Annotated in this window: 118 protein-coding genes and 1 tRNA gene (2 of these 119 only partly in view); 53 read left to right on the top strand and 66 right to left on the bottom strand. The window is 59.4% G+C overall.

The genetic code is table 11. The features are described 5' to 3' along the window. A protein-coding gene (locus AC0V6M_RS01125) for an O-antigen ligase family protein (protein ID WP_486137029.1) crosses the window boundary here: on the bottom strand, positions 1–98 show its 5' portion. Its footprint begins 1,192 nt before the window's first position; the window shows 98 of its 1,290 coding nt (coding positions 1–98); the start codon lies at positions 96–98; its stop codon lies beyond the left edge, outside the window. Between the two features lie 226 nt (positions 99–324). On the opposite strand from AC0V6M_RS01125, the gene AC0V6M_RS01120 reads away from it, so the two are divergent. The 4 genes from AC0V6M_RS01120 to AC0V6M_RS01105 all read left to right on the top strand — a co-directional run bounded on the left by AC0V6M_RS01120 (position 325) and on the right by AC0V6M_RS01105 (position 6,098). Then, complete coding sequence (locus tag AC0V6M_RS01120) at positions 325–1,233, top strand: DMT family transporter (RefSeq protein WP_486137028.1); 909 nt, start codon at positions 325–327, stop codon at positions 1,231–1,233. Between the two features lie 179 nt (positions 1,234–1,412). Further along, a complete protein-coding gene (gene glmS, locus AC0V6M_RS01115) occupies positions 1,413–3,236 on the top strand; it encodes a glutamine--fructose-6-phosphate transaminase (isomerizing) (protein ID WP_486137027.1) in 1,824 nt (607 codons plus the stop codon). Then, positions 3,236–3,628: a GFA family protein gene (locus tag AC0V6M_RS01110; RefSeq protein ID WP_486137026.1), complete on the top strand. Its 393-nt coding sequence runs from the start codon at positions 3,236–3,238 to the stop codon at positions 3,626–3,628. The genes glmS and AC0V6M_RS01110 overlap by 1 nt, the downstream gene beginning before the upstream one ends. Before the next feature lie 106 nt (positions 3,629–3,734). Beyond that, the gene (locus AC0V6M_RS01105) at positions 3,735–6,098 is read left to right on the top strand and encodes a putative bifunctional diguanylate cyclase/phosphodiesterase (protein ID WP_486137025.1); all 2,364 of its coding nucleotides are present in this window, start codon (positions 3,735–3,737) and stop codon (positions 6,096–6,098) included. Between the two features lie 5 nt (positions 6,099–6,103). Here AC0V6M_RS01105 and purQ read toward each other — a convergent pair whose 3' ends face one another. From purQ to infA, 9 genes are all read right to left on the bottom strand, one after another. Beyond that, a complete protein-coding gene (purQ, locus tag AC0V6M_RS01100; protein ID WP_486137024.1) occupies positions 6,104–6,775 on the bottom strand; it encodes a phosphoribosylformylglycinamidine synthase subunit PurQ in 672 nt (223 codons plus the stop codon). Then, positions 6,775–7,023, bottom strand: a complete 249-nt coding sequence (purS, locus tag AC0V6M_RS01095; RefSeq protein ID WP_486137023.1) for a phosphoribosylformylglycinamidine synthase subunit PurS — start codon at positions 7,021–7,023, stop codon at positions 6,775–6,777. The genes purQ and purS overlap by 1 nt, the downstream gene beginning before the upstream one ends. 134 nt (positions 7,024–7,157) lie before the next feature. After that, entirely contained in the window at positions 7,158–10,046 is a 2,889-nt protein-coding gene (locus AC0V6M_RS01090) for a M16 family metallopeptidase (protein ID WP_486137022.1), read from the bottom strand. A 182-nt stretch (positions 10,047–10,228) separates the two neighbouring features. Continuing rightward, positions 10,229–11,032 carry a phosphoribosylaminoimidazolesuccinocarboxamide synthase gene (gene purC / locus AC0V6M_RS01085; RefSeq protein WP_472644626.1) on the bottom strand — a complete coding sequence of 268 codons (804 nt, stop codon included), beginning with the start codon at positions 11,030–11,032 and terminating at the stop codon, positions 10,229–10,231. A 45-nt stretch (positions 11,033–11,077) separates the two neighbouring features. Beyond that, a tRNA-Phe gene (locus AC0V6M_RS01080) sits at positions 11,078–11,152 on the bottom strand. A gap of 126 nt (positions 11,153–11,278) precedes the next feature. Beyond that, positions 11,279–11,461, bottom strand: a complete 183-nt coding sequence (locus AC0V6M_RS01075; RefSeq protein ID WP_486137021.1) for a DNA gyrase inhibitor YacG — start codon at positions 11,459–11,461, stop codon at positions 11,279–11,281. Beyond that, positions 11,458–12,420 carry a ribonuclease E/G gene (locus AC0V6M_RS01070; RefSeq protein WP_486137020.1) on the bottom strand — a complete coding sequence of 321 codons (963 nt, stop codon included), beginning with the start codon at positions 12,418–12,420 and terminating at the stop codon, positions 11,458–11,460. Before AC0V6M_RS01070 ends, AC0V6M_RS01075 begins: the two co-directional genes overlap by 4 nt. Then, entirely contained in the window at positions 12,413–12,991 is a 579-nt protein-coding gene (locus tag AC0V6M_RS01065; RefSeq protein WP_486137019.1) for a Maf family protein, read from the bottom strand. The genes AC0V6M_RS01070 and AC0V6M_RS01065 overlap by 8 nt, the downstream gene beginning before the upstream one ends. A 16-nt stretch (positions 12,992–13,007) precedes the next feature. Further along, positions 13,008–13,268, bottom strand: coding sequence for a translation initiation factor IF-1 (gene infA, locus AC0V6M_RS01060; protein ID WP_472644631.1), 261 nt, complete (start codon positions 13,266–13,268; stop codon positions 13,008–13,010). A 206-nt stretch (positions 13,269–13,474) separates the two neighbouring features. On the opposite strand from infA, the gene AC0V6M_RS01055 reads away from it, so the two are divergent. Beyond that, complete coding sequence (locus AC0V6M_RS01055) at positions 13,475–16,333, top strand: TonB-dependent receptor domain-containing protein (protein WP_486137018.1); 2,859 nt, start codon at positions 13,475–13,477, stop codon at positions 16,331–16,333. Here the strand turns inward: AC0V6M_RS01055 and AC0V6M_RS01050 are convergent. The 3 genes from AC0V6M_RS01050 to AC0V6M_RS01040 form a co-directional block, all read right to left on the bottom strand. Further along, positions 16,330–17,142 carry an esterase/lipase family protein gene (locus AC0V6M_RS01050; RefSeq protein ID WP_486137017.1) on the bottom strand — a complete coding sequence of 271 codons (813 nt, stop codon included), beginning with the start codon at positions 17,140–17,142 and terminating at the stop codon, positions 16,330–16,332. The two genes, AC0V6M_RS01055 and AC0V6M_RS01050, sit on opposite strands and share 4 nt — an antisense overlap. Then, positions 17,142–18,653, bottom strand: a complete 1,512-nt coding sequence (locus AC0V6M_RS01045) for a WS/DGAT/MGAT family O-acyltransferase (protein WP_486137016.1) — start codon at positions 18,651–18,653, stop codon at positions 17,142–17,144. Before AC0V6M_RS01045 ends, AC0V6M_RS01050 begins: the two co-directional genes overlap by 1 nt. A gap of 194 nt (positions 18,654–18,847) precedes the next feature. Beyond that, the gene (locus tag AC0V6M_RS01040) at positions 18,848–20,068 is read right to left on the bottom strand and encodes a BaiN/RdsA family NAD(P)/FAD-dependent oxidoreductase (protein ID WP_486137015.1); all 1,221 of its coding nucleotides are present in this window, start codon (positions 20,066–20,068) and stop codon (positions 18,848–18,850) included. A gap of 79 nt (positions 20,069–20,147) precedes the next feature. Between AC0V6M_RS01040 and uvrC the strand changes: the two genes are divergently transcribed. Continuing rightward, positions 20,148–22,091 carry an excinuclease ABC subunit UvrC gene (gene uvrC, locus AC0V6M_RS01035; RefSeq protein WP_486139547.1) on the top strand — a complete coding sequence of 648 codons (1,944 nt, stop codon included), beginning with the start codon at positions 20,148–20,150 and terminating at the stop codon, positions 22,089–22,091. 167 nt (positions 22,092–22,258) lie between these two features. Beyond that, positions 22,259–23,857, top strand: coding sequence for an AbgT family transporter (locus AC0V6M_RS01030; protein ID WP_486137014.1), 1,599 nt, complete (start codon positions 22,259–22,261; stop codon positions 23,855–23,857). An 8-nt stretch (positions 23,858–23,865) separates the two neighbouring features. Here the strand turns inward: AC0V6M_RS01030 and AC0V6M_RS01025 are convergent, their stop codons facing one another. Beyond that, positions 23,866–24,741, bottom strand: a complete 876-nt coding sequence (locus AC0V6M_RS01025; RefSeq protein ID WP_486137013.1) for a LysR family transcriptional regulator — start codon at positions 24,739–24,741, stop codon at positions 23,866–23,868. Between the two features lie 178 nt (positions 24,742–24,919). Between AC0V6M_RS01025 and AC0V6M_RS01020 the strand changes: the two genes are divergently transcribed. Then, the gene (locus tag AC0V6M_RS01020; RefSeq protein ID WP_486137012.1) at positions 24,920–25,639 is read left to right on the top strand and encodes a hypothetical protein; all 720 of its coding nucleotides are present in this window, start codon (positions 24,920–24,922) and stop codon (positions 25,637–25,639) included. A gap of 78 nt (positions 25,640–25,717) precedes the next feature. Here AC0V6M_RS01020 and AC0V6M_RS01015 read toward each other — a convergent pair whose 3' ends face one another. From AC0V6M_RS01015 to AC0V6M_RS00995, 5 genes are all read right to left on the bottom strand, one after another. Continuing rightward, positions 25,718–26,629 (bottom strand): OmpA family protein, encoded by a 912-nt coding sequence (locus AC0V6M_RS01015; protein ID WP_486137011.1) that lies wholly within the window; start codon positions 26,627–26,629, stop codon positions 25,718–25,720. Between the two features lie 356 nt (positions 26,630–26,985). Continuing rightward, positions 26,986–27,447 (bottom strand): GtrA family protein, encoded by a 462-nt coding sequence (locus tag AC0V6M_RS01010; RefSeq protein ID WP_486137010.1) that lies wholly within the window; start codon positions 27,445–27,447, stop codon positions 26,986–26,988. 15 nt (positions 27,448–27,462) lie between these two features. Continuing rightward, positions 27,463–28,149, bottom strand: a complete 687-nt coding sequence (locus AC0V6M_RS01005; protein WP_486137009.1) for a ferritin-like domain-containing protein — start codon at positions 28,147–28,149, stop codon at positions 27,463–27,465. Positions 28,150–28,351: 202 nt separating this feature from the next. After that, complete coding sequence (locus AC0V6M_RS01000) at positions 28,352–29,875, bottom strand: spinster family MFS transporter (protein WP_486137008.1); 1,524 nt, start codon at positions 29,873–29,875, stop codon at positions 28,352–28,354. 246 nt (positions 29,876–30,121) lie between these two features. After that, the gene (locus tag AC0V6M_RS00995; RefSeq protein ID WP_486137007.1) at positions 30,122–31,525 is read right to left on the bottom strand and encodes an H-type lectin domain-containing protein; all 1,404 of its coding nucleotides are present in this window, start codon (positions 31,523–31,525) and stop codon (positions 30,122–30,124) included. A gap of 268 nt (positions 31,526–31,793) precedes the next feature. Between AC0V6M_RS00995 and AC0V6M_RS00990 the strand changes: the two genes are divergently transcribed. Then, the gene (locus AC0V6M_RS00990; protein ID WP_486137006.1) at positions 31,794–32,288 is read left to right on the top strand and encodes a hypothetical protein; all 495 of its coding nucleotides are present in this window, start codon (positions 31,794–31,796) and stop codon (positions 32,286–32,288) included. A 105-nt stretch (positions 32,289–32,393) separates the two neighbouring features. Here the strand turns inward: AC0V6M_RS00990 and AC0V6M_RS00985 are convergent, their stop codons facing one another. The 13 genes from AC0V6M_RS00985 to hisG form a co-directional block, all read right to left on the bottom strand. Next, complete coding sequence (locus tag AC0V6M_RS00985) at positions 32,394–33,008, bottom strand: superoxide dismutase (RefSeq protein WP_486137005.1); 615 nt, start codon at positions 33,006–33,008, stop codon at positions 32,394–32,396. 221 nt (positions 33,009–33,229) lie between these two features. Next, on the bottom strand, positions 33,230–33,892 hold the full coding sequence (locus AC0V6M_RS00980; RefSeq protein ID WP_486137004.1) for a hypothetical protein: 663 nt from the start codon (positions 33,890–33,892) through the stop codon (positions 33,230–33,232). 101 nt (positions 33,893–33,993) lie between these two features. Continuing rightward, complete coding sequence (locus AC0V6M_RS00975; RefSeq protein WP_486137003.1) at positions 33,994–35,520, bottom strand: carotenoid oxygenase family protein; 1,527 nt, start codon at positions 35,518–35,520, stop codon at positions 33,994–33,996. A 73-nt stretch (positions 35,521–35,593) separates the two neighbouring features. Continuing rightward, positions 35,594–36,529, bottom strand: coding sequence for an acyl-CoA thioesterase (locus AC0V6M_RS00970; RefSeq protein WP_486137002.1), 936 nt, complete (start codon positions 36,527–36,529; stop codon positions 35,594–35,596). A gap of 45 nt (positions 36,530–36,574) precedes the next feature. Beyond that, the gene (locus AC0V6M_RS00965; protein ID WP_486137001.1) at positions 36,575–37,606 is read right to left on the bottom strand and encodes a GNAT family N-acetyltransferase; all 1,032 of its coding nucleotides are present in this window, start codon (positions 37,604–37,606) and stop codon (positions 36,575–36,577) included. Beyond that, entirely contained in the window at positions 37,603–38,514 is a 912-nt protein-coding gene (locus tag AC0V6M_RS00960) for a cupin-like domain-containing protein (protein ID WP_486137000.1), read from the bottom strand. Before AC0V6M_RS00960 ends, AC0V6M_RS00965 begins: the two co-directional genes overlap by 4 nt. Next, positions 38,511–38,639, bottom strand: a complete 129-nt coding sequence (locus AC0V6M_RS00955) for a hypothetical protein (protein WP_486136999.1) — start codon at positions 38,637–38,639, stop codon at positions 38,511–38,513. The genes AC0V6M_RS00960 and AC0V6M_RS00955 overlap by 4 nt, the downstream gene beginning before the upstream one ends. Next, entirely contained in the window at positions 38,599–39,600 is a 1,002-nt protein-coding gene (locus AC0V6M_RS00950; protein WP_486136998.1) for a GNAT family N-acetyltransferase, read from the bottom strand. Before AC0V6M_RS00950 ends, AC0V6M_RS00955 begins: the two co-directional genes overlap by 41 nt. A 275-nt stretch (positions 39,601–39,875) precedes the next feature. Next, entirely contained in the window at positions 39,876–41,990 is a 2,115-nt protein-coding gene (locus tag AC0V6M_RS00945) for a sodium-translocating pyrophosphatase (RefSeq protein WP_486136997.1), read from the bottom strand. A 157-nt stretch (positions 41,991–42,147) separates the two neighbouring features. Next, positions 42,148–43,005, bottom strand: a complete 858-nt coding sequence (thiL, locus tag AC0V6M_RS00940) for a thiamine-phosphate kinase (RefSeq protein WP_486136996.1) — start codon at positions 43,003–43,005, stop codon at positions 42,148–42,150. A gap of 84 nt (positions 43,006–43,089) precedes the next feature. Then, positions 43,090–43,542 (bottom strand): transcription antitermination factor NusB, encoded by a 453-nt coding sequence (nusB, locus tag AC0V6M_RS00935; protein WP_486136995.1) that lies wholly within the window; start codon positions 43,540–43,542, stop codon positions 43,090–43,092. After that, positions 43,539–44,828, bottom strand: a complete 1,290-nt coding sequence (gene hisD, locus AC0V6M_RS00930) for a histidinol dehydrogenase (protein WP_486136994.1) — start codon at positions 44,826–44,828, stop codon at positions 43,539–43,541. The genes nusB and hisD overlap by 4 nt, the downstream gene beginning before the upstream one ends. Next, positions 44,828–45,508, bottom strand: coding sequence for an ATP phosphoribosyltransferase (hisG, locus tag AC0V6M_RS00925; protein WP_486136993.1), 681 nt, complete (start codon positions 45,506–45,508; stop codon positions 44,828–44,830). The genes hisD and hisG overlap by 1 nt, the downstream gene beginning before the upstream one ends. A 115-nt stretch (positions 45,509–45,623) precedes the next feature. Between hisG and AC0V6M_RS00920 the strand changes: the two genes are divergently transcribed. Continuing rightward, a complete protein-coding gene (locus tag AC0V6M_RS00920; protein ID WP_486136992.1) occupies positions 45,624–46,688 on the top strand; it encodes a DUF2332 domain-containing protein in 1,065 nt (354 codons plus the stop codon). Here AC0V6M_RS00920 and AC0V6M_RS00915 read toward each other — a convergent pair. Both AC0V6M_RS00915 and AC0V6M_RS00910 read right to left on the bottom strand, forming a co-directional pair. Further along, positions 46,685–47,572, bottom strand: coding sequence for an alpha/beta fold hydrolase (locus AC0V6M_RS00915; RefSeq protein ID WP_486136991.1), 888 nt, complete (start codon positions 47,570–47,572; stop codon positions 46,685–46,687). The two genes, AC0V6M_RS00920 and AC0V6M_RS00915, sit on opposite strands and share 4 nt — an antisense overlap. Positions 47,573–47,577: 5 nt before the next feature. Further along, positions 47,578–48,390, bottom strand: a complete 813-nt coding sequence (locus AC0V6M_RS00910) for an SDR family NAD(P)-dependent oxidoreductase (RefSeq protein WP_486136990.1) — start codon at positions 48,388–48,390, stop codon at positions 47,578–47,580. A 183-nt stretch (positions 48,391–48,573) separates the two neighbouring features. On the opposite strand from AC0V6M_RS00910, the gene AC0V6M_RS00905 reads away from it, so the two are divergent. After that, a complete protein-coding gene (locus tag AC0V6M_RS00905; RefSeq protein ID WP_486136989.1) occupies positions 48,574–49,176 on the top strand; it encodes a DUF6445 family protein in 603 nt (200 codons plus the stop codon). Between the two features lie 15 nt (positions 49,177–49,191). Here AC0V6M_RS00905 and AC0V6M_RS00900 read toward each other — a convergent pair whose 3' ends face one another. The 3 genes from AC0V6M_RS00900 to AC0V6M_RS00890 all read right to left on the bottom strand — a co-directional run bounded on the left by AC0V6M_RS00900 (position 49,192) and on the right by AC0V6M_RS00890 (position 50,835). Continuing rightward, positions 49,192–49,644: an NUDIX hydrolase gene (locus AC0V6M_RS00900; protein ID WP_486136988.1), complete on the bottom strand. Its 453-nt coding sequence runs from the start codon at positions 49,642–49,644 to the stop codon at positions 49,192–49,194. 4 nt (positions 49,645–49,648) lie between these two features. Further along, the gene (locus tag AC0V6M_RS00895; protein WP_486136987.1) at positions 49,649–50,488 is read right to left on the bottom strand and encodes a helix-turn-helix domain-containing protein; all 840 of its coding nucleotides are present in this window, start codon (positions 50,486–50,488) and stop codon (positions 49,649–49,651) included. Between the two features lie 74 nt (positions 50,489–50,562). After that, positions 50,563–50,835 (bottom strand): BolA family protein, encoded by a 273-nt coding sequence (locus AC0V6M_RS00890; RefSeq protein ID WP_486136986.1) that lies wholly within the window; start codon positions 50,833–50,835, stop codon positions 50,563–50,565. A 50-nt stretch (positions 50,836–50,885) separates the two neighbouring features. On the opposite strand from AC0V6M_RS00890, the gene AC0V6M_RS00885 reads away from it, so the two are divergent. Then, positions 50,886–51,491, top strand: coding sequence for a J domain-containing protein (locus tag AC0V6M_RS00885; protein ID WP_486136985.1), 606 nt, complete (start codon positions 50,886–50,888; stop codon positions 51,489–51,491). A gap of 61 nt (positions 51,492–51,552) precedes the next feature. Next, on the top strand, positions 51,553–52,146 hold the full coding sequence (locus AC0V6M_RS00880; RefSeq protein ID WP_486136984.1) for a DUF998 domain-containing protein: 594 nt from the start codon (positions 51,553–51,555) through the stop codon (positions 52,144–52,146). A gap of 15 nt (positions 52,147–52,161) precedes the next feature. On the opposite strand, the gene AC0V6M_RS00875 is transcribed toward AC0V6M_RS00880, so the two are convergent. Next, the gene (locus tag AC0V6M_RS00875; RefSeq protein WP_486136983.1) at positions 52,162–53,001 is read right to left on the bottom strand and encodes an oxygenase MpaB family protein; all 840 of its coding nucleotides are present in this window, start codon (positions 52,999–53,001) and stop codon (positions 52,162–52,164) included. A gap of 101 nt (positions 53,002–53,102) precedes the next feature. Between AC0V6M_RS00875 and AC0V6M_RS00870 the strand changes: the two genes are divergently transcribed. The 3 genes from AC0V6M_RS00870 to AC0V6M_RS00860 all read left to right on the top strand — a co-directional run bounded on the left by AC0V6M_RS00870 (position 53,103) and on the right by AC0V6M_RS00860 (position 56,974). Further along, complete coding sequence (locus AC0V6M_RS00870; protein WP_486136981.1) at positions 53,103–54,095, top strand: AAA family ATPase; 993 nt, start codon at positions 53,103–53,105, stop codon at positions 54,093–54,095. A 75-nt stretch (positions 54,096–54,170) separates the two neighbouring features. Next, complete coding sequence (locus AC0V6M_RS00865; protein WP_486136980.1) at positions 54,171–54,680, top strand: DUF3617 domain-containing protein; 510 nt, start codon at positions 54,171–54,173, stop codon at positions 54,678–54,680. Positions 54,681–54,766: 86 nt separating this feature from the next. Then, positions 54,767–56,974 carry a transglycosylase domain-containing protein gene (locus AC0V6M_RS00860; protein ID WP_486136979.1) on the top strand — a complete coding sequence of 736 codons (2,208 nt, stop codon included), beginning with the start codon at positions 54,767–54,769 and terminating at the stop codon, positions 56,972–56,974. Here AC0V6M_RS00860 and AC0V6M_RS00855 read toward each other — a convergent pair. Continuing rightward, a complete protein-coding gene (locus tag AC0V6M_RS00855) occupies positions 56,971–57,300 on the bottom strand; it encodes a PaaI family thioesterase (protein WP_486136978.1) in 330 nt (109 codons plus the stop codon). The two genes, AC0V6M_RS00860 and AC0V6M_RS00855, sit on opposite strands and share 4 nt — an antisense overlap. Positions 57,301–57,384: 84 nt before the next feature. Further along, complete coding sequence (locus tag AC0V6M_RS00850; RefSeq protein WP_486136977.1) at positions 57,385–57,885, bottom strand: PaaI family thioesterase; 501 nt, start codon at positions 57,883–57,885, stop codon at positions 57,385–57,387. Positions 57,886–58,011: 126 nt separating this feature from the next. On the opposite strand from AC0V6M_RS00850, the gene AC0V6M_RS00845 reads away from it, so the two are divergent. The 3 genes from AC0V6M_RS00845 to AC0V6M_RS00835 are packed head-to-tail and all read left to right on the top strand — an operon-like array spanning position 58,012 to position 60,066. After that, the gene (locus tag AC0V6M_RS00845) at positions 58,012–58,170 is read left to right on the top strand and encodes a hypothetical protein (protein ID WP_486136976.1); all 159 of its coding nucleotides are present in this window, start codon (positions 58,012–58,014) and stop codon (positions 58,168–58,170) included. A gap of 16 nt (positions 58,171–58,186) precedes the next feature. Next, on the top strand, positions 58,187–59,173 hold the full coding sequence (locus AC0V6M_RS00840) for a hypothetical protein (RefSeq protein ID WP_486136975.1): 987 nt from the start codon (positions 58,187–58,189) through the stop codon (positions 59,171–59,173). After that, complete coding sequence (locus tag AC0V6M_RS00835) at positions 59,158–60,066, top strand: transposase (RefSeq protein ID WP_486136974.1); 909 nt, start codon at positions 59,158–59,160, stop codon at positions 60,064–60,066. Before AC0V6M_RS00840 ends, AC0V6M_RS00835 begins: the two co-directional genes overlap by 16 nt. On the opposite strand, the gene ruvX is transcribed toward AC0V6M_RS00835, so the two are convergent. Genes ruvX through pyrE form a run of 8 tightly spaced genes read right to left on the bottom strand, consistent with a single transcriptional unit; the run spans position 60,063 to position 64,990 of the window. Then, positions 60,063–60,548 (bottom strand): Holliday junction resolvase RuvX, encoded by a 486-nt coding sequence (ruvX, locus tag AC0V6M_RS00830; protein WP_486136973.1) that lies wholly within the window; start codon positions 60,546–60,548, stop codon positions 60,063–60,065. The genes AC0V6M_RS00835 and ruvX overlap by 4 nt on opposite strands. Then, entirely contained in the window at positions 60,530–61,705 is a 1,176-nt protein-coding gene (locus tag AC0V6M_RS00825; RefSeq protein WP_486136972.1) for a DUF3089 domain-containing protein, read from the bottom strand. The genes ruvX and AC0V6M_RS00825 overlap by 19 nt, the downstream gene beginning before the upstream one ends. Positions 61,706–61,717: 12 nt before the next feature. After that, on the bottom strand, positions 61,718–62,617 hold the full coding sequence (gene lepB, locus AC0V6M_RS00820) for a signal peptidase I (protein ID WP_486136971.1): 900 nt from the start codon (positions 62,615–62,617) through the stop codon (positions 61,718–61,720). Positions 62,618–62,625: 8 nt separating this feature from the next. Continuing rightward, positions 62,626–63,036 (bottom strand): holo-ACP synthase, encoded by a 411-nt coding sequence (acpS, locus tag AC0V6M_RS00815; protein WP_486136970.1) that lies wholly within the window; start codon positions 63,034–63,036, stop codon positions 62,626–62,628. After that, positions 63,033–63,350: a hypothetical protein gene (locus AC0V6M_RS00810; protein WP_486136969.1), complete on the bottom strand. Its 318-nt coding sequence runs from the start codon at positions 63,348–63,350 to the stop codon at positions 63,033–63,035. Before AC0V6M_RS00810 ends, acpS begins: the two co-directional genes overlap by 4 nt. 9 nt (positions 63,351–63,359) lie before the next feature. Then, positions 63,360–63,656: a pyridoxal phosphate biosynthetic protein gene (locus AC0V6M_RS00805; RefSeq protein WP_486136968.1), complete on the bottom strand. Its 297-nt coding sequence runs from the start codon at positions 63,654–63,656 to the stop codon at positions 63,360–63,362. 1 nt (position 63,657) lies between these two features. Continuing rightward, on the bottom strand, positions 63,658–64,398 hold the full coding sequence (locus AC0V6M_RS00800) for a pyridoxine 5'-phosphate synthase (protein ID WP_486136967.1): 741 nt from the start codon (positions 64,396–64,398) through the stop codon (positions 63,658–63,660). A gap of 10 nt (positions 64,399–64,408) precedes the next feature. Beyond that, positions 64,409–64,990 (bottom strand): orotate phosphoribosyltransferase, encoded by a 582-nt coding sequence (pyrE, locus tag AC0V6M_RS00795; protein ID WP_486136966.1) that lies wholly within the window; start codon positions 64,988–64,990, stop codon positions 64,409–64,411. A 210-nt stretch (positions 64,991–65,200) separates the two neighbouring features. Between pyrE and coxB the strand changes: the two genes are divergently transcribed. The 17 genes from coxB to AC0V6M_RS00710 all read left to right on the top strand — a co-directional run bounded on the left by coxB (position 65,201) and on the right by AC0V6M_RS00710 (position 77,515). Continuing rightward, positions 65,201–66,184 (top strand): cytochrome c oxidase subunit II, encoded by a 984-nt coding sequence (gene coxB / locus AC0V6M_RS00790; RefSeq protein WP_486136964.1) that lies wholly within the window; start codon positions 65,201–65,203, stop codon positions 66,182–66,184. A 45-nt stretch (positions 66,185–66,229) separates the two neighbouring features. Beyond that, the gene (ctaD, locus tag AC0V6M_RS00785) at positions 66,230–67,948 is read left to right on the top strand and encodes a cytochrome c oxidase subunit I (protein ID WP_472644693.1); all 1,719 of its coding nucleotides are present in this window, start codon (positions 66,230–66,232) and stop codon (positions 67,946–67,948) included. Positions 67,949–68,134: 186 nt separating this feature from the next. Beyond that, positions 68,135–69,064, top strand: coding sequence for a heme o synthase (locus AC0V6M_RS00780; protein ID WP_486136962.1), 930 nt, complete (start codon positions 68,135–68,137; stop codon positions 69,062–69,064). Continuing rightward, a complete protein-coding gene (locus AC0V6M_RS00775) occupies positions 69,061–69,195 on the top strand; it encodes a hypothetical protein (RefSeq protein WP_472639265.1) in 135 nt (44 codons plus the stop codon). The genes AC0V6M_RS00780 and AC0V6M_RS00775 overlap by 4 nt, the downstream gene beginning before the upstream one ends. Beyond that, positions 69,192–69,806: a cytochrome c oxidase assembly protein gene (locus AC0V6M_RS00770; protein WP_486136961.1), complete on the top strand. Its 615-nt coding sequence runs from the start codon at positions 69,192–69,194 to the stop codon at positions 69,804–69,806. The genes AC0V6M_RS00775 and AC0V6M_RS00770 overlap by 4 nt, the downstream gene beginning before the upstream one ends. A 37-nt stretch (positions 69,807–69,843) precedes the next feature. Beyond that, positions 69,844–70,728, top strand: a complete 885-nt coding sequence (locus AC0V6M_RS00765; protein ID WP_486136960.1) for a cytochrome c oxidase subunit 3 — start codon at positions 69,844–69,846, stop codon at positions 70,726–70,728. Continuing rightward, on the top strand, positions 70,728–71,141 hold the full coding sequence (locus tag AC0V6M_RS00760) for a DUF983 domain-containing protein (RefSeq protein ID WP_486136959.1): 414 nt from the start codon (positions 70,728–70,730) through the stop codon (positions 71,139–71,141). The genes AC0V6M_RS00765 and AC0V6M_RS00760 overlap by 1 nt, the downstream gene beginning before the upstream one ends. Then, entirely contained in the window at positions 71,138–71,752 is a 615-nt protein-coding gene (locus tag AC0V6M_RS00755) for an SURF1 family protein (RefSeq protein ID WP_486136958.1), read from the top strand. Before AC0V6M_RS00760 ends, AC0V6M_RS00755 begins: the two co-directional genes overlap by 4 nt. Before the next feature lie 61 nt (positions 71,753–71,813). Next, positions 71,814–73,211, top strand: coding sequence for a threonine synthase (thrC, locus tag AC0V6M_RS00750; protein ID WP_486139546.1), 1,398 nt, complete (start codon positions 71,814–71,816; stop codon positions 73,209–73,211). After that, positions 73,211–74,098, top strand: coding sequence for an RsmD family RNA methyltransferase (locus AC0V6M_RS00745; protein ID WP_486136957.1), 888 nt, complete (start codon positions 73,211–73,213; stop codon positions 74,096–74,098). Before thrC ends, AC0V6M_RS00745 begins: the two co-directional genes overlap by 1 nt. Then, complete coding sequence (locus tag AC0V6M_RS00740; RefSeq protein ID WP_486136956.1) at positions 74,095–74,517, top strand: SecDF P1 head subdomain-containing protein; 423 nt, start codon at positions 74,095–74,097, stop codon at positions 74,515–74,517. Before AC0V6M_RS00745 ends, AC0V6M_RS00740 begins: the two co-directional genes overlap by 4 nt. Beyond that, complete coding sequence (locus tag AC0V6M_RS00735; protein WP_486136955.1) at positions 74,514–74,906, top strand: dihydroneopterin aldolase; 393 nt, start codon at positions 74,514–74,516, stop codon at positions 74,904–74,906. The genes AC0V6M_RS00740 and AC0V6M_RS00735 overlap by 4 nt, the downstream gene beginning before the upstream one ends. Then, the gene (locus AC0V6M_RS00730) at positions 74,903–75,235 is read left to right on the top strand and encodes a Rossmann fold domain-containing protein (RefSeq protein ID WP_486136954.1); all 333 of its coding nucleotides are present in this window, start codon (positions 74,903–74,905) and stop codon (positions 75,233–75,235) included. The genes AC0V6M_RS00735 and AC0V6M_RS00730 overlap by 4 nt, the downstream gene beginning before the upstream one ends. Further along, a complete protein-coding gene (gene moaA / locus AC0V6M_RS00725) occupies positions 75,228–76,283 on the top strand; it encodes a GTP 3',8-cyclase MoaA (RefSeq protein WP_486136953.1) in 1,056 nt (351 codons plus the stop codon). Before AC0V6M_RS00730 ends, moaA begins: the two co-directional genes overlap by 8 nt. A gap of 2 nt (positions 76,284–76,285) precedes the next feature. Continuing rightward, a complete protein-coding gene (locus AC0V6M_RS00720) occupies positions 76,286–76,528 on the top strand; it encodes a MoaD/ThiS family protein (RefSeq protein WP_486136952.1) in 243 nt (80 codons plus the stop codon). 6 nt (positions 76,529–76,534) lie between these two features. Then, a complete protein-coding gene (locus AC0V6M_RS00715; RefSeq protein WP_486136951.1) occupies positions 76,535–76,981 on the top strand; it encodes a molybdenum cofactor biosynthesis protein MoaE in 447 nt (148 codons plus the stop codon). A 90-nt stretch (positions 76,982–77,071) separates the two neighbouring features. Further along, positions 77,072–77,515, top strand: a complete 444-nt coding sequence (locus AC0V6M_RS00710; RefSeq protein WP_486136950.1) for a hypothetical protein — start codon at positions 77,072–77,074, stop codon at positions 77,513–77,515. Here the strand turns inward: AC0V6M_RS00710 and AC0V6M_RS00705 are convergent. Together AC0V6M_RS00705 and AC0V6M_RS00700 are read right to left on the bottom strand one after the other, a co-directional pair. Beyond that, a complete protein-coding gene (locus AC0V6M_RS00705; RefSeq protein WP_486136949.1) occupies positions 77,512–78,210 on the bottom strand; it encodes a Crp/Fnr family transcriptional regulator in 699 nt (232 codons plus the stop codon). The genes AC0V6M_RS00710 and AC0V6M_RS00705 overlap by 4 nt on opposite strands. After that, a complete protein-coding gene (locus AC0V6M_RS00700) occupies positions 78,207–78,821 on the bottom strand; it encodes a hypothetical protein (RefSeq protein WP_486136948.1) in 615 nt (204 codons plus the stop codon). Before AC0V6M_RS00700 ends, AC0V6M_RS00705 begins: the two co-directional genes overlap by 4 nt. A gap of 149 nt (positions 78,822–78,970) precedes the next feature. On the opposite strand from AC0V6M_RS00700, the gene rplU reads away from it, so the two are divergent. The 3 genes from rplU (at position 78,971) to AC0V6M_RS00685 (ending at position 80,552) form a co-directional block, all read left to right on the top strand. Then, positions 78,971–79,501, top strand: a complete 531-nt coding sequence (rplU, locus tag AC0V6M_RS00695; protein WP_486136947.1) for a 50S ribosomal protein L21 — start codon at positions 78,971–78,973, stop codon at positions 79,499–79,501. A gap of 12 nt (positions 79,502–79,513) precedes the next feature. Continuing rightward, positions 79,514–79,783: a 50S ribosomal protein L27 gene (rpmA, locus tag AC0V6M_RS00690; protein WP_472639251.1), complete on the top strand. Its 270-nt coding sequence runs from the start codon at positions 79,514–79,516 to the stop codon at positions 79,781–79,783. Positions 79,784–80,030: 247 nt separating this feature from the next. Then, a complete protein-coding gene (locus tag AC0V6M_RS00685; RefSeq protein WP_486136946.1) occupies positions 80,031–80,552 on the top strand; it encodes a GNAT family N-acetyltransferase in 522 nt (173 codons plus the stop codon). Between the two features lie 99 nt (positions 80,553–80,651). Here the strand turns inward: AC0V6M_RS00685 and AC0V6M_RS00680 are convergent, their stop codons facing one another. After that, a complete protein-coding gene (locus tag AC0V6M_RS00680; protein ID WP_486136945.1) occupies positions 80,652–81,572 on the bottom strand; it encodes a metal-dependent hydrolase in 921 nt (306 codons plus the stop codon). A gap of 30 nt (positions 81,573–81,602) precedes the next feature. Here AC0V6M_RS00680 and AC0V6M_RS00675 point away from each other — a divergent pair, with 30 nt between their 5' ends. Further along, positions 81,603–82,193, top strand: coding sequence for a TetR/AcrR family transcriptional regulator (locus AC0V6M_RS00675; RefSeq protein ID WP_486136944.1), 591 nt, complete (start codon positions 81,603–81,605; stop codon positions 82,191–82,193). A 1-nt stretch (position 82,194) separates the two neighbouring features. On the opposite strand, the gene ygfZ is transcribed toward AC0V6M_RS00675, so the two are convergent. Both ygfZ and AC0V6M_RS00665 read right to left on the bottom strand, forming a co-directional pair. Continuing rightward, positions 82,195–82,923: a CAF17-like 4Fe-4S cluster assembly/insertion protein YgfZ gene (gene ygfZ / locus AC0V6M_RS00670; protein WP_486136943.1), complete on the bottom strand. Its 729-nt coding sequence runs from the start codon at positions 82,921–82,923 to the stop codon at positions 82,195–82,197. Beyond that, positions 82,920–83,837 carry an ATP-grasp domain-containing protein gene (locus AC0V6M_RS00665; protein WP_486136942.1) on the bottom strand — a complete coding sequence of 306 codons (918 nt, stop codon included), beginning with the start codon at positions 83,835–83,837 and terminating at the stop codon, positions 82,920–82,922. The genes ygfZ and AC0V6M_RS00665 overlap by 4 nt, the downstream gene beginning before the upstream one ends. Before the next feature lie 69 nt (positions 83,838–83,906). On the opposite strand from AC0V6M_RS00665, the gene pyrC reads away from it, so the two are divergent. Beyond that, positions 83,907–84,947: a dihydroorotase gene (pyrC, locus tag AC0V6M_RS00660; protein ID WP_486136941.1), complete on the top strand. Its 1,041-nt coding sequence runs from the start codon at positions 83,907–83,909 to the stop codon at positions 84,945–84,947. A 6-nt stretch (positions 84,948–84,953) separates the two neighbouring features. Here the strand turns inward: pyrC and rarD are convergent, their stop codons facing one another. Continuing rightward, positions 84,954–85,865: an EamA family transporter RarD gene (rarD, locus tag AC0V6M_RS00655; protein ID WP_486136940.1), complete on the bottom strand. Its 912-nt coding sequence runs from the start codon at positions 85,863–85,865 to the stop codon at positions 84,954–84,956. Between the two features lie 444 nt (positions 85,866–86,309). Between rarD and AC0V6M_RS00650 the strand changes: the two genes are divergently transcribed. Continuing rightward, positions 86,310–87,008 carry a hypothetical protein gene (locus tag AC0V6M_RS00650; RefSeq protein ID WP_486136939.1) on the top strand — a complete coding sequence of 233 codons (699 nt, stop codon included), beginning with the start codon at positions 86,310–86,312 and terminating at the stop codon, positions 87,006–87,008. A gap of 25 nt (positions 87,009–87,033) precedes the next feature. Here the strand turns inward: AC0V6M_RS00650 and astD are convergent, their stop codons facing one another. Both astD and AC0V6M_RS00640 read right to left on the bottom strand, forming a co-directional pair. Then, positions 87,034–88,446: a succinylglutamate-semialdehyde dehydrogenase gene (astD, locus tag AC0V6M_RS00645; protein WP_486136938.1), complete on the bottom strand. Its 1,413-nt coding sequence runs from the start codon at positions 88,444–88,446 to the stop codon at positions 87,034–87,036. 279 nt (positions 88,447–88,725) lie between these two features. Then, on the bottom strand, positions 88,726–90,120 hold the full coding sequence (locus AC0V6M_RS00640) for a protein adenylyltransferase SelO family protein (protein WP_486139545.1): 1,395 nt from the start codon (positions 90,118–90,120) through the stop codon (positions 88,726–88,728). A gap of 83 nt (positions 90,121–90,203) precedes the next feature. On the opposite strand from AC0V6M_RS00640, the gene AC0V6M_RS00635 reads away from it, so the two are divergent. From AC0V6M_RS00635 to AC0V6M_RS00610, 6 genes are all read left to right on the top strand, one after another. Then, positions 90,204–91,082, top strand: coding sequence for an alpha/beta fold hydrolase (locus tag AC0V6M_RS00635; RefSeq protein WP_486136937.1), 879 nt, complete (start codon positions 90,204–90,206; stop codon positions 91,080–91,082). After that, entirely contained in the window at positions 91,079–92,230 is a 1,152-nt protein-coding gene (locus AC0V6M_RS00630; protein ID WP_486136936.1) for a glycosyltransferase family 4 protein, read from the top strand. The genes AC0V6M_RS00635 and AC0V6M_RS00630 overlap by 4 nt, the downstream gene beginning before the upstream one ends. Positions 92,231–92,378: 148 nt before the next feature. After that, positions 92,379–92,888 (top strand): tetratricopeptide repeat protein, encoded by a 510-nt coding sequence (locus AC0V6M_RS00625; RefSeq protein ID WP_486136935.1) that lies wholly within the window; start codon positions 92,379–92,381, stop codon positions 92,886–92,888. Next, positions 92,869–93,192: a hypothetical protein gene (locus tag AC0V6M_RS00620; RefSeq protein WP_486136934.1), complete on the top strand. Its 324-nt coding sequence runs from the start codon at positions 92,869–92,871 to the stop codon at positions 93,190–93,192. The genes AC0V6M_RS00625 and AC0V6M_RS00620 overlap by 20 nt, the downstream gene beginning before the upstream one ends. 92 nt (positions 93,193–93,284) lie before the next feature. Next, positions 93,285–94,604 carry an outer membrane protein assembly factor BamB family protein gene (locus AC0V6M_RS00615; protein WP_486136933.1) on the top strand — a complete coding sequence of 440 codons (1,320 nt, stop codon included), beginning with the start codon at positions 93,285–93,287 and terminating at the stop codon, positions 94,602–94,604. A gap of 120 nt (positions 94,605–94,724) precedes the next feature. Further along, positions 94,725–96,119: a methyltransferase family protein gene (locus AC0V6M_RS00610; protein WP_486136932.1), complete on the top strand. Its 1,395-nt coding sequence runs from the start codon at positions 94,725–94,727 to the stop codon at positions 96,117–96,119. 3 nt (positions 96,120–96,122) lie between these two features. On the opposite strand, the gene AC0V6M_RS00605 is transcribed toward AC0V6M_RS00610, so the two are convergent. The 3 genes from AC0V6M_RS00605 to AC0V6M_RS00595 all read right to left on the bottom strand — a co-directional run bounded on the left by AC0V6M_RS00605 (position 96,123) and on the right by AC0V6M_RS00595 (position 98,660). Next, entirely contained in the window at positions 96,123–96,425 is a 303-nt protein-coding gene (locus tag AC0V6M_RS00605) for a putative quinol monooxygenase (RefSeq protein ID WP_486136931.1), read from the bottom strand. Positions 96,426–96,452: 27 nt separating this feature from the next. Beyond that, complete coding sequence (locus AC0V6M_RS00600; protein ID WP_486136930.1) at positions 96,453–97,826, bottom strand: glutamate--cysteine ligase; 1,374 nt, start codon at positions 97,824–97,826, stop codon at positions 96,453–96,455. Between the two features lie 63 nt (positions 97,827–97,889). Then, entirely contained in the window at positions 97,890–98,660 is a 771-nt protein-coding gene (locus tag AC0V6M_RS00595; RefSeq protein WP_486136929.1) for a 16S rRNA (uracil(1498)-N(3))-methyltransferase, read from the bottom strand. Between the two features lie 38 nt (positions 98,661–98,698). Here AC0V6M_RS00595 and ubiA point away from each other — a divergent pair, with 38 nt between their 5' ends. Together ubiA and AC0V6M_RS00585 are read left to right on the top strand one after the other, a co-directional pair. Next, on the top strand, positions 98,699–99,601 hold the full coding sequence (ubiA, locus tag AC0V6M_RS00590; RefSeq protein ID WP_486136928.1) for a 4-hydroxybenzoate octaprenyltransferase: 903 nt from the start codon (positions 98,699–98,701) through the stop codon (positions 99,599–99,601). Positions 99,602–99,613: 12 nt separating this feature from the next. Then, positions 99,614–100,264 carry an SOS response-associated peptidase gene (locus AC0V6M_RS00585; protein ID WP_486136927.1) on the top strand — a complete coding sequence of 217 codons (651 nt, stop codon included), beginning with the start codon at positions 99,614–99,616 and terminating at the stop codon, positions 100,262–100,264. A gap of 46 nt (positions 100,265–100,310) precedes the next feature. On the opposite strand, the gene AC0V6M_RS00580 is transcribed toward AC0V6M_RS00585, so the two are convergent. Then, on the bottom strand, positions 100,311–100,706 hold the full coding sequence (locus tag AC0V6M_RS00580; protein ID WP_486136926.1) for a VOC family protein: 396 nt from the start codon (positions 100,704–100,706) through the stop codon (positions 100,311–100,313). 155 nt (positions 100,707–100,861) lie between these two features. Between AC0V6M_RS00580 and soxR the strand changes: the two genes are divergently transcribed. After that, positions 100,862–101,329, top strand: a complete 468-nt coding sequence (gene soxR, locus AC0V6M_RS00575; RefSeq protein WP_486136925.1) for a redox-sensitive transcriptional activator SoxR — start codon at positions 100,862–100,864, stop codon at positions 101,327–101,329. A 43-nt stretch (positions 101,330–101,372) separates the two neighbouring features. Here the strand turns inward: soxR and AC0V6M_RS00570 are convergent, their stop codons facing one another. The 3 genes from AC0V6M_RS00570 to AC0V6M_RS00560 all read right to left on the bottom strand — a co-directional run bounded on the left by AC0V6M_RS00570 (position 101,373) and on the right by AC0V6M_RS00560 (position 106,172). Beyond that, a complete protein-coding gene (locus AC0V6M_RS00570) occupies positions 101,373–102,656 on the bottom strand; it encodes a DUF6438 domain-containing protein (protein ID WP_486136924.1) in 1,284 nt (427 codons plus the stop codon). Positions 102,657–102,738: 82 nt separating this feature from the next. After that, a complete protein-coding gene (locus AC0V6M_RS00565) occupies positions 102,739–103,266 on the bottom strand; it encodes a SixA phosphatase family protein (protein ID WP_486136923.1) in 528 nt (175 codons plus the stop codon). Between the two features lie 113 nt (positions 103,267–103,379). Further along, positions 103,380–106,172: an ATP-dependent DNA helicase gene (locus AC0V6M_RS00560; protein ID WP_486136922.1), complete on the bottom strand. Its 2,793-nt coding sequence runs from the start codon at positions 106,170–106,172 to the stop codon at positions 103,380–103,382. Between the two features lie 84 nt (positions 106,173–106,256). On the opposite strand from AC0V6M_RS00560, the gene AC0V6M_RS00555 reads away from it, so the two are divergent. Next, the gene (locus tag AC0V6M_RS00555; protein WP_486136921.1) at positions 106,257–106,703 is read left to right on the top strand and encodes a nuclear transport factor 2 family protein; all 447 of its coding nucleotides are present in this window, start codon (positions 106,257–106,259) and stop codon (positions 106,701–106,703) included. A 116-nt stretch (positions 106,704–106,819) separates the two neighbouring features. Here AC0V6M_RS00555 and AC0V6M_RS00550 read toward each other — a convergent pair whose 3' ends face one another. The 3 genes from AC0V6M_RS00550 to AC0V6M_RS00540 all read right to left on the bottom strand — a co-directional run bounded on the left by AC0V6M_RS00550 (position 106,820) and on the right by AC0V6M_RS00540 (position 109,642). Continuing rightward, entirely contained in the window at positions 106,820–107,911 is a 1,092-nt protein-coding gene (locus AC0V6M_RS00550) for a transporter family protein (RefSeq protein ID WP_486136920.1), read from the bottom strand. A 32-nt stretch (positions 107,912–107,943) separates the two neighbouring features. Next, positions 107,944–108,363: a hypothetical protein gene (locus AC0V6M_RS00545; RefSeq protein WP_486136919.1), complete on the bottom strand. Its 420-nt coding sequence runs from the start codon at positions 108,361–108,363 to the stop codon at positions 107,944–107,946. 100 nt (positions 108,364–108,463) lie between these two features. Continuing rightward, positions 108,464–109,642, bottom strand: coding sequence for a GGDEF domain-containing protein (locus AC0V6M_RS00540; protein WP_486136918.1), 1,179 nt, complete (start codon positions 109,640–109,642; stop codon positions 108,464–108,466). A gap of 368 nt (positions 109,643–110,010) precedes the next feature. Between AC0V6M_RS00540 and AC0V6M_RS00535 the strand changes: the two genes are divergently transcribed. After that, on the top strand, positions 110,011–110,248 hold the 5' end (the start) of the coding sequence (locus tag AC0V6M_RS00535) for a lysine--tRNA ligase (RefSeq protein WP_486136917.1). It continues 1,370 nt past the right edge of the window; only the first 238 of its 1,608 coding nucleotides appear in the window; the start codon lies at positions 110,011–110,013; the stop codon falls past the right edge of the window.

Here is a 110,248-nt window from a genome sequence, read left to right as displayed (position 1 = left end):
AGCAGCAGCACAAGACAGGCGAGCTTAGCGGCCAAATGAGGCGACAATGCAAGCGCGGCGCCGCGCGGCTTTGACAGCGCAGCAGCGGGCGCGGTCACGCCGCTTTTTCCTCATTTAAACCCATTATCGGCCTTTCTTCGCGAAGCGCGTAGTTCATGGACAATAATGGTTAATGTTTGATCAAGGGCTTGGCTTTTCGCGCAGGGAATAGCGCCTTAGGCGCGGCTTCGGATCGCTGCCGATCACTAAATGACAATCGCCTTTCCATTCTCGCGATAAGCGCCTAGCGCGGCGACTTCGGTGAATGAGTGAGGCCCGCAGGCAATGCAGCACGACCAAAGAGCTGGACTGGCCTATGCGGCGGCGGGCTTTGTCATTTTGTCGATCGGCGATGCTGTGATCAAAAGCATGGCGGAAGAATGGCCTGCGGTTGCGGTTGCCGCTTTGCGCTTTTCCATCGGCGCGCTGGGCCTATCGGTGCTGCTATGGCGCAGTGAAGGGCGACGCGCATTTGTGCCGCAAAATCCCTGGCTTCAGTTGGTTCGCGGCGTGTGCCTTGCGGTGGCGAGCCTGTGCTTCTTCTCTGCCATTTATATTATGCCCTTGGCCGAGGCGATGGCGATTGGCTTTCTCGCGCCGGTACTGACGCAGGTGTTTGGCGGGCTGATCTTGGGCGAGAAGATCCGCCCTGCTGCATGGGCCGTGTCGGTGATTGCCTTAGCGGGGGTCATGATGATCTTGCGGCCTAATCTGGCGGAAATTGGGCTAGGGGCGTTGTTGCCGCTGGTATCGGCAACCTTCTTTGCGCTGATGATGGTCGCCAACCGCGCGAGCGCTGGGCAGGGCAGTGCCTTGTCGATGCAGGTGTTTATGGCGGGAGTGGCATCGCCTATCCTGATCCTGGCGGCGGTCGGGGCGAAATTTTCCGGCATTCCAGAACTCGATTTTGGCTGGCCAAGTTGGGATGTGGCTTTGCGCTGCGCCATCGTGGCGGTCACTGCCAGCGCAGCGCATTGGCTCGCCTATCTTGGCACATCCAAAGCGGGCGCGTCGCAAGTGGCGCCGGCGATCTATGTGCAAATGCTGGTCGCTATAGCGCTAGGGTGGTGGTGGTTTGGTGATGTGCCTGATCTCCTGACACTGGGCGGTGCCGGGATGATCATTGCGGCTGGATTGTTCCTGTGGTGGGACAGCCAAAGCTCGCCCAAGCAAAGCGCCAAACAGCCGAGCTAAGCAGACAGGCTCTTGAAGCTGAGCCATGAGCCGTTACAGGGGCGGGGCAAGCAGCAGATACCGCCGAACCGCATCAGCGATTTTGGCAACGCGATATTCATCCACTGCCGCCTAGTTGCTGCGCGAGGTACAGCGCGTGAGGTAGGCTAGGCGTGCCAGCAGGGGTTAGAGACAAGACTATGTGCGGAATCATCGGAATTGTTGGGAATGAGCCGGTCGCTGACCGCCTGGTCGATGGCCTCAAACGCATGGAATATCGCGGCTATGACAGCGCGGGTATTTGTGTCGTTGATGACGGTCAGCTGGTTCGCCGCCGAGCCAAGGGTAAGCTTTCTAACCTTCTGGGCGTTCTCGCCGAGGATCCCGTCGAAGGTACAATTGGCATCGCTCACACGCGCTGGGCCACACACGGTGCCCCGACCACGACAAACGCGCATCCGCATGCCACCAATGAACTCGCGCTCGTGCACAATGGCATCATTGAAAACTACAAAGAACTGCGCGCCGAACTGTCCGATGAAAATCGGACGTTTGAAAGCGAAACCGATAGTGAAGTTGTAGCTCACCTGATCTCTTCGCGGATTGAAAAGGGCATGTCGCCAGAGGATGCGGTGGCTGAGGTGTTGCCGAAATTGCGGGGTGCTTTCTCTCTGGCAATCACATTTCGCCAGCATCCTGATATGCTGATCGGTGCCCGCCTTGGTTCGCCGCTGGTCGTCGGCCATGGCGAAGATGAGATGTATCTCGGCTCAGACGCGCTTGCATTGGCGCCGCTTACACAGCGCATCTCCTATCTCGAAGAAGGCGATTGGGTCGTTATCAAGCGCGATAGCGCGCAGGTCTATAACGTAGAAAACAAGCCTGTAACCCGCGATATCCAAGCCTCTGGCGCGACAGCGGCGGCGGTTGAAAAGGGCAATTTCCACCACTTCATGCAGAAAGAGATTTTTGAGCAGCCAACCGTGGTTGCGCAAACGCTCAGCTCTTACTTGCGCCAGGCGGATAACACCGTTGCTCTGCCTCAACTTGATTTCGACATTTCGCAGATCAAGCGTCTGACCATCGTCGCCTGCGGCACCTCCTTTTACGCCGGAATGGTCGCGAAATATTGGTTTGAGCAATTCGCCCGCGTGCCGGTCGATATCGATGTGGCCAGCGAGTTCCGCTATCGTAATCCGGTGCTGGAGGAGGGCGGCCTGGCGCTGTTTATCTCCCAGAGTGGGGAGACCGCCGATACTCTCGCGGCGCTGCGCCATTGCAAGGCCGAGGGACAGACCATTGGCGTTGTCGTGAACGTACCGACCAGCTCCATGGCGCGCGAGGCGGACTTGCTGCTGCCGAGCCATGCCGGGCCGGAAATCGGTGTCGCCTCGACCAAAGCCTTCACCTGTCAGCTCGCGGTCCTGGCCGCGCTGGCTGCGCATATGGCGGTGAAGAAGGGCCTGATGAGCCGCGAGGAAGAGGCCGAGGTCGTGACGCATCTGCTGGAAGCTCCCGCTGCGCTCAATGAGGCGCTGGACCATGACCAAGACATTGCCAGCATGGCGCATCTGATCGCGCCGGCCCGCGATGTGCTCTATCTGGGCCGCGGACAGGATTACCCGCTTGCACTGGAAGGCGCGCTAAAACTCAAAGAAATCAGCTACATTCACGCCGAAGGTTACGCCTCGGGCGAGATGAAGCACGGCCCAATCGCGCTGATCGACAAAGACGTCCCAGTGGTGGTGATCGCCCCGTCCGGCCCGTTGTTTGAAAAGACCGTCTCGAACATGGAGGAAGTGCGCGCACGTGGCGGGCAAGTGGTGCTGATCTCTGATGCGGAAGGCCTGGCGCAAGCGGGCGAGGGCTGCATCGCGACGATCGAAATGCCGGTGGTTCACCCGCTGATCGCGCCGCTGGTTTATGCTATTCCCGTGCAATTGCTGGCCTATCACGTTGCCGTGGTGAAGGGGACTGACGTTGATCAGCCCCGCAACCTCGCCAAATCCGTGACGGTTGAGTGATGACAGCGGGCGGCGGTGATGGCCAAGAGCTCCTAAGTTTAGAGGGAGGCTGCCATTGCCGTGCCGTCCGCTTCCGAGTGCAGGCCGAGCGCGCGCCCAAAATGCTGCGCTGCAATTGCTCGATATGCGCGGTGTCCGGCTATCTCCACCTGTTTATCCCGCATGACAGGTTTACGCTGCTGTCGGGCGAGGAAGCGCTCACTTCATACCGCTTTGGTTCAGGCGAGGCGGAGCATTTGTTTTGCAAGATTTGCGGCACGAAAAGCTTCTACCAACCGCGCTCCCATCCCGAAGCGTGGAGCGTCCATCTCGCCTGTCTTGATGACAGCAGCGGTCTAACGCCGGAAATCCGCGATTTTGACGGCCGAAACTGGGACCGAAGCAAGCTGTAACAGGGGGCCGCAGCTCGTAGCGCAATCGGCTCGTCAGGCCGCAATTCCCCCTAAGCCGGCCTCGCAATTTACTTCATACTAACCTTTGCTGGATAGCCGCGGGGGTGTGATCGAAGATGATGTCCCCCCGCAGCCCGCCAATCGCCGGTTGTCTATGCTCGCTGTGCTGGGATTAACCGGGGCAGGGGATAATGATTGGGCGCGGCTGCGCGGCCTGCAATATTCAGGGCTCTCGGCGCTCACCTTCTTCAGAACCTACATTCATGCGATCATGGGCCTGTTCACGGTCCACATCTATTCCGGCAGTATCAGTCTGATCTGGCTGGCGTTTTGGTGGGTTTCCTTGGTGCTGCTCCAGATCCGCGGAGTGCGGTTTGACCGCACGTTGGCCGATGCCGAATATCGCAAGCTGTCGCGCCAGGAATTCTATGGGCAGGCGCTGACGCCGCTGCTCTCTGGGGTCCTGTGGGCGGTGCCAATCCTGGTATTCGCGCCTTACGGCTCGCTTCCAGACCTGATGACGCTGCTCGTTGTGGTGGCGACTTTGACGGCGGCATCGATTTATTTCTACGCTGCGGCCCCGCTCGGGATTTTCGTGTTTACCCTTACCGTTGGCGTGGCCGCGGTTTCGCATTTGGCGCTGCAAGGGCTCTGGACGGTCGCGGTCGCCGGGACGTTTTACGGTGTCGGCTGCCTGTTCGGTACGATCGAGGTGGCGCGCACCTATCTCACCGCGCGGATTGCAGAGAGCAGCGTTGCGGAAAAAGAGCAGGTCGTCTCGCTGTTGCTGCGCGAGTTTGAGGAGAATGAGGCCGATTGGCTGTGGGAAGTCGATACAGCGCGGCGTCTGCGCGGCGTTAGCCCGCGTTTCGCCTATGCGCTTGGCTGTCCTCAGGCGGAGGCGGAGCGCCGCCCACTGCTCGAACTGATCGCCGGCGACACTTGGGAAAGCGGCAAGTTTCCGACCAGCCTGCATGATCTGGCTGAGCGGCTGAAGCATTGCGAGAACTTCTCCAACCTGCTCGTCAATGTGACGATCCGCGGTGAGAAGCGGTGGTGGGAGCTGTCAGGCACACCAATGCGCGACGACCAGAACCGCTTTATTGGTTTTCGCGGGGTCGGCTCCGATGTGACAGAGGCGCGCGCTTCGTCTGAAAAGATCGCTTACCTCGCGCGCTATGACACGCTCACCTCACTGCCCAACCGTTTGCGGCTGACCGAGGCGCTGGGCGATGCGCTGGTATTTGCGGAGCAATGGCGCACGCGATGCGCTCTGCTGATGGTGGATCTCGACCGGTTTAAAGCGGTGAACGATTCGCTCGGCCATATGGTCGGCGACAAGCTGCTGGCTCAGGTGTCTGCGCGTCTTCAGGCCCTGATGGGGCAGGATCAGATGTGCGGCCGATTGGGCGGCGATGAATTTGCGATTGTGCTGCGCGATGTCAGCGACCGTGAGATCATTCGCACCACCGCCAACCGTGTCATTGAGGCTCTGACGGAGCCGTATCAGGTCGATCAGCACACACTTTACGTTGGCGCCAGCGTCGGCTCAGCGGTGGGCCCGCGCGATGGCAAATCGGTTGAAGAACTGATGCGCAACGCCGACCTTGCGCTCTACCGCGCCAAGGATGCGGGCGGCGGCGAGCACTTTGATTTTGAGCCTGTGCTCCATGCCTCTGCCGAAGAACGCCGCCAGCTTGAGGTGAGCCTGCGCAAGGCGCTCGACCGCGACGAGATGGTGCTGCACTATCAGCCTGTGGTTGACGCCAATAGCGAGAACATCGTCAGCTTTGAGGCCTTGGTCCGCTGGGACAGCGCCGATCACGGCTTCGTGAGCCCCGGTAAATTCATCCCGCTGGCCGAAGAAACGCGTCTGATCGTGCCGATTGGCAAATGGGTCCTGCGCGAGGCATGCCGCGAGGCCTGCAATTGGCCCAAGCACGTGCGGGTCAATGTCAACGTATCACCTGAGCAATTGCTCGAGCCGGATTTCTACGAGGATGTCGTCGCCGTTCTGGCAGAGACGGGGCTGTATGCAGATCGGCTTGAGGTTGAGGTGACTGAGAGCATCTTCCTGCGCGATGCCTCCATCGCTCGCAAAGCGCTGGAACAGATCATGGCGCTGGGTTGCAGCGTTGCGCTGGATGACTTTGGCACGGGCTATTCCTCGCTCGGCTACATCCGCAAGCTCAGCTTCTCGACCATCAAGGTCGACCGCACCTTTGTGCAAGGCGCGGCGCAGAACAGTTCAGAAAGTCTGGCGATCATCAATGCGGTGGTTGCGATGGCGAAGAGCCTCGACATGACCACGACGGCGGAAGGCGTGGAGACCATCGAAGAAGCCAAGCTCATACGCGAGATGGGCTGTGACAAGATCCAAGGGTTCTATTTTGGCCGTCCAATGCCAAAGAATGAAGCGCTACGGCTGTTCGATGCAAACGGCGGCGACGGCGAACGCCAAATCGCCTGAGCGGCTCAGACCAACGCTGCGATTGCGCTTTCAAACAGCATGCGGCCATCGGTGCCGCCTTGGGCGTCTTCAACCGCGCGCTCTGGGTGGGGCATCATGCCCAGCACATTGCCGCCCGCGCTCAGCACCCCGGCAATATCGCGGCGTGATCCATTGCAGGGTTCGGCATAGCGGAATGCGACCCGGCCATCGCCTTCGATCCGGTCGAGCGTCTCTTCGTCAGCAAAGTAATTGCCATCGTGGTGCGCCACGGGAATTTGGACGGTGTCTTTCCCGGCATAGGCACGGGTAAAGGCCGACTGGGTGTTCTCTGCGATCAGCGGTACGGTGCGGCAAATGAAGTTCTGGCTGGCGTTGCGCATTAAGGCGCCGGGCAACAGGCCGCTCTCGGTTAGCACCTGAAAGCCGTTGCACACGCCCAGTACGGGCACGCCGCGATCCGCCGCAGCAATCACGCTGCGCATGATCGGGCTGTTCGCGGCCATCGCGCCAGAGCGCAGGTAATCGCCATAGGAAAAACCGCCGGGCAGGGCGATAAAGTCAAGGTTGTCAGGCAGCTCTGCATCGCCGTGCCACACCCGGATCGGCGCGGTGCCCGATACGAGTTCCAAAGCGCAGGCCATATCCCGGTCGCAATTGGAACCGGGGAAAGTGATCACAGCGGCGCGGAAACCCATCAGGCCGCTCCCGCTGTTTCCAGCTTCTCAATCGTGAAATCTTCGATCACCATATTCGCGAGCAGTTTTTCGCACATCGAATTGAGCGCTTCGTCGCTTGTGCCATCGGCCACGTCCATTTCGATCATCCGGCCAATTCGCACGTCTTCGACGCCTTCAAAGCCCATGCCATCCAGTGAATGATGCACGGCGCGGCCCTGGGGGTCGAGCACTCCGGGTTTAAGGCGGACGAGAATACGGACTTTCATGGGCGGCTCACCTGATTACGCGCGTGGATGGGCGAATGATGCGCAGCGTATAGCGTAGCCCCGTGCTGGCGCAATCATTGCTGGGCAGCTTGCCCACTATCACGAGCGCTTATTCGCGCTTGCTGGGGCCGGCGCTAGGGCGCGATGCTGTCTGGCAGCTCAGCGTTCTCATGGATCACCAGCACTTCGACCGCTTCATCAGCCGTGAGATACTGCGCTGCGACAAACTGAATGTCTTTTGGAGTAATGCTCTTGAGTTCGCCAGGGGCATCGAGGAAACGCTGCAAGCGCTCAGATTGGCTTTGCGCGTTGTCCGCCAGACCCATCCAACCGCCGAGCGATTTTAGAGCATTGTCATAGCTTTCCAGCATCGGCTGGCGCGCCCGGTCAATCACATCACTTTCCAGCGGCGCTGCGGCGAGTTCGCTCAGCATCGCGCGGATCGCTGCGCGGGTTGGCTCCAGCTCTGCAAAATCGACTGACGCGGTCAAGCTGAACGTGCCGTAGCCTGCGTAAACGCGACTGGCGGAGCTGCCAGCGGACGGCGAATAGGCCTTGCCCAATTCCTCGCGCAGCCGCTCTTGCAATTGGATGCGCACGACGCGGCTGAGCAGCGAAAGGAGGAGCGCCTCGGATAGGTCGCTGTCATCGGTTGTCGGCCAGACCATACGGACCAGAGCTTGGTCGGTTTCGCCGGTGTGGGTCAGCGTTTGCAGTCCGCGCTTCGAGGTGAAGCTGCGCTTTCGAGCCTCGCTGCGCAGTTGGAATTCCGCCTCGCGGGTGGGCAGGGCGCCCAATGTGCTGGCCACCGCTGCGATGGCTGCGTCTGGATCAAAGTCGCCGACCAGCGCAATTTCAATCGCGCCGCTTTCCAGCCGGTCGCCAATGTCGGCCTTCAACTGTGCGAAACTGCGCGAGAGAAACGCCTCTTGTGGCTGCAGGCTGAAGCGCGGATCGCCATCGGACAGGATCCCGCCCAGCCGATTGCTAAGCGCACGTGACGGTGTCGCATCGAGATTGGCAAAGTAATTCTCGATATTCTTGGCATAGCGCTCCTCACCCTCGCGCCGGTAACCGGGATCGGTCAGCGCGGCGGCGAGCAATTGCATCTGCAATTGCAGATCGCGCGGCGTGGTGCTGCCCGACATGCGGAATGCGTCCGTGCCTGATCCGATGTTAAAACCAACGCTGCGCCCGGCGAGCACGCTTTGCAATTCGTCCTGGCTGTGCTCGCCAAGGCCGCCGGTGGCCAGCACGCTGACCATTGCGGTGCGCAGCGGATCGTCCGCTGTGTCGAGCAAGGTGCCGCCATCCAGGCTGAGGCGGTAGCTTACGCGGTCCTTGCGAATATCAGTGGTCTTGAGGTTCAGCCGCACGCCATTGGCAAAGCGGATCAGGCGGAAATCAAACCGATCATCGACCGTGTCGGAGACGATTTCGCCCGGCGTGCCGAAGTCGCTGTAGGCAAAGCTTTGCTCGCCGCTGTCTTGCGGCGCGGCGATCTCTGCCGCCATTCCCTCGGCAAGAGCCGCGCGCAGAGCTTCTTCGCCGCCCTCGGGCGCGCTGCGTCCTTGGAACCGGATCAGCGGATCGCCAGTGGCTGGCAGGTCCGCGATCAGCGCGGCAAACACGCGGCCCGGTGTGATGCTGGGGGCCAGCGCTTCAAACCGCTCCAGACGGTATTTGGGATCGGTGGGAATGCGTTCTGAAACGACCAGTCGCAGCGCCGCATTAGCGAAGGCACCATTGCTGCGCGTATCAGCCGATGCGACGCCATTTTCCAGCGCGGTGCGCAGGTTGGCGACTTGCTCGGTCACTTCCGCTTGAGTGAAGCCGAACTCCACGGCTTGACGCACTTCGCGTAAAGCGGCGACGAGCCCTTTGCGCCATTCGCCATCGGCGCTGCTAATGGATAGGCTGGTGGAGCGCGCGTCTTCGAACAAATCACTGCTGCTGAACCCAGCGCCGCGAAAGGGTGCATCCTCGCCGCGCGCCAGGCGGGACAATCGCCGGCCGATAATGCGGTAGCCAATGCTGCGCAGCAGCGCCTCATCGCGCGTTGCGACAGTGTCTGGCCTGTCCTTCCACTTAGAAAAACTGGTCAGACTGACGCTCTCTGACAGGGCAGGGTCGGTGTAGATATCGACCTCTGATTCGCGCTCAATCGGGATCGGGCCAGTAACCGGCTCAACCGGGGCCGGGCCGCCTCGCCAATCGGTGAAGACTTCGCGGATCTTGGCTTCCATCATGGCGGCGGGAAAATCGCCGACGATCACCATAACCGTGTTGGCAGGCACATAGGTGCGCTCGTAAAAGCCGCGCAGATCCTCGGCGCTGGCGTTCTCAAGCACATCAAGCGTTCCAATCGGCAGGCGGTCCACGAACCGCGCGCCGGGAGCAAAGAAGGCGAGCTGATCTTCGGTCGCCTTCTGCTGGAAACCGCGCCGGTCGCGTCGCTCCGCCAGAATAACGCCGCGCTCGCGGTCTACCGCATCTTGCGCAATGGTCAGCTCGCTCGCCGTCTCACGCATCAGCATCAATGCCGTGTCGAGCAGGTCTTCCTCGTTCTTCGGCAGATTGAGCATATAAGTGGTGGTCTCAAACCCGGTGGAGGCATTGGTGTCCGCGCCGAAGGCGAGGCCTTTGCGCTCCAACAGTTTGATCATCTCGCCTTCGGGAATATTGGTTGAGCCGTTGAAGGCCATGTGCTCGACGAAGTGCGCAAGGCCGCGCTCGCTATCGGTTTCATCAAGCGAGCCAGAGCCGATCTGCATCCGCACCAATGCGGTGCCTTCCGGCGTGGAGTTTTCACGGATGATATAGCGCATGCCATTGTCCAGCACGCCGAACACAAATCCGGGATCGACGGGCACGTCACTGCTCTCAAACGCCCACAGCGGCTCCTCTTCAGCCTGTGCGGTCTCAGTGGCGGTCTGCCCTTGCGCCGCGAGAGACTGAACGAGAACGAGGTTGGGAAGCGCAAGCAGCGCCCCTGCGATGAGCGCGCGTGAGGTAAAATTCATATGCTGAAATTGTGCCCTATGATCATATAACGATGGCTTCTTAGCGCATTGAAACTGAACGTGGCATTTTAATCGGCGCCGCAGGCGCCGCAAGGGCCCCGTGCCCGCCCGCAGCGCTGCGGGCTAGCCCGTAAAGCGCGAGGACATCGCATGCCCGGATGGGCGTGCGGAAAACCAAACGCTTACTTTTTCGGCGGGGTTTTGCCGCGCATCCGATTCCGATGGGTCGACAGGTCCAGCACTTCGCCAGGGCCATTGTCTTCGTCCTGCAGCAGGCCGAGACGCCGCGCGACTTCGCGGTACGCCGCCTCTTCACCGCCCAAATCGCGGCGGAAGCGGTCTTTATCCAGCTTCTCGCCAGTCTTCATATCCCACAGGCGGCAGCCATCCGGGCTGACTTCATCGGCCAGAATGACGCGGCTGAAGTCGCCATCGAACAGGCGGCCAAATTCCAGTTTGAAATCGACCAGGCGAATATCGATCCCGGCGAACATGCCGCAAAGGAAATCATTCACCCGGATCGCCATGGAAGACATGTCGTGCATTTCTTCGACGCTGGCCCAATTGAAGCACGCAATGTGCTCCTCTGAGATCAGTGGATCGCCCAGCGCATCGTCCTTGTAATAATACTCAATCAAGGTGTGCGGCAGCGGCTCACCTTCTTCCAGGCCTAGCCGCTTGCAAATCGAGCCGGCGGCGACATTGCGCACCACGACTTCGATCGGGATGATCTCAACCTGACGCACCAATTGCTCGCGCATGTTCAGGCGGCGGATGAAATGCGTCGGGATGCCGATATGAGCAAGGCGGGTGAACACATGCTCGCTAATGCGATTGTTGATCACGCCTTTGCCGTTGATGGTGCCCTTTTTCTCCGCATTGAATGCGGTCGCATCATCTTTGAAATATTGGATAATCGTGCCCGGTTCTGGACCCTCATAAAGGATCTTGGCCTTGCCTTCATAGATTTGGCGGCGACGGGTCATGCTGGGCCTCCTGGCTCGCGGGTGTAAAGCCGCTGCTGAAGCGAATGGTGCCCGGGGGCGGATTTGAACCACCGACACGCGGATTTTCAATCCGCTGCTCTACCCCTGAGCTACCCGGGCATTCGCTGCGGCGACGGGTTTGGCGTTTGGCACGCTTTGCCCGGCGAGCAAATGAGAGCGGGCCTATGGCGCGGGCGGCGATGTTTGGCAAGAGGGAAATAGCCTGAGGCACAGGTTCTTTTACGCTCAGCCTTGCTGTTCCCAATCTTCGCGCGCGATCTCTTCTGGGGATGCCGGGCGGCTGGGCAGGGCGTAGCCATCGCCAAACCACTTGGCGAGGTCGAGATCCTTGCAGCGTTGGGAGCAAAATGGGGTGAAGTCCTCAGCGCGGGCTTTCTTGCAGATCGGGCAGGTCTTAATCTTAGTCATAGGCTTACAATCTGCGCCTGAGAACCTTCCAACGCAAGGCTCGGGCTCGTCTCAATCCGCACTTCTTTGCCTGTGCGCCGTGCGAGTTCGACCAGCCATTCTTCCTTAAACTTCGACTTGAGGGCCGGGTGGACGGTAAGCAGCAATACAGCGCCCAGCCCCTCGGCAGTTTCCGCCCTTCGCAAGGCCTTCCGCGCGCATGCTCCGACCCGCGAGGTTGAGAATCGGTGGAGCAGCGATGGCCCTTCGAGCCGGGCGACGATTTGCACAAAGCCAAAGCCGTTCATTGCCGTGCGCTCATGCGGCCAGTCATCAAGCGCTTCTTCCAGGGCCGCATCCACGGCCTTGCGCCCGGCCTTGTCTTGAATGGTCGGAAAATCGATGCCGATATTCCCTGCCAGATCGAACCAGCGCAGTGCCTGAGCGATGGCGGGGACGGCTGCTAATGATAGCTCTAACGGGCTTCCTTCACCGTCAATGTCGATCAGGGTCATCGCAGGCGTGACACTGATGATTAGCGAGCCGCCGGCGAAGTCTATCTGTCCAGAACTTGCCGCCTCCCAGACCTCTTCCCACAGGCCTGACGGGAAACGGCGCACATGCTTGCCCGTCGCAAACACGGACGTTGGCGGGATGTGCGGGTTATCATCGGCGAAGTATCGCGCCTGTGCTCGCTTTAGGCGACCTCGTTCCGCCATCGCCTCGCGGATTATGATCAAGCGGACGTCGCTGCCTTCGCTGGCATCGCGCGGAAGGCCGTCTGCGTTGATCTCAACCCCGCGCGGGCTAACGCACAAAGCGCGCGATGATCCGGCTTTGCGAGAGACAATCTTGGCCATCAAAACCGTTCGCGCGCAGTCTTTGCTCAGCCAAAACAGCTTAGCCGCCAATATCTGATCGTTCTCGGTCAAGAGCGCGCGGGTCTCGCCGATCCCTTCTTCGACAAGCCACTCAGCCAATGGCAAATCCCGCCGATCTCAGCAGCGCGCGGGTCTCGTACAGCGGCAGGCCCATCACGCTGGAATGGCTGCCTTTGATCCATTGGATCAAGCCCTCGGCTGCGCCTTGGATTGCGTATCCGCCCGCTTTGCCGCGCCATTCGCCGCCCGCCAGGTAGCTGGCAATTTCCTCATCAGAGAGGACTTTGAAGCGCACGACATTCTCGCTCAGCCGCGTGCGGATACCGCCATCTGGCGCGCGCAGGGCAATCGCAGACAGCACGACATGCCGCCGCCCACCCATCAGTTTGAGGCATGAACGCGCTTCGTCTTCGGTCTCGGTCTTGGGCAGGATGCGGCGGCCAACGGCCACCACGGTGTCGCCAGCAAGAATGTGGGCGTCGCCGTTGGCGCTGACAGCCTGTACCTTTTCCAGAGCCATGCGCGCGGCGTAGTCGCGTGGAAGCTCGCCCTTATGCGGTGTCTCATCGATATCGGCCGGGGCCACATCATCGGGCGCCATGCCGAGCCGCGCGAGCAGATCGCGCCGGCGCGGGCTGGCCGAAGCTAAAATGAGTTTTGGGGCGCTCACTCAGCGCACCTCAAAATTATGGCGTTGGGCCAGGGCCTTGGCCAGGGCCGCCGCGTCCGGGCATGAAGCGATAGGTGATGCGGGCCTTGGTGAGGTCATACGGCGTCAGCTCGCACAGCACTTCGTCGCCCACCAGCACGCGGATACGGTTCTTGCGCATTTTGCCAGCGGTGTGGCCCAACACTTCGTGACCGTTTTCAAGCTCGACCCGGAACATCGCATTGGGAAGCAGTTCGACGACCTTCCCGCGCATTTCGAGGAGTTCTTCTTTGGCCATGTATATCCTTATGCAAACAGCTTTTCTGAGTAAAATCACTCATTCAGGCGCGCGCTTTAACCCCGCCGAGAACAAAATGGAAGTCTCGTGCGTTAGGGGCATCAAGCGGATGCGCTCTCGGTGCGTCTTTTACGCGACACTTTGTGATGCAATTCGATACAATTCAGGTGCTTGTCTGAGGGCACCCGATGTCTGAAGAGGACCAAATGAAATTCTCCCAATTCCTTTTGTCCGGGGCTAGCCTTGCCGGATTGGCCAGCTTGGCCGCCTCACCCGCATTGGCTCAGCAACAGCGCGATGTGCCTGAAAGCGAACAGTCCGATATCGAACTCGGCTCGGCCAGTGGCACGCCCTCTGGCGGCGAGATTGTTGTTCAGGGGCGGCGTTTGCGCGGTCAATTGGATGTGGAGCAGGCCCCACTATTGGAGCTGAATGAGGATGATATTGCTGGTGAGGGGGTAACTTCGATTGCCGATCTGGTGACACAGGTTACCAATCAGACTGGCTCTGCGCGCGGGCGCGGCGGAGGCGGACGTCCGGTGATTTTGGTCAATGGCATTCGTATCGGCAGCTTTCGCGAGCTGCGATCCTATCCGCCTGAAGCACTCGAAAAAGTCGAGGTGTTCCCAGAGGAGGTCGCGCAGCGATTTGGCTTTTCGCCTGATCGCCGAGTGGTGAACCTCATTCTGAAAGACAATTATTTCAGCCGCGAGATCGAGCTGGAATTTGAAGGGCCTTCAAGCGGCGGATATATCGCTCTGGAACAAGAGCTTGGTTTTCTGAAGATTGCCGATGGCGGGCGGTTTAACGCGAATTTTGAAGCGCGCGATTTGTCGCTGCTGACGGAAAGCGAGCGCGATCTGATCCAGACGCCGGGCTCCATCTCAGAACTGGCGAGTGATCCCGACCAAGCGGAGTTTCGCTCTTTAATCGCGGATAGCCTGCAATTGGAAGGCAGCGTGAGCTGGGCTAAGGCCTTGGTTGACAGCGGTACGTCGCTTAGCGCCAACCTCAATTACACTCGCAATCAAAGCCGCAGTCTGTCCGGCCTCAATATCGTCGAGCTGGAAGATGGCGCGGGCAATACGCTGCTGCGGACATTTGGTGAGGAGGACCCGCTGGAGCGGCGTGTGTCGATCGACACTTACGAAGCCTCCGGCTCCTTGACCCGCCCACTTGGCGCATTCCGCCTGACCGCGACTTTTGATGGCAGCCGGATTGATAGCGAAACTGAAATCGACCAGCGCTTTGATACGCAGGCGCTCCAGGACGCGGCCTTGGCGGGCACACTTGCGCTCGACGGAGCCCTTCCGACTTCGGCAGAGGCTGGATTTGAAACGGCGCGCTCGCGCAGTTGGACGGCAACTTCGAAAGTGACCGCGCGCGGTCCGCTGGCTGACTTGCCGGGCGGCGAATTGCTCGCGACCTTCGATGCCGGCTACAGTTGGGACCGCATTGAGAGCAGCGACACTCGTTCGTTTGTCGATGCCCGCCTGACGCGCGGCGATCTGGAGGGCGGGGTCAATCTGGTCATCCCGATCACCAGCACCCGTACCGGTTTCGCGGATGCAATCGGCAGTTTTACCCTCAACGCGCAATTTGGCGCTGATTACCTGTCAGATTTCGGAACCCTTACCGATTGGACCGCTGGGCTCGTTTGGGCTCCGACCGACAACCTCGACCTGACCGCCACCTACATTGAGCGCGAAGTCGCCCCGTCGCTAGGTAATCTCGGCAATCCAGAGATCATCACGCTCAACACGCCCGTGTTCGACTTTGTGAACGGCGAGACTGTGCTGGCGAGCGTGACCACGGGCGGCAATCCTAATTTGCTGGCTGAGACCCAGCGGGACTGGCGTTTTGCGGCCAATTGGTCGCTGCCATTTTTGCGCGGGTCCCGGTTGGGCGTGGAATACATCCGCAATCGCTCCGATGACGTGACCAGCGATTTTCCGGCGCTAACCGAAGAGATTGAGAACGCCTTTGCCGATCGTGTGGCGCGTGATGCGGGCGGCACCTTGGTGGCGCTGGATAGCCGCGCAGTGACCTTTGCAGAAACCCGCGCAGAGCGGCTGCAGTTCACATTTTCCACGCGCGGCAGCTTTGGCGGGTCAAGTGCTGCGGCTGGCGGTGGTGGCCGCGGCGGGCCTCCTGCTGCAGGCGGATCTCCAGCTGGCGGCAGGCCTGATGGAGCAGGTCGTAGAGGCGGCGGCGCAGGCGGCCCACCGACCGCTGAGCAACGCGAGCAATTCATGGCGTTCCGAACGCGTATCTGCGCCGATGATGGACTGGATGTGCTCACCCGTCTGGTCGCCGCGGTTGAAGCTGGCGAACACACTTCGGACATTCTGCCGAGCTTCGATCCAGAGCGTTTTGGCCGGATGCTATCACGCGCTCGCGATGAAAATGGCGAGATCACGCCAGAGCGGATTGCTGAGTTCCGCACGCGCTTTTGTAGCATGGACCCCGCGATGATGCGCGGAGGCGGCAGAGGCGGCGAACAAGCTGGCGCGGCGCAGGGCGGCAGACCGCAAGGTGCAGGCGGAGCGCCCCGCAATCCGCTGACCGGCGGCTTTGGCCGTGATGGACGCGGACGCTATTTCGTAAACCTCACGCACACGCTGGAGCTGGCGAATGAAATCCTGATCGCGCCGGGGCTGGAACCGCTCGATCTGCTGGATGGCGATGCCACCGGTTCCTTTGGTCAGGCGCGCAATGCGACCCGGCTGGAGGCGGGCATTTTCCGCAATGGAATGGGGATGCGCATTTCGGGCCGCTACACTGGCAGCGCCCGGATTGATGGCTCGGCCTTGCTTGGGTCGCCGGATCTGTTTTTCGATGATCTTGCGACCGTCGATCTGCGCGTGTTCGCGGACCTTGGCCGGATATTGGGCAAAGATCAGGGTTTCCTAAAAGGCTTCCGTATCGCTTTGCGCGCAGACAACATCTTTGACGCGCGCCGCAGGGTGACCGACAGCAATGGTGACACGCCAATCAACTTCCAGCCGCAATTGATCGACCCAACCGGCAGGTTCGTTGGCATCGACTTTAGAAAGGTGTTCTAAACGTCGAGTTTGGGAAACATCCAGCGGCGCATCGCGCTTGGTTTGAACGGCTTCCAAGTGCCCTCTTTTTGGGCCAGCCGGTCAGCCATGGCGATCATCACAGATGGGTTTACGCCCAGTCCAAGGTGGCTGGCGTAAACCTCGATGTTCTCGCTCGGGAACTCGCCCTTTTTCTGCACGGAGCCGCGCCAGTGGACCACGCCGTCGGTCTTGGTCAGGATTGACGTCGTCGGCACCGGCGGGGCGACATCCAGCCCCTGGAACTGTCCGCCGCGCAAATGCTCGGGCTCATCGCCGTTGAAGAACTTGAACAGGCGCGCCGCGCTGGTGTGATTGCGATCATCAGAGATCGGGCTGCCCAGGCTAATCACCAGGCGCACCTTTTCTGGATGCAGTTTCGCCAGCTCGCGCGCTAGCACACCGCCTAGGCTCCAGCCGATCAGGGAAACCTTGCGGCCCGTGTTCTCAAACAGCTCCTTCAGCTGCGCTTCGATCACTTGCAACAGCTCTTCATTGACGCGGACATTGCGGCCCGCATCCCAACCATGCGCATCATAGCCCAAATCCCTGAGCAGGCGGCGCATCGGCATGGTTGAGCTGTTGGTCGCCATGAAGCCGGGCAGGACCATGACAGCATGGCCATCACCCTTAGGCGGCTGCGACAACATCGGGCGCGAGGCGTAAAACGCGCCCAGCTCAAAGAAGGCGCGGCCTTCGGTCAGTGTCCAGAAGCGGTGCGGCGGCTTGGCTTTCGTTTCCTCAAGAAATCGATCTGCTTCCATGGCTGAATTTGGTGCGATGCTCGCCACTATGTGTTCTTCCCAACCCGTTTTTGTGGTGTTTTGCGTTTTGTTTTCGTTGCCGTTTTCTTGGCCGGCGCTCGTTTCGTCGCCTTCTTCTTTGGTGCCTGTTTGCTGACCGCAGATGCCGCCGCCAGCAGCTCGTCATAGCTGTCTTGCAGACACTGCGAGTAAAACTCTGGGTCCGGCATGATATCGCGGCACGCGGTGAAGCTGATATAGGCTTCATCGACATAGCTTTGCACGACATGGGCTAGGCCCAATCCATCGTTCAGGCAAATGAGAGACAGCGCCATGCTCTCCATCCGCGCGCCTGATGAGTAGATATGCACGGGCGGGCCAGGCACGTTGGTCACCACTGTGTTGAACGGCATGGCGAGCTTGTGCGCGATGCTGACCCGGCTGAACAATTGCGCGCCCAGCGCCATGTATAGCGCGGGATTGACCTTGCTCACCTCGGTCATGGTGCGCGCGCCCAGCGCGTTCGTCATGGCTTTGGAATTGCTGGTCTGGCCATAGACATATTCCAGCCGCTCTTTCGGATCGGCGATATGCGTGCCCAGCGGGGCGATCATGGCCGCGACCTGATTGCCCATATCGCCCTTCTCATCCTCTGAGCGGACGGAAATCGGCGCCATCGCCGTCATCGTCGATTTGGGGAGATCATCCTTGGATGTAAGATATTTGTGGAGCGCGCCGCCGATCACGGCAATCGCGACATCATTGACCTTCGCTTCAGGCACGAGCGTACGGATCGACTTGAATTTGTCGAGCGGGAAGGCGCGGCCTTCAATGACGCGGTGCGGCGATATGGAGCGGTTAAAGCGGGTGCGCGGGGGCACCATGTCGGTGCTGAGTTTGAAATCGCGGGCGATCAGGCCCTTGATCGCGCTGGCCACGCCAGGAAGGGATTGCGCCGCAACTTGCGCCTGTTTCAGCGGGTTGAGCAGCGCATTGATATAGGATTTGCCGAGCAATTGCGCTGGGCCCGGCACTTTTTCTGGCTTCCATGTATCGGCTTTTTTCAGCGGCTCGACATCGGGCGTAATCGTGTGGAGCGCCTCCACCAGATCGATCCCGCTCATCCCGTCAATCGCGGCATGATGGACCTTCGTAACGAAGGCAAAGCAGCCGGGCGGGTAGCTGCGAACATTGTCGAGCCCCTCGATCACGGTGAATTCCCACGGCGGGCGGTTAAGGTCCAGCGGGCGTGCATGGATGCGCGCGGCCTGAATGCACAGCTGGCGCCAATCGCCGGGCTTGGGCAAGGCGACGTGGCGCACGTGATATTCCAGATCGAAATCAGGGTCCTCAATCCAATACGGATAATCCAAGTCAAACGGCACACGCACGAGCCGCTGGCGCATGGTTTTGGAGAGCTGCATCCGGCCTTCGATGAAGCTGAGGATGTCTTTAAAGCGGACAAACCCGCCGGGCGCCGTCGCCGGATTGTAGATCAGCACGTTGCCGATATGCATCGGCGAATTCGGCGATTCCAGCGCTACGAACGATGAATCCATGCCTTGCAATTGGCGCAAGGTGTTCTCCCGCTTTTTTCTGTCCTGTCGCTTCACTGCTTGAGGACAACCAACCCAAGACCGGGCGGCTTCGACCTATTTTTAGGCTCTACGAATAAGCGCTATAGACATTTCCTGTGCGAGACAAGTTCACGCACGCGGTAGGTCTTGCCCTTAGGGAAGGTGTTTTTGTAATATTATGACTCGGCGATTGCTTCTGCGGCCGCTACGCCGCTGGCCCAGGCCCATTGGAAATTGTACCCGCCCAGCCAGCCGGTGACGTCCACAGCCTCGCCGATGAAATACAATCCGGGCACGTTTTTCGCCTCCAGCGTTTTGGAGGAAAGCTCGTTTGTCGCAACGCCGCCTATCGTCACCTCGGCCTTGGCGAAACCTTCGGTGCCGTTGGGGGCAAAGCGCCAATCGGCAAGGCGCAGTTCAGCTCGGTGCAAGGCCTTATCGGGATTTTCGCCCAGTATTCCCGATATGCCAGGATCGGTCCGCATCTGATCCGCTAGCGCCGCCGCTAGACGGTTAGGCAGGTCATCACCGATTACATCTTCAAGGGTTCTTCGTTGGTGTTGGCGTTTCTTCTCCACCAACCAGCCTGATGGACGGCCTGGGAAAAAGTCGATCCCAATTTCCTCGCCATGCTTCCAATAGGATGAGATTTGCAGGATCGCCGGGCCGGACAGGCCGCGGTGCGTGAACAGCGCGGCCTCTTCGAATTCGACCTTTGACTTCTTGACGCCAGTGCGCGCGGTCACCGGCGCAGACACACCGGACAGCTCGCGGAACAATACGTCCTCGCCGCCGAGTGTCAGCGGGACGAGGGCAGGGCGCGGCTCCACGACTTTTAGGCCAAATTGCCGCGCCAGATCATAAGCGTAATCCGTCGCGCCCATTTTCGGGATCGACGGCCCGCCGGTCGCCACCACCAGCGATTTTGCGCGCATCGCCTGACCGTTTGCTTTGACCGCAAATTCGCCGCCATCTTCCACCACATCGCTGACATGCGCGTCGCACAGCACATCAACTTGTCCGCCGTGCGCCGCCGCTTTGCCGCATTCATCGAGCAGCATTTCCACGATCTGCTTGGCCGAGCCATCGCAGAACAATTGCCCCAAAGTCTTCTCGTGCCAGGCAATGCCATAGCTGTTCACCAGATCAATGAAATCTTGCGGCGTGTACCGGCTGAGCGCTGATTTTGCGAAATGGGGATTGGCGGAGAGGTAGTTCGCCGCTGTCGTGCGCGAATTGGTGAAATTGCAGCGCCCGCCGCCCGAGATCAGGATCTTCTTGCCCGGCGCATTCGCCTTTTCCAGCACAGCCACACGTTTGCCGCGCTTGCCCGCCTCTGCCGCGCACATCAGCCCGGCGGCGCCCGCGCCCAGAACGATCACATCATATTCTTGCATGGCCGCACCGATAGGCGGGTGTGCACGCAATGCCAATCACGCATTGCCAACCCCGGCGCACGGTCCCTATCTGATGGGCATGGCCCGGACACCTGCTGGCACCTCTGACAACCCCCATGGGGCGGACCGCTTTAATGAAGAGCGGGCGGCCTATACCGTCGCGAGTGCACAGCCGAATCTGGAGGCTGGCGTTACCGCGATCAGGGAGACGGTGAAGACCCTGAAACCGATCCCCGGCGTGTACCGCATGCTCGATACGCGCGGCGATGTGCTGTATGTCGGCAAGGCGCGCAGCCTAAAGGCGCGGGTGGCGAACTACACTCAGGTCAATGGCCTATCGGGCCGGTTGCAGCGGATGGTCAGCCAATGCCGGGCGATGGAGATCATCACCACCAATTCCGAGGCTGAGGCGCTGCTGCTCGAAGCACAACTAATCAAGCGGTTTCGCCCGCCGTTCAACGTGCTGCTGCGCGATGACAAGAGCTTTCCTTTCATCCTACTGCGCAGCGATCATGAGTTTCCGCGCATTCACAAGCATCGCGGCGCGCGCAAGGCGAAGGGCAATTATTACGGGCCTTTCGCCAGCGCGGGCAGCGTGAACACCACGCTCAACGCGCTGCAAAAGTTGTTCCTGCTGCGATCCTGCACCGACAGCTTCTTCAAGAACCGCGACCGGCCATGCCTGCTGTATCAAATCAAGCGCTGCTCTGCGCCGTGCGTCGGCCGGATCAGCGAGCCGGATTATGACAAGCTCGTGGATCAGGCGAAGAACTTCCTAGCGGGCAAATCTGGGCAGGTTCAGCAAGACTTGGAAAAGCAGATGGCGAAGGCGGCGGAGGAGCTCGATTTTGAAACCGCCGCGATCTTGCGCGACCGATTGCGTGCGGCGACCTTCATTCAAGGCAGCCAAGCGATCAACGCCAGCGGCGTGGGCGATGCCGATGTCTTCGCGCTGCATGCGAAGGGCGGGCAGGTCGGCATCCAGGCCTTCTTCATTCGCGGTGGGCAGAATTGGGGGCACCGCGCGTTTTTCCCGACGCATACGAAGGGCGTGGAGGAGGATCAGATCCTCTCCAACGTCATCCTGCAATTCTATGAGGAAGTGCCGCCGCCGCCGATGATCCTGGTCGACCGGGAGCTGCCGGAAAGCGAGCTGATCGAAGCGGCGCTGTCCGAAGTGGCGGACAAGAAGGTCGCGCTTTCCGTCCCGCAACGCGGCGACCGGCGTAAGCTGATGGAGCAGGCGAGCCGCAACGCGGTGGAGGCGCTGGAGCGGCGGCTGGCCGAGACCGGCACGCGGGCCAAGACCAATCGCGAAATGGCAGAATTCCTGGAGCTGGATGCCCCGCCCAAGCGGGTGGAGATCTACGACAACAGCCATATTCAAGGCGCGAAGGCGGTCGGCGCAATGGTTGTCGCCGGGCCGGAAGGCTTTGAAAAGTCGCAATATCGCAAGTTCAACATCAAGTCCGCCCAGACCAATGATGACTACGCGATGATGCGCGAGGTGATGGAGCGCAGGTTCACCCGTGCGATGAAGGACGACCCGGACCGGGAGCGCGAAGGCGTGTGGCCCGACCTCGTCCTGCTCGATGGCGGCAAGGGGCAAATGTCGAGCGTGCAGGAAGTGCTGGGAGAGCTCGGCATTGAAGATCTGGCCGTGATCGCGATTGCCAAGGGTCCGCATCATGGCCGCGAAGGGCGCGAGGTGTTCCACTTCCCAGACGGGCGCGAGAAGATGCTGCCGACCAATTCGCCGGTGCTGTACCATTTGCAGAACCTACGCGACGAGGTTCACCGCTATGCCATTGGCGCGCACCGGGCGAAGCGGTCCAAAGCGATCACCGCCTCTCCGCTGGATGAAATCCCCGGGATCGGCCCTGCAAGAAAACGCGCGCTGCTGCTGCATTTCGGCACGGCCAGCAAAGTGCGTGCGGCATCGCTGCAAGACCTCCAACGCGCGCCCGGCGTCAGCGATGCAGTGGCGCAGACGATCTATGATTTCTACCACGCGGGTGGGTGAGCGTGCGGCGCTATTGGGTGGTCTATGGATTCCCACATTCTCCAAAACGACCAGCGGAGTTCTTTCGCCACGACATCCCCCCTTGCCATGCGGCTCCAAGCCCTTAACGATCTTGCGTTCATCTTTGCCTGATTATCACGGGTAACCCCAACTGACCGGAGCAATCAATGAGCGAGCTTCCCGCCACCACTGACGAGCACACCCAAGGCAAGCGCAACGCCTTCACCCGTTTTCTTGATGGGGTCGAATGGCTTGGCAATCTGCTGCCGCATCCGGTCACTTTGTTTGCGGTTCTGGCGCTTGGGATTGTGCTGCTCTCTGGCCTGCTTGGTTGGATGGGTGTCGCGGTGGAAGATCCGCGTCCGCTGGGCGCGAAGGGTGTGGCCGAGGATGGGATGATCCGCGCGGTCAGCCTGATGGACGGCGATGGGATCCGCCGCATCTTTACTGGCCTGGTCGACAATTTTACCGGCTTTGCTCCGCTGGGCGTGGTGCTGGTCGCGATGCTGGGCGTTGGCGTGGCGGAGAAATCCGGCCTGCTGTCCGCCGCTGTGCGCAGCATGGTGCTCAATGCCCCGCCAAAGCTCGTGACGGTCGCGATTGTGTTTGCGGGCATCGTCTCGAACACTGCCTCTGAGGTCGGTTATGTCGTCCTAATCCCGCTTGCCGGCGCGATTTTCTATGCGCTGGGGCGCCATCCGCTGGCCGGTATGGCCGCCGCCTTTGCCGGGGTGTCCGGCGGCTATAGCGCGAACTTGCTGATCGGCACGATTGACCCGCTGCTGGCGGGTATCACGCAAGAGGCCGCCCGCCTGATTGCCCCCGATTATACTGTGGTCGCCACCGCCAATTGGTATTTCATGATGGCCTCTACGGTCCTTATCACGCTGATCGGCTCGCTGGTCACGATCTACATCGTGGAGCCGAAGCTCGGCAAATATGATTCCTCGCTGGCTGATCCCACGATTTTGGATGACCGGATGATGGAACAAGTGAGCGCTGATGAGCGCAAGGGTCTGCGCTGGGCGGGCCTCGCGCTGCTGGGCGTGCTGGGGTTGATGGCGCTGACGCTGCTGCCGGAATGGGGCGTGCTGCGCAATCCCGATGATGGTGATCGGATCGACAGCCCCTTCTTCGATGGTTTCGTCGTTTGGATCCTGATCTTCTTCGTCGCGCTTGGTTATGCCTATGGCCGCGCGGTTGGGACGATGAAGACCGACCGCGATATCATCGACGCAATGGCCGCTGCGCTGTCCTCGCTCGGCCTGTACATCGTGCTGGTGTTCTTTGCCGCGCAGTTCGTTGCCTTCTTTGGCTGGACCAATCTGGGCGCGATCACCGCTGTGACGGGCGCGAATTTCCTGGTTGAGACCGGGATGACCGGGCCGGGCATCTTCTTCATGTTCATCATCCTGTGCGCACTGATCAACCTGTCGCTCGGCTCCGCCTCGGCGCAATGGGCCGTGACCGCGCCGATTTTCGTGCCGATGCTGATGCTGGTGGGATATTCGCCAGAAGTGATTCAGGCGGCGTATCGGATTGGCGACAGCACCACCAATATCATCACCCCGATGATGAGCTATTTCGGGCTGATCCTGGCGTGGGCAACGCGGTATAAGAGCGATCTGGGTGTGGGCACGATGATTGCGATGATGCTGCCTTATTCGATGTTCTTCATCGCGTTTTGGTCGGTGTTTTTCTACCTCTGGACCTTTGTGTTCGGCCTGCCAGTGGGGCCGGGCTCGCCCACGTTCTACACGCCGTAAACCAAGCGTCAGCCGTCGCGGGTCTGGCCGAGGATCAGGGCGCGCTTTGCGTTGATGGCATTGCTGATGAACTCCATCAGCGTGCGGATGCGCGGCGTCTGCCTGAGGTCGGGATGGGTCAGTACCCACAATTCCTGCTGCGGGACCGGCGGCTGAGCGCTGAGGCGGACCAGGTTCGGCTCTGGGTCGGCCATAAAGCAAGCTCCACGGCTTAGGCCTAGGCCGCTCACCAAGGCGCGGTGCCGGGCGGTGATATCGTCGATCATTAGCGCGATCGGCGCGTCGGGGTAGGGCGAGCCCGCCAGCCAGCCGGGATCGGTCGCCGCGGCAGAAGGCGCGATCCAGCGCAGCTTCTCCTCCGGCGTTCGGGCGAGATAACCGCGTTCCGCATAATAGGTCACGCAATTGGGGAACAGCCGCCGGCCAACCAGATGGTCTGGCGGCTTCTGCGCCCCCCGAACGACAACATCCGCCTCGCTGCGATCCAGATCGACAAAGCGGTAGCTGGTTTCAACTGTCAAACTAATCGTCGGATAGGTCTCAGTGAATTCGAGCAATTCTTCCAGCAGCAGAAACTGGGCGATAGCCTCTGGCAGGGACAGAGTGATGGGACCGGACAGATCCTCGCCATAGGCCTTTTGCTGGCGCGCGGCATCCAGGGTCAGCCGCTCCATCCGCTCCGCGACGCCGATCAGGGCCTCGCCAAGCTTCGTCGCGCGGTATCCGCCGGGCGCTTTGTCGAACAATTGTCCGCGCGCGTCCTGCAAGGTGGCGAGGCGGCGTGAGACGGTCGTGTGGGTAAGGCCGAGCGAGGCGGCTGCTGAGCGCAATGACCCACAGCGGGCCAGCGCGAGGATCAGGCGGTAATCGTCCCAGTCATTCATCGGTGAGCGTCCATAGTGGAACGCTTATGCACCAAAGGGTGCGAAAATCTAGCCGAGACTTACGAGAATGGACCATTATTGGTGCGTATTCTACCAATTTGGAGTTTCCCTTATGACTTTTCCGCGCCGGCCCGGCTGCGCATTCTCGCTCGTATGTGCGCTGACTTTAGGACTCAGCATGCCATCCGCCGCGCTCGCTGAAGATCACGCGAAGCCGCAGTCCGCTGCGCAGCCAGCCAAGGATGTCGTGATTGAGCTGAAGTCTGGTCAAGTGCTGCAGGTAATTGCCTCTGAGGTTCGGCCAGATGGCGGCGCAGCGCGGCGCACTTATGCGCAAGCCGCCTTTCCGATCGCTTCGTCATTCGGCTTTTCCCCGCATGGCACGCTGGCGGTGAAGCGAAAGGTCATAAGTGATTTTGAGCCAGAGGCGTTTTCGTTCTTCTCTTGGCCCGATGAACAGGCCGTGCAGCGCTTTGAAAATCACCCTGATTGGCCAGCTATTAAGGCGACCCGGCCCGACGCTTGGAATGAACTCAAGGTCTACAGCGACACACTGAAGGAAGACCTCTCTTTACGGTTCCGCGCGGACAAGCATTACACAGTCGTGGCCGCATGGTTTAATCCCGAGAACCCGAGCGATTATGACCGCTATTTCAGAGGGATCGAAGACCTGGTTGGGCGCGTGGGCGGGCGTTTCATATACAAAATGCGCGCGCCCGGTTTTGAAGCCCATGCGTCTTCGCCGGAGGCTCCGGGCCAAGTGACCTTTGTGGAATGGGAAACGCGTGAAGGGTTTGCCGAGCTGCAAAAGCTGGAAGAATACCGCGCCCAGCAAAAGTACCTCGTCAGCGGTGTTTCGCGGGTTGAGTTTTACTGGCTTGGCCTGCCGGACGCTTAGTTCACGCGCGGCACAAAAAAACGGGGCAGGCCGCAAAGCCTGCCCCGCATTTTTCAATCGGAGAGAGTGTGGCCTAGATTAAAGGCCTTCGACGCTCTTGCTGACCAAGACATTTACCGCAACGCGGCGGTTTTGCGCCTTACCCTGAGGGGTTGAGTTGTCGGCTGCCGGATCGGCTTCTGCCATGCCGGTGGGGGTCAGCATGCGATATGGCTTCCAACCGCACTGCTGCTGCAGATAGTTCACCACGCGGCTGGCGCGCTTTTCGCTCAGCTCTTGGTTGATCTCATAGCTGCCGGTTGAGTCGGTGTAGCCGACGACCAGAAGCAGTGCGTTGTCCATCGTGTTGGCCTGCTCAGCCGCGCTGCAGAGCTCGGCGCGCGCCTGGCTGGAAAGATTGTACCGGCCAGTGTCGAAATAGACATTGGTGGTGCCTCTGATGTTGTATTGATCGATGTCACCAAAGCGGCCGCGCAGCGCCTCCGTTGCGGCGGCGTTCTTCGAGATTGCCGCGCCTTGCTCGCCGAACTGTTGCTCGGTGCCGTTGCGGATCATCGAAGCGGTGCGCAGATCCTTGTTCTTCAGGTTAACGCGGGTGGCGACAAGACCGCCAGCCCATTCAACTGTTTTTACCGACACTGGCAGGCCATTGAGCAATTGCTCAGAACCCAGCTTGTCACGGTTGAGACCCAGGAACCCGCCCTTGGCGCGAATCTCGGTGCCATCGCTCAGACGGATCGCTGTGCGTGAACCATCAACCGTCGTGACTTGAAATTCACCATCGCGGCGAGCCGAGATAAAGCCATCAATTTCTGGTCCTTCTGGCATGCCCGACAGATCAGCAGGCGGTGAGCCAGTGACCGTGGTCAGCACTTCACCCTGTTGGGCAGGAACAGGCATAGGCTCTTGGCCGATTGCGCCGCTTGCCATGGGCAGGGCGATCACAGCCGACAGGAAAAGAGCGGTATGCTTCTTTGAAATGGCAGTCATTAAAGTACTCCTCAAAACTATCGCAGTCAGCCGTTCGTCGTCTCGGCATTTGCTAGACCGCCCCCTGTGATGGCGTGTCTGACTGCTAAAGCCCCCTCGAAAATTCCTGCACAACATGTGCGCTTGGATGCCGCTTTTTAGGCGACATGTGACGCCTGACTGTCACTCAAACCTTTCTCCCAGATGAACAGATTGGTCAGTTTCGTTAGTTGTACGGGTCGTTTGACCGCTTGCTGCGACGAACCGTTGCGATGAACCGTTGCGCGTTTGGCGATTGGATTGGCTTTGTCACAATTCGCCAAGCGGTATGCGTTGTAAGAGAGAATCGCTGTCAGACGGGCCTGAGCGAGCTGCCGCTAGACCCGGCGGAAGTTCCACACGGCGTTGAGCACGAACACCAAAAGCCCCGCGACAACAGACACCAATACGCGCGCGACCATATAGTCGATGGGGGTCAGCGCCAGCATAACCGCCATCAGCGCCATAGTCACGGCAAGGCCAATTGCACCGTTTATGAGGAACAGAGCATATCCGCTGGCCAGCGCGCGTTCGGTCCCGCGGAAAATCCAGCTCCTGCCCAGGAAATAGTGCAAGGTGTTAGCCACGGCGAAACCGATGCCAGAGGCGATGATCTTTCCCATCCCGGCGCGCTCGACCAGCAGCCACAGCACGCCAAGCCCGATCAGAAAGACCCCGGTGCTGACCACGGTGTTGCGCACCAGCATCCATCCGACCCGCACCTTTAGCAGGCGCGTGATCAGGCTGCCGCGCGGGCGGCCACCAGGCGTCTCTTTGATAGGCTTTGCCGCTGCGTTCACTCTGAGTGCGTTTCGTTAGGTCGCGGAGCGCAGCCGGTCGGAATAGCGATCCGGGTCTTGCTCGCCGTCATCCGCCCACACATCTTTGCGGGTAACAAACGGGTTGAGAAACAGGATCGGCAATTTCAGGAACAGCAGCTCTGAATGGATAAAGCCGTCAACCATGCGCTCCCACCATTTCGGCTCGCGTTTGGCATTGTCGCGCAGCCAGCCGTCATAGGGCGCCCAATGGCTGGGCTCGTCCCGCTCGATCACTTTAAAGATCTTCACCAGGGCTGGGTCAGATTTTACAAACGGGTTCTTCAGCAAAATCTCGATCTGTTTGTAGCCGCGCTTTTCCGTCAGCGAGATGACCCGGCACAATCGCTCAAACAGTTCATCGCGCTCGATCACGGCCTGCGTATCGAGCTTGTCGATCGGGGTGCCGAACATGATCTCGATAAAGCGGTCAATATGGCCAAAGGTGCGGTCGAGGTGGATTGGATGCTTGCCCTGCAGCTCAAACCAGCGCTTGAACATGACGTAATGCTTGCGCTCATCCGCGCGGTGTTTTTCGATCATAGTGATCAGCGGGTCGCCGGGTTCACAGCGCGCCCGCACAGCCTCCAGAACGCGGTCGAGCGCGGTGTATCCGCGATGTTCGTTGTAGATGTAGATTGACCCCAAAAGGTCCAGGTAGCGCCGGCGAAACCAATCGATCATGCCATTCTCCTATAGAGTTAGGGTACGGCAAAAGCGGTGACTGACAAAGCTATGGCGCTGATACCGTAGCGCCCTGATCAATCTGTGCACGAAAACTCAGGCGAAAGCTAGGGCTTCCGCTCCGCTCTATTGCCAGCGCACAGAGTGCTACCTGCCGGGCGGGCGAAAGCCTGACAAACCGCCTAGACCCAGCATTTGCCCCTCACTCTTGCGAATTGGCAACCATGTCGCGTTGAAGGGTCCGCCCCGCCAGCAGGTAGTGCAGGGCCGCCCAGCCATAAATGCAGCTGAAGATCACAATCGACCACTGCAGCCCGCGCGCTTCCGCACTGGAGCAGGCCTCCATCGCCTCTAGCTCTGTGCCGCCCAGCAGGGCCTTCGCATCAGCGCCGAGCGAGAGCAGCGGCTTGCACGTCTCCAGCGTCAGCCCGAGGGCTTGCCCGTCGAGGAACATAGTCTTCAGCACCGTCGAGAGCACGCCAATAACCGGCGGGCCAAGGCCGTAGCCGAGCAAATTGACCACAAATAAAGTGATCGCAACCGAGGTTGCGCGCATTCTGCTGTCGACCACCCCGCCTGAGACCGCATACATTGGTCCGAGATAGAAATAGTGGATCATCGCGGCCACCATCAGCGCCGGCACTGCCAGCCAGAGATTGGGCATTAAGAATCCAAATGCGTAGAGCGGCACGGATGCGCCCATACCGATCGCGGGCAGCCACGAGAGCGCATTGGGATATTTTTGGGACATCTTGTCTGCCAGCCAGCCAGAACTGAACACACCAATCGCTGCCATAATTCCCAAGACAACCCCGTAGAGCAAAGAGGCTTCTTGGATCGTTAGGCCGTGCGTGCGCAGCAGGAATGAGGTGGTGAACTGCGCAACGCCATAGCCGACGAAAGAAGCGAGCGTCGCACCGAACACGATGTGCCGGTAAGCTGGCTTCTTCGCCAAAACAGCCAGCGCCTCTTTGAAACTGGCCTTTTCCAGGCCCTGGAGCGCAGCGGGATCGGTATAGCCGCGCGGCGGCTCTTTAATGCTGCGCCATACGATCAATCCCAATAGCATTCCTGGCAATCCAACGACGACAAAGGCGACACGCCAGCCTTCAACTTGTGACCAGTCCAGATCGCCAAACAGAGAACCGATGCCGATTGAATTCACAAAGGCGCCGTATTGCGCGCCGTCGAGCCCAGCCAGTTGCCCGCCGAAAACCGAGGCGAGCATTCCGCCCAGCGGCACGCCCAGAGCGTAGACTGAAACGGCGGTCGCGCGGCGAGATGGCTTGAAATAATCCGCGATCAGAGATTGAGCGGGCGGCGTGCATCCTGCCTCACCAATGCTGACGCCAATTCTGAACAGGAACAGCATCATGAATGACATCGCAAACCCGCACAGGGCCGTAAACAGGCTCCAGATGACAACGGCAGCCGAGATGATAGCCACGCGGTTGTAGCGCTCTGCCCCGCGCGCAATTGGGATGCCGATGAAGGTGTAAAGGACGGCGAAGGCTGGCCCGCCGAGCAAGCCCATTTGCCAATCTTCCAGCCCAAAGGTGAGCTTGATTGGCTCCGTCAGGATATTGATGATCGTGCGATCAATGAAATTGAAGATGTAGACGATGAGCAAGGCGCTCAGAACATAGGCGCGGTAGCCAGGCGTTCCGAAACCTTCGGAGGCAGGAGGAGCCGCACCTGTCGGTGCGTGCACAGTCGCTTCGGCCATCAATTTCTCCCATACAGCATTCGTCGATGTCAGGCCTAGTTGTTCCCGGCTCCGCCACCGCGCCGCTTTTTTGCTTGGCCGCACCTTCTGCGCATTTGTGCCAGAGGTAAAGCCCAATGACGCGGCGCGCGGTTCTGCGGCGAGAATGGTTAGGGAGGAGGGAGGGGCGTATACTTTTCCTAAGGCACTCATTCTAGTGCTGGGCTAGCAGGCAACAAATCATGCTTTGGTGCAAAGGGGCGGTGGCTAGTTCACTACCGCCCGCAAGCGCAGGCGGAAGCTGGGGCTGCCGCCGCCGGAATTGGGAGCCATGAAGCCCACCGGGCGAATTCGAACAAAGCGGACGGCTGGATCCGTGCCATCGCCACTATCGGACGGGACATAGCCGAAATTGGTTCCATCTTCCGAAAATTCATAGCAATCACTGGTGTTTGCGAAGGAAATGAATGCACAGGTTAGCGCGCTCGTAGGAGAACCCTGCTCAAACACGATTGGTCCGCTCCCCGGGCCAGCGTAATCGCTGACTACGAGTTTTAGCTCATCGGGTATGATCTCGGTCAGAGCGACGCTGTTCTGGTTCGGCGGCGAATTGCCCGTGTTCGAAACCGTGATCAGATAATCGACCACCGCACCGGGGATGGCGAAATCGCCGCTCAGACCGTCATTGATCGAAACACGCGTCTTTGTGATGTCCAAATCCGCCTCTAGCAGAGCGTGGAAGCTCTTTGAAAAGGCGATGATCGCTGCTTGCTCTGCGTCCCCCGCGGCAATGGCACGTTCCGTATCTTGGTCTCTGTCCTCGTCCACTCGCAGCGAAATCGTTGTGCCTGTGATGGAGCAATAGCGCAGCCAACCGCCATCACTATTGTTGCGGCTGATTTTCTTGGCGACAACAATTGGGCTGCCTCCGGTAAGTCCATGAGCGTTGCTGAAGCAACCGTCATCCCAGCCTCGTATTGTCGCCCCCGTAGTCGTCGTGTTCCAAGTAATGCTGGAGCCACCAGTGTCGGGAAAGCTGCCCGTTGTCCCTGTCGGGAATGCGATCCATCCAATTTGTTCTGATGATGGAAAGGGGCCGCTGTTAGCCTGGCTGCGCTCTATCGCCAAATCAAAGCCCAAGGTGCTCGGGCTGCGAACGATAGAGGTAATGTGGGGGCGCGAGCTTTCATTGGCGACGTTGCGGGTTTCGCTATTCGCGGTTTGGAGTTGGTGCAACACCAGGGGAGTTCCGAAAAGCGGAGCGGAAAACGAGACATTCCGCCAACTTGCGCTGCCCCCTGTAAAGCCGCTACCGAATTGAACGTTGGTAAGGTCGGTGAAACCCGCTTCGATGACGGTGCCATCGGGCAAAACATGGCGGCCAGGTTCAATTGCTACGTAATGGATCACCATCTCCAAATGGCGACCATCCCAATTGTCGGGCTCCAGGATCAGTTCGTCAAAACCAGTGGTGTCTACATTGGTGATCCGGATCGACGCAGAATTGCCACCGTTTTGAGAAGGAATACCGATCACGATTGGCGGCGTGTCGAAGGGCTGCTGAAAGGTGACGCGATCAGGGGTACGATTGGTCCCCAATGTGTCGTGCGCGGTGAATGTTCCGGCCTCTATCCGACCGGCCAATACCGGCTGACAGACGAGCAGCAGCATGGCGCAGGCGAATAGCCTTGAAAATGTGGCGCTTAGCCGAACAAGGGTTCGATGCGACATGCAGTAACACTACCTCGTTTCTAGTGAAGATATCGTTATCCATGCGTGGCAACAAAGTAAAAAAAGCCCGGTTTTCATAAATTTACAAATCTGATTGGGAATGCAAAATTCCGATCAAGTTTTTGTGATTGCCCGAGGGCGAGATATGCAGTTCCGTTTGATCTTTTGGTGTTTCCTACAGATCAATCGAGCGCGTATTTACAAGGCCATGAAATTCTACCCGCCGCGTGTTTCTCAGCCTCGCAAACCGCCAAAGCGCATTCCGCCGTTCTATGCCGTTTCGGTGAAACGGCGCGTGGATGGTTGGACGCCGCTAAGGCAGGCGGAGTTTATTGGGTGGCTTGCGCAAACGCGCTCAGTGACAGAGGCGGCGCGCAGGGTCTCTATGGCGCGCGAGAGCGCTTACCGGTTGCGGACGCAAATGTGGTCAGAGAGCTTCTGTACGGCGTGGGATGCGGCGCTCGCGAAGGAATGGCAGCCGCGCGATATTGGGACGGCGCCTGATGCTGTTTTGAGTGCGCTGCCAAAAGTCACACTTCGCGAGCTGGAATGGCGCATTGAGAGCGGCATTTGGCGGGTGATTTTGCGCGGCGGAAAATATGCAGGTGTCCGCCAAAAGCCGGATAACTCTGCGGTTTTGGCGCATCTCGCGCGCTGTCCAGTATCGCTGGATGATTTCCGCCAGCAGGCAGCGTCACGATGAAAAGTCACACTTTTGAAAAGCGTATCTGCGTTCCAAAAAAAGCCCCCACTCCGCGAGGGGCGGAGCAGGGGCTGTTTCACTCACATTGCTGTGATCGTGTTGGGCTTAGGCCGGGTAGACCCAGGCTGTGCCGCGCGCGAGGTTCTCAGATGCGAAGGCCCAGTTGAGCTTCGAGCCGACAACCGCGTCGAGATAGGCCGGACGCTTGTTCTGGTGATCGAGATAATAGGCGTGCTCCCACACGTCGACGACCAGCAGCGGGTTCACGCCGTCTTGGTCAGCCAGTGTGTCGCCATCGTGGGTTTCCTCGATGGTGAGCGCGCCGTCCTTTTCAGCCAGCCAGACCCAGCCGCTGGCGAAGTGGCCTGCGCCGCGTGCCTTCAGCCGTTCCTTAAGCTCGTCGACAGAGCCGAATGCGGCGTCAATCTTGGCTTTGAGCTCGTCCGATGGTGCGGTCTCGGTCGCCGCCATGGAATGCCAGTAGAACCCGTGGTTCCAAGTTTGCGCGGCGTTGTTGAACAGGCCTTGGTTGCTGCCACGAGCCGCGCCAACAATCGCTTCGAGCGAGGCATCGGCGTGATCGGTGCCGTCAATCGCCGCGTTCATCTTGTCGATGTAGGTCTGATGGTGCTTGCCGTGATGAAACGACAGTGTCTCAGCCGAAACGGCGGGTGCGAGTGCGGTGTCGGCGTAAGGTAAGTCGATGAGTTTGAAAGCCACTTTGGTCCCTCTCTTATGGAATCTGGATCGCTATAGGGACAATGCACGGCGTGGGTAAAGGTTGCATCGCAATTGGAATTGGACGTCTGCTGTGCGGGGAGGAGCGGCTGATCGCACCCGCCCACGCTGAGTGCAGAGCGGAGTTAACGCTGGATCAGGAAACGGATCGGCCTGTCAATCGCAATTGGATTGGTAGCGGATGTAACCGTAAAGACGTTGGTTCAAGGGCTAAGCGGCGCGGTAAATCCGTCGGCCATCTCACCCACCAAGGCCAGTCCTTCGATTGTATGCATCTCAGCGCCTGCAATCACGCCGCCAGCCGCAAACAGACCGGAAAACGGGCCACCGGTGATCAACTCAACCTGACGCATACCATCCGCGCGTTGCTGGCGTTGCAGCTCTGCAAACCTGTGGGCTGCGGTATCAGTCGAACTCATGGTGAACTGTGGAAGCTCAGTGGGGACCTCGGTGCCATAGGGGTCCTGCGCAGTGTTCATGCCGGGTTGGCCCGTCGGCTGACGCAGCGGAAGATCAACCGCAAGCTGCTGTGCAGCCGTGGTGAACGGAGAGGCTTTGTAAGTGTCGAGCGAGCTTTGGAACTGACCTTGCTGCCGCGGGCCAAGCTGGCTCATCACAGCAGCCTCGAGGTCGGCGGCGCTGAAGCCGTCGGTTATGCCGGTACCCTGATACGTTCCGTCCGAAATGCTCTGCATCGCCATATCGACGCTGGCAGCGAGGCGGTCGGTCTCCAAACCCGCCGGGCCGGTGGAGGAGCCGATCAGATTGCTGGCCATCTCAGCGGCGCTGATCCCATCAGAGCCAGAACCGGATTGGCCGGGGCCGACCCCAGATACGCCGTTATTGCCGCCTTCGATGCTTGCCACGTGTCATGCTCCTGATTGCTCTGATGCTCACGAGCCGTGTTATCAGGAGGCGTACAGGCGGGGCATCTGCAAAACGTATAGGGCGGTGCGCGCTCGCGCGATCAGGCAGCGGCCTCTTGCAACTGGCGAAGCTTGAAGGAGCGATCGCTGGCGAGCTGCGAATGCTCGACCCAGGTGGAATGCACCCCGCTACTGATCTTGTGCGGCAAAGCGAGGCGGCAGATCGGACCTTTCGCCACATCGCTGGCGTCCAGGATGGCGAGCTCAGATGTGCCGCTGTTCTCGTCGATCAGGAAGGTGACGAGATAGCCGTCATCCTCCGCCAGTGTCTCGCCGTCGGCGGCCTTGCGCGGGATCATCGGGCTCTCGCTGGCATAGACGCCGTCCGGCAGGGTGAAGATCTGCTCTTCGCCGGACTCGGTGTCTTGCCGGACATAGCCGTTGAACAGGAACCAGCCGGGCCGGGTGGTGGTCGACCAGACATAGTGCGATTTGCGCATGGCAAAGGCTGGGTTGATCATGCCAAATTCGACGATCCGATCCGACAGGCGCTCTTCCTTGCACTCGCCGGTGGTCAGGTTGAAACGCCAGCGGTGCAGGCGGCTCTTGAAGCTGTGCTCATCGACATAGGCCATCATCCGGCCATGTTCGCCTTGCTCCTCCAGCGGCTGTGGCATGGGTTCGTCTTGGTAATAGCCTTCCATCACGACTTCATCGCCGTCTGGCCCGCTCTCTTCCCAAGCGTTCGTCCAGTGCAGCACATAGGTCGGCGAGGCTTCGAACCAGCGGATGTCGTCCGCGCTGCCATGGCGCGGGATCAACGCAAAGCGGGTCGGCACGCCTTCGTGCAGGCGAGCGGCATGAATGCCGCGCTCAAGCAGCTTCTCGTCCCAGAACAAGGGCATATCGTTGAGGATCGACCAGTTCGGCGTGATCGCCATATCATGCGGCAGGCGCGGACCATCGAGTGGGACCGGCGTGTAATGGACCAGCTTACCCGTCCGGTCGACAACGCCGTAATGCATGTAAGGCGCGTGCACGGAGTAGTTGAAGAACATGAGCTCGCCGGTGCTCTCATCCACCTTGGGATGGGCGGAGACCCCGTCGATCGGCCCCCAAGGCGCTTTGCCAAGGTTCTCCAAAGTCACCGGGTCCATCTGCCAGGCCTCTCCGCATTGATAGAGCGTCGCCAGCGCGGTCCCCGCATGGACGAGAATGTCGGTCGAGGCGGTGTCCTTAAGCCCGCCATGCGCGCCAAAGCCTGGGCGCAGCGACGTTCCGGGAGGATCCATCAGCCCGCCCCACAGCGCCTGGCCCGCGATCTGCTCAGCCTCAAAGCATTGGGTGCGTACAAAGCGATTGCGATAGCTGGCTTTGCCGCCCGAAATGTTCACCTGGTGCACCATCGCATCGCCATCAAACGGGTGGTGCCGGCCCAGCGGCTGATGGGCTGGGTTCTCTGTATTGCGCAGGTAAATGCCATCAATATCGGCCGGAATCGCGCCCTCGATCACGTCCAGCTCATCCACATCCACCTCTTCGTGAACCGGCGTCCATGGCCCGGAAAGATACGGGTGGTTGCTGGGTTCAAGCGTCGTTCTAACCGGCGGTTGACGAGTGATTTGCATTGCGGTGTTCTCCTGATCGCTCAGCCTAGCGGCGAGGGCGGTGATATCAAGGACAAGCGCTGCACCGGCTGCTCTACTTCGCCTTGCGGCGCCGGATCATGCCTTCTTGAGCGATACTGGCGACGAGCTCGCCTGATTGGTTGAACACGCGGCCTCGGTTAAATCCGCGCCCGTGGCCGGACCATGGGCTGTCGGTGGCGTAGAGCAGCCATTCATCCGCGCGCGCTTCGCGGTGGAACCAGATCGTGTGGTCGAGGCTGGCCCCGACCAGTTCGCCGCGCATCCAGCTGAGCCCGTGGGGCAGGGCGCTCGTGCCGAGCAGCGTGAAATCGCTGGCATAGGTGATCACCGCGCGGTGCAGCCCTGGGTCATCCTCAATCGCGGGCAGCGGCGCGCCAGTGCGAAACCATGTGTGCGCTTTCGGTTCGCGCGGCTCAGAGTTCATCCAATGCAGCCTATCAATCGTGCGCATTTCAATGGCGCGCGGGCGCAGCATCATCCGGCGCTGATCCTCGCTTAGCTTATCGCCCAGCTTCGACACCATCTCGCGGCGCACATCCATATCGCTGCGCAGTTCATCCGGCCCCTCAACATCGGGCATCTCAGCATCGCTGTGTTCCAGCCCGGTCTCCGGCGTTTGAAAGCTCGCGGTAAGATTGAGGATCGGCTTGTTTTCGCCGGCTTCATTGGTCTGGCTGGCGACGACCCGGCGATTGGAGAAGCTTCGCCCGTCAAAATCGCGCGCGATCCGGTAGTCAATCGGCGGGCCTTCTTTGCCGCCGCGCAGGAAATAGGCGTGCAGCGAGTGCGCTTGTTTAGGCTCATCCACAGTCGCCTGCGCGGCCTGAATAGCCTGCGCCAGCACTTGGCCGCCAAACACGCGGCCCATGCCGCCTTTTTGCGGACGGCCGGTGAAGTTGTCCGGCGTGCTCTGGTCGACTGTAAGCAGTTTGATCAGCCCATCGACGAGCTGCTCATTGGTCGGAATATTGTCTGAAGTGTCGCTCATTTCGCCGCTCGCAATGCGGCGCGATGGCGGCAAGGTCAAGGAGGCTTAGCGTTCCCACACCCGGCGCAGCAGGGCGGCTGGCAATGCGCCGCGCACAAACAGAAGGTCAGAGACGCTGGAGGCCTCTTCGGCGCCCATTTGCCGCTTGTAACCGCCATCGCCAAGGCCCCAGTCAATGCGGGCAAGTCCGCGCTTTGCGGCGCTAGTGAAGTCGTCATAGAGCAGAACGCGGCCGGGCGAGAACTTGTGGAACTGCTGATCGAAATTGTTGGCGATGGCATAGCGCGTGTCGCCACAGTCGAGGCCAAAAGTGAAGGCCGCCGGTATATCGCCGACATGCAGCAGGCTGCCGCGGATCATAGCGGCGATCGCAGGGTCCTCAGCGATGCCTTCCCAGAATGAGCGCAGCGCTGGATCGTGAAACTTGGTGTCGCCGCCCTGTTCGAGCTGTCCGACCCAGGAATTACTTTCAATTTCGGCGATGGCATCGCGAGTTTCATCGGTCCAATCTTCGCCAGTGAAGTATGAAATAGTGACTGGACCGGTTTTCTCGAGTTGACGAACCCGCCAGCGGTCCTTCTGCTGCCCTTTGGTGGAGGGCCAATTGCCTGACGCCGTCAGCGCGACCAGATCGAGCACGAACAGCTGACCAACTGGGCGTGAAAGCACGCGCCAACCTGCCTCAATTGCGGCGGCTTTGAGCACATCCAGCGAGAGATCGTCGTCGACCACCGGGCCCATGCGCCAGACACTACCGAGCTGCTTAGCAAGCGCCTTGTCCTTGAGAGCAGTCGCAAGCTCTTCCGCTGCGCAATTGCTGTCCAAAGGAGCGCCGCGAAACGGCCAATAGGCGCCTGCGACCTGCTTAATTGCAACGGGGCCGAGCTTCTTCTCGCACATGGGAAAGGCGGCAATCGCTTTGCCATCATTGCTGCGCGCGACAAGCTCGGTCGTTGCCGGATCGCGGCCCGATGCAAACCACTGCGCCCTTAAGAAAGCGCGACGCGGATCATCTGCCTCCGCAAGGCGGTCCAGCTCCGATTGGGGCTGCGTGTCGATGGGGAAGGGCGCGTTCATGACAGCGGTGGCAATCCCGCGCGGCCAAACAGGCGGCGCCACACGCGAAAGCTCAGCGCTTTGGCGCGGTTGCTGGCGGGCCAGCGCTTTGGCGCATTGGGTGTTATGCCGATCCGGCGCATCAGCACATTGGCGCAGCGCGCATCGCTCTCATCATAGCTCCAGTTAGAGCGCCACGTGATCGACAGCGAAATCGAGCTTTGCGGTCCATTGCGCACGAAATGCGGGGCCATCACCGGCACGTAAACGGCATCGCCCGGACCAAGCGGAAACTCACGGCCTTGGCCTTCAAATTCATCGTCCCACTTGAGCTCGCGCGCGCCGCCTGCGTGATAGGCTTCGTGCTCACCATCGGCCGCAAAGCGTGTATCGCCAGCGGGGAATTGGGTCATCACTTTGCTGCCCGTCACCTGCAGCAGAATGTTATGCTCTGGGTCGAAATGATAAGGCGTCACGGCATCGGGGCTGGAGATGAAAATGAACCCTTGCGGGGTCAGCATCTCGCCGGTTTTGGCCTCAATCTCAGCCTGCAATTCGCCGAGCAGATCGTGCAGCAATGCCTGATAGGATGGCACTTGCTCAACATTCTTAAGGACCGCCCAGCTGTTCGATTTGTGCACTTTGCGGATTGTCTCTGCGATGGTGAGGCCGTTGCTGTCCGGTTTGCCATCCACTCCAATCGGCAAATCGCCGCGATTGTATTCGACTGAACCTTCTGGAAGGCGCTCCGCCATGCTGGCCAGCGCTTCGATCTCCAACAGCGGATGCTGATCGAGGGCGTGGCGCAGAGTGTGCGGCGTTTCAGGATAATGCGCGGCAAAGTGATCGCGCGCATTCGCATCAAAGATCGCCGGAGCAGAGGCGCGCGCGCTTTGCCAGTCGTTTGCGTCTGTGATGGGCGCGTTCATTGCGGGGTCCCTTTGCGCAGCTCGCGGCGCATCAATTGCTCAAACACCGCGCGGCGCAGTTTTCCGCCAATCGCGACGTTGACGCTATGGATGCTGCGCTTCTCGCGCCACAAGCGCTCGATCATCGAGTGTCCTTCGGCGGCACGAGCTGTCGGCCCATTCGATAAATTCGTTGTTCAGCAGCTCCAGATTGTCGAGCTGGAGCAAAAGGCCGGGCGAGTACTTCGCGTAGCGCTCGTCAAACGCAGTTTTGAAACTGTAGGCTCCCGGCGGCGTGATGAAGTTCGCGAGCATGGCGATGGCTCGCCCGTCGACCCTCAAGGCGAGCCGTTCCAACCGGCCAGAGCGTGCTGCGCCGGCCAAGGCGTCGGTAAAGAACTGTTCGGTATGGCCTGCGCTGGCGAGGGCGGAGCCTTCGGCACCTTTCCAGCCTGCGCGTTCCACGGAGAGAAACTCGCGGGTCCACTCGGTAATGCCTTCTTCGCCTTCGGTCCGCTCCACGCTCAATGCGCCTTCTTCCGCCAGGCGTTTGCGCAACCGGCGCAGTTCTTTGCGCCGTTTTTTGGTCATGGATGTCTCAAGATATTCCTCGGGCGAAATTTCTGCGTCTAGCATGGCGCGCTCTTCCCTGTGCACGACTGCGCTCGGGCGATCATGCTCGGCCAAGGCTTCGCGCAGGCCCTCGGCCACCGGGCCATCGGCGGGCAATTGCGGCAAATGCAGGAACAGCGCCTGGCGAGGCTTGTGGTCCAGCGCGGTGAACAAGGTGCGCCAGAAATCGATCTCATGCCCTTTGGCGATTAGGGGCGCTCCGCAAAAGCTGTTTGCGTGCAGCGCCGCGCCGCAATGCGGCACGGGATAGCCATAATATTGACGGGATTGCTCAAGCGGGATGAGGCCGAGCAGGTCGCCGCCAACGATATAGGCGAACACTTCGACCCTCGCGCTTTCGGGTAAATTGGCGAGCGAGGCGGAAAGAAACCACTCTTCGAAAAAGGGGTTGGGTTCGGCCGCGCAATTGGTCAACTCGTCCCATGCGGCAAGGAAAGCAGTGCGGCTGATTTGGGCAGGCGTCAGGGCATGCATCCCATCGCTCCAACCCAAAAGCGGGCCAGAGTGAGAAGGGGCGCTGGGCATTGCAGGCGCGCTTGCCATGTCCATCCGTTAACCTTTTCCCAGCGCGCAGAATCGCACGCGGGGCGTGGTTTAGGCCGAATGATGTTAAGGAAGCGTTTGTGCGACGCGCTTCGGGTGCGAGTGTTTGAACGTGGCGTCGGACCACAAAAAACCCCGCCAGACCTATGCCCGGCGGGGTTTAAAGATGTTTGCAGCCGATCAATCAGCCGCAGATTGGCGTCAGATCAATGCCCGCCCGCCAGCGCCGCGAGCAGAAGCAGCGCGACGATGTTGGTGATCTTGATCATTGGGTTCACGGCTGGGCCAGCGGTGTCCTTGTAAGGATCGCCAACAGTGTCACCGGTCACAGCGGCCTTGTGAGCTTCTGAGCCTTTGCCGCCGTGATTGCCATCTTCGATATACTTTTTGGCATTGTCCCATGCGCCGCCGCCAGCGGTCATGGAAAGCGCCACGAAGATGCCCGAGATGATAACACCCAGCAGCAATGCGCCGAGAGCGGCAAAGCCCTCTGCTTGGCTGCCTGTTGCCGCAGTTACAGCAAAGTAGACCACAATTGGCGCGAGCACTGGCAGCATGGAAGGTACGATCATTTCCTTGATCGCGGCCTTCGTCACCAGGTCGACCGTGCGGGCATAGTTTGGACGGCTGGTGCCATCCATAATGCCCGGGTCCGCGGCAAACTGCGCGCGCACATCAACCACCACATCACCAGCGGCGCGGCCAACGGCGGTCATGCCCATCGCACCGAACAGGTACGGGAGCAGCGCGCCTAGCAGCAAGCCAACGATGACATACGGGTTTTCAAGACTGAAGCTGACCGCGAGATCTGGGAAGAACTCTTTGAGGTCAGCGGTGTAGGCCGAGAACAGCACAAGAGCCGCCAGACCGGCAGAACCGATTGCATAACCCTTGGTCACTGCTTTCGTGGTGTTGCCAACGGCGTCTAGCGCATCGGTTTTCTCCCGAACGCTTTCTTCCATCTCAGCCATTTCAGCGATGCCGCCAGCGTTATCCGTGACAGGGCCATAGGCATCCAAAGCAACAACCATACCGGCCAGCGCCAGCATTGAAGTCGCCGCAAAGGCGATGCCCATCAGACCAGCGAGCTGGTATGTCACGATGATACCGATCACGATCACAATGGTCGGCAGTGCGGTCGATTCAAGGCTGATAGCCAGACCTTGAATGACGTTGGTGCCGTGTCCGGTCTCAGACGATTTCGCAATCGAGCGGACCGGGCGGTATTCTGTGCCCGTGTAATATTCGGTGATCCAGATGATCAGGCCAGTGATGACCAGGCCAACCATCATCGCCAGGAACAGCGACATGCCAGTGAACGTGTTGTCGCCCAGCGTGTACTCCGTGGCCATGCCAACCGCATAATCAGTCGCAAAGTAGATCGCGACAGCGGATAGAACGGTGGTGATGATAAAGCCCTTATAGAGCGCGCCCATGATGTTGTTCGAGGAACCGAGACGAACAAAGTACGTCCCGATGATTGAGGTCACGATGCAAACACCGCCAATAATCAGCGGCAGGCTCATCAGCGCCAGCAGGCTGTCAGCGGCAAGGCCGGTGAACAGCAGAGCGGTCAGAACCATGGTTGCACCAACGGTGACAACATAGGTCTCGAACAAGTCAGCGGCCATGCCAGCACAATCGCCAACATTGTCGCCCACGTTATCGGCGATGGTCGCCGGGTTGCGGGGGTCATCCTCTGGAATGCCAGCTTCGACCTTACCAACCAGATCGGCGCCAACGTCAGCGGCCTTGGTAAAGATACCGCCGCCCAAACGCGCAAAGATCGAGATCAGTGATGCGCCAAAGGCTAGCCCGACAAGCGCGTCGATGACTTCGCGTTTCTCAGCAAGCACGGTGAGGTCCATGCCCATTGTGCCAACCAGCACGTAAAAGAACCCTGCGATAGACAGCAGCGCAAGGCCAGCGACCAACATGCCGGTAACCGCACCAGCGCGGAAAGCCACGGTCAGCCCTTGTTGAAGGCCTGTTTCAGCCGCCGCCGCTGTGCGCACATTGGCACGCACCGAGATGTTCATCCCGATAAAGCCAGCCACACCGGACAGTACCGCACCGACAACAAAGCCGATGGCAGAAACCGCACCAAGGAAAATGAAAACGAGTATGGCAACCACCACACCGACGATGCCGATCGCGGTGTATTGCCGTTTGAGATAAGCCTGTGCGCCTTCTTGAACGGCGCCAGCAATTTCTTGCATTTTGGCGTTCCCAGCACTCGCGCTGAGAACTTGTTGGCTGGTGACAACGCCATAGATGATGGCAACGACGGCCAGTCCAATTGATATGAGTGTTAAGTCCACTGAATGAATCCCCTCTCCCAGGATGAAGATTGCGCCTGGGTTCTCCCATTGACGCAGTGGAGTGAACCATACGGACTGATGTCAAGCTGGCAAGGAGGAAACGGGGCGGCTCCGCCCATTTTGCCGTTTTTGCTGAGAGCGGCCCGGCAATTCGGGATCAGCCGTGCTGATAGCCGAGGCCCTGCGCATTGACGATTGGGTTGCCGTCAAGCGTGAGCGGAGCAAAGCCCAGCGGCTGAACACTGCCAATTCGCGTGGCGGGAATGGGAAGGGTCAGCCCCTCTGGCGCGGTGAACAGAAGCTCATAGTCATCACCCCAGCGCATGCAGTCCTCGCGCCTCTTGCTATCCGCTACCGGCACACTCTCGCTCTCGATTGCGAGGGTGACCTCGCTTGCCTCCGCAAGACGGAAGGCATCGAGCAGCAGTCCGTCTGAAACATCCATCATGGCGCTGACATGCGGCGCTAGTGATTGGCCTTGCTGCAACAACGGATGAGGGCGGTTGAACGCCTCGAGGTGCTCAGTCGCACCTTCAAAGCCGAGCATGGCGGCGCCGAGCATGCCTGTGATATACAGCGCATCGCCGGGTGAGGCACCGCTGCGCGAGGGAACCGGCGTATGAACTGCACGGCCAATGGCGGTGAGGCCGAAGGTGCGCGGGCTCGCCGCAGAAACGGTGTCTCCGCCTAGAATTGGCACATTGTAGCGGCTGAGCGCTTCGCCGAGGCCCGCAAGGAAGCGCTTGTCATCCTGGCCAAGCGAATGGCCCAGCAATACGCCAATTGGCTCAGCTCCCTTGGCTGCGAGGTCAGACAGGTTTGAGGCGACCAGTTTCCAGGCAACATCGGCCATGTCGGCATTGGGCCGGAAATGCGTGCCCTCGGTCATCATATCATGGGTTAGGACAAGAGCTTCGCCGCCGATCTCTAAGACAGCGCAATCATCGCTTAACCCGCGCGCACCGGAATGGAGCGGCAGAGCGCGCAGCGCGGTGATGAAATCGGCTTCGTTCATCTCGGTTCCCGCAGACAAGTCTGCGCAACTGCGGGCGGGCAATCGCCCTTGCGGTGGGTCGCACCGATTGGTGCCAAGCCCAAGCTAAACCTTCACTTCTTTTGCGACTGCATCAAGGATGCCGTTCACGAATTTTGCTTCGCGGTCGTCGAAGAATGCCTTCGCCACATCGACATATTCGTTGATGGCGGCTGCGGCTGGCACATCGTTGCGCGCGAGCAGCTCGTAAGTCCCGGCGCGCAGGATTTGCAGCATGGTCTTGTCGAGGCGTTTCAGTGTCCAGCCATCGGCCAGTTTGGCGGTCAGCAAAGCGTCGATCTCCTCGCCGCGCGCGTCAACTCCGCGCACCACATCATCGAAGAACTCAACTTCTGCATCGGCGAATTCGTCTTCATCGATCGTCTTGCCGAGGCGATGCTGGTGAAACTCATCGAGCAACTTCGCGAGCGCAGTACCCTCCATCTGCAGTTGATAGAGCGCTTGGACAGCGGCGAGCCGCGCGGTTGAGCGGGCTTGAGAGCGGGCGGGCGTGTTCATTTGAGGCGAAGTTCCACTGATTTGGCATGCGCGGGCAAACCCTCTGCATGGGCGAGGGTCGCCGCCGCCGGACCGATCGCGGCAAAGGCGTCGTCATCCAGCGCGATGAAGCTGGTGCGTTTCATGAAGTCGAGCACGGACAGCCCGCTGGAAAAGCGCGCGCGCCGGCCGGTTGGCAATACGTGATTGGGCCCGGCGACGTAATCGCCGACGGCCTCTGGCGTCATTCGGCCTAGGAACACGCTGCCCGCGTGATTGATCTTCGAAAACAGCGCCTCTGGATCAGCTACGGCTAGTTCGACGTGCTCAGCGGCCAGTCGGTCCGCGAGCGCAGGTGCCTCGTCCAAGTCTTCGACCAGAATGATCACGCCGTGATCGTCCCAGCTTTGCTTGGCGGTTTTGCCCGTTGCGAGCTGCGAGAGCTGGACGGTTAAGCGGTCCTCAACCTGCGCGGCGCAGGTAGCGTCATTGGTGATCAAAATGGACTGAGAGGTCGGGTCATGCTCAGCTTGGCTCAGCAGATCCGCTGCGATCCAGTCTGGATCATTGTCGCAATCTGCGATCACCAGAATTTCGCTCGGCCCTGCGACCATGTCGATGCCGACCACGCCGTAAAGCTGGCGTTTGGCCTCCGCGACATAGGCATTGCCGGGGCCGGTGATAACATCAACCGGCTTGATCCGCTCGGTGCCATAGGCCAGCGCGCCGACTGCTTGCGCGCCGCCAACGCGCCAAATCTCGCTCACGCCCGCAACATGCGCAGCGGCGAGGACCAGCGGGTTGGAATTGCCCTTTGGCGTCGGTGTAACCACGACAATGCGCTCAACACCTGCGACCTTAGCTGGGATCGCATTCATCAGCAGTGACGAAGGATAGGCCGCGCGCCCGCCCGGTACATACAGCCCGGCGGCATCGACGCTGCGCCATACTGCGCCTTGCCGCACACCAGCGTCATCGGTGAAATCGCGGTTCGCCGGGATTTGATCGCGGTGATAGGCCTCGATCCGCGCAGCGGCGAGGTTCAGGGCGTCGCGCAATTCTGGCTGAAGGGCGTTATACGCCGCCTCGCAGCTTTCGGGCGAGATCGACCAGTCTTCGTCAGTGCTCAGGCTGTGCCCATCAAAACGCTGGCTGTATTCCACCAACGCCGCATCGCCCTTCGCTTTGACCCGCGCGAGAATGTCGCTGACTTTGCCAGAGACGTTCTCGCCGCTTTCGCGCCGGGCATTGACGATCTTGGCAAAGCGTTGCTCAAAATCGGCATCTTTGGTCGACAGCTTTTGCATTATGCGATCTGCTTTTCGGCGGCTTGCGCTTCCATATCGGCGCGGAATGCGGCGACAAGCTCAGCGACACGCGGATCGGTTTTCAGCGCCGCACGGTTCACGATCAGCCGAGCAGAGATGTCGATGATCTTCGATGTCTCGACTAAGCCATTGTCCTTCAGCGTCCGTCCGGTCGACACCAGATCAACGATCTGACGCGCGAGGCCAAGTGAGGGGGCGAGCTCCATTGCGCCATTGAGCTTCACGCATTCAGCCTGAATGCCTTGCGCCTCAAAATGACGCCGGGTCAGGCTCGGGTATTTCGTCGCAACCCGCAGGTGGCTCGCGCTGGATTGCTCTGCGGTGTCATCCACACGCTGCGCAACCGACAGGCGGCAATGGCCGATATCAAGGTCCACCGGCGCGTAAAGATCAGCGTAATCAAACTCTTCGATCACGTCAGAGCCAACAATTCCAACCTGCGCTGCGCCATGCGCAACGAAGGTCGCCACATCGAACGCGCGGACCCGGATGAGTCGCATATCGGCGCGATTTGTGCCAAAGCTCAGCGCGCGGTTGCTCTTGTCGTGAAACGCGGCCTCGGGCTCAACACCGGCGCGCGCCATTACAGGCAGAGCCTCATCGAGGATCCGCCCCTTGGGAATGGCAAAGGTGAGCTGGCCTGAATTGTCCGTAGTCATTGCGGAGCCGCACTTAGGCATTGCACTGCCAAAGGGCAACACGGACGATCAGGTAAACCTGCCTTTGATCGCGCCACCAACATAGTGAGGAGACGCGTTACATGAGTGACAGGGCATGAGTGACGGGGCGATTATGGACACCTCAGACTTTGACGCGGCTCTGGGCTGGCAGGCGACCCATGCCGAGGAAAACGGAGCGCCGTGCACCGCAAGGATTGTGCGTGCTTTGGCCGCCGCCGCAAAAGGCGACACTGCCGTTGCACAACGGATGACGAATTGGCCGGGCCTCACTCTGAAGGATGCAATGCCGCTTAGAATTGCGGGCGGTATGCATTACTTGGTTTTAAGCGGTGCGGATGACCGTCTTGCTCCGGTGTATCGCGACGAGATCACTGACCAAGCGGAGGTCGATGCGCTGGTTTGCGCAGTGGTAGACGCGCACGATGCTGCACTCGCCCCCTGGCTTGATGAACCGCCGCAAACCAATGAGGCCGGGCGCTCGGCCAGCATCATGGCTGGTTTGCTATGGTTGGCTGGCCGGGTGCCTGCGAAGTTCGATATGTTTGAACTCGGCGCAAGTGCCGGGGTTAACACTATGATGGACCGCTATTTTTACCGTTTGGGCGATACAGAAAGCGGGCCGCCATGCTCTCCGATGCAGATCATCCCTGAATGGCGAGGCGCATCGCCATCGACCGCCGAAATAGACATCACCGCCATTTGCGGCTGCGATATTGGACCGATTGATCTAAGCGATCCGGACGCGGCTCTGAGGCTGAAAAGCTATGTCTGGCCGGACGCGCAGGAGCGGATGCAGCGGATCGATGCGGCAATTCAGCTCGCAAGCGAGCGCGCGCCCGATATCGTGCAAATGGACGCAGGCGAATTCGTGCGGGAGCAATTGGCCAAGCCGCAAGAACCCGGCACGACCCGCGTCATGTTTCACTCGATCATGTGGCAATACATGCCCGAGGGCACTCAAAGTGAGATTACGGCTGCGGTTATGGCGGCTGGCGAGAAGGCGAGCGCCGAGAAACCGCTCGCATGGATCGCGCTTGAAACCGACCCTGCGACATTCCGCCACGAACTTCGCGTGCGTTATTGGCCGGGCGGGCAAGAGGAGGTCTGCCTCGCACACGCGCATCCGCACGGCGCCTGGGTAGAGTGGAGCGGGAGCTAGTTCGCTAGAAACTTCTCCATGGCCGCATTGACCTTCTCCGGTGCTTCCCATGCCACAAAATGCCCGCAATCCTGGACTTGCTCGATGGTTAGGTCGTCAATGAGCTCGTCCAACCCATCAAGGTTTTCCGCAGGCAAAGCCAAGTCATCCATCGCCCAGACCACTAGTGTCGGGATGGTCAACTGGGGCAGATCTGGCCCAGTGTAATCCGATGGCACTTCGAACGGTTCGTCCATTGTCGGCACTGTGATCGGGCTGGCGCGGTAATAATTGATCATGCCAAAGGCGGCATCGCGGTTTTGCCAATCGCGCAGCAAAGCCTCGCGTTCTTCCGGCTCCATCGCGGCTGGGCGGTCCCACTTCACCTCCTGCAGCATCAGGCCGGTGAGGCCTTGGTCCTTGATCAACGCGTCATTCGCCGTGTCCTTAAACCCGCGAATATATTGGCTTGCCTCGCGCTGACCCGGATGGGTGTAGAGCAATTTCTGGAAGATTGAGGGATGCGGGGCATTGGCAATCACCGCGCGTTCGACCCGCATATGCTGGCCGCCTAGCGCCACACCCCATGCAATCGCGCCGCCCCAATCATGGCCAACAATCGTGAATTTCCCTATGCTCAACGCATCGGCGAGCAGAAAGATATCGCCGATCAGTTTGTCCGGGGTGTAAGCCTCGACCTCTTGCGGTTTGGATGATCCGCGATAGCCGCGCTGATCGGGCGCAATGCAGCGGAAGCGATCCTTGAAATGCGCGATCTGATGGCGCCATGTCCGGTGGCTTTCAGGAAAGCCGTGGAGGAAGATCAAGACAGGGGCATCGAGCGGGCCTTCATCGACCACATCCAGATGAATTCCATTGGCAAGTTGCACGCGTTTTTGTTCCATCGCGCTCAATCCTCCGCTTCCATTTTCTCCATATAGCCGCTGGCGACCATGCCAGCGATCTGGTCGAACAGAGCATCGGGCGTACGGCGCATCTCGCCCATCGCCAGCTCAGCCCCTTGCGCGACGATGATCTCGCGCTCGCCAGCAGCAATCCCGCCTAGCATGGTGTTGGCTGCATCCTCGGCAGAGATGCCATTGTCGATCACATCGTCAGAGCGGCCCCGTTTTGCGCCATCCGCGGTCAGAGCATTGCGCGCGACATTGGTGGCGACGGAGCCAGGGTAGATCATGTGCACATTGACGCCCGATTGCGACAATTCTCCGCGTAGGGCGTCGCCATAGCCAGCGAGGCCAAACTTCACCGCGCTGTAGGCTGTGCGCATCGGCACACCGACTTTGCCCGCTATGGACGAGATAAAGGCGATGCCGCCAGAGCCTCGCTGGGCCATGTGTCCGATCAAACCTTGTGAGAAGGCGATCTGCGCGGTGAGATCGATATCGATTATGTCGCGGTAGACCTGCATATCTGTGTTGAGCGCGCGGCTGCGTTGAGACACCCCAGCATTGGCGAACGCCAGATCGACCCCGCCTTTCCAAGCGATAGCTTTGGCGGTGGCATCGGCAAGCGCTGCGTCATCGCGCACATCAAACGGCAGGAGTAATGTCTCGCCGCAATCCTGCGCGACCTCGGCCAACCGCGCTTCATCGCGGCCCGACAACACCAAATACGCACCGCGCCGCGCCAACTCGCGCGACAATGCCGCGCCAATTCCCGAAGATGCGCCAGTAATCCAAACGGTTTTGCCGGTGTAGTCCATTTTCTCTCCCTGGCGGAACAGATGATTGAGTAATGGTGAGCTGGCAAGCCCTCGCATAGGAATACTGGGCCAACGCCGACCTGTGATCGCAAAGCGCGGAATTGAAAAAACGATTTGAGAGCTTAAGGCGTCCATGAACTATATTCTTGGCCGCTTGAGCCAATTTTTTTGGAAAGTCGTTCTATGGCGCTGTCATTTCTCGTGATTGATGATTTCCTTGAGAACCCGGATGGGATGCGCGAACAGGCGCTAGGCTTGGAGTATCACGATCAACCTGGTCCTTATGTCGGCCGAAATTCAAAGCAACACGCTAACTTACCTGGGTTGGAGCAATATGTTTCGCAGCTTGTAGGTGAGCGCCTTAAGCCAATTGAGCCACTTCAGTCGCATGGAAAGTTTCGGGTCACTCTAGAAGAGCATGATGGGATACCGGCGATTCACATTGATCCCTCGCAATGGTCCGGCATCCTGTATCTATCCAAACCCCAAGATTGCCGCGGAGGGACCGAGTTCTACAGGCATAAAAAAACTGGGCTTGAGAGCGCACCATTCAATGATAAGGCGGCGCATGCAGCGGGCTTTGCATCGCAAGCAGATGCATTGTTGCAGACGGTCGAGGCTGACGCTTTGGACCATGATGCGTGGGAGAAGACCATGGAAATACCCATGCGCTACAACCGGTTGTTGCTACTGCGCCCATGGTTGTTCCATACCTCAGGCAAAGGATTTGGTACGTCGATCGAAAACGGACGGCTAATCTACACTATGTTTTTCACTCTTGGTTGATCATAGTACGTGGCTCTAAAGAGCTGAGCCAGTCTTGATCAGCGCCGCTATATTCTCTGGGTAGATCGCTTCGTGCCAGCTCTCAAGTTCGTCCATGGTGAACCAGCGGTGCTGGGTCATCACTTTGCGCTCAAGTTCGGTGTGACGGGTGGTGTCGATTAGCTCGCTACCCGCGCGGACGATGAAATAGCGCTCATCCGCCCGCACGGGTTCACCTTCGACGGTGATGAATTCTGGCTCGATCTGGGCGATTTGCGAGCCTGGATCGGCGACTATGCCGGTCTCCTCCAACAATTCGCGCCTCGCTGCCTCTTCAAAGCTCTCGCCAGCCTCGCATTCGCCGCCTGCGGTCACCCAAAACGGCGGCCGGTCAGCGACATCAAAGCGGAACATCAGAGCGCGGTTTTCAGGGCTGAGAACGACAATCCTCGCCGCGCGCCGGATGCGCTTCTTTGCCGCTTCGTGCATTTGCCTAATCCTCGTTCCGGCTTTCTTCGCGCAGCTTCAGTCCAGCGGTTTGCAACGGTGTGACGGCATTCTTGAATTGCCCCGGTGTCATCCTTGTGAATTTGCGAAACTCTCGGTTGAGGTGCGATTGATCGAAATAGCGCAGCTGCGCCAAATCCTTTTCGCTGGCATTGCCAAACCCGCGCATCGCTGCCGCCATGTCGAGGAACTTGCTGCGCCTCAAAACGCCCTTTGGTGTCAGTCCAAAAGCATCCTTACATCGGCGCTCTAACTGACGGATGGAAATGCCAATGTCGTCAGCAGCCTGATCAATTCTGATTGTGCTGTCTCTGCGCGCAAACACCTCAAATTTGGCAAGCTGTTTGTCCACCTGAGGGTGCCCATGTTGCTCGATCCGGCGCAGGATAACGGCCTCCATCGCCGCAACTTTCGCCTTGTCATTCCCAGCAGCACAGATGCCTTGTTGTAATTCGCTGGCCAGATCGCCCCACTCGTCCGCCAGAGGCATTAGGCGGTCGACATATTCAGCGTGTGACTTGGCGAATAAACCGCGCCAACCGCTGGGGCGGATGGCAAATCCAACAACGTTGAAACTGCCCTTTACCCTAACCATAAACGGGCCTGCATTGGCTCCGAACAGCAATGTGTCGCTGGGCCGGGACCATTCGCCGGGCGCAATCTCACCGGACCAATCACCCTCAACCAGGCAGCGCACAAAGGCGGTCTCTGACAGCAGAAAATCTTCGATCACCATGGTTTCGGGCAATTGCGCCTGAAACACATAGAACCGCCTGATGTAGGGTGCGACATCGGGCGAGGGGTGGTAGGTGCGAGACAGCAGCATCAGCCCGCCTGATCATGAGCTCGCATTGTCTCCGCTCCCCAGCTTCCCTGCACAAGTTTGGCGCTTGGCTCGCTCTAACTTTCCGGCACGCTTGCCTTTATCGCAACAGCATGCACCCGTTCACCGACAATGTCACCCAACGCAGCGATAACAGCACGCTGCCGGGCGAGCCGGTTCATTTCGGCGAAAGCCGAAGCTTCGATCATGATGGTGAAGTGCGATTCGCCGCTGCCATCATCCCCGGCGTGGCCCGAATGCTGCGCGCTATCATTGATGATCTCGAGCTTACTTGGCGAAAAAGCCTCCGTCAGCAGCCGTGACATTTCTTGGGCAATTGAGCCGTTCATCGCGTTCTCTCTCTTGGATTTAGGGTTCTGAGACCCCATGCTCTATTTTCATGCGCTCTGCCAAGTTTCATGGACGTCACGAAGACGCTGCACGCGATTGCGAAGCCCCGGGCTGTGAGGAGGCTGGCGAGTTTCGTGCGCCGGGCAACCGTCCCAATGGCTTTGACGGTCCGGGGGAATGGCGCTGGATGTGTCTGGAGCATGTGCGCCAGTTCAATTCGGGCTATGATTGGTTCGAAGGCATGAACGCAGAGGAAATCCTTGCTGCGCAATCGCCGGCATCTGGTTGGAAGACCGAAAGCCCTAGCTTCAAGCCGACCGCTGGGATTGATGGCATGCCGCGCTGGGCCGATTTTGATGATCCCTTGGATGCGATCTCGGCTCGGGCCGCCGGGATAAAGGGGCGCGCTAGGCGAGATGCAGAGGCGGCTCCCAATGGCTTTGGCGGGACGCGTTTCTCTGCGGAAGAGATCGGCGCGCTTGAAGCAATGGGGCTGGGACAAGATACCGATCGGCCGCGCCTGCGCCAGCGATATTCAGAGCTCGTGCGGCGTTACCACCCAGACCGCAATGGTGGGGACCGCAAATACGAAGCGCGCCTGGGCAAGGTGGTGGAGGCCTATCAATTGCTGCGCAAAGCGCGTGCATTCACTTAGGCATTGCTAGTTGTCCCAATCCGAGTGCAAGCTGGCGATATCAAACCGGGGGCTATTCGAAATGGTGGGTATGAATACGAGTACGTTGCTGTCGAAAGCGGGTTTCATTCCTCTGCCTGTTTGGCTGGTGCTAAGTACAGTGGCGGGCTTTCTCGCGATTGGATATGATCCGATCGCCTCGCATGTCAGCGTGATGACTCTAGAAAACAATTTTTCTCACACTTTGGTGAATATCGCCGCTTTGGTAGTTGGGGTTAGTTTGCTCGTTTTTGGAGCGGCTGTGTGGGCAGTGTCGGGCAGGGCCTTCTCTGCTGGTGCGGCGTGCTGGATGATTTTTGGCGTCGCAATGATCAGCAATGGCATCTGGCCAATGGGTAGCCCACTGCACGGCTTCCACGTCATCGGAATTTTCAATATCTTGGCGCCAGCGTTGTCGTTACTTGATGTACAATCGTCCGACCTGCGATCAAAATTGCATACTGCAACCGTGTTTGTTAGTCTTGCCGGAATGACATACCTATGGCTCTTGCTTACAGGCTTTGAGCCTGAAGGGTATTCGGGCATCTTTCAGCGCTTTTTTGGGTCTATCAATTTCGCTTGGCCGTTGCTGTTTGCGTATCATCATACTCGGCTTGCCAGTGCGATTGATAAATAGTTTCAAACGGCACAATTAAGTCTGGCGAAATGCCCAGCGCAAGGTCCGGCCCATGCCCCATGTTGCGGCGCGCGCGGGGATGGCGCTTAGACCGGGTGCGTTTAGCCCCAGCATGCTTCTGCCCCATGGCGGCAACATCGCCACTGCATCGCCGCCCAGCATGGCTTGCACGCCCGGCGGTGTGCCCTCTGGCTTTTGGTTGAGCACCAGATTGGCGATCTTGCGCGCCTCCGGGGAAGGGCGCAGATCAACGCGCAGCTCGCGGAAAATCGCATCGGCTTCTGCCCGGGTGTCCGGCACTGGGTCTGCGCCTAGAGCGCGGGCGATCACCGCAAACTGGAGGTAATACTCATCCTGTTCGCTGCGCGGCATATTGGGCCGGACATGGCGCATATATCCAGCTAGGAAACTTTGCGCCTCGGCCACATGGACCCAAGCGAGCGTGCGCGGATCATTCGCGATGTAAGATGAGCCATCCGGCAGCGTCCCGTTCACCTGAGCATGGATGCCATTGACCCGCTCAATCGCCGCCATTGCGCGGTCGCGGTGGCCAAAAGTGGTGACCGCGATGAACTTCGCCGTGCGGCGCAGGCGGCCATGCATATCTTCGCGAAAGTTTGAATGGTCGAGCACGCCCTGGAGCGCATGGGGATGGAGCATTTGCAGCAGCAGGCTGCGAATGCCGCCGGTCATCATTCCGACCAGATCAGCATGCACCATGCGGATCGGCGTATCACGCTCAAACAAGGCCTCGTCTGAAGGCGGCTCTAGCTTTTGCCCGGCGCTGGCATCGTTGAAGACATCGCGGACCTGCTGAACCAGTTTCAGCCGCAGTTTTTCGATTGGGTCGGGCATCTAGCTCTAATATAGGAAAGGCACGTCATTTGAAAATGTTGGCGTATGATTTTGACGGGATGCTTGCAGGTGGGCGTTCCTCGCGATAGGCGGTATCCACGATGAATTCTCCTGCAGACAACAGCTTCGACGGCGCCAGCAGCGCGCTTCCCCCTCAGCCCGACACGACGGTCGATGTGCGCGACACATTCGGCATTGATGTCGATTGGCAAGTGCCCGCATTCAGCGTGGCAGAGGCGCATGTGCCAGAGACCGACGATAGCTACGTCTTCGATCCTGACACGACGCTCGCGATTTTGGCCGGCTTTGAGCACAACCGCCGCGTGATGGTTCAGGGCTATCACGGCACGGGTAAGTCCACGCATATCGAGCAAGTCGCCGCGCGGCTTAATTGGCCCAGTGTCCGCGTGAACCTGGACGCGCATATCAGCCGGATCGATTTGATCGGGCGTGATGCCATCGTGCTGAAAGACGGTCTGCAAGTCACTGAGTTTAAAGAAGGTATCCTTCCGTGGGCGCTGCAGCACCCGGTCGCGCTGACCTTTGACGAATATGATGCGGGTCGCCCGGATGTGATGTTCGTTATCCAGCGCATTCTAGAATTTGATGGCCGCCTCACGCTGCTTGATCAAAACCGTGTGATCACGCCGAACCCCTATTTCCGCCTGTTCGCTACAACCAACACGGTTGGCCTGGGCGATACCAGCGGGCTGTATCATGGGACGCAGGCGATCAACCAAGCGCAGATGGACCGTTGGAACATCGTGGTTGCGCTCAATTATCTGTCCGCTGAAACCGAGCAGAAGATCGTTAAGTCGAAAACGCCTGACACAGATGACGCGGTGATCGCGGATATGGTGAAGGTTGCGGACCTAACCCGCCAAGGCTTTATGAACGGCGATATATCAACCGTGATGAGCCCGCGCACGGTCATCACTTGGGCGCAAAATGCTGCGATTTTCAAGAATCTCGGCTTTGCCTTCCGCCTTTCATTCCTCAACAAATGTGACGAGGCAGAACGCGTTCTGGTGAGCGAATATTACCAGCGGGTCTTTAACGAAGATTTGCCAGAGGGCATCGCGAAGACCGGTTAACACGGCTCTCTAGACATATGCAGAGTGGAGACTGAAACATTCTGATCTATCCTTATGGTCGCAAAGGAAATCACTATGAATAAGCCTATCCTAGCCGGACTGACGTTCGCATCCGCCCTCGCTTTGTCTGCTTGCGGGGGCGAAGCAGCCCCTGATGGTCAGCCAGACGCCGGCATGTACTCTCAGGTGATCCAGGTTACCGAGCTGTCTTTTCCCGGCATGGACGAGGCTCAGCAAGAGCAGGTTCGCAATCAGATGGAACAGGCCTCTGGCAATGGCCAAAGCTATTGCATGAGCGCGCAAGAAGACGCGCCTGATTGGAAAGATGTCGTCGAAGAAATGAACGAAGGGATGGGCGGCAATTGCACTGAAGTCTCTCGCGAAGATTCGGACACTTCGATCGATCTTGAGATGGAATGCAAGGGTGCACCGCAAGGGGACATCAAGACCAAATTTGTTGCCTCTGCGACCGACGATAGCTTTACCGCTGACATCAAATTCGACATCGATAATAAGCAGTTTGATCAACAAGCCAGCGTGGCGATGACGATGACTGCAACGCGGACCGGCGACTGCGACGCCTGATTTTGGGCTGGGCCCGATAGCTTCGGGCCCGCCTCCGCCGCAAAAAATGCTCGCAAGTGCTGTGTTAATAGTATAATACAGCACGCATGTTTCGGCGGCAACGACCAGACGATGACGATGGCATCAACCTCAGGCCGGGCGACCGGCGAGAGGCGGGCTATTATTCGCTGCAAGATCCCTATGGCAGCGCGCTCGATGAATTCGACAATAAATTCGATTGGGGTCAGCACCGCCGAAAGCCAAAACGTAGCTGGTTGAAATGGCCTAGCCTGCCGAGCTGGGGCCGCGGGTCAAAGCGGGATGGTGGTGCTGATCTCGCCGCAGAGATTGAACCCGGCCATTACCCGGCACCTGCGATCCCAGCGACCAAATGGCAGAAACGCCGCAAATGGTTTGCGCGAGGAATTGCGTTGTGCCTACTCGGCTTCATCCTGATTGTCGGCTGGCTGGCGTTCACCGCTCCTTTGTCAAAGTCGCTTGAACCGATTGCGCCGCCTCAAATCACTTTGCTTGCCAGCGATGGGACCCCGATTGCCCGCAGCGGCGCTGTGGTCGATGAACCGGTCGAAGTTGATGAATTACCTGAACATGTGGTCGGCGCGTTCCTGTCGATTGAGGATCGCCGGTTTTACTCGCATTGGGGCATTGATCCGCGGGGTATAGCGCGGGCGGCTTGGTCAAACCTGTCTGGCGGACCGCGCCAAGGCGGCAGCACCATCACTCAGCAGCTGGCGAAGTTCACCTTCCTAACGCCCGAGCAGAGCATGACGCGCAAGGCGCGCGAGGCCCTCATCGCTCTATGGCTGGAAACCTGGCTGACCAAAGACGAAATCCTCGAGCGCTATCTCTCCAACGCCTATTTTGGCGACAATCAATACGGCCTGCGCGCGGCCAGCCTGCATTACTTTTATCGCCATCCGGAAAACCTCAGGCCCGAGCAGGCGGCCATGCTCGCAGGTCTCTTGAAGGCGCCAAGCAGGCTTGCGCCGACAAAGAATTATGACCTTGCGAAAGAGCGCATGGGTCTGGTGATCTCTTCCATGGTGGAAGAGGGTTATTTGACGGCAGAAGATGCCGCGAGCCTGCCTTCACCAAAGCTCGATGTGCGGGCGCGCAACAACCTTCCGACAGGCACCTATTTCGCCGATTGGGCACTACCGATTGCGCGCAAAGATGCTGAGGCAAGCTATGCCAAGCAGGCGCTAACGACGACCTTAGATGCGCGCCTTCAAGCGCTCGCGAGCCAAGTGGTTGGCCGCGCGAAGCTGGGCGAGGCGCAGGTCGCCTTGGTCGCAATGCGCCCATCGGGTGAGGTTGTGGCAATGGTCGGCGGCAAGGATTATGCGAAGTCTCCGTTTAACCGAGCGACGCAGGCCCGCAGGCAGCCGGGCTCTACCTTCAAGCTGTTCGTCTATCTCGCTGCGCTGGAGGCTGGATGGCAGCCGGATGATACCATTCCGAACACGGCCATTGAGCAAGGCAGTTACCGCCCGAAAAACTCTGGCGAGAATTATTCCGACGAATTGACCCTCGAGCAGGCGTTTGCGAGCTCCAGCAATGTGGCGACGGTTCGTCTGTTCCAGGAGATTGGCAGCGAGCAAGTGATCGCAACGGCGCGTGCGCTGGGCGTTAAGTCCAGCCTGCCTGTGGGCGATCCCAGCCTCGCGCTCGGCACATCATCCATGACCCTGCTCGAGCTTACCTCCGCCTATGCAGGCCTTGCTGGCAATACCTTCCCGATTGAGCCCCATGCGTTTGAGGAAGAGGAGGAGGGTTGGTTAGACTGGTTGACATCAGGCGAGGATAGCCTGTCAGCGCGCACGCATGAGAATATCGAGCAGATGCTGCGCGCGGCAATCAACAACGGAACGGGCCGGGCCGCGACTTTGCCGATTGCGAATTACGGTAAGACCGGCACGACACAAAATTACCGCGACGCCTTGTTCGTCGGCTATGCGGGCGATCTAGTGGTCGGCGTGTGGGTCGGCAATGACGACAATTCCTCGCTAGGCGGCGTAACGGGCGGGGGAACACCAGCCCGCATCTGGCGCGAGTTCATGCGCGGCGCCCTGTCGCTCGCTCCGCCGAAACCCACCAGCGCGCCTGATCCAGAAGGCCCTGTGCAGCCGCTTGATGTCGGCGAGGGCGAAACAATCGTGATCGATGAAAACGGTTCAGAGATCAGCTTTGATGAAGAAGGGATCACCTTCTCAACCGAAGTCGAGGGCGTGCCTTTGGAGCTAAGGATTGATGAGGATGGTCTCAATCTGGAGCCTGTGCCGCCTAATCGTTAGTCGCGCTCTGCCATCAAAATATTGAGGATCGCAGTGGCGATTGGCCGCTCGCGATCATCCTGCCATGCCTCAACCGCGATATTGGCATTGCGCCGACCAAGCCGGGTGATCCGGCCCACGGCATAGGTCTGCTTTTGCTTGCCTGCTGCGAGAAATTGCACCGTGATATTGACCGGCTTGAGCTTAGGGTTACGGCCCTCTCTCACCAGCACAGCGCGCAACGCGGCATAGCCCGCATTCTCGAGCAGACCCGCGGTTGCGCCGCCATGGAATGCGCCTGGTCTGCCCTCGATGACGGAGCTGAAACCCACAGTTATAACCGGCATATCGCCTTCCAGCCCATGCAGTGAAACGCCCAGAGCGCGAGCATAAGGGGGAGCACTAGCGCGGTTGCTGGATCGTCTTGAACGCTACTCATTGCCGGTTCCCGCAGAGCTGGCGGCGTCTTTGCCCATGGGAACCTTGCCTTGGCGCGGATCGCGGCCAATGGTCATGAATACGCCGGCGATATGCGCGACCGGATCATCCGGGTCGCCGTCATGGGCAATCCCCCGCACAAATGCCGCCGATTTGGTGGTGCGATAGCATTCAACCCAGCCGATCACGGCGGCGCGTTCTTTCGCTGGCCGCTGATAATCAACTCTCAGGTCTAGCGTCGCGATGGGGATGAAATCGCCCTTCGTCGTCCAGATGCTCATCCCGCTTGCCATATCCATCAGGCTCACGATTGGGCCAGAAGCCAGGACGGCGCGATCTTCCTCGCCCAGCAAGTCCTCTCGCCAGGGCAATTCCAGCTCCACCCAGTTCTCACCATGGTCGCGGTAACGCATTCCCAGCCAGCCAGAATGGCCATGCTTGATGAAAAATTTGGACGCCTGTTCAGGGTCAAATCGGGCCTTGGACGAGCTCATAAACAGACCTCTGTCCCGAGCGTTCCAACATTACAATCTTTTAATTTCAGCGAATCTGTCGGCCCGGTCATTCTTGGCCTTGCACCGCGGCAATCCCGTTTCGGTGCGACCTTGGAGGGTAACAAAATGAACTTAGCTAAAATTGATCTCGCTTTGCTGCCTGGACTGGAAACCGCGAGCGGTCTGTTTGGTTCCGCGCTGCAGTCTGGAGCGACATATGACGACCGGATCGTGGTCATCATGGTCTATCTCTACGACACCATCCCGCCTGCTGCAGTCGTTTAAGCAGGTAGTGCAAGCGATGCAGATTCATCCTGATATCGCGGCGCTGCGGAGTGATCCCACTCTGCAGCGCCATGCGCAAATGCCGATGACGCGCGCGGTTGCCGAATGGCAATCGAGGAGCGACGTCATGGCTCTCAAAGAGGAGCTGGAGGCCTATGACGCGGGAAGGCCGCTGGGCATGTGCGAAACCTTGTCTGGCGTGCTCAGCAATTATGAGACCGCGTCGCGCTTTATTGGTGATTGGTGCAATAGATTGCTGGCGCCGTTGATGGATCAGCCGCTGGGCCAGGTTCCAATGCGCCATAGTGTTGCGCCGGGATTGGGGACGCTGCAGCCGATGAATAGTGGTGGCACGACGCTTTCTCTGTTTGTCTACAGCGAGCTCAGCTCGGCCTCTGAACCGCAAAGCGCGGTCTTCGCCGACCGCGAGGTTTGCGAGATTGTCTTGGCGGGCAAAGCGCATGGGGTGCAGCATCAGCTGACCGGGATCCATTCAGGCCGAGCGCGCATCAATTCATGCCCTACCACTTACGAAGCGGGCAGCCGCGTTACGCAGCCGGCGGGTGTGCAAACGCGCGAATTTCTAAAGGTTGAGGGCTCGATGCTGTTGCTGCAGCCGACCCGCATCCCGGCAAAGCCGAAGCCGTCGCGTGAATATCTGCTGTCTGATGGCACGCTGATCCATCAAGTCAGCGCAAATAAACGCTCCAGCCAGCACTTTATGGCGGTGGATGTGCTGGGCGCGATGGAGCGCGCTGATGCTGTGCCGGTGATGCAAGAACTGGCTCTATCTGTGAGCGATGATGCTGACCTGCGCTGGGAAGCGGTGCGCCAGACTTTGGCGCTGGATGCAGCCGAAGGAATGGCCCTGCTCGGTCGATTGTCCGGGCAGCAGCATGATCCGATTGCTTCGCCTGCTGCGTCGCTCAAGCAAACCCTGATCGCTGCCAATGCCCGGCTTGCCGATCTGACGAAGGAGGGCGAACCTTGCCCCGTATCATAGAGGCGCCGACCGACTGCGCGGCTAGCCTAGAGGAGACCATCGACGCGCTCGCCGGAATTGACTTTGACCCGGCCTGCGAGGAGCGAACAGAGCAGGCCGCGACTTACCTGCGCGCGCTGACCAACAACCGAACATTTCTGGGCGATATGCTGCTTGATCAGATCAAGCATCGCCACCGCGAAGTCGGCCAGGAAAGCGGCTACGGCCCGCAGTCCATTGTGCTCAGCCCGCTGGCCGGCAATGTCTTCCTGCGCGCCAATATCTGGCCGGCGGAGGATGATCTGTGTTTCAAGGCGAGCGGGGCCAAGAGCTTCGTCTATGGCGTTCCGCACGATCACAATTTCTCGTTTCTCACCAGCGGCTATTTGGGGCCGGGCTATCGCAGCGATTATTACGAATATGATTATGCCGATCACTCGGGCTATCCTGGTGAGCATGCGAAGCTGACCTTTGTCGAGCGCACCGCTCTGTCTGAAAACAAGCTGATGCTGTACCGCGCGCACCGCGACATCCACAGCCAGTTGCCGCCTGAAAGCCTCTCGGTCTCGATCAATGTGATGCATGTCGACCCGGCGCAGCATTGGTATGATCAATATGGCTTTGATCTGGAGGAAGAGCGGATTGAGCGCGTGCTCAGCCCCAATTCGACCGAGGCATTCCTGCGAATCGCGGTCGCCACTGGCAGCGACGAAGCGCAGGATTATGCCGAGTGGGTTGGGCGCCATCACCCAAGCGAACGCCTGCGCCAGGCCAGCTATGAAGCGCGTAGTGTGCGGCTGAGCGAGAGGCAGGATCGCGACGCTTTGTGGCAAGAGGCGGAAGGGGCGGGTAGCCGGATGCTGGCGGAAATCGCGCGCAGCAAGCGGGAGGAGTTGGCCGCTAGCGAGCCTTAAAGCACTCCGCCGGCCAGCCGGTCGATTGCGCCTTGCAAGATCACGGCGGCCGCGTGGCTATCGATCGCTTCAGCCCGCTTGGCGCGGCTCATATCTTGACCGATCATCGCCGCCTCAGCGCTCTGCGTGGACCAACGCTCGTCCCACAGCAGGATCGGCAGATTGAAGCTCTCGGCCAGATTGCGGGCGTAGGCGCGGCTGCTTTGCGCGCGCGGCCCCTCGCTGCCGTCCATATTGCGCGGCAGGCCAATGACAATCCCGGCGCTGCTGCGGTCCTTGATCACCTTGCGCAGTTCTTCACGGTCGCGGCCAAATTTGCCGCGTGGCAATGTCGTGTGATTGGTCGCAAATCGCCATCCGCCGTCGCAGGTTGCGGTGCCAATGGTTTTGGTGCCAAGATCGAGCCCGAGGAGCGCCCCGCCATCAGGCAGTGCGCCGCGAAACTCGCCCGCGTCCTCGGTGATCAGCGCGCTGCTTGCCATGCGATAGCTCGGCGGGCGATGTCCGCCTGTGTGTTGGCCCAAAATAGAGGGAGGTCATAGACGTGGTAATTGTTGCCGGGCAGCACGTATGGACCCATTTCAGGCGGATCGCCAATCAGCAACAGGCCGCGCTCATCACAGCGGGCAGGGACCGCGCCGGGCACAAGCTCGCCGTCGCTGATATCAGTGTTGGGCACCAAAGTGCCGAGGTTTGCTTCCATCGCCGCCTCTGCCCCAATCGTCCCGGTCAGCGGGTTGGTGCACAGGATTTTGCTGTCCCCGCGCAGCGTCCCGTCAAAGCCGGTTGATTTGGCGTAGGTTTCCATCACGTCCGACGGATCGGCTGGCTCCGCAAAGCTTGACCATGACAGCACGCAGCCTGCCTGATTGGCGGTCGCGCATGCTGGCATGCCAAGGGCAAGCAAGTCGTGCTTGATCGAGATTGGCCAGCCGACAGCGTAAGCGGCGATGACGCGCGGTGCGATCTCTGATCCGCTCACTTCCTCGCGCAGCAGACGCAGCAAATGGAGCGAGCCCTGGCTGTGTCCGACAAGTGCAATCGGCGTATCTTCATTGAGCGAGCTTAGGAAATAGCGATAGGCCTCCAGCACATCGGCATAGGCGGCATCGATGGCTTGCTGTCCCTCCGGTGCGTCGGTCAGGAATGCGCCCATGGTCGCCTGGCGATAGCGCGGGGCCCAAATCTCTGAAGCGGCGTTAAATGGGCTGGCCATGCCGCGCACATAAAGTCTTGCGACGCGCTCGGCCTCTTCCGATCCAATCGGCGCGTTCCAATTGGCGCGCTCGAGATAGCTGGTCGGGTGGATGAAGAAGACCGCGAAATCGGGCAGATCTGACGCCGTGACGTCATCGGGGCGCTGTGCAGGCGCGCGTCCTTCCGTGGTCTCACCTTCGCTTACGGCTGGCGCATAGGCTGGTTGCCAGCGGGCGGGATCGGTCACGCCGATACCGGGGCGCGAATACCATAGCGCTGGGTCTTGATAGGCGTTGTCGGCCAAGGCCTCTTGTTCGACAAATTCTGTGTCCGGCACCAAGGCAAAGGCCGCCAAATCGCCTTTGAACATTTCCCAGCCGATGCGACCGATAAGAGCGGCGACGATGCAAAATGCGATGAAATAGAGGAATTTCTTGGCCATGCGCTGGCTTGCTTACTCGCTGTCTGCTGCGCTGCGCTCGGCAATGGCAGGACGCAGCGTGGTCCAAGCGCGGTCACCGCGCAAGCTGCTCCACCAGCTGCCTGGGTTCCAAGTGGTTGAGCCGTCGAGCGAGAAGGTGATGAATTCTGCGCGCCCGCCAATGTTTTCGAGCGGGATCGCGCCGCCAAGCCCGCGCTGAGGGATGGTGGCGCGGCTGTCTGCGGAATGATCGCGGTTGTCGCCCATAACGAAGACAGCGCCCTCTGGGATCATCAGCGGCCCGAAATTGTCGTGCGGTTGGCCCTCAATGTGGTCAATCGTCAAATACGTCGCGCCATTGGGCAGCGTCTCGCGGTAGGTCGGCGGTTCGTAGAATTGAGCGCCGCTTGCTTCGCGGGCCCGGTAGGGCTCGAACGCCGTCAGACACGGGCGATCATCACAAGTCAGCTCTTCTTCAAACGGGATGCGCACCGCTGGCACAACCTCACGCTTGATCGCTTCGCCATTGAGAATGATTTGCCCTTCGCGGACTTCGATGGTGTCACCGGGCAAGGCAACCACGCGCTTGATATAGTCCTCGTCGCGAACGGGATGTACGGGGATGACGATATCGCCATATTCAGGCGTGCTGCCAAACGCCCGCCATTCACCGCGCGGCAGCAGGTGGAAACTCGCCGATGCCCAAGACCAGCCATAAGGATATTTGCTCACCACCAATCGGTCGCCAACATGCAGGGTCGGCATCATCGAAGTGGACGGAATGTAGAATGGCTTTGCCACCAGACTGTGAAACGCCAGCACTGCGAGCAGCATCAGCAAAAGGCCGCGAAGCTCCGCGAACCAATTGACCTTTTCTTCGGCCGTCTCGTCAGTTTTGATGCTGGTGTCTGTCACTGTCGTGGCTTCGGTCATAATGCTCGTTAGGTCTGGGGGATGGGCAAGGCTTCGATAATTACGAAGGCCTGCGCCCATGGATGATCGTCGGTTAGAGTCAGATGAACATGCGCCTCATGGCCTTCCGGGACCATTTCCGCAAGACGCTTCGCCGCGCCTCCGGTTAGCGCGAGCGTCGGCGCGCCAGAGGGCGCATTGACCACACCGATGTCTTTCATAAAGACGCCGCGCCGAAATCCGGTGCCGACTGCTTTGCTAAAAGCTTCCTTGGCGGCGAATCGCTTCGCATAGGTGCCAGCGATGGTGAAGGGACGGCGCTGGGCCTTGGCCCGCTCTTTCTCGGTGAAGACGCGGTTTTCAAACCGCTGGCCAAACCGGTCGAGCGAGTTTTGGATCCGTTCAATATTGCAGAGGTCCGATCCGGTGCCGATGATCATATTGCCACTCCGCTGAAAAACCCGATTGCGCCGAGAGCCAAAAGGAAGCTCGCGCCCCAAAGCAGGGTCGCCTCTCGGACTTTATCTTTGTTCCACAAGACAACAGTCGCGATCAGCAGAGCGACGTTGATTAGAAATGGGCTAAGGACCATCAAGGTATCAAGTAGTGGAATTGGATCGCCGCGGTGAACCTCTGATCCAAAGGCCATGCCGATCAGCGCAATGAAGCCGGTTCCGAGCAGGCACAGCGCGTACCAGCAAACCATGATGGCAAGCATCCAGCCCGGCTTTTTCTTCTCAGCGCTGTTATCCATGCGTCATTCTCATCCGCCCAAAGCCCGCGACATTACCATAACCAACAGACCCAAGGCCGCCGCGTGCAGCATCACCTGGGTCTTGAATAAGGGATGGGCAAAATCGCCATTCCCGCGTTTCAGCGATCCGATATAGCCGAAAATCTGTAAGGCGACCCAGCCAATTGCGAAGGCGACCAGCACGCCGTTTGACAGAGCATATCCCAGAAAGCCAATGCTGAGGATGAACAGGCCCGCCGCGCCAAAGGCCCAGCGTTTCTGCTCAGCGGTCAGATCGGGGAGGTCTGGGCGGTCGGCGTCGGCCACACTAGCGCGCCTCGTCCATCAGTTCGCGCATACGCCGGATCGCGGGTTCCAGGCCGGTGAACACCGCTTCGCCAATCAGATAGTGCCCGATGTTAAGCTCTGCGATTTGCGGAATGGCCGCAATCGGCTGGACATTCTCAAAGGTCAGTCCGTGGCCCGCATGCGGTTCAATCCCGTTCTTCGCGGCCAAGGCCGCCATGTCGGAAATACGCTTCAACTCAGCTTCAATTTTTGCGTTGTCCCCGTCAAGAAAAGCGTGGGCATATTCGCCGGTGTGAAATTCAACGACGGGCACGCCGAGGCGCAAAGACGCGTCCAGTTGGCGGTCTGTTGCTTCAATGAACAGCGAAACGCGAATGCCCGCTGCCTTCAATTCCTCAACAATCGGCGCGAGGGTATTGTGCAAACCAGCAGCATCAAGGCCGCCTTCAGTGGTACGTTCTTCGCGCTTTTCGGGGACGATGCAGGCCGCGTGCGGTTTGTGCCGCAGCGCAATTTTCAGCATTTCAGGGGTCGCGGCCATCTCAAGATTGAGCGGCAGCTCAGTCGCTGTCTGAATCCGGGCCAAGTCTTCATCGCGAATATGACGGCGATCTTCGCGCAGGTGGGCGGTGATCCCATCGCCGCCGACGCTGGCGACGATTTCCGCCGCGCGCACAGGATCGGGATGGTCGCCGCCGCGCGCATTGCGGATGGTGGCGACGTGATCAATATTTACGCCCAGTCTAAGCTTCGCGGTCATATGTCGATGCCTATTCCTTGCGGCTGCCCGGCTTCGTCACCGCGATAGCGGCAAGTTCTGCGGGAACTTCATCATCGGAATATGTGGGGAAATTGATCGCAATCAATGGGTAGAAGGGCACACCTAGGTCCACCTCTCCGCCAGAGCGGTCAACCAGAGAGCATTCGGCGACCACCTCACCGCCTTCGCGCGCAACGGCAGCAATTGCCTCGCGGCTGGAAAGACCAGTGGTCACCACATCTTCCACCATCAGCACTTTGGCGCCCGGCTCCAATGCGAATCCCCGACGGAAATGAAACTCACCATCAGGACGCTCCAGAAACAGTGCATCTTTTTCCATACACCGGCCAACTTCATGACCGATAATGATGCCGCCCATGGCCGGTGAGACCACAGTATCCACAGCCGCGCGCACCTCTCTTGGGATGTTTGCGCACACCGCACGGGCCAAACGGCCAGCGCGTTCTGGATTCATAAGGACTCGGGCGCATTGCAGATAGTGCGCGCTATGACGGCCCGAGGAGAGCTTAAAATGCCCCTCCAGCAAAGCGCCAGAACCACGAAACTCGGCGAGAACTTCTTCTTCAGTCATGCGTAAAAACACTACCTTTTTTGCAAACTTGCGCCCCAAACATGGTGGCTTGCATAATTTTCTCCCTAGAAGCGCTTGAGGCAGTGAGCAAGCGCAGCTAAGAGGCACCCAACATTGGCAGAAGTGTCGATGCGTAAGCTGTTGGCAGGGCTTTGTTCAAAAGCGCTGCGTTAGGGGCAGCATGGGATTAGTAGCGGATAGACTAGACACATGAAACTGGGTCATATTTTCGACCGTGCGTCGCTTGCGATGGTTGCTTTGTTTGCAGCCCTTTCGATTGCACTGATGCCTCAAATGGCGCTTGCGCAAGAAGCCGATGCCGGCGAAGTTGCTGAGGCTGAAGCCCCGGCGGTGGATGCCAATGCGGCCTACACGCCGATGGCGCCAACCGAAGGCAAGGGCATGCCGACGGCGTATGAAGACGACGCGTGGAAGAGCCTGACCTTCCAGGATCAGTATTCCGCCGACGGCAAATACGCGCTGTGGATGCACGATGTGATCCTTATGCCGGTCATCACGATCATCAGCCTGTTCGTGCTTGCGCTGCTGCTGTGGGTGGTGGTTCGCTACCGCAAGGCGGCCAACCCGGTCCCATCAAAAACGACTCACAACACCGCCATCGAAGTGATCTGGACGATTGTTCCGGTTATCATTCTGGTGGTGATCGCAGTTCCTTCCATCTCGCTGCTGGCGCGGCAATATGAAACGCCGCCAGAGAACGCCGTGACGATCAAGGCGACCGGATACCAGTGGTATTGGGGTTATAATTATCCAGATTATGGCGAGTTTGAGGTCATCTCAAACATGCTTACCGAAGAGCAAGCCGAAGAGAGCGGCGAGCCATTCCAGCTAGCCGTTGATAACCGTATGGTTGTGCCCGCCGGCGTTCCGCTGCGCGTGCAAACAACCGCTGCTGACGTGATTCACGCTTTTGCTGTGCCGTCGCTGTGGTTTAAAATGGATGCGGTCCCTGGTCGCCTCAATGAAAAACTGCTCACAATTGAAGAGCCTGGCGTGTATTATGGTCAGTGTTCTGAGCTGTGCGGTGCGCGTCACGCTTATATGCCGATCACGGTAGAGGCGCTGCCGATGGAGCAGTTTGAGGCTTGGATCCGCAGCAAAGGCGGCGAAGTGCCTGGCGATGTTGTGGCAGAGGCTCCGGCCGAAGCTGCTGCTGAAGACACCGCGTCGTAAGACTTAAGAATTTAACGAATTAAACAGTCCGAGAGAATTTGAACCATGGCAACCACCGCTGAAGGTTTCGACATTCACACCGATGATCACGCACATGCTGCGGATCACAAGCCAAGCTTTTTCAAGCGTTGGTTTATGTCGACCAACCACAAGGATATCGGCACGCTCTACCTGATCTTTGCGATTATCGCAGGGATCGTGGGTGGCGCCATTTCTGGCGTTATGCGGATGGAGCTGGCCGCGCCAGGCATCCAGTATCTTGGTGATGCAGTGGCATTCATGGGCGGTGAGCCGTCTGAGAATGCGAACCTGCACATGTGGAACGTGTTTATCACGGCTCACGGTCTGATCATGGTTTTCTTTATGGTCATGCCAGCGATGATCGGCGGTTTTGGTAACTGGTTCGTGCCGCTGATGATTGGTGCGCCGGATATGGCGTTCCCGCGGATGAACAACATCTCGTTCTGGCTCACGGTTGCTGGCTTCCTCAGCCTCGTCTTTTCGCTGTTTGTGCCGGGCGGAACCGGGCAGGGCGCGGGCGTTGGCTGGACGGTCTATGCGCCGCTCTCGACCACGGGCTCTCCAGGGCCGGCGGTCGACTTTGCAATCTTCTCCTTGCACTTAGCGGGCGCAGGCTCGATCCTCGGTGCAACAAACTTCATCACCACCATCTTCAACATGCGCGCGCCGGGTATGACCCTGCACAAGATGCCGCTGTTCGTATGGTCGGTTCTGGTCACGGCATTCCTGCTGCTGCTCGCGCTTCCAGTGCTGGCTGCGGCGATCACCATGCTGCTGACCGATCGTAATTTTGGTACGACCTTCTTTGATCCAGCGGGCGGCGGGGACCCTGTTCTCTACCAGCACCTGTTCTGGTTCTTCGGTCACCCAGAGGTTTACATCATGATCCTGCCGGGCTTCGGCATGATCTCTCAGATTGTTGCGACCTTCAGCCGCAAGCCTGTGTTTGGCTATCTCGGCATGGCCTACGCCATGGTCGCAATCGGCGTCGTCGGCTTCATCGTGTGGGCACACCACATGTACACCGTCGGCCTGGACGTAAACACGAAGATGTACTTCACCGCGGCCACGATGGTGATCGCAGTGCCAACCGGCGTGAAGATCTTCAGCTGGATCGCCACCATGTGGGGCGGTAGCTTGGAGTTCAAATCACCAATGGTTTGGGCGATGGGCTTCATCTTCCTGTTCACCGTTGGCGGTGTGACCGGCGTTGTGCTCGCCAATGGCGGGATCGATGATAACCTGCACGACACCTACTACGTGGTTGCTCACTTCCACTACGTGCTGTCGATGGGTGCGGTGTTCTCGCTCTTTGCTGGCTTTTACTATTGGTTCCCGAAGATGAGCGGCCGGATGCATTCCGAACTGCTTTCGCACCTGCACTTCTGGGGCTTCTTTATCGGCGTGAACGTGATCTTCTTCCCGCAGCACTTCCTGGGGATGCAGGGCATGCCGCGCCGCTATCCCGACTATGTGGAAGCGTTCACCTATTGGAACCAAGTTTCCACCGTGGGCTACATGATTATGGCGGCGTCCATGCTGCTGTTCTTCATCAACCTCGCCTATGCCTTCACGGCAGGCCGCAAGGTTGGCAATAACCCATGGGGTGAAGGCGCAACAACGCTCGAATGGACGCTGTCTAGCCCGCCACCATTCCACCAGTTTGAAACGCTGCCAGTGATTGAGGATCATCACGATTATCACGATCACATGCCGCGCGAAGACAAGCCAGCGACCGCCTAAAGGCTGGCTATTTGGCAGCGCGCTGATCTTTTGAGCGCGCTGCTGAAACAACAAGGAAATGGAAAGAGGCGCGCCGTGAGGGTGCGCTTCTTTCAAAATTAAGAGAGCCGCGAACAGCGATCTGGTTTTGATATGAGTGCAAGCGCAAACAGCCCTGTGGGTAAAGGTGTGGACAAGGCTACGGCCATGTCTGCTGCCACGCGCCCTATGCCGACTGATTGGCGTGATTTCTTCGCGCTGACGAAACCGCGCGTGCTCACTCTGGTTATCTTCACCGGCATCTGCGGACTTTTTGCGGCGCCTGGCACGATCCACCCTGTGCTTGGCTTCACCGCCATCCTCGCGATTGCGATGGGGGCTGGCGGCTCAGCGGCTATCAACCATTGGTGGGAAGCCGATATTGATGCTGGGATGAAGCGCACAGCCAATCGTCCTTTGCCAAGCGGCCGGATGCGGCGCGATGACGCGCGCGACTTCGGGATTTTCTTATCGCTCGTTGCAATCGGCCTGATGGGCGTTGCGATTGGCTGGCTGGCGGCGGCAATCCTTGCCGTGGCGGTCGTCTATTATGCCGTGATCTACACCATGTGGCTAAAGCCGCGCACTCCGCAAAACATCGTTATTGGCGGCGGCGCTGGTGCGTTCCCGCCGATGATTGGCTGGGTCGCGGTGACCGGTGAGATCACCATGATGCCGGTGCTGCTGTTCGCGATCATCTTCTTCTGGACGCCGCCGCATTTCTGGGCGCTCGCGCTTTTTATGAAGTCTGACTACGCCAAGGTCGGTATTCCGATGCTGCCTGTGGTTGCCGGCGAGCAGGCGACTCGCCGTCAAATCCTGATTTACACCATCGTGCTGACGCCAATCGTGATTGCGCCATGGTTGATCGGCGGAACCGATGCGATTTACGGCGTCACCTCGGTTGTGCTTTCCGCGATCTTCTTCGCTTATGCTTGGAAAGTCGGCACGCGCACCAAGAGCGAGAATGATGACATGGTGCCGGAAAAACGCCTGTTTAAGTTCAGCATCCTCTATCTCTTCGTGCTGTTCGGCGCTCTGGTGGTAGACCGCGTTGCGGCCTACCAAGGCTTCACAGGGCTAGGGTGGTTCGCATGACCCCCGACGAAGAAGCCGAAACCAAGCGCCGTCAAAAGGCCCGCAATTGGGTCGTCGGCGGCACTCTGCTGTTTTTTGTTGTTCTGTTTTACGCGATTACGATCGCTCGTATTGGAGGACAGGCTGGATGAGCGCAGCCGCAAACCCATCGGTAGAACGCGAGAACGTTCGCGTTGGGATCTTCGCCTTCGCAGGCGCGCTGGCCATGCTCGGCCTCGGCTATGCGGCGGTTCCGCTGTATGATCTGTTTTGCCGGGTGACCGGATTTGGCGGCACGACGCAAGTCGCCACCTTTGCCGAGGCTGACAAGGCGGCAGCGCTTGCCAGCACGCGGACCATGTCGATCCGTTTCGATGGCTCGACCGCGCGCGATGTCCCATGGGAATTCCGCCCTTCGCAGGCGACCGATGAGGTTCAGATCGGCGTGCGCGACATGGCGATCTATGTCGCGAAGAATAACAGCCGCGTGCCGATCACCGGCACCGCGACGTTCAACGTAGAGCCGTCGCAGGCGGGCAAATACTTCCACAAGATTCAGTGCTTCTGCTTCACTCAGCAAACCTTGCAGCCGGGGGAAGAGGTCCACATGCCTGTGCTCTATTACGTCGATCCAGCCATGCTCGAAGACGAGTTTATGGCCGATGTTGAGCAGATTACCTTGAGCTACACTTTCCACCGCGCAAGCGAGCCTGTAAAAACGGCTGCGAGCGGTTCACTAGACCAAGCGAGCGAAGACTCGTAAACGTACAAACCTAGCATTTTAAGACGGGATTTTTTCCATGGCTGGCAACGTCAACCACGACTATCACATTCTGGAACCGGATATTTGGCCATTCATCGGCTCGATGTCAGCGCTCGCATTCACCTCGGGAATGATCCTGTGGCTTAACCCTGATGTGTTCGGCAATTCAGGCTGGGTCGTTATGGGCCTAGGCCTTGCGGGTCTGCTTGCCACGTTCTTCATGTGGTTCAAGAATGTCGTGGTTGAGGCGGAGCGCGGCGATCACACGCCTGTGGTTCAGCTGCACATGCGCTATGGAATGATCCTGTTCATCGCCTCTGAGGTGATGTTCTTTGTCGGTTGGTTCTGGAGCTTCTTCGACTTCGCGCTGTTCCCAGAGCCGCTGGTTGTCACCGCGGCGGGCACTGCGGAGCAGATGACTGAGAACCTCTTCCTCACTGACACCTCCGCCTCCGGCGCATCGCTCGTGCCAGAGGGTATGGAAGTGCTCGATGCCTTTTCACTCCCGCTGCTCAACACGCTGATCCTGCTTTGCTCCGGCACCACGGTGACTTGGGCGCACCACTCGCTGATCCACGGCGACCGTGAAGGCCTGAAGCAAGGCCTGTGGGCCACCATCGCGCTCGGCGTGCTGTTCAGCGCGATCCAAGCCTATGAGTACTCAATCGCGCCGTTCAACTTCGGCCAGAACACCTACAGCTCCGCCTTCTACATGGCGACCGGCTTCCACGGGTTCCACGTTCTGATCGGTACGATCTTCCTCGGCGTGTGTCTCTACCGGACATACATCGGCCACTTTACCTCGCGCCAGCACTTCGGTTTTGAAGCGGCGGCTTGGTATTGGCACTTTGTCGATGTTGTGTGGCTGTTCCTGTTCATCGCCATCTACATCTGGGGCGGTTGGGGCGCACCGGTCCACTGATGCAATCAGACAAAAATCTGCCGAATGAAAAGGGGCAGCGCGGCACACCATTTACTTGGCGCCGGGCTGCCCTTTTCGGTTTGTGCCCAAGGTGCAGCGAGCGGACCCTGTTCGAAACGCCCGCCCAATTCGCCATGCGGTGCACATCATGCGACTTACCCTTTGCTGAGCTGGAGCGCGGTGGGCGTATAGCCGGGTTCATCACTATGGTGATCGCGGTGGTCCTGATCATGATTGCGGTTGGGATCGAAAGCGCCTTTCGACCGCCATTACTGCTGCAGTTTGCCGTGTGGGCGCCGCTGACTGTGATTGTTGTGATCGGCACATTGCGCGTGCTGAAGGTCCTGCCCGCTTTGGAAGTCTATGAAGAGCGCTATGACGCAGATGGAAAGCGAAAGGATGCGGAAACATGAAACTTCGCGATCTTCCCATAATTCCGACCGTTCTCGTGATCGCTGCCGCTGCGACCATGGTCGCGCTTGGTTTCTGGCAATTGGGCCGGATGGACGAGAAAGCTGATCTGATCGCGCGTTATGAAGTGGCGCTTGCGACTAGCGATCCGATTGCGTTTCCTGCTAACCCTGATGGCGCGGAAGATGGCGCTTATGACCCGGACACTTTGTTCCGGGTCGCGGCGTTCGATTGTCCAGAGGTGACCGAGGCGACCTCTATTTCGGGGAAGAGCCAACGCGGGCAAAGCGGCTATGCCCATATCGCGACCTGCAGCACGGATTTCGGCCCGACTGAGGTGAAGCTCGGATATTCGCGTAACCCCAACACGCCAGAGTGGGGCGGAGGGGCTATTACTGGACGGATTGCGCCCGGCGGCCGGTTCGGCGCGAGGTTGCAATTGGATGATCCGGTCGCGGGGCTGGAACCGCTCGCAAAGCCCGATCCCAAGGATTTGCCCAACAATCATCTCGCCTATGCTGGCCAGTGGTTCTTCTTCGCGCTCACCGCATTGGTAATCTATTGGTTTGCGGTCAAAGGACGGATCGCGGGGCGGGGCAGAAAACAAAGCTAGGCCCGCGTACAGATCGGCTTTCTTGCCACTGCTCGCTGACGCCGCTAACCGCGTGAACACCATGCAATATGTATCGACCAGAGGCAGCGCACCCGCGCTCGATTTCGAAGGCGTCACTTTGGCGGGCCTCGCCAAGGATGGCGGGCTGTATCTGCCCACCGAATGGCCGCGTTTTAGCGAAGCAGAAATCGCCGCGATGGCCGGGCTGTCTTATCCAGAACTCGCCACGCGCGTGATGATGCCTTTCGTAGGCGATAGCCTCACCGAGGACGAGCTGCGCGGTTTGTGCGAGCAAGCCTATGGCCGCTTTGCCCATGACGCGGTGACGCCCCTGGTCCAGCTGGATCAGCAGCAATGGCTGCTTGAGCTGTTCCATGGCCCCACGCTGGCGTTCAAAGATGTCGCGCTGCAATTGCTTGGCTTGCTGTTTGAGACCTTCCTTGGTCGCTCCGGCAAACGGCTAACCATTGTTGGCGCGACCAGCGGTGACACAGGTTCGGCCGCGATTGATGCGGTTGCTGGGCGCGAAGGCGTGGAGATATTCATGCTGCACCCGAAAGGCCGGGTTAGCGAAGTGCAGCGCCGCCAGATGACGACGGTGCGCGCGCCCAATGTTCACAATATCGCCATCGAAGGCAGTTTTGACGACGCTCAGGCGATGGTGAAGCGCATGTTCGTGGACGAGGCGCTGACCAGCCGGATGCAGATCGGCGCGGTCAACTCGATCAACTGGGCGCGGCTGATGGCTCAGGTCGTGTATTATTTCGCCGCCGGACTTCAGCTGGGCGCGCCGGGGCGGGCCGCCGCCTACAGCGTGCCGACCGGCAATTTTGGCGATGTGTTTGCGGGTTATGTCGCGCACAAGATGGGGCTGCCGATCAAGCAGCTGATCGTCGCCACCAATGTGAACGATATTCTTCACCGTGCGCTGACCAGTGGGGATTATTCAGCAGGCACTGTGACGCCAACCGCCACCCCGTCGATGGATATTCAGGTCAGCTCCAATTTTGAGCGCTTGCTGTTCGATTGCGGCGGTCGCGATGGTGCGGCCTTGGCAGAGCAAATGCGCGGGTTTGAGAGCGCACGCGCGATGCAGCCGACCAATGCACAGCAAGAAGGCGCCAGCGGGCTGTTCGTGAGCGCGCGGACCGATGGCGACGAGATGGCGCAGGCGCTGCGCTGGGCGTATGAGCATGCTGGGCAAGTGCTGGACCCGCACACGGCGATCGGCCTGCACGCTGCGCGGATAAGTGATCTTGATCCCTCAGTGCCGATTGTCACCTTGGCGACAGCCCATCCGGCGAAATTCAGCGATGCGGTGGAGCGCGCCACAGGCATGCGGCCCGCGTTGCCCGCGCGCGTCGGGGACCTATTTGCGCGCGAGGAACATTACACTGAACTGCCCGGCGATTATGAGGCGGTGCGCGATTTCGTTTCAGAGACTGCTGCGACCGACTGATGGCGCAGCTGGCCCGTGATCCGCTGGTAATGGAATGCGCCGGGTGGGACGCTTACCGCCTGCTCGACAGCGGGGATGGGCGCAAGTTTGAGGCGTTCGGCCCGCATTCCTTCATTCGGCCAGAACCGCAGGCCATGTGGCGCCCGCGGATGGTTGAATGGGATGCGGACGGTGAATTTGTGCCGGGATCGGACGAGGATGGCGGCGGGCGCTGGAGTTTCGCCCGCGAAGTGCCAGAGGTTGGCTGGGCGCTTGGTTGGAATGAAGCGCGCTTTACCGCCCGCCCGACCCCGTTTCGCCATTTGCAGTTCTTCCCTGACATGGCCCCTGTGTGGGATTGGATGCGCGGCATGCTGGGCGAACAGACAGAGGCGGAGACGCTCAACCTGTTTGGCTACACCGGTGTGGGTAGTCTCGCTCTCAGCCAGCATGGCCGGGTGACGCATGTCGATGCCTCGAAGAAATCCGTTGCTCAGGCGCGCGAGAACGCTGCGCTGTCCGGCATGGAAGAGCGGCCCATCCGCTGGCTGGTAGATGATGCGGCGAAATTTGCCGCGCGCGAGGTTCGCCGTGAGAAGCGCTATGACGGGATCATCCTCGACCCGCCCAAATTTGGACGCGGCCCCAAAAGCGAGACTTGGCGTCTGGAGGAGAATCTTCCGGGACTGATCAATGACTGTGCCAAACTGCTCGATGACAAAAGCCGCTTCCTGTTCCTGACGGTCTATGCTGTGCGGATGAGCAGCCTTGCGATTGCAGGCCTCCTCGAAGAGGCGATGTGCGATCTGCCTGGAACCATCGAATTTGGCGATTTGGCCGTGCGGGAAGAGGGCCACAATCCGCGCTTGCTTCCGACGGCTATCTTTGCGCGTTGGGGCAATCCATGATCCTGCCCGCCGCTGCGTTTCTCCTGTTCGACGAACCGGATATGTCGGTGACCGATTCTCCGCCGCTTATATTCAGCGTGGCCGACCTCGATTCGGGCAAGTCGCTCGCTGAGATCCAACTTTGCACCGATAGTGTGGAGCATGTTGCGATCGATTTTTCCGATCGAGAGCAGCGATATGTCGTCAATTTCACCCTTGCTGATGCAGCCGCGCAAAAACTTGCCGAGGTAACCACGCGTTACGTTGGTTTTTACGCGCCTCTCCTGATTAATGGTGAGGTGATTTCCAAGCCCGTTATCAATCAGCCGATCACCGGCGGTATGATGCAGGTCACCGGCGGCGATACAATTGCCGACGCAGAACAAATTGTGCAGTCCGCCCGCGGACGCTGCGCTCTCCCGAAAGCCAAAGACAAATGAACGATTCGCTGATCCTGGAAGTTGCCGATCTGGAGACGGATGTCCTCACCGGCATTTACTCCGAAGAAACGGGCAAGCCGCAGCCGCTGCGCATCACCATCAATGCGCGCTATGATGTCTCCGATCATTACGACGCCGACACGCCGCTCGAGGCGAGCAAGAACTATATGGATTTGAAGCATGCGGCGGGTGAAGGCCTGCCCGCAGGCGTGCATTTCAAACTGATCGAGGCGGTTGCTGACCATATTTGCGAGACCTTGTTTGTTCAGGACGTGCGCGTTCAGGCCGTCACGGTGAAAATCGTGAAGCTTGCCATTGCCGAGGCGAATGAGAAAATCGGCATCACCTTACACCGGGAACGCGCCGCTTGGGAAAGCCGCAAGGTATGAGCGTTTCCGGCATTCAGGCGGTTCAGCATATCGCAGAGCTGCCTGATAGCGCTTTGAATGCGAGCGCTTATGTCTTGAATGAACAATTGGGCGCGGTTCGCGCAGTCTTAAACGAAGACGGTGTGAGCGCATTGGCGATCGTTTTGCCAGCCGCCGGTCCAGACCATTCCGATTGGCGTTTGGCATTGGCGCGGGATTTGGCCCGCGAATTCGCGCCTCAGCGGGTGAATGTGGTTGCGCGCGGCAGCGAAACGGCGACTCAGGCGTTGCTCACCTATTTAGAGGGTGCACCCGGCGTCACGGGGCACTACCTTGAGGCGCATGAATGAGATTTCCGCTTCGAACCGCGCGCGGGTACGCGACATTTTGACGCTCGGTTCGCCTGCGCCTCTGGTCGACGCATTTCAACGACGGATCACCTATCTGCGCTTGTCTGTGACGGATCGCTGCGATCTGCGCTGTTCCTATTGCATGCCGGAGCAGATGAAATTTCTGCCTCGCCGCGAAGTGCTGACACTGGAAGAGCTCTATCAACTCAGCATCGGCTTTATCGAGCGCGGCGTGACGAAGCTCAGGATCACGGGCGGCGAGCCGTTGGTCCGCCGCGATATTATCGACCTGTTCAGCGCACTGGGACAGCGGATTGGTAGCGGGTTGGAAGAGCTGACCCTTACGACCAATGCGACGCAGCCGACGCGTCATGCGGAGGGGCTGGCGAAAGCTGGGGTCAAAAGGGTCAATATCTCGCTCGACACTTTGGACCGCGCTCGCTTTGCTGAGCTGACCCGGCGCGATGCCTTGCCTCAGGTGTTGGAGGGGATCGCCGCTGCAAAAGAAGCGGGGCTGAAGGTTAAGTTGAATGCGGTTGCGCTGAAAGGCATTAATGAGGGCGAGCTGCCTGATCTCATCGCGTGGGCGCATGGCGCGGGCCATGACGTGACGCTGATCGAGGTGATGCCGCTGGGCGATGTCGAGGAAGATCGGATCGACCATTATCTGCCGCTGACGGATGTTCGCGCGGAATTGGAGCGACGCTGGACGCTCACCGACAACAGCCAATCCACCGGCGGGCCTGCGCGTTACGTCGATATTGCGGAAACAGGTGGCAGGCTGGGCCTGATCACCCCGCTTACCAACAATTTTTGCGCTGGATGCAATCGCCTGCGCGTGACCGCCACTGGCCAGCTTTATCCTTGCCTTGGCGGCGGCGAACGGGTCGACTTGCGTGCAGCCCTGAGATCGGATGACCCGGTATCAAATCTTGAACTTGCGCTGAGCGAAGCAATGGCGATCAAGCCGGAAAAACATGACTTTCGGATTGATACGCGCGGGGCAGAGCCGCATCTGGCCCGCCATATGTCGATGACCGGAGGCTGAGCATGGCGGTGCGAATTGTGTTTTTAGGGCCTTTGCGCGATCTGGCTGGCGAAGACAGCCGCGAGGTGCCTGCACCGCTCGATTGGGCGGGGCTGCTTAGCGCAGCCGGGCCGCAAGTTGCCGAACAATTGAACGAGCAGCGGGTCAATGTTGCCTGCGCGGGAAAAGTGCTGGCCGACAAAACTACGCTGAATGCCGAGGACGGCGATGAGGTTGCGTTGCTGCCGCCTGTTTCTGGCGGGTAGAGGGCGGTGAAAGACGTCCGTCTCCTCACATCACCATTCATTCCCGGTACGCTGATTGGGCCATTCACCAATGCGCACCCTGGCCTCGGCGGCGTTTGCACCTTCGTTGGCGAGGTGCGCGGCGAGGCGGATATAGAGCTGCTGGAACTGTCGCATTATGAACCGCTCACATTGCCGAGCATGGAAGAGCTCGCGCAGCAGGCGGTCGCGCGATTCGATTTAATGGGCATTCTGATGGTTCACCGGGTCGGCGCGATGCGTCCGGGTGAGCCCATTGTTTGCGTTTCAGCGGCGGCAAAGCACCGGCGCGGGGCAATTGATGCGGTCGATTTTGCGATGGACCATTTGAAGAGCGCAGCCTGGTTTTGGAAGCGCGAGAAGCGAAACGGCGCATGGCATTGGATTGAGCCGCGCGCGGACGATTATACTGATCTCGCGCGCTGGTCTGACTGATTTTTTCGTAAAAAATTTCGCAGTTTGATCTGGATCAAAGTCGCGGGCGAGTCGCTGGGCTAATTCCCTTCTCAAGGAAGGAGAATACCCATGAGCAAACATATTCAAGAACAACTCGAGGCTGGTAAAGCGGCCATTGTTGAGGGACCTGAGCAAGAGCGGTCAGCGGTCCGCCATCAAGTTGAGGTTGATCGCAGTTTTGAGCTGCCCGTCAGCCTGCATATGGCGACCGTTGCCTGTTATCTGGCCTTCATCGCAATCACTTTTGCTGCATTCAGCACACCGGGACTGGTCATCCCGATGGCTATCTTCACTGTCTTTATCTTTGGCATGTTCGGCGTGCCCGCGATTTGGACCCGGCTCTCGTCCGATAACCCTTCCAAGCCGATGGATATGGGCAAGTTTGCTCGCGAAGGGATCATGACGAACACAGGCCGTCTCGCCCCGCGCGATGCCGCCATTCAAGTTCTTATTCTGCCGGTTCTCATCGTGCTTTGGGGCCTCGCGGCGGTGACCATAGCTGCGCTGGTTTAACCCACCTTCCTTGCGGAGAGGGCCTGCAGGTGCGCGGGGTCGACAAGTTCGATCCCGCGTTTGCCTGTGCGGCGGATGGCGCCGTCCTTTTCAAGCTCACTGAGTTTGCGGCTGACGGTTTCAATCGTCAGGCCCAGCATATTGGCGATTTCTCCGCGGGTCAGCGGCAGTTCGAAATGGTCCGCTGGATGGCAAGGCGATTGGCTGGCGGCCTGCGCAAAGTCATGCAGCAGACGAGCGAGCCGCGCCTTCGCGCTGGCATGAGCGGTCAGCTCCAGCAGGCTGCGGGTGGAATGCAGATCCTCCTGTGACCGGCGCAGCAGCGCCTTTGCGAGCGCAGGATACTCATCAATCGCACGGTTGATATCGACCTTAGCAAAAGTGCACAGCTTGCTCTCGGTCAGGGCGATCACATCGTGATGGGCGAAGGGAGAGAACAGCTCTCCGATAAAACCCGATGGATGGACCAGGGCGAGGATCTGTTCATTGCCGTCCCTATCGACGGCGGACACTTTGAGCGCGCCCGAGACGAGCGTCGCACAGGCCATATCTTCATCACCAGCAGCGAACAGCATTTCCCCACGTTTGAGCACCCGCGTGCGCCCAGCGGCGGCGAGAGCATCGCGTTCTTCTTCACTTAGTACAGAGCACGCGGCGCTATCTCTCACAGGGCAGGACGCGCAGGCGAGGTTCATTGCGAAGCAAGCCTGCTGAGTTCGCCTAGAATTCTGTCCTGAGCATCCACTTGCGCAGCGATACGGTCGCGCAGCTCCGCGATTTTCTGGTTAACGGTAAATTCGCTGGAGGTCTGGGCATAGATCAGGTCAATGTCCGCTAGCGCAATGGCCGAGGTGCTGCGTTTGGCGGTGAGGTCAGCCAAGGCCACCTGAGCCGCTGACCATTGGTTGCTTGATTGCGAGGCGCCTCTTGCCGCTCTCACAGAACTCTCAGCGGACGGCAAAGCGGATTGAAACGCTGCATATGCCGCATCGGCCCGCGCTTCGATGGCGGGCAGACCCGCCATAATGGCAGGGGCCGCAACTGGAGCAGGCTCTGTGCTGGGGACTGGCTCAAAACTGCCAGCGAATCGCTCTGCATCGCGCACCGCGAGCGAGGGATATTTGTCTCCGCTGCCTGCACAGGCGGACAAAGTGGCGGCAAACATTGCGGCGATCCCAAATAGTTGAGCGCGTTCTTTCAACTCAGTAACTCTCATCAATTTCGCGTCATATCCCAGCATTGCGCGGGTTTTACCACGCATTTGGGTTTGCGCCAGCGCCAGTCCGGCAAAAAACAAGTCTGTCATTACCGGTTCTTGCGTTGACTTGGCGGCATCGATCCCTTAACGGCGTGCCTCTTTCCAGCGCTGCAAAATCGCGGCGCGGTATTTTGCGTCTTGTCTGTGTGTGTATTCGCATGGGTTAAGGCACAGCTTTAGATCGAGAGTAACAAGCCATGTTCGCAGTAGTGCGCACGGGCGGCAAGCAATATCGGGTTGCCGCCGGAGACAAGATTGCCGTTGAGAAGCTCGCTGGTGAAGCCGGCGACACTGTTACGCTGGGCGATGTCCTGCTAGCGGGTGAAGGCGAGACAATCGCTGACGCGTCGAAGGTCACCGTTTCAGCGGAGATCATCGCACAAGCCAAGAGTGAGAAGGTCGTCGTTTTCAAAAAGCGTCGCCGTCACAACTATCGCCGCAAGGCGGGCCATCGTCAGCAAATGACGCTGCTGCGCATCACTGATGTAGGCGCGGGCGCTGCGAAGAAGGCACCGGCTAAGAAGGCTGCTGCTCCAAAGGTAGACGCTAAGCCAGCGGCTGAAAAGAAAGCGGCTCCTGCGAAGAAGCCAGCAGCCGAGAAGAAGGCTCCGGCCAAGAAAGCAGCGGCGCCAAAAAAGGCCGCAGCCGACAAGAAGCCAGCCGCGAAAAAAGCTCCTGCGAAAAAGGCACCGGCTAAGAAAGCCGCGCCTAAAGCTGACAAGAAGTAAGGAACACAAACCATGGCACATAAAAAAGCAGGTGGTTCATCCCGTAACGGTCGCGACTCAGCGGGTCGCCGCCTTGGCGTGAAAAAGTACGGCGGCCAGGACGTGGTTGGCGGCAACATTATCGTGCGTCAGCGCGGTACGAAGTTCTATCCGGGCACCAATGTCGGCATGGGCAAGGATCACACCCTGTTCGCGACCGAAAATGGCGTTGTGCGATTCCACAAGGGTAAACTCGGCCGCAAATACGTGTCTGTCGACATGCTAGCGGAAGCAGCTGAATAACCGGACGGTTCAAAAACAGGATCGTCCCACGGGGCGGTCCCAGCCGATGACACAATCGGCGATGTAGAGGAGAAGGGCCACCCCAGTTTGGGGGAGCCATCTCCCTCTTCTCGTTTCTCCCTCACAAACACGCAGGATACGAATTCTGCGGCCACGAAACTGTCATGTGCGGCCCATAATGGGGCGGCGCAGGGCAGGACGGATTGAGAGGAGAGACCTCATGTTCCATCGCAGCCAAAGATTGCTGTTGAGACCGATCTGGCCAGAGGATTGGCAAGGTGTCTTTGCCGGCATCGCCGATGAAGGTGTCGTGCGCAATTTGGCGCGCGCTCCCTGGCCCTATCAGGAAAAGGACGCGCGCGAATTTGCGCAGCTTCCGATCAATCCGCTATATCCGCGCTTCCTGATAACGCGGGCCCGCGACGCGGTGGTTGTTGGATGCATCGGGATTGACGCGATGGATACCGATACGCCGGAGCAAACCGTTGAGCTTGGCTATTGGATCGCGCGGCCGTTTTGGGGGCAAGGTATCGCCACAGAAGCGGGTCGCTCCATGCTCGAAGTTGCAGCCTCTTTGGGCCATAAGTCGTTGGTCGCCTCACACTTTCTCGACAATCCAGCCTCGGGTGCGGTTTTGCGCAAGATCGGCTTTCAGCCCACCGGCCAAGTGTCGACGCGGCATTCGTGCGGACGCGGCGAAGCGGCAAAAGTGGCGGAATATGCGCTGGAACTGGACGAAGAGCCCTCGGTGATCAGCAAGGCCGCTTAAGCGCTAAGCGACGCAATCGAATAAACAAAACCCCGACGCCCACTACAGGTGCCGGGGTTTTGTATTCGGAAGGCATGGGGCTGAAGGCCTTAGCCGATTCTATTCCGCAGGCATTACCGCGTCAGAATAGGGGCTTTCCCATTTCTGGATCAGCTCGCGGTCATCGTGATCCCACGGGTGGAAACTGGGCTTCAGGATAGCCACCCATTCGATGAACATGCGCCGCATCATGCCGGGCTTCCACCACAGGAAGGCATAGAGCTTCCATTTGGCTTGCCGCTTTGTGTAGCCGTCTTGCTCAAGCAGGCCGATCGCATCACGGATGCGGTTGCCGAAATACTTCTTGGTAATGAGAGCCGCAATCAGGGCGCGGGTCTTATAGCGCTTCCAAGCGCTCCAGTCCTTCGTCACATGCTCCCAAACATCGTAGACGAGGCCTTTGTGCTCAATCTCTTCGGTCGCATGCCAGCGCCAAACCTCTGCGGCCACCGGATCGGCGCCTTCGAGGTATTCTGGATATTGCAGCAGGTGGCGGCTGATGATCGCGGCGAAATGCTCCAGCGCGATTGTGATCGCTAGGTTGAATTCCTTTGGACGGCCCGCGGTCAGCTCAAGCATGGCCTGAATGCCCTGATCGATGCTTTCGACGTTATAGCCGTGGTCTGAAACCAGCCGATTGAAGGCGACATGTTCGCGCGTATGGTTGATTTCCTGCGTCGAAAAGGCCTTCACCTCGCGTGCCAGTTTCTCCGGGATCTCGTCACGGAACAGGCGCAGGGTGTCGATAAAGAAGGCCTCACCGCGCGGTAGGCTGGCGGAAACCGAATTGTACCAAGCGGTCGCCACCGGATCGCCGGAATGCCAATGGCGCGGCACCATCGCCTTGCGATCGAACCGCTCATTGCGGATAATCAGCTCATGCTCTGCCGGTGTGGCGCTGGAGCGGGCAATGCCGACGTCTTCAGCAGGCTTGTCGAGCGGCTCGGCGCGCTCTAGGTCAATTTTTGAATGTTCGGTCATAATTTAAGAAACTATTAGGGCTTTCCCTTAATGACAAGTCGCAAGCGCTTAACGCCTGAAGAGTCGCGTAGTTCCGCATTAGAAGCGGCGCGCGGCTTACTTATTGAAACAGGGCCACAATCCGTCACTTTAAAGGCGGTTGCCGCACGTATTGGCCGCACCCACGCAAATCTACTGCACCATTTTGGGTCAGCGTCTGGCCTTCAAAAAGCACTGGCGGAGCATCTGGCGCGCACCGTTTGTGAGACGATTATTGAGGCAGTGCGCGCGAGTCGGGCAGGTCTGGGCTCCGCGCGAGAGGTTGTCGATCTGGCGTTTGACGCGTTTGACCGCGAAGGCGCAGGCGCGCTCACCAGTTGGATGCTGCTAACGGGCAACGAAGACGCGCTGCATCCGATTATTGAGACAATTCATGAACTTGTCGATGAAATCGCGCCTGAGGAGGCCGACCATCAATGCAATGATATGCGGGTCCACCGCGATACGCTCAGCCTGGTATTGCTGGCGCTTGGCGATGCGCTGATCGGCGGGGCCTTGGCGAAATCGCTAGGGCTTCCGCGCGATGCCGCGCGCGTGCGGGCGCAGGACATGCTTGAGGCCTCGCTGGCCGAATATCAGTAGGTTATTCGCTGAGCGCGCCGCGCTGCCAATCGGGCAGAGCGTCCGCATTCAAATCCGCCACGCGCAGGTGATCGATGGCGAATCCTAGGTCAGCATGGGCGGCCTTGCGGCGTTTTTCTTGAGACTGATCGAGTGGCACCACTACCAGCCGCCTGTTAACCTTTTGCCGCCAATTCATGCGGGCGGTGTTTTCCTGCCCGATGTAGCACCCCTTCTCGAAACTCACTCCGTGCAATTCGACGGCGTTGGCCTCCAGCCACAGAATATCGGCCATTTCTGCGCGGCCTTCGGGCACACCGCAGGACAGCCGGTGAGCGAGATAGGCAGCGTCAGCGGGCTCTTCGCTATCTGCGGGCCCCAACCAACGCTGGCCCAGTTCCGGCAGGCGCGGGTCGGGCGTGCCCTCATCACCCTCGGCGCTCCAATGCACTGCTCGGCTTTCGTCGCGGGCAATGTCGATCTTGCGGCGCAGGCGGTAGAGGCTGAGGCGTTTGGCGAGTTCAGCGGCAGCCTCCGCCTCGCAATCGAGCAGCAGTGCACCGCCTTCGCCGGGCCAGACGAAAAAATCGGACATGGTCTTTCCCTGCGCCGACAGCAAAGCGGCATAGACCGGCAGATCGCCGCTCACATCGTTCGTCACCAAGCCTTGCAGAAACTCCGCTACGTCCTCTGCCTCCTCGGTCGGGACGAGGCGAACAATCGTGCGGTTGTTAAGGCGGGTTGCGGTCATGATGCAGGGACTTTCTCAGCGAGCCGATTTGCAATGGCAGATGCGATACGCGGACCCAGCTCCGGCCCTTGCACAGGGTAGAGATAGGGTTCGATCATCTCCGCTTCCATAAGCAAGAGCTGCCCGTCCTCGCCGCGAACCATATCAATGCGGGCATACAGCGGGGTGTCAAAGGGCAGGGCGGCGATGATTTTCTGAGCCTGACCGGCTTCTTCATCACTCGGGATGTGGTCGCTTTCCGTCCCGCCATAGAGCGACTGGATCCGGTATTCACCCTCAGCCGCATTCTTGCGCAAAGCGTGGCTCAACGCGCCCTGGATGAAGATGAAGGAGAGCTCGCCCTCGCTCTGGATTGTTGGCAGGAATGGCTGAAGCATCGCCTTATGGCCGAAACGCCAATTCTCATCGGGCATGTGATCGCGGGCGAATATCATCTGTCCTTCTGCGCCCGCGCCGATCTGCCGCTTTACGACCAATTTTTCGCGTTCGAAGCTGTCGATTGCCGCCATGACGTCGTTGCCGTTCACATCGTCCAGCCAGATGGTGGGAATGGTTGCCGCGCCCATGTCTGCCAGCTCTCGCAAATAGGTTTTGCGGGCATTCCAGCGGACGATCTCTGCCGAATTGCACAGCTGGATGCCGCGCGCCTCAAGCGCATCGAGCTTGGTAATGAACTCCTGCGGCTTGTCCTGATAATTCCAGCTGGAGCCGAGCAGAGCGAGCGACACATCGTCAAATTCAGCAAGGTTCGCTTCCCAATCCACTATGCGCAATGCCAGCCCATGATCGGCGAGCGCTTTGGAAAACGCATCGGTCATCAGATCGGATTCGTAGGCATCGCCCCGGCGCTCTCCGCTACCTGGCATAGTAGTCTCGCACGCCAGGAATGCGATTGTGGGTGTGGAAGGTGTCATACCGCGGCCCTAGTTGAGCGAAAGCGGGGTGGAAAGAGGCTGAATGCGGCGCTAGGTCACAAAGCCAATATGACCGATCAAACAATCACAATTCGCCGCCCGGATGACTGGCACCTGCATTTTCGCGATGGCGAGATTATGGAGCAGGTCGTGCCTTACACCGCGCGCCAATTTGGCCGCGCGATTGTGATGCCAAACCTATCCCCGCCGGTGACAGATACGGCGAGTGGCGCGGCCTATCGGGACCGGATCTTGGCTGCGGTGCCGGAGGGCGTAGACTTCACGCCGCTGATGACCTGCTATCTCACCGACGGCACCGATCCGGCAGACCTCGCCCGCGGCGCGGCAGAGGGCGTGTTCACCGCCGCGAAGCTCTATCCCGCCAATGCCACGACCAATTCTGCCCACGGGGTTAGCGATGTGGCAAAGATCTATCCTGTGCTGGAGGCGATGGAGGCATCGGACATCGTCCTATGTGTCCACGGCGAGGTGACGGAAAGCCATATCGACGTGTTCGACCGCGAGGCCGAATTCATCGAGCGTCACATGCGCAGCATCGTGCGCGACTTTCCAAACTTGCGCGTTGTGTTTGAGCATATCACCACCTCGGACGCGGTGGATTTTGTTCTGGCCGAGGGCGATCAGGTTGCAGCGACGATCACTCCGCAGCACCTCCATATCAATCGCAATGCCATGCTGGTCGGCGGGATGCAGCCGCACAATTACTGCCTGCCGGTGGCAAAGCGCGAGGCGCATCGGCTGGCTCTGCGCAAGGCCGCAACCTCAGGCTCGCCTAAGTTTTTCCTAGGCACCGACAGCGCGCCGCATTTGCGCAGCGCAAAGGAAAGCTCCTGCGGATGCGCGGGCATTTTCAACGCGCCATTCGCGCTGGAGAGCTATCTTGCGGTGTTTGAGGAAGAGGGTGCGCTGGAGAATTTCGAAGCCTTTGCCTCGCTCAATGGCCCGCGCTTCTACAAGCTGCCCGTTAGCGATGAGATCACGACATTGCGCCGCGCGCCTGTGATCGTTCCAGACTCAATCGAAATGGCGGGCGAAGAGATTGTCCCCTTCCATGCGGGCGAGACTCTGAACTGGCGGATCGCCGAGTAGGGCTGGCTAGACGACCTGCGGTGCAGCGGCGCGGCGGGTGCGAGCAATCAGATCACCAACAAAGATCGCAATCGCAATCCAGATTAGAATGAAACTGCCCAATTGAACCGGCTGCAGCTCCTGCTCGAACACGGTTAGCCCCAGGATGAAAACAATCGTTGGCGCGAGGTATTGGATAAACCCAAGCGTTGAATAGGGCATCCGCCGCGCAGCAATCGCAAACAACAACAGCGGCACGGCGGTAACCACCCCTCCACCCATAATCGCGAGGCTGAGATAAAAGTCTTGCCCAAAGGCGGAGCCAGCGGGGCTGGCCGCATACCACATCACGATGGCGGAGGCTGGTACAAACAGGATCGCCGATTCGATGGTGAGGCCGGGCAAGGCGGTGACAGCCACCTGCTTGCGGACGATGCCGTAAAAAGCAAAACTCATCGCTAGGCTCAGGCTGATCCACAAGGTTGTGATCGCCCCGGCCAGCAGCAGGACGACCGCGCTCGCTGCTATCGCCACCGCGAGCCATTGCCACCGGGTCAGGCGCTCCCCCAAAAACAGAGTGCCCAGCAGCACATTAAGCAGCGGATTGAGGTAATAGCCAAGACTGGCGGCGTAGACGTGCTCTTCCTGGATGGCCCAAATGTAAACCAACCAGTTGATCGCAATCAGCGTCGCGCTCAAGAACAGCAAGCCCACCGCCTTTGCGCTGCTCAGGGCGGCTTTGATGGCAGGAAACTGGCCGCGCATGCCGACAATGATCAGGCACAGCGGCACCGTCCAGATGATCCGCCAACCGACGAATTCAAATGCCGGAACGCTGGCGACCAGCAATAGGTATAGCGGCAGAAAACCCCACATCAGATAGGCGCTAAGCGCAGCGGGCAGGCCGGATGGCGCCGGGTTGGGATCGGGAGCGTTCATAGCTGGCCCGCCCCTAGGCCGCGCACTGGTGCCGCGCAAGCAATGCAAGCCGGATAAGTGTTTGCATCATTTTACAACGCGCCGCGCAAAAACATGCCAGAGTGCTTTTGTTGTTGCAGCTCATCTAGGTTTCATACCCCTTGGAAGAGCAAGCAAAACACGGGGGCATGTGAGGCGCAGCGCGGTATCGCGCGGGGCGCTTCACATCCCGAAATGAAATAGGCTTGAGTCATTCCCACCAATGACTCCAGCGTGGCCGCTTGCGGCTGCGGAAAGCGCTCTCTTGCTACGCGGCTTGAGGGCGTTTTCATTTGGGGCGGTACAATCGTTCAAATGGGCTTGGAAATGCCCGGTGGAAGGTGAAAATTAACCAAGATCAGCCATGGAGTGAGGATGCGCGTATTCCGCCTTTCATCTGTGAAAAGACGCCTGGCTAGCACCCTGATGCTGGTGCCTGGCGTGTTGGTGCTGTCGGCGTGCACGGGAGAGGCCGAGCGCACTGCAAGCCCAGTGATGCCAGACCCGGTGATCGCGCGCGCACTGAATGATCCGTTGATGGTCGATCCAGACCTTGCCTATCGCAATCAAGCCGCCGCTGCGCTTGCCACTGGCGTGGACCATGCACTGCCGGTGCTGTCAGGCAATGCGGCAATGGCGCGGCGCGCTCGCGATGAAATGCGGCTTGCGCTGCTCGAGGATGGGACGATTCTTGATTTGCCCGATATGGCTGAGGGCGAGGAAGGCGTTTCGCTGGCTGGTATTCACAATGCTGAGCAAATGGCCATCGCACAAGGAGCGTCGGAAGACTGCGCGAAGCAGTTGCGAGAAGGCTTTATCTGGGCGGCGCGATTGGATGATGTGGCCAGCCTTATGCCGTTCGGCCATGTCCGTGCGGCGGCGGGAGCCGAAAGTGGACAATGCTCTATTCGAGCGGTTTCTTATCTGACCGCAGCCGAAGGCGAAGACACGCTTCAATATCACTACAATCTGGCGCGGCGGGCGGAGCTGAACACTGATGTGTTTGCAACGCCTGAACTCGCGCTCACGGGTATGTCTGAGGACGTGCAGATCGCGGTGAACGTACGCGAGGGCGATGACGCCATGCGCATTGTCGATTTGATCTATTGGAAAACGCCGCAATAGCTGCACAGGCCGCTAGCTATTAGCGCTAGTCCTTCAGGCCAATGGCGACATTGGCGCGCGGCTGCTCCATTTCCGTGCTCGCCACGGGATAGGCGCAGTAATCCGCTGCGTAAAAGGCCGCTGGACGATGGTTGCCCGACAGGCCAATCCCGCCAAACGGCTGAGCCGATGATGCGCCATTGGTCGGGCGGTTCCAATTGATAATCCCTGCTCGGACGTTGGCCCAGAACCGGCCAAAATCATCGGGATCGCCGCCAATAAGCGACGCCGACAAACCAAAGCGGGTGTTGTTGGCCTCTGCAATGGCGAGATCGAGGTCAGGCACTTTGATCACTTGCAGGATTGGGCCAAACATCTCGATATCCGGGCGATCTTCAACCTCGGTCGTGTCGATAATGCCGGGGGTCAGGAACGGCTTCTTCGCATCCGGACGCTTTAGATGCGCCAGAGGTTTGCCGCCTTGCGAGACCAAAGCCAAAAAGCCCTGTGCCAGCTTATCTGCAATATCATTGTCGATCACGCAGCCCATGAACGGTTGGGGATCAGCAAAGGGCTCATCAACGATCAGCTTGCCAGTGAGCTTCAGCAGCTCCTCCATCAACGGATCGTACATGCTTTCAGTGATGATCAGCCGCCGCGCCGCTGTGCATCTTTGCCCGGCAGTGGTGAAGGCGCTTTGCACGATCAGCGAGGCTGCGTCTGAGAGCAGCGGCGTATCGGTGACGACCAGCGGATTGTTGCCGCCCATTTCCAGCGCGACAATCTTGCCTGGGTTGGAGGCGAGGCGGCGATTGATCGCAATGCCAACTTGCGCAGAGCCAGTGAACAGCACGCCGTCCACGCCGCCGTGCCCGACCAGCGCTTTACCTTCGTCAGGCCCCCCGACAACCATTTGTAGAACGTCCTTTGGAACGCCCACCGCATGGAAGCAATCGACCAGGGCCTGGCCGACGGCAGGGGTTTTTTCCGAGGGCTTAAAGACGATCACATTGCCCGCGATCAAAGCAGGCACGATGTGGCCATTGGGAAGATGCGCCGGGAAATTATAGGGGCCCAGCACTGTCATCACCCCGTGGGGCTTGTGCCGAACGGCGGAGGTGCCTTGCAACGCGCTGTCCAAGCGTTTGCGCCCAGTGCGCTCGCTATAAGCGTTGGCCGAAATCTCGACCTTGCCCATCACCGCATCAACTTCGGTGCGCGCTTCCCAAAGAGGTTTGCCGGTTTCCTTGGCGATCAGCGCTGCCATGTCTTCTGACCGAGTGCGCATTTCATTGACGAAACGGCGCATGGTCTCAATTCGCACGGCCAGCGGTGTCGCGGCCCATCCCGGCCACGCTCGCCGAGCGCGGCTAACCGCCTCATCAACGTCACTCGCTGCGCCGCTCCAGATTTCTTCGCCCGTGGCCGGCGCATATGATGTGTAGGTTTTGTCAGTCACTGTGCAGACTTTTACTCACGTCCAGATTTTACATTACCGCGCCGCGTCAGGCTTTTTCACATACCCGTTCGCACCGCGATACCCTGGCTTCCCCCAAGCTCGTGACTTCCGTTAATTGCAATATTCGCGAAAAGATAGGGGGCAGGCACATTTCGAGCCCAGCCCTTTTATCAGCATTTGAATGAAATTTGCCAAAGCACCGCCCTGCGCAGTGCCACCTATCGGGAAATCAAGAATTTATAGGGGTTTGGTTAGCGCATTCGAAACCAGTGTAAACTGTTAGGAGCCGGCTGGTCTTGGCGCCTCGCCATGTGCGCTGCCCATCTCGCGCAGCGCGGCAATTTTTACGTGGAACGGCCCCCAATCGTCACCTTCATCGATTGCCGCCCAGATCGCTTCAACATCTTCGACCAGCATGGTTTGCGCTGCGTCACCCTGCCAATAGGAATGCTTGCCGCCAACGGGCTCATAACCTGAAAAGGCCTCGGCTAATTCGCCATCGGCTCCGCGTCCGCTGCGGTGCGCAAAGAAGAATCCGTCAGGCTGCGCGTTCTGCTCGCGCATGGACTTCTCGCAGGCTGCAACAAGCTGATTGTCCGCCTCTGTCCCGCGCGGCTCCACGCCAAGGCGCCAGCACCAACGGCGCGCGACCGCATCCATATAGAGCTCACCATAGCGATTGAGCGCCGCGATCAACGGCTCGCTATCCGCCACCAAACGCAGGGCAACCGCCAATTGCCCGCAATTCCAATGCAGTGCCTCTGGTTGGCGGCCAAAGGCATAGAGGCCGCCATGATCGAAATAGGCCGCAGTAAAGCTCGGATCCCACGTCGGCAGCCAGCGCCACGGACCATAGTCAAAGCTCTCGCCCGTCACATTCATATTGTCGGTGTTGAGCACGCCGTGCACGAAGCCGCTGGTCATATAGCTGGCGGCTAAATCAGCCATCCGCTCGACCACTTGGTGCATCAGGATAATCGCCGGTTCATCGCGTCCGGGCGCAGCATCGGGCGGCTTTGGATCGGGGAAATGATCCAAGCAATAGCTGATAAGCGCCTGCATTTGTTCAGGCTCTTCATGGGCGAGTAGTCGCTGGAACGTGCCGATACGGATATGGGAGTGCGACAGCCGCACCATAACGGCTGATCTGGTGGGAGAGGGTTCGTCATCACGCCACGGCTGTTCGCCTGTCTCAATCACCGAAAAGGTCTTGGATGTGTTGACGCCCAGCGCCTCCAGCATTTCGGTCGCCAGTACTTCGCGCACCGCGCCTTTCAGCGTTAGCCGACCATCACCATTGCGGCTGTAGGGGGTTGGCCCCGTGCCCTTGGTCCCCAGATCGAGCAGGCGGCCATCGCTGCCGCGCAGCCGAGCCGCCAAGAATCCGCGCCCATCGCCAATGTCAGGATTGTAATTACGGAACTGGTGGCCGTGATATTTCAGCGCGAGCGGCTGTTTGAGATTGCCCTCAAGCGGTTCAAACCGCGCGAAATGCGAGGTCCATTGATCATCGCTCAGATCCGCCAGTCCAACCGCCGAGGCCCAGCGATCATTGCGGAAGCGTATCTCAGTCTTGGGAAAGTCAGCAGGGCGCACCGGAGAGCCCAGCCAATCGGCCAGCGCATCAATCGCGGTGTCGGGCCGATAAACGGCGGCTTGCGGTTCGGCTCGCATGCCGCGATAAGTGGGCGCAAGCAGCCATCGGCGCAAGCGTCACTTGGCAATAAAGACTGCTTTTGAAGGATTAATGCCCGCTCATGGAGAGCCTTTACCAGGACCGCTACTGGACCAGCAGCGACGACCTAACCCTGCATTACCGCGATTACGCTGGCCCCGGTGCTGGGGATAGCGATGGCGCTCGCCCGCCAATTGTGTGCATGCATGGCCTGACCCGCAATGCCCGCGATTTTGAAGGCTTGGCTGAGCATTTAGCGGCCACGCACCGTGTGATCGTGCCGGAGATGCGCGGGCGTGGAATGAGCGATCATGCGCCCGATTCCGCCAGCTATTCGCCCGTCACCTATGTCGCCGACGTGGAAAAACTGCTGAGCGAGGAGGGGATTGAGCGCTTCATCGCCATCGGGACCTCAATGGGCGGGCTGATGACGATGATGATGGCGAGCAAAGATGCAAGCCGGATCGCGGCTGCTTTGCTGAATGATATCGGGCCAGAGATTGATCCGGCAGGCCTCGAGCGGATTGGCGGCTATGTCGGCCAGCAGCGCAGCTATCCCACATGGATGCATGCGGCGCGCTCGATGCAGAGCGTGCACAGCGTCGCATTTCCCGACTACGATCTTGATCAGTGGCTGGCGATGGCGAAGCGCACGATGGTGGTGAGCCAGAATGGCCGGATCAGCTATGATTATGACATGGCAATCGCAGAGCCGTTCAGCGAGCCGGCGAATGCCGCCCCGCCTGATTTGTGGCCCGCCTTTGAAGCGCTAGGCGGTGTGCCAATGGTTTTGGTGCGCGGCGAACTGTCCGACCTTTTGTCGGAAGAGACAGTCTCCAAAATGGCGGCCAAGCATTCGGCGATGACGAGCGTCACGGTGCCGCGCGTGGGCCATGCGCCGACGCTGGATGAGCCGGAAGCGCGCGCTGCGATTGATGCTCTGCTGGGGCAAATAGCATGAGCAAGAAAGCGAGCAAAAGCAGCACTGTGCTGCGCGTTTTGCATTGCCATTCAACATTTGCACCTGGTGGCAAAGAGCTGCGCGCAACGGGCCTGATGAATGCCTTTGGCGGCAAGCTCAGGCATTCGATTGTCTCCGGCGTGCCGGATCAGCTCGGCGCGAAAGATAGCATCGCAAAGGGCGTGGCGGTTGATTTTCCGAAAGACTTCCCATCGCTCACTGGCTGGCCATCGCCGTCACGCTTGCAAAAGATTGCTCGCGCGATGCTGCCCTATGACCTCATACTGACCTACAATTGGGGGGCGATGGATGTGGTGATGGCGCGCACCGCGTTCAGCAATGCCTTCGATCTGCCGCCGCTGATCCATCACGAGGATGGCTTTAACGAGGACGAGGCGAAGGAGCTGAAAACGCGGCGCAATTGGTACCGCCGGATCGCTTTGGGCAAGGCGGCAGGTCTCGTCGTGCCTTCGCACACGCTGGAGAAAATTGCAGCCGAGGTGTGGGATCAACCTGCCTCTCGTATTGTCCGCATTCCCAACGGGGTGGACACTTTGGCCTTTGCCAAGACCCCGCGTGCCGATGCGCTGCGGGTGGTGAAGCACAAGGGCGAGCAATGGGTCGGCACGCTCGCTGGACTGCGCCCGGTCAAACAGCTCACCGTGCTGGTTGAGGCGTTTTCTGGTCTGCCTGAAAACTGGCAGCTGGTGATCTTAGGCGAGGGGCCAGACAAAGACGCAATCCGCGCCGCCGCCGATAAGTTGGAGATCAGCCACCGCGTGCATCTTCCGGGAAAAGTCGCCGATCCCGCCAGCGCCGTGGGCCTGTTCGATATTTTCGCTCTGTCCTCCAAGAGCGAGCAATTCCCGCTTTCCGTGGTCGAGGCAATGGCGGCGGGTGTACCCGTTGCGGCGCCCAATGTTGGCGACATCCGCAGCATTGTCAGCGAGGCCAATCATCCCTTTATTTGCGTGCCGGATGACGTGGCCGCGCTCAGCCAAATGCTCAAGGAACTGGTCGAAAAGCCCGAACTCCGCAGCGAAATTGGCGAGGCCAACCGCAAGAAAGCGCTCGCACAGTTTGACCGCGCGCGCATGATCGAAAGCTACCGCGCGCTCTATTCCAGCGCGATGGGGCGCGAGATTTAAGCGCCAAGGCTGCGTGCTTGCTTAACCTGCGGTTCAACTCCAATCCGCTCAACTATGGGGACAGGCTGCAACGGCCATTGCGGTTGCTGCAATGCGCCCCTAAAAGCGCGGGCAGCTAAAGAACCAACGCATTTTGGAAAGGGCCCCCGTGGCGCTGAACCCTACTGACGGAAAATCTTCCAAAGACGATAAGGCAGCAAAGAAAGCGGCAGAAGACGAAGTCATTCTGCGCGAGATCGATGAGGCCGTTCGCAAGGATGATTTGGAGCAATTCGGCAAGAAATACGGCACCGTTCTAATCGGCGGTGTGACGGCGATTTTGCTCGCCTTTGGCGGATACCTGTACTGGGACAGCCAGCAGGAAAAGGCGCTTGAGGAGCAATCGGAATTGCTGACCCGGGCGCTGGATCAGGCGGAGGCTGGAGAATTTGGCGCAGCTAGCGAAGTGGCATCGGAGCTGCCCGCTGATAGCGGTCCTGGCGCTCAGGCAAGCGCGCTGATGCTGCAAGCCAGTGCGGCTCTGGAGCAAGGTGACACGGCGAAAGCGGTTGAGCTGTTCGGTCAATTGGCTGCTGATGCAGACGCGCCGCCCGCCTTGCGCAGCCTCGCCACTATTCGCGAAGTTGCCAGCAATTTTGATGAGCGCGAGCCAGTCTGATGTGATCGCTAAGCTCAGCGATTTGGCGGTGCCCGGCAATGCCTTCTTTGGCAGCGCAGGCGAGCTGACCGCGATGGCGCATATGAAAGCCGGCGATGATGCGGCAGCCGGCGCGATGTTTGCAGCGATTGCAAAGCAAGACGGCGTGCCGGAAACACTGCAAGCCCGCGCCCGGCAAATGGCCGGTCTGCTGGGTGTGGATGCGATCGAAGATCCAGAAGAACTGCTCGTTGAAGAGGGCGTTTTGGATCCTGAAGGTGGAGCTCCTGTGGGCGCGCCTGCGGGCGCACCAACGGGGCCGTAAAGCGAATTGCAATAGGGATAGAGCGCGCGGATTTTCGCGGCACAAATGGTCTGATTGGACGGATGATGACGACGGTTAAACACACAACACGTATGGCTCTTCTCGGCGGCGCAATGGCCGCTGTCTTGAGCGGTTGCAGCGGCGGCCTGTTCGGCGGCGGCGATAAAAAGGCGACCCCAACCATTGGCGAGCGCACTCCGATCCTTTCGCGGATTGAGAGCGGGGCAAGCGTTGATCCGACCTTAGCTCAGGTAACCGTGGTGCTGCCTCCGGCGCAGACCAACACCGAATGGGCGCAGGTTGGCGGCTCTGCGGCGAAATCATATGGCCACCTCACATTGTCTGAAACACCGACAAAGGCGTGGACCGCCAGTATCGCTGGCGCAACCGACCGCGTGCGGCTCGCCGCAGCCCCGGTTGTTGGCGGCGGCTCGCTGTTTGCGGTTGGCTCTGACGGGGCGATCCACAGCTTCGATGCGAAGACTGGCGCTCAGCGCTGGGAAGTCGCACCATCAATGGAAGACAATCTGCGTTCCGCGGCCTTTGGCGGCGGGGTCAGCTATGCTGGCGGCCGGGTCTATGCGACCAATGGCACGGGCGATGTAAAGGCGCTCAGCGCAGACACTGGCGAAGTGATCTGGAGCGTTAAACCTTCAGGCCCGCTGCGCGGTTCGCCAACAATCGCGTTCGGCCAAGTTTACGTGATGACGCAGGACAACCAGGTGATCGCGCTTGATGCGAACTCTGGCGAACTGCTGTGGAACGATTCGGGTTCAGCAACGCAGGCCGGCGTGTTTGGAGTAGCGGCCCCGGCTGCCGGTCAGGGTACAGTGATCGCTGGTTATTCCAGCGGTGAATTGTCGGCCTATCGCTATGAGAATGGCCGTACCTTGTGGTCTGACGCGCTGTCGCGCACGAATATCTCGACCCAGGTTGGCTCGCTGACCGATATTGACGCCGATCCGATCATCGATTCTGGCCGCGTCTATGCGCTTGGCCAAGGCGGGCGGATGGCGGCTTATGAGCTGGTTACCGGACAGCGCATTTGGGAATTGAATCTCGCGGGTATCTCCACCCCGTCGATTGCGGGGGAGTGGATTTTCACGCTTACCGATGATGCGCGCCTACTGGCGATTGCGCGTTCAACCGGGCGTGTGCGCTGGATCACTCAGTTGCAAAGCTTCCGCAATGAAGAGAAGAAGAAGGACGCGATCTTTTGGACCGGTCCGGTTTTGGCTGGCGGTCAATTGTGGGTCGCAAGCTCGCGCGGCGCGCTTTACCGAGTCAGCACGGGCGAGGGTTCAGCCCAGGCTTTTGCGGAACTCAAAGACCCGGTCAGCCTACCGCCCATCGTGGCAGATAACATGCTGTATTTGCTCGACGACAGCGGCACAATTCACGCTTGGCGGTAAGCCAACAGACCGCGAACCTGCGGCAGCCGCGTTAACCATTTGAGGCGCGCTGTTCCTAAGCGGGACGGCGCGCTCAATCTATCAAAGCTGTTAACCCATTCGCGCTAGGGCCAAGGCTCCATGAGTGCGACCGCTAAAAATACCGGCGATGATGCCATGACGCAGGCTAAGGCTCTGCCTGCCAGCGATGTGTCTGCTTGCGTTGGTCTCGCGGGCCTGCTCGGCTTGTTCGTATGGCTGCTGTTCTGCCGCACTTACCCAATTACCGCGGAATTCCTGAACCTGCCTGGCCAGCGCGGCGTTCTGTCTGGTCCCTATGCGGCGCTAACAGCGATGCTGTTCACCGCTGGGCCTATGGCGATTTGGTCGGTGCTGGTCGACCGAGTGCATTTGCGCGCTTCAACTGGGCTTGATTGGTCGAGCAAACGCGCGGCCTCCGAAACCCTCGATGTGTCGATTGTGAAGATCGCTGGCCTGTGGGCGACCTGGGCGATTATCGGCGGGCTGTATTGCCTCGCTCGGTGGTATTGGAGCGGGCAGTATCTGTTCGCGATGGAAGTGCTGGCATTTGCGGCTATCCCGCTGGTGGTGCTGTCTGTGCCTTATGTGATCTGGCTCGACCGTTACATGGTCAATCCGCGCGATAGCGCATGGCATTTTGGGGCGATGCTGATCGGGCGTGAGGCGTCCGACCTAGAGCAGGTCAAAAAGCATTGGCGCGCGTGGATTATCAAGGGGTTCTTCGGCGCTTTTATGATCTCCATTTTGCCCGGCGGCTGGGCGCAGATTGTCGAGGCGGATATCGCCGCGATTGTCAGCAATCCGGTTGAGCTCGGCCTGATCCTGATCGCTCTGCTGTTTGTGATCGACGTGCAGATCGGCACGGTCGGCTATCTCTTCACGATGCGGCCGCTCGATGCGCACATCCGCTCTGGCAATCCGTTTCTTGCGGGCTGGCTGGCGGCGCTGATCTGTTATCCGCCGTTTGTGTGGGGCATTATCGGCAATGGCCAAGTTCTCAGCTATGAACACAATGTCGCAGGCTGGGGGCATTGGTTTGATGGCAATTCGGCGATGCTGTGGGCGTGGGCCGTATGGCTCGTCTTCCTCACCGGGGTTTATGCGTGGGCGACGGTCGCGTTTGGCATTCGCTTTTCCAACCTGACCTATCGCGGCGTGCTGACCAATGGGCCATATCGCTTTACCCGGCACCCCGCCTATCTCAGCAAGAACCTGTTCTGGTGGTGCTCGGTCATGCCGTTCCTAGTCACCAATGGATCCATGACAGACGCGATCCGCAACACGTTTTTCTTGCTGGCGGTGAACGCGATTTATTACTGGCGCGCGCGCACGGAAGAGGCGCATCTGCTGGCCGAAGATCCGAAATATCGCGAGTATTACGACTGGATGGAAGAGCACGGGGTCATCACCTCGCGCCTTGCACGGCTCAAACGCTTTGCACTTCGCCGCGGACGGCGCCGTGCCCAAGGCGCGGCGGCGGAACCCGCCGAATAGCCACTAAATCAGCGAGCTGCCCTCGTCAGTCTGATATTTCATTACTTCGCTGACTTTTACGTCGAGCGCTGCAATCGCTGCCTGAAACTCGGCCATATGCGAAGCTTGAAAGTGGGCGGTGAGCGCTGCGTCATCTTGCCATTTTTCAACGATGTGCATCACGCTAGGGTCAAGGACGTCGAGCGCATAGGTGTATTGGATGCAGCCTGCTTCCGCGATTGATGCCGTTACCATTTTGGTGAAGGCCTCGCGCGCTGCTTCAATTGCGCCGTCTGCGACTGTGGCTTTACCGATGACTATCAGCATGATGAATTCCTTAGTTGAGGGACAGCGTTAGAAGCTGTGTTCGTAGACGCGGGTGATGTCGCCGTTCCACTCGCCGTGATACAGATCGAGCAGGCGCTGCGCTGGCACTTTGCCGCTGGCGACGATTTCATCGAGCGTTTCGAGGAAGCCGGTTTCATTGTCGCCGCTGGAATTGAGCGCAGCGCGTGATTTGAGGCCTTGCCGCGCAATCGCCAGAACGTCGCGGCCCAGATCCTGCATCGTGCCTTTTCCGCCGGGCAGCGGGGTGTCGAGCGCCAGTTTCGGTGCGCCATCGCGCAGCGCCGCGCGCTCTTCCATTGACCAGTCTTTGACCAGATCCCATGCGGCATTAAGGGCCCCCTGATCATACAGCAGGCCGACCCAAAACGCGGGCAGGGCGCAAATGCGGCTCCATGGGCCGCCATCGGCGCCTCGCATTTCTAGGAAGCTCTTTAAGCGCACTTCTGGGAAGGCGGTGGAGAGATGGTCCCACCAATCGCTTTGCGTCGGGCGTTCGCCGGGTAGAGCGGGGAGTTTGCCGTCCAGAAAATCGCGGAAGGATTGGCCCGCCGCATCGATATATTGGCCATCGCGGAACACGAAATACATCGGCACATCGAGCATATATTCCGCCCAGCGCTCATAGCCGAAGCCGTCCTCAAACACGAACGGTAACATGCCGGTGCGATGCGGATCGGTGTCAGACCAGATATGGCTGCGATAGGACAGATATCCGTTTGGCTTACCCTCGGTGAAGGGCGAGTTCGCAAACAGCGCCGTCGCCAGCGGTTGCAGCGCCAGACCGGTGCGGAATTTCTGCGCCATATCGGCCTCTGACGAATAGTCGAGATTGACCTGAATGGTGCAAGTTCTCAGCATCATGTCGAGGCCCAGATTGCCGACTTTCGGCATGTGCTGCATCATAATGCCATAGCGGCCCTTGGGCATCACGGGCAGTTCTTCGCGGGTCTTGTCCGCCCACATGCCAAGGCCGAGGAACCCAACGCCGCAGCGCTCGCCCACCTGCTTGACTTGCTCAAGGTGGCGGCCTGTTTCGGCGCAGGTTTGGTGCAGGTTGGTGAGCGGCGCGCCCGATAATTCCAACTGACCCGCAGGCTCCAGGCTAACCGCGCCATCCGCGCCCTTCAGCGCAATGACATTGCCATTTTCCTCAACCGGTTCCCAGCCGAACTCACGCATATTCATCAGCATGTCGCGGATGCCGCAGGGCTCATCATAGGACGGTGCGCGCAAATCATCGCGCTTATAGACGAGCTTTTCATGCTCGGTGCCGATCCGCCAGTCGCCTTTGGGCTTCTCGCCGCCAATCATTGGGGCAACCAATTGGTCGATGGATTCGATGATGGGGTCTTGATCCCCACTGGCCTCGCGCGTGCTCATGCGAGTTGCCTTAGAAAACCCAATTGCTGCTGGGAAGATAAAATTGAGTTTTGTGCAAGCAAGTCATTCTACCCCGTCCCAGTCGCCGGCCTCTGCCATCCACACCGATAGAGCGGCGATTGCGGCGGTTTCCCCGCGTAAAATGCGTGGGCCTAGGCTGATGGCTTTTGCCTGTGGGTGGGCGCGAATGGCCTCGCGCTCTGCATCGTCAAACCCGCCTTCAGGACCGATTAGAATGGCCGCTGCGTCCTCGTGATAGACGAAGGCATCAGCCGCGAGTTCACCGCCTGTCTCATCGGCGAAGAACAGAGCGCGCTCCGCTGGCCAATCCCGCAGCATCGCCTCTAGTTTCAGCGGGGCCTCCAATTCGGGCAGGGCGGTGCGAGCGCATTGCTCCGCCGCCTCGATCGTGAGCGCCCGGGCGCGGTCCAGATTGAGCTTATCTGCGACGCAGCGACGCGTAATGACCGGCTGGATCCGCGCCGCGCCCAGCTCGGTTGCTTTTTCCAGAACCATGTCGAAGCGGTCTTTCTTTAGGAGGGCCGGGCACAGCCACAGATCGGGCACGTCTTCGCGCGTCCTCAGTTGCTCCGCCACCTCCAGCGTCACATCTCGCTTGCCAGTATCCACCACCCGCGCGGCCCATTCTCCGGTCACATTGTCGCACAGGATCACAGCATCGTCTGCGCCAACGCGCATGACCCGGGCGAGGTAATGCCCCTGATTGCCATCCAGTCTCAGCACCGCCCCGATAGAAAGCGCGCCCTCCACAAACAGGCGCGGGGCGCTGCGCGGGGGCCAGCTCGGCGTTTTTGGATCATGTGTTGCGGTCATGGCTTTGCACTAGTCGCGCCCGCCGCTAGTGAGCAAGTGTGAGTGAGAACATCGTCCCTGATAGTGAGCATCGCGGCCTGATAGCCCGCCTGCCGCAAGTGCCGCGTGATCTGGCGCAGCTGGCGCGTTTTGACCGGCCAATCGGCTGGTGGCTGCTGTTTTGGCCCTGTGTCTTTGGCGTCTGGCTGGCCGGGGCGGGGGCGCAATTTGCGCTGCTCGGCTGGATGCTGCTCGGCGCGATTGCGATGCGCGGCGCGGGCTGTGTCTACAATGATATCGTCGACGCTGATCTCGATAAGCAGGTTGAGCGTACGGCTTTGCGCCCGGTGGCTAGTGGGCGGATTTCCAAAAAGGCGGCGTTGGCATGGCTGATTGCGCTGTGCCTGGTCGGTCTTGTGGTACTGCTGCAACTAAGGTTGGAGGCACAATTGGTTGCCTTGGCCAGCCTTGCTCTGGTGGCGGCCTATCCGTTTATGAAGCGGATCACGTGGTGGCCGCAGGCGTGGCTGGGCATGGTGTTTACCTGGGGGCTGCTGGTTGGCTGGGTGAACCTGCGGTTTGACAATTGGGATATGCTGGTCGCCGTCTATGCGGGCTGCATTGCGTGGGTGATCGGGTTCGACACGATCTATGCTCTGCAAGACCGAGAGGACGATGCGCTGGTCGGCATCCGCTCCTCCGCTTTGCGCATGGGCGCCAAGGTGAAGGGCGGGGTCGCGGGATTTTACGCCGCGACCATCGCGCTGTGGGCGCTCGGGTTCTGGTTGTACCGGCCAGACTGGATTGCCTTGCTCGCGCTAGTGCCGGTCGCGCTGCATCTGCTGTGGCAGGTTTCCACCCTCGATTCCGAAGACCCCGAAAACCCGCTCGCTCGGTTCCGCTCCAATCGCTTAGCAGGCGCGCTGATGGCGGCGGCGTGTTTTGTGGTCGGCAATGCGTGAGGCGCGCAGGTAATGTGCAATCTTTACCGCATGACCAAGGGCAACGTCGAGGTGGCCAATTGGTTTGCGGCGATCGAAGCATTGGGCGGCGCGAATTTCGGCAGCGAGGTCTATCCCGGATATCCTGGCGCAGTAGTGGCCGAGGGGAAGCTAACCCAGATGAGCTGGGGCTTTCCATTGGTGATGAAGGGTAAGAACGGCCAGCCGCTCAAGCCCAAGCCGGTGAACAACGCCCGCCAAGACAAGCTCAAAAGCTATTTCTGGCGGGCATCGTTTGAAGAGCGCCGCTGCCTGATCCCGGTCACCGCATGGGCGGAGGCGCAAGGGGCCAAAGGGGCGATGACGCGGACATGGATGTCGCTGCCCTATAGCGAGCTGTTCGCCTGTGCGGGGGTGTGGCGGCCCAGCGATGAGTGGGGCAATTGCTACTCCATGGTGATGACCGACAGCGCCGGACCCGCGGCCGAAGTGCACAGCCGGATGCCCGTGGTGCTGCGGCTGGAAGACTACACCACGTGGCTGTCCGGCTCTCCGTCGGAGGCTTTTGACCTTTGCCGGGCCTGGAACGGGGCGATCACCATCGACCACACGGATGAGAGCTGGACCCGCAAGGTGGGCGGTTCGGGCGCAGTCTCCAAGCCAGTGCAATCGAGATTGTTCTGACGGTCGGTCGGCGGGCCGAACATCGGTTCGCGTAGCATTGGCTCGTTCATGACGCGGCCTCCGCTGCATAGCTGACCACTTCAAATTCGATCCCGTCCCAGTCGAAGAAATAGAAGCGTTTGCCCGGCTCATAATCGTCATGGCCAAAGGGTTTGAGGCCTACGCCCGCGACCACTTTTTCCGCTGTATCCAAATCATCCACGAGCAAGCCGACATGGTTGAGCGGCTCCCCCTTGGAGTAATCGCCGGTCACATGATCACCGGTGTAAAGCGCCAGATAGGTCTGACCGTTTTCTGGGTCGCCAACATGGATTGAGCGGCCATATTTTTGACTGGGGCCGCGCCAGCGCTCGCGCCAGCCGAGCAATTGCTTGAACAGATCGGCGCTGCGTTCAGGATCCGTCACCGAGATATTGGCGTGTTCAATTTGTCCTTTGGGCATGGCTGCCTCCTGTTGATTTCGGCGTGTGCGCCGGTAGTTTCTGCGGGTGATGGGAGGGCCGATTGCGCCAATGCAGCGAGGCCCGAATCACCGAACTTCACAATTCTGCAACCTCAAGTTAAGGTGAGGTCAAGCTATTTTGAGAAAGGTTGAATATGACCGGCCAAACACGCGCGAAGACGCTGCGAAAAACCGATCTGATCCCAATTGGCGAGATGGCGCGCCGCACGGGTCTGTCGGTGTCAGCGATCCGATTTTATGAGGAGCGCGGGCTGGTGGAGCCGATCCGGACCAGCGGCAATCAGCGCCGCTTCCTGCGCTCTGACATTCGCCGCTTGAGCTTCATTCTGATCGCTCAGCAATTGGGTCTGGCGCTGGGGGAAATTGAGCATCAGCTCGCAAAATTGCCGATGGGCCGCACACCGAATGCGCGTGACTGGAACGCGATCAGCAAATCTATTCGCGCAGAGCTGGACGACAAGATCGCTCAGCTAGAGCGGACGCGCGATACACTGGATGGCTGCATTGGCTGCGGCTGCTTGAGCCTGAAGAAATGCGAGCTCTACAATCGCGGCGATCACCTGGCCGCGAAGGGCGCGGGGCCGCGCCAGGTGCTGGGCTAAGGCGGGTGGTCGGTTGACGATCCGAATGCGGTCATTTCTGTATTTAATAACCATTTGCGTCCAACCATCTCTCAACTTGCGGCATGGGGCGGTATTCCATTTGTTCCCTTAGATTCCGACCATCGAAGTACCGTCCAACAGGCGGTGCGCCTTCCATCAGATGCCGCAAGACGATTTCGTCCGTCCATGAAGACAGCGCTGGACTGTTCCCTTTTTTGTCAATGACGTCCGCTGTCGCCCCATGAGAGTATAGTAGATCGAGAAGGGGTAGATATTCGATATCAAATATCGCCGTTTCGCCGCTAGTGTCTCGCTTATTCGGATCTGCACCGAGATCCAAAAGCGCCTTCGCGGTCTCGACCAGCCCCTCATCATCTAGATTGCAAAGATAGACGCTGGACAAAGCTGCCAATGCTGGTTGCCCCTCTTCACCCAGAGAGTCGATAGCCAACCCTTGGGCTGCAAATGCCCGAACCAATGAAGCGCTACAGCCAGCGGCATTGTCTGCGAACATCGCTTCAAGACGGCGTTTATCAGAACGCTCAACCCACGCATGTGTGGCTAGATATGTAAAGAGGTCCGCGCGCCCTCTTCTAATTGCCGCGACTAATAGTTCCTCACCTAGCAATACCTCATCACCACTCCACGGATGGATAGTATTTGCACTCAAGTCTGCGCCGCGATCAATAAGCTCTAGTATTGTGCGATCATCTGCGTCTTCGAGAGCTCCCTCAAGAGCCAGACCGCGGGCAGCATCAGATTTAAAATCAAAGTTGTTCGTGTCAAACCATTCAACCAAGCCTTCCGCACCATCGACCCATCGCGCAGATCCGGCCGCTTGATCAACCGCTTCCTGTAGCTGGGTTACGACCATCGGCATCCCAACCTCTTCCCCAACGTAGTCAACAACAGTTTTTGAGGCGGTGCCGGTGTCGATTGTCAAAATGTATGCCGGATTATCCGTGATCTGGGCGCGATACTCATCATTCAGACTAAAGAACTCGGCTGCGCGAAACTGCTCCACCAGTTCCGCGACAACCCTCGGTTCAATCTTGTCGGTGTGGGTGCCTGATACCAGAATCCCGTCGCTGCCAGAGAAGGAACGGTGCACTTCAAATTCGCCAGCGAAGTTCTCCCCTCGTGTGCGGAATTCTACATTGCCCTGCGCGTCTATTGTAACTGTGTAGTCCGGGCAGCTTCCAAGACATGCTGTCCGCTGAAGAGTGATCTTTAGCTCGTCCTCAATAACGGCTGGGAATGGTTCAGCAGCCGCACTGCAACCAAAAAGAAGGATTAGCGACAGGATCGAAAAAGCGAGCTTCAGCATCAAACTTCCCTTCAACTTCAGGCTAAGAGATGCCGAACGGGATTCCAATCAGATTTTCCGCTTTCCACCCCCAAAACGCGCTTTAGAATTCCGGCCCGAGGTCTGGGTCCAGATCGCGCGGTCGGGCAAAATGCACCAGCGTCGCGCAGTGCTTTTTCAGGTCTGACCAATCGTCAATCGCGCATTCGAGCACGGCATAGGTCGCGGTCGGAAATTTCACCGAGGCTTCTTTGAATAGGTCGTTTTCACGGGCAGGCGAGACGAGGTCGAACAGCACTTCTTGCAGGCCGGGATTGTGACCGGAAATCAGCACTTTGTCATGCGCGCCGCCATGTTCCTCGACCACTTCCAGAATGGTTTCAGAGCTGGCGAGATAGAGCCGGTCGTCAAACACTGGCTCCAGCTTGGGGAGTGAGACCTCTATCGTGCGTTTTACCCGCTCCGCAGGGCTGGCGATCAGGGCGTCCCACGCGATCCCGTGATCCTTGATATGCGCGCCGATCACACCTGCGCCTTTGCGCCCGCGATCATTGAGCGTGCGGTCAAAATCACGCTTTGCCATGTCGTCCCAATCGGACTTTGCATGGCGGAGGAGCCCGAGCAGTTTCATCGGCTCCTCTCAACACGGCAATTATGTCTGTGTAAAGCAATTGCGCATCGCAAGCGGTCTGTGGCGCAGGAATTCTGTGCCTGCATTCGTATGCGGGGCTTTAGGGGCAGAGCCTAGCCGAATGGGATGTAGTCGTCGCCAATATCATCGGGTGCGGAGGCGGGGAGCGGTTCGGGCGCGGCACCGCCACTCGGCGCGCCCGCTTTGATCCGCTCCAATGCTTCGTCCAGGGTCAGGCGGGTGACAGGCGTGCCTTCGGGAAAGGCGCTGAGCAGGCGGCTGGGGAAGGCGGCGGAGAGTACCACAAAGTGGCCCGCATCGTCCTTGCCCCGGATCAACCGGCCAAATGCCTGAGCCAGGCGCGCGCGGATGATCCGGTCGTCATATTTGCTCCCCTGTCCGGCGGCGCGGCGGGCCTTGTGCAAGATGTCGGGCCGCGGCCACGGCACTTGCTCCATCACAACGCATCTGAGCGATCGCCCCGGCACGTCCACGCCGTCGCGCAGGGCATCTGTGCCGAGCAGGCTGGCGCGCGGATCATCGCGAAAGATATCGACCAAAGTGCCGGTGTCGATCGGGTCGACGTGCTGAGCATAGATAGGCAGACCAGCCCGCGCGAGCCGGTCTGCAATCCGGCCATGCACCGCCCGCATGCGGCGGATTGCGGTGAACAGACCGAGCACGCCGCCATCCGATGCCTCGATCACTTTTGAGTAGGCTCCGGCAAGTCCCGGCAAATCGCCTTTCTTGATGTCGGTGACGATTAGGACTTCAGCGCGGTTCGCATAATCAAACGGGCTCGTCGCCGCCGACATCAACGGCTCGCTCTCAATGTACTCCGCGCCAGAGCGGGCGATGGCGGGCGCCCATGCCTCAGTTTCGCTCGCCTCTTCGCCGACCCGGTCGGTCAACGTGGCGCTGGTGAGCATGACGCCGTGGGCAGGCTCCAGCACGGTCTTGGCAAAGGGCTTCATCGGGTCGAGCCAGCGGCGGTGAATGCCAATGTCGAACTCGCGCGCATCGCTGCGTTCGACTGACAGCCAATCGACAAATTCTGGGTCGGCTGGTCCGCCCAACCGCTCGAGCAATGCCGCCCACGCGCCGAGCAGATCAATCCGCCAGCTTAAGGAGAACCGTGCGCCTTCGATCCGTTGCCGCCCCTGACCATCGAGCCAGTCCGGCGGGTCCGCCATTATAGCCTCCAGCCGGGTGCTGAGCTTAATTAGCGGGGTGCGAATGTTCGCCAGCGCTTCGCCCGCGATCCCGGCGGCCTCGATCAATTCGCCGGGCAAGCCTGATGCCTCGGTCTCAATCCCATAGCCTGCATCAACCCCGCCGCTTTCATCGCGGGCATAGGTCGCTGCGCGCACCTGAGCGAGCAGCGCCTCCAGCGGACCAGCGGGTTCGCCCTCATTAAGGCGCTGGAGCCAGCCATCAGCGGGCAGCAAGGTCGCCGCTTCCACCGCGTCTTCAATCGCAATGCCGCCCTCGTCATCATAGCTGGCGATATCGGCGAGGCGCGCAGACAGGCCGCGTCTGCGCCCGCGGTTTTTGCGTTCTGGGCCGAGGATCCAGCGGCGCAGCTCAATCGCTTCCTGCCCGGACAAAACGGCGGCAAAGGTCGAATCCGCCGCCTCGAACACATGGTGCCCCTCGTCAAAGACGATGCGGGTGGGGCGCATGGCGTGATCGCGGCCGCGCGCGGCATTGACCATGACGAGCGCATGGTTGGCGATGACGAGGTCAGCCTGCGCGCTGTTGCGGCTGGCGCGTTCAATGAAGCATTTGCGGTAATGCGGGCACCCGGCATAGACACACTCGCCGCGCTGATCGGTCAGAGCCGCAATCCCGCGTTTGCGAAATAAGGTGCCGAGCCAGCCGGGCAAATCGCCGCCGATCATATCGCCGTCTTGGCTAAACGCCGCCCAGCGACCGACCAATTGCGCAAGGATAGCGGGGCGTCCGGAAAAGCCGCCTTGCAGCGCGTCCTCCAGATTGAGCAAGCAGAGGTAATTCTCGCGGCCCTTGCGCACGACAACGGGCGGCGTTCCATCGGGGCGTTTCGCGGGCCACGCGCGTCGGCTTTCGCTGCGCAATTGCCGCTGCAGGTTCTTGGTGAAGGTGGAGACCCAAACGGTGCCGCCCGCTGCGCCCGCCCACAGGGATGCAGGCGCGAGATAGCCCAGTGTCTTGCCGATGCCGGTGCCCGCTTGCGCCAGCGCCAGATGCGGCACCTCGCGCTTGTCACGCGGGGAGAAAATGCGCGCGGCGTCCTTTGCGTAAGCCCGCTGACCTTCGCGCTTTTCGGAGCCTTCGCCGGTCGGCTGATCGAGCTGCTGCAGCACCGCCTCTGGTGGCAGATCAACCTGGCGCGGCGGCGCGCGTTCGCCCGCTTCCTCCCATTCGGGCAGCTTTGCGAATAGCCATTTTTCCGCCTTTTGCGGGCGCGCAATATGCGGTTTGATCACGCCCGCCCATTGCCAGCGCAGCCGCTCCAGCGATTGTAGAACGCTCCATGCGCCCTCGCGCTCAAACCACTCGGGATCTTCACAAACGGCGATCAAAGCGGCTCCGGCGGTCTGCAAGAATGCGGGCACATCCTCGTCTGCCGCTGGCTCTTCGATTTCCAAGGCCTGCGCGAGGCCGCGCGGGGTTGGCACGCAAAACCGCGCCGGATGCACGAAGGCGAACAATTCTAGCAGATCGAGCCCGGACAGATCGGGATAACCCAGGCGGTTGGCGACCAGCGGTGCATTGAGGATCAGCACCGGCGTGTCCGCCGCCGCCATGATCGCATCGCCTTTTGACACGGCCCCAGTCTCACCCCCGGGCGAGCGCAGCCAATTGCCGGAATGGCTGGCGTGCAAGGCCGGTAGGCTAAGCGGGGTGGGGGCGTCGGTGGTCACGGATCAGAGAAATGTCGGAGCGAGAACGAAAAGTAAACGATTGCGCGCCAAGCTCGCACAGTTTCGACTATTCTGGAGGGAATTATGCGCAATTTTCTGGGATTGGTCGCAGTAGGGCTGTTGTTCACGGGGCCAGCCGCATGGGCGCAATCGGAGCAAGCTGGCGGTAACGCGGCGGCCTCTGATGGAGCAGCCCCGCCGCAGGCTATTTCGGATGCAGCCGCGGTTCAAGCGCATGTGAATGCCTATCGCAGTGGCAATATCGACAAATTCCTAGCGACGTTTACGGCGGATGCGATTGTGACGGTCAACGGCGTCAGCACGCAGGGGCGCGCCGAGCTGCGCAAGCTCTACGCGCTCAATTTCCGGCCCGGTGCGCCCAAGATGGAAATCATCGATAGCGGCATCAGCGGTCCAAACGTCTATCTCACGACCCGCTTCCGCCGCGCCGATGGCGGCGAGATCTGCTGTGGTTATGAAGAATACACGGTGCGCGATGGCCAAATCGCTCAGATCGTGGGTACCATCTAATTGACACAGGTTCACGAATGGAAAAGCGGCGCAGCACCGAGATGCTGCGCCGCCCACCACGCGCCTTCGTTCGCCCCCACCGGCTGAACGATGTGCGACCCGCGCGCGGTTATGCGTTAAAAGCTCTTTTGCACCCCAAGGGTGAGCGTGAAGTCTGTGGGCATCTGCGGCCCATTGAGATCTTGGATGAGCGGAATTCCGCCTTCCAAGCCCATACGCCAACCCCTCAGCGCTCCGCCGGTTGCGGCAAAATTTACGCCCGCCAGCGCAGTGATCCTCTCACCGCCTGAAAAATCAGGATTGGCAGTTTGTACCGGGCCGGCGATATTCGGATCGATGCCATCAATCCGGCCGAGCGTTTCCGCTTCTAATCGACCAGACAATGCGACACCGGGCGTCAGCGATTTCGCTACCCATGCGGTCGCTTTGATGCTGTCGCCATGAGAATAGCCCTCGTCATTGGTGCCAAGCCGCACGCTCCCGCGCACCTGCGCGCCCCAGCCGAAGGCGTCATTTTGATCTCGGTAGGTAATGCCCGGTTCCAGGTCCCAGGTGCCGCTGCCTAATTGCATGGGGTAGGGCAAGCGAACAGTTGGTGCGGCGCCCGTGGGGGTAAGGATATCATCGGTTTGCGTAATCGATCCGGTCGGGATCGAGATACCTGCATTGATATGCACTTTGTCGGTTAGCCCAATCAGCGCCGCCAGCTTCGTGTCACCAAAGCCCGCCGGGTTGGTGCGGAAATTGCCAAGCTGGGTCGTTCCCATTCCGCCTTGATAGGTAATGTGATCCATCTCTTTGGTCACATAATTGGCCATCGCCATCAAAGTGATGCTGTCTGACAAGCCGTACATGACGCCAGCCATATGCATATCCATGCGCATGCTGGTCGGTACGATCCGCAGCGTTGGGGGCTGGCCGGGTGCTCCAAAAAAGCGGTTGGGAACGGTGGTGGCAATGGTGTCTGCGTCAACATCGTCCGTGCCAATCTGCGCGCCTTGCATGTCCATATGCATAAGGCGGTAGCTGATCATCCACTCCCCTTTGTTATGACGGTGATCGCCCATCACCCCGATCGGGGCATGATCAAGAGCGTTGATGCCGCCACCAGTTTCGGAATGGCCTTCATCGGCGAGAACAGGGGTGCTGACGCTAGCGAGCACGCCAGCAGATGCGGCCAAGAACAGGCCGCGAGAAACGGTAATCATTGGAAAACTCCTAAATCTGAAAATGTTGGATTTCAGATCCGGAGCGGTGGTCCCGTCGCATCGTAGGCTGGGAAGGGTGGCCGTGTTGCAAGCGCACGGATCGCCTCCGGCTGGGGCAAGGAATTGGTGCCGGATACGAGAGCGATGGCTATCGGATCCGTTGGCAATGTCGGACCACATGCAGAGCAGCACGGTTTCGCCGAAGGATTATCACCGTGATCGCCGTGGCCCCCGAGGGCAATGTCGTCGTCATGCACCGGCAGATCATGGGCGGCGGCGTGACCGGTGTGACCCGAATGCCGCTGATCAGCCATGGCGACCGTGTGATGCGGCGCTGTTTCTTCAAACAGCATATCGCCAGTGAAACAACAGGGCGCACCGAAGGCTGTGCGCAGGCCGATTGAAACCAGCAGCGCGATTGTGAGCAATTGGCGGGCCAATGTTCGGTGCATCGCGTTGCTTTAGCGTGCAGGAGAACTGGGACAAGTGCATCTGGTGCACCGTTGGTCGCAAATCACAAAATGGAAATGAGCCGAAGCCTGCCGCGCGTCCTTACGCCACAGCCTTCATAATTTGCAGGCCGCGTTCGTAGACCGCGCCAACCACTCGGTCGCGCCCGTCATTCTTCGCGCAATACAGCGCTTGGTCCGCGCATTGCATTGCGTCCTGCACACCGTCTTTGCCAACACGCACGTGGAAACCGACGCTGGCGGTCACTCTTGCGCGGGAGAGGTAACCTTCGAATTTCAGCTCTGATATGGCTTTGCGAGCGGACAGGGCCAGAGATGAAACGCCGCGTGCATGCTGTTCATCGATCAGCACGACAAACTCCTCGCCGCCCACCCGAAAGACATAACCAAATCCGTCGAGCAGGCTGCTCAATCGATTGCCAACAGCGCGCAGCACATCGTCGCCGCCATCATGACCGTAGCGGTCATTGATGCGTTTGAAGTGATCAAGGTCGATCACCATTACCGCGCCGAACGACCGGCGACCGGTCTTATCAAGCGCAATCTTACGATCCAGCTTGCGGCGATTGCCGAGCCTGGTGAGCGGATCGATCTCCCCCTCTTCCATGCGCCCGCGAACCATGTCGTATCCGATCGTCATTACCAGCACGATGCCCAGCGACATGCCCATTAGCGCGCTGGCCGATTGGAAGATCAAATGGAGTCCCTCGTAAAAGGCGATCATTTCATCCGGAGTTTCGCCAATCGGGTTGAGGCCGACCGCGATTGTCCGCCCCAGATAGGATAGCGCGGCGGCAAGAATCGTGAAAAACGCGATGACATCGACCAGAGATTTTTTGCGGTACTGCCACAGCTGAGGCAGGGCGGCGGCGATGATTGTCGCGCAGGCACCCTGTACAAACACCCCGCGCAGCCAATTTGGCGGTGTCCAAACCATCCCAGGCATAACGTAAATCGCGGCGAAGATCGTCAGCGCAATCGCGAAATTCGTCGTGTTGCGCTCATGGCGCGAAAGGAACGCCTGGGTCATAATCAGCAGCGGCAGGAAATGGGTCGCAACTGCATACCAGCCGAGCCATTCGCTGCCTGTTGGATCGCGGTAACCATCGACCAGAATCGAGGTAAAGGCGACGAAAAAGCCTAGGGTTGCCCAGCGCGCAGAGACAAGCCGGCGCTCGGCAAAACCGATCACCGCCAGAGCCAGCGTGAACAACAAATACATCGCTGGGATCAGAATGAAGAATGCACTCATGCCCGACATAAGAAAACCATAGGGCGGTTTGGTTGCGAAGATGCCTAGTTATCGTAGTAAATCAGAGGTTACAGGGGCGAAAAATGGGTCTGAGCGGCAGCGTGCAACGGCGGTCTGTCCTACATACGAAGATCGCTGTAATTCTGCGGGCTGAGACCAGCAATTGCCCTTGCCAAAGCCGGGCGCAGATTCCTTGGAACAGCGCGGAACATGCAAAAGTCACACATTTTGGAGCGGCTTGACCGGAAAACAACCTGTTTTCATCAGCTTGCGTCAAAAGTCACACTTTTGGAATTTGGAAATGCGTTCCAAGTCCCGTGCGCCAAACTGCACAATCACTTGCGTTGTCTGGCACCATCCTCATATGCGGGCGTGCTATGACAAACACTGCACTTCAAGACGCCGCTCGTTCCTCCAAGGCTTGGCCTTTTCAGGAGGCTCAGCGCCTCGCCAAACGGCTGAGGAATGGTAAACCGAATGGCGAGCCTGTGCTGTTTGAAACGGGCTATGGTCCATCGGGTCTGCCGCATATCGGCACGTTCCAAGAGGTGCTGCGAACCACCTTCGTGCGGCGCGCCTATGAAGCGCTGACCGGGCAGGCAACGCGGCTCGTCG

This window comes from Erythrobacter sp. JB3-1, from assembly GCF_057364995.1.
Note: the sequence above shows the minus strand (reverse complement) of the source record. Positions and strands in the feature narration are given on the sequence as shown.

Bases quoted from the DNA above. Each gene is read 5' to 3' on its own strand.
- AC0V6M_RS01120 (WP_486137028.1), top strand. From the start codon at position 325: ATGCAGCACGACCAAAGAGCTGGACTGGCCTATGCGGCGGCGGGCTTT.
- glmS (WP_486137027.1), top strand. From the start codon at position 1,413: ATGTGCGGAATCATCGGAATTGTTGGGAATGAGCCGGTCGCTGACCGC.
- AC0V6M_RS01110 (WP_486137026.1), top strand. From the start codon at position 3,236: ATGACAGCGGGCGGCGGTGATGGCCAAGAGCTCCTAAGTTTAGAGGGA.
- purQ (WP_486137024.1), bottom strand. From the start codon at position 6,775: ATGGGTTTCCGCGCCGCTGTGATCACTTTCCCCGGTTCCAATTGCGAC.
- purS (WP_486137023.1), bottom strand. From the start codon at position 7,023: ATGAAAGTCCGTATTCTCGTCCGCCTTAAACCCGGAGTGCTCGACCCC.
- AC0V6M_RS01090 (WP_486137022.1), bottom strand. From the start codon at position 10,046: ATGAATTTTACCTCACGCGCGCTCATCGCAGGGGCGCTGCTTGCGCTT.
- purC (WP_472644626.1), bottom strand. From the start codon at position 11,032: ATGACCCGTCGCCGCCAAATCTATGAAGGCAAGGCCAAGATCCTTTAT.
- AC0V6M_RS01075 (WP_486137021.1), bottom strand. From the start codon at position 11,461: ATGACTAAGATTAAGACCTGCCCGATCTGCAAGAAAGCCCGCGCTGAG.
- infA (WP_472644631.1), bottom strand. From the start codon at position 13,268: ATGGCCAAAGAAGAACTCCTCGAAATGCGCGGGAAGGTCGTCGAACTG.
- AC0V6M_RS01055 (WP_486137018.1), top strand. From the start codon at position 13,475: ATGAAATTCTCCCAATTCCTTTTGTCCGGGGCTAGCCTTGCCGGATTG.
- AC0V6M_RS01045 (WP_486137016.1), bottom strand. From the start codon at position 18,653: ATGGATTCATCGTTCGTAGCGCTGGAATCGCCGAATTCGCCGATGCAT.
- AC0V6M_RS01040 (WP_486137015.1), bottom strand. From the start codon at position 20,068: ATGCAAGAATATGATGTGATCGTTCTGGGCGCGGGCGCCGCCGGGCTG.
- uvrC (WP_486139547.1), top strand. From the start codon at position 20,148: ATGGCCCGGACACCTGCTGGCACCTCTGACAACCCCCATGGGGCGGAC.
- AC0V6M_RS01030 (WP_486137014.1), top strand. From the start codon at position 22,259: ATGAGCGAGCTTCCCGCCACCACTGACGAGCACACCCAAGGCAAGCGC.
- AC0V6M_RS01025 (WP_486137013.1), bottom strand. From the start codon at position 24,741: ATGAATGACTGGGACGATTACCGCCTGATCCTCGCGCTGGCCCGCTGT.
- AC0V6M_RS01020 (WP_486137012.1), top strand. From the start codon at position 24,920: ATGCCATCCGCCGCGCTCGCTGAAGATCACGCGAAGCCGCAGTCCGCT.
- AC0V6M_RS01015 (WP_486137011.1), bottom strand. From the start codon at position 26,629: ATGACTGCCATTTCAAAGAAGCATACCGCTCTTTTCCTGTCGGCTGTG.
- AC0V6M_RS01005 (WP_486137009.1), bottom strand. From the start codon at position 28,149: ATGATCGATTGGTTTCGCCGGCGCTACCTGGACCTTTTGGGGTCAATC.
- AC0V6M_RS01000 (WP_486137008.1), bottom strand. From the start codon at position 29,875: ATGGCCGAAGCGACTGTGCACGCACCGACAGGTGCGGCTCCTCCTGCC.
- AC0V6M_RS00995 (WP_486137007.1), bottom strand. From the start codon at position 31,525: ATGCTGCTGCTCGTCTGTCAGCCGGTATTGGCCGGTCGGATAGAGGCC.
- AC0V6M_RS00990 (WP_486137006.1), top strand. From the start codon at position 31,794: ATGAAATTCTACCCGCCGCGTGTTTCTCAGCCTCGCAAACCGCCAAAG.
- AC0V6M_RS00975 (WP_486137003.1), bottom strand. From the start codon at position 35,520: ATGCAAATCACTCGTCAACCGCCGGTTAGAACGACGCTTGAACCCAGC.
- AC0V6M_RS00970 (WP_486137002.1), bottom strand. From the start codon at position 36,529: ATGAGCGACACTTCAGACAATATTCCGACCAATGAGCAGCTCGTCGAT.
- AC0V6M_RS00965 (WP_486137001.1), bottom strand. From the start codon at position 37,606: ATGAACGCGCCCTTCCCCATCGACACGCAGCCCCAATCGGAGCTGGAC.
- AC0V6M_RS00960 (WP_486137000.1), bottom strand. From the start codon at position 38,514: ATGAACGCGCCCATCACAGACGCAAACGACTGGCAAAGCGCGCGCGCC.
- AC0V6M_RS00955 (WP_486136999.1), bottom strand. From the start codon at position 38,639: ATGATCGAGCGCTTGTGGCGCGAGAAGCGCAGCATCCATAGCGTCAAC.
- AC0V6M_RS00950 (WP_486136998.1), bottom strand. From the start codon at position 39,600: ATGCATGCCCTGACGCCTGCCCAAATCAGCCGCACTGCTTTCCTTGCC.
- thiL (WP_486136996.1), bottom strand. From the start codon at position 43,005: ATGAACGAAGCCGATTTCATCACCGCGCTGCGCGCTCTGCCGCTCCAT.
- nusB (WP_486136995.1), bottom strand. From the start codon at position 43,542: ATGAACACGCCCGCCCGCTCTCAAGCCCGCTCAACCGCGCGGCTCGCC.
- hisD (WP_486136994.1), bottom strand. From the start codon at position 44,828: ATGCAAAAGCTGTCGACCAAAGATGCCGATTTTGAGCAACGCTTTGCC.
- hisG (WP_486136993.1), bottom strand. From the start codon at position 45,508: ATGACTACGGACAATTCAGGCCAGCTCACCTTTGCCATTCCCAAGGGG.
- AC0V6M_RS00920 (WP_486136992.1), top strand. From the start codon at position 45,624: ATGAGTGACGGGGCGATTATGGACACCTCAGACTTTGACGCGGCTCTG.
- AC0V6M_RS00915 (WP_486136991.1), bottom strand. From the start codon at position 47,572: ATGGAACAAAAACGCGTGCAACTTGCCAATGGAATTCATCTGGATGTG.
- AC0V6M_RS00910 (WP_486136990.1), bottom strand. From the start codon at position 48,390: ATGGACTACACCGGCAAAACCGTTTGGATTACTGGCGCATCTTCGGGA.
- AC0V6M_RS00905 (WP_486136989.1), top strand. From the start codon at position 48,574: ATGGCGCTGTCATTTCTCGTGATTGATGATTTCCTTGAGAACCCGGAT.
- AC0V6M_RS00900 (WP_486136988.1), bottom strand. From the start codon at position 49,644: ATGCACGAAGCGGCAAAGAAGCGCATCCGGCGCGCGGCGAGGATTGTC.
- AC0V6M_RS00895 (WP_486136987.1), bottom strand. From the start codon at position 50,488: ATGCTGCTGTCTCGCACCTACCACCCCTCGCCCGATGTCGCACCCTAC.
- AC0V6M_RS00890 (WP_486136986.1), bottom strand. From the start codon at position 50,835: ATGAACGGCTCAATTGCCCAAGAAATGTCACGGCTGCTGACGGAGGCT.
- AC0V6M_RS00885 (WP_486136985.1), top strand. From the start codon at position 50,886: ATGCGCTCTGCCAAGTTTCATGGACGTCACGAAGACGCTGCACGCGAT.
- AC0V6M_RS00880 (WP_486136984.1), top strand. From the start codon at position 51,553: ATGGTGGGTATGAATACGAGTACGTTGCTGTCGAAAGCGGGTTTCATT.
- AC0V6M_RS00875 (WP_486136983.1), bottom strand. From the start codon at position 53,001: ATGCCCGACCCAATCGAAAAACTGCGGCTGAAACTGGTTCAGCAGGTC.
- AC0V6M_RS00870 (WP_486136981.1), top strand. From the start codon at position 53,103: ATGAATTCTCCTGCAGACAACAGCTTCGACGGCGCCAGCAGCGCGCTT.
- AC0V6M_RS00865 (WP_486136980.1), top strand. From the start codon at position 54,171: ATGAATAAGCCTATCCTAGCCGGACTGACGTTCGCATCCGCCCTCGCT.
- AC0V6M_RS00860 (WP_486136979.1), top strand. From the start codon at position 54,767: ATGTTTCGGCGGCAACGACCAGACGATGACGATGGCATCAACCTCAGG.
- AC0V6M_RS00855 (WP_486136978.1), bottom strand. From the start codon at position 57,300: ATGCCGGTTATAACTGTGGGTTTCAGCTCCGTCATCGAGGGCAGACCA.
- AC0V6M_RS00850 (WP_486136977.1), bottom strand. From the start codon at position 57,885: ATGAGCTCGTCCAAGGCCCGATTTGACCCTGAACAGGCGTCCAAATTT.
- AC0V6M_RS00845 (WP_486136976.1), top strand. From the start codon at position 58,012: ATGAACTTAGCTAAAATTGATCTCGCTTTGCTGCCTGGACTGGAAACC.
- AC0V6M_RS00840 (WP_486136975.1), top strand. From the start codon at position 58,187: ATGCAGATTCATCCTGATATCGCGGCGCTGCGGAGTGATCCCACTCTG.
- ruvX (WP_486136973.1), bottom strand. From the start codon at position 60,548: ATGGCAAGCAGCGCGCTGATCACCGAGGACGCGGGCGAGTTTCGCGGC.
- AC0V6M_RS00825 (WP_486136972.1), bottom strand. From the start codon at position 61,705: ATGGCCAAGAAATTCCTCTATTTCATCGCATTTTGCATCGTCGCCGCT.
- lepB (WP_486136971.1), bottom strand. From the start codon at position 62,617: ATGACCGAAGCCACGACAGTGACAGACACCAGCATCAAAACTGACGAG.
- acpS (WP_486136970.1), bottom strand. From the start codon at position 63,036: ATGATCATCGGCACCGGATCGGACCTCTGCAATATTGAACGGATCCAA.
- AC0V6M_RS00810 (WP_486136969.1), bottom strand. From the start codon at position 63,350: ATGGATAACAGCGCTGAGAAGAAAAAGCCGGGCTGGATGCTTGCCATC.
- AC0V6M_RS00800 (WP_486136967.1), bottom strand. From the start codon at position 64,398: ATGACCGCGAAGCTTAGACTGGGCGTAAATATTGATCACGTCGCCACC.
- pyrE (WP_486136966.1), bottom strand. From the start codon at position 64,990: ATGACTGAAGAAGAAGTTCTCGCCGAGTTTCGTGGTTCTGGCGCTTTG.
- coxB (WP_486136964.1), top strand. From the start codon at position 65,201: ATGAAACTGGGTCATATTTTCGACCGTGCGTCGCTTGCGATGGTTGCT.
- ctaD (WP_472644693.1), top strand. From the start codon at position 66,230: ATGGCAACCACCGCTGAAGGTTTCGACATTCACACCGATGATCACGCA.
- AC0V6M_RS00780 (WP_486136962.1), top strand. From the start codon at position 68,135: ATGTCTGCTGCCACGCGCCCTATGCCGACTGATTGGCGTGATTTCTTC.
- AC0V6M_RS00775 (WP_472639265.1), top strand. From the start codon at position 69,061: ATGACCCCCGACGAAGAAGCCGAAACCAAGCGCCGTCAAAAGGCCCGC.
- AC0V6M_RS00770 (WP_486136961.1), top strand. From the start codon at position 69,192: ATGAGCGCAGCCGCAAACCCATCGGTAGAACGCGAGAACGTTCGCGTT.
- AC0V6M_RS00765 (WP_486136960.1), top strand. From the start codon at position 69,844: ATGGCTGGCAACGTCAACCACGACTATCACATTCTGGAACCGGATATT.
- AC0V6M_RS00760 (WP_486136959.1), top strand. From the start codon at position 70,728: ATGCAATCAGACAAAAATCTGCCGAATGAAAAGGGGCAGCGCGGCACA.
- AC0V6M_RS00755 (WP_486136958.1), top strand. From the start codon at position 71,138: ATGAAACTTCGCGATCTTCCCATAATTCCGACCGTTCTCGTGATCGCT.
- thrC (WP_486139546.1), top strand. From the start codon at position 71,814: ATGCAATATGTATCGACCAGAGGCAGCGCACCCGCGCTCGATTTCGAA.
- AC0V6M_RS00745 (WP_486136957.1), top strand. From the start codon at position 73,211: ATGGCGCAGCTGGCCCGTGATCCGCTGGTAATGGAATGCGCCGGGTGG.
- AC0V6M_RS00740 (WP_486136956.1), top strand. From the start codon at position 74,095: ATGATCCTGCCCGCCGCTGCGTTTCTCCTGTTCGACGAACCGGATATG.
- AC0V6M_RS00735 (WP_486136955.1), top strand. From the start codon at position 74,514: ATGAACGATTCGCTGATCCTGGAAGTTGCCGATCTGGAGACGGATGTC.
- AC0V6M_RS00730 (WP_486136954.1), top strand. From the start codon at position 74,903: ATGAGCGTTTCCGGCATTCAGGCGGTTCAGCATATCGCAGAGCTGCCT.
- moaA (WP_486136953.1), top strand. From the start codon at position 75,228: ATGAATGAGATTTCCGCTTCGAACCGCGCGCGGGTACGCGACATTTTG.
- AC0V6M_RS00720 (WP_486136952.1), top strand. From the start codon at position 76,286: ATGGCGGTGCGAATTGTGTTTTTAGGGCCTTTGCGCGATCTGGCTGGC.
- AC0V6M_RS00710 (WP_486136950.1), top strand. From the start codon at position 77,072: ATGAGCAAACATATTCAAGAACAACTCGAGGCTGGTAAAGCGGCCATT.
- AC0V6M_RS00705 (WP_486136949.1), bottom strand. From the start codon at position 78,210: ATGAACCTCGCCTGCGCGTCCTGCCCTGTGAGAGATAGCGCCGCGTGC.
- AC0V6M_RS00700 (WP_486136948.1), bottom strand. From the start codon at position 78,821: ATGACAGACTTGTTTTTTGCCGGACTGGCGCTGGCGCAAACCCAAATG.
- rplU (WP_486136947.1), top strand. From the start codon at position 78,971: ATGTTCGCAGTAGTGCGCACGGGCGGCAAGCAATATCGGGTTGCCGCC.
- rpmA (WP_472639251.1), top strand. From the start codon at position 79,514: ATGGCACATAAAAAAGCAGGTGGTTCATCCCGTAACGGTCGCGACTCA.
- AC0V6M_RS00680 (WP_486136945.1), bottom strand. From the start codon at position 81,572: ATGACCGAACATTCAAAAATTGACCTAGAGCGCGCCGAGCCGCTCGAC.
- AC0V6M_RS00675 (WP_486136944.1), top strand. From the start codon at position 81,603: ATGACAAGTCGCAAGCGCTTAACGCCTGAAGAGTCGCGTAGTTCCGCA.
- ygfZ (WP_486136943.1), bottom strand. From the start codon at position 82,923: ATGACCGCAACCCGCCTTAACAACCGCACGATTGTTCGCCTCGTCCCG.
- AC0V6M_RS00665 (WP_486136942.1), bottom strand. From the start codon at position 83,837: ATGACACCTTCCACACCCACAATCGCATTCCTGGCGTGCGAGACTACT.
- pyrC (WP_486136941.1), top strand. From the start codon at position 83,907: ATGACCGATCAAACAATCACAATTCGCCGCCCGGATGACTGGCACCTG.
- rarD (WP_486136940.1), bottom strand. From the start codon at position 85,865: ATGAACGCTCCCGATCCCAACCCGGCGCCATCCGGCCTGCCCGCTGCG.
- AC0V6M_RS00650 (WP_486136939.1), top strand. From the start codon at position 86,310: ATGCTGGTGCCTGGCGTGTTGGTGCTGTCGGCGTGCACGGGAGAGGCC.
- AC0V6M_RS00640 (WP_486139545.1), bottom strand. From the start codon at position 90,120: ATGCGAGCCGAACCGCAAGCCGCCGTTTATCGGCCCGACACCGCGATT.
- AC0V6M_RS00635 (WP_486136937.1), top strand. From the start codon at position 90,204: ATGGAGAGCCTTTACCAGGACCGCTACTGGACCAGCAGCGACGACCTA.
- AC0V6M_RS00630 (WP_486136936.1), top strand. From the start codon at position 91,079: ATGAGCAAGAAAGCGAGCAAAAGCAGCACTGTGCTGCGCGTTTTGCAT.
- AC0V6M_RS00620 (WP_486136934.1), top strand. From the start codon at position 92,869: ATGAGCGCGAGCCAGTCTGATGTGATCGCTAAGCTCAGCGATTTGGCG.
- AC0V6M_RS00615 (WP_486136933.1), top strand. From the start codon at position 93,285: ATGGCTCTTCTCGGCGGCGCAATGGCCGCTGTCTTGAGCGGTTGCAGC.
- AC0V6M_RS00610 (WP_486136932.1), top strand. From the start codon at position 94,725: ATGAGTGCGACCGCTAAAAATACCGGCGATGATGCCATGACGCAGGCT.
- AC0V6M_RS00605 (WP_486136931.1), bottom strand. From the start codon at position 96,425: ATGCTGATAGTCATCGGTAAAGCCACAGTCGCAGACGGCGCAATTGAA.
- AC0V6M_RS00600 (WP_486136930.1), bottom strand. From the start codon at position 97,826: ATGAGCACGCGCGAGGCCAGTGGGGATCAAGACCCCATCATCGAATCC.
- AC0V6M_RS00595 (WP_486136929.1), bottom strand. From the start codon at position 98,660: ATGACCGCAACACATGATCCAAAAACGCCGAGCTGGCCCCCGCGCAGC.
- AC0V6M_RS00585 (WP_486136927.1), top strand. From the start codon at position 99,614: ATGTGCAATCTTTACCGCATGACCAAGGGCAACGTCGAGGTGGCCAAT.
- AC0V6M_RS00580 (WP_486136926.1), bottom strand. From the start codon at position 100,706: ATGCCCAAAGGACAAATTGAACACGCCAATATCTCGGTGACGGATCCT.
- soxR (WP_486136925.1), top strand. From the start codon at position 100,862: ATGACCGGCCAAACACGCGCGAAGACGCTGCGAAAAACCGATCTGATC.
- AC0V6M_RS00570 (WP_486136924.1), bottom strand. From the start codon at position 102,656: ATGCTGAAGCTCGCTTTTTCGATCCTGTCGCTAATCCTTCTTTTTGGT.
- AC0V6M_RS00565 (WP_486136923.1), bottom strand. From the start codon at position 103,266: ATGAAACTGCTCGGGCTCCTCCGCCATGCAAAGTCCGATTGGGACGAC.
- AC0V6M_RS00555 (WP_486136921.1), top strand. From the start codon at position 106,257: ATGCGCAATTTTCTGGGATTGGTCGCAGTAGGGCTGTTGTTCACGGGG.
- AC0V6M_RS00550 (WP_486136920.1), bottom strand. From the start codon at position 107,911: ATGATTACCGTTTCTCGCGGCCTGTTCTTGGCCGCATCTGCTGGCGTG.
- AC0V6M_RS00545 (WP_486136919.1), bottom strand. From the start codon at position 108,363: ATGCACCGAACATTGGCCCGCCAATTGCTCACAATCGCGCTGCTGGTT.
- AC0V6M_RS00540 (WP_486136918.1), bottom strand. From the start codon at position 109,642: ATGTCGGGCATGAGTGCATTCTTCATTCTGATCCCAGCGATGTATTTG.